The sequence below is a fragment of the Hymenobacter humi genome (assembly GCF_042665855.1).
Classification (GTDB): domain Bacteria; phylum Bacteroidota; class Bacteroidia; order Cytophagales; family Hymenobacteraceae; genus Hymenobacter; species Hymenobacter humi.
This window is the reverse complement of record NZ_JBHTEK010000001.1, coordinates 1,518,989-1,629,786: the sequence shown is the minus strand read 5'-3', so window position 1 is coordinate 1,629,786 and position 110,798 is coordinate 1,518,989. Positions and strand designations below refer to the sequence as shown.

The following is a 110,798-nucleotide window of genomic DNA, read 5'->3' as shown; positions in this document are numbered from 1 at the left end:
CGGACTGGGCGGCATCGGCCAGCACGGGGTACCACACCAGGCGGCTGCCGGGCCGGGCTGGGCGGGCTTTCCAGACCTCCTGGGCGTTGGCCCACTTGCCCTGTTCCACAATCAGGCCCGCGGGGGCACTATTTGCCAGGAAGGCAGGCCCGGTGCCAGCTTGCACGGCCTGGGCGGCAAAAGCCGTCTCGGCGGCTATCACGGCATCGCGCGGTGCCTGGGCTTGGGCCACTGCGGGAATCAACAGGGCCAGCACAGCCCCCATAGCCAAGTGATTCTTCATACGATACAATAGCAATGGTTTTCAAGCCCAAGATACACTTTCCGGGATAATTACAATTCCTGTACAATTTCCTTTTGCGGTTCTGTGCCGTTCTTGCGGCCTCATTGACCCACCTGGCCCACATTGGGTGCTTTTCACCGCTGCTTTTCCTTGTTTTATGAAATTAGCCGACCTCACCGCCCGCGCCCGCCGCATCCGCCTGGTACTCACCGACTGCGACGGCGTGCTCACCGACAACGGCGTGTATTATTCGGAGCGGGGCGAGGAAATGAAGCGCTTTAACATCCGCGACGGCATGGGCGTGGAGCGCCTGCGCCACCACGGCATCGAGACGGGCATCATGACGGGCGAAACCTCGCCTTCGGTGCGCACCCGCGCCGCCAAGCTCCGCATCGAGGAGTTGCACCTGGGCATCAAAGACAAGCCGGTCTGCCTGCAGAGCATTCTGGCCCGGACCGGCCTGGCTGCCGAGGAGGTGGCCTTCATCGGCGACGACACCAACGACCTTGAAATCCTGAAGCTGGTGGGCCTGTCGGCCTGCCCCGGCGATGCCACGTCTTTCGCCCGCTCGGTGGCCGACTTCCATTGCCAGGTGGCCGGCGGGCACGGCTGCTTCCGCGAGCCTGGCCGAGTTCATCATTGCCGCCCAAAACTGCGACTAAAAAGAGTGAGGGAGTGAATGGGAGGAATATTACCACTCAGTCACTCCCTCACTCAGCCACTCGTTATTCCGGCAGCAGGCCCTGGCTGGCGGCGAGCTTGATGAGGGCGGCGGTGTTCTTGGCCTGGGTTTTGGCGATGATGTTCTGGCGGTGGGTTTCGATGGTGCGCTTGCTCGTGAAAAGCTTGAGCGCGATTTCGGCGTTGGTTAGGCCTTGGGCCACCAATACCAGCACTTCCATTTCGCGCTTGCTCAAACCCAGCGACGCCTGGGCCGCGGGGCTGGGCGTAGCCGCGGCTTTGAGCCGGCCCAGCAAGGCCATGCCGATAGCAGAGCACAGAAACGGCCGGCCCACCGCTACCGTGGTGATGCCGTGCACGAGCTCGGCCGTCTGCGCCGATTTCAGGAGGTAGCCGTGAGCGCCGAGGTCGAAGGCGCGGGTCACGTAGTATTCGTTGGTGAGTTCGGCCCGCGCCAGCACGCGCAGGGGGGTACTGCCGCCGCAGCGCCGGCAGCAGCGCAAAGGTGTCGGGGCCGGGCAGGCTCAGGTCGAGCAGCACCACCGTGGGCGTGGTGCGGGCCAGTTCGTCGAGCAGGCTCGGCGCCCGTGCCGGCTTCGCCTACCACCTCCAGGCACGCCGTGGCACCCAGCCCTGCGCGCAGAGCCTCGCGGGTCGGGAGATGGCCGTCGGTGAGCAGCAAGCTAATCATTGGAAGTGATGGAGGAGCGAAATGTAAGATATTGATTATTGCGGTATCGAACACCGCCCGGATGAAACCGCTCCGAAAGTACAGGTTGAGCTAAGCTCAACCGTGGAACCAGGTGTAAAAGCCGTATTAATCCCAGTAAATGGCCCTACAGGAGTTTTACCTTTCGTATAAATACGTAGTACGGTATTCCGTATACCAGCGTTGAGCCAACTTTGTATGGAGCCAGCCGTTTCGGTATCCCAAACTCCTCCTTAGCTATGATTCGCATTCTTCTTGCCGACGACCACACCATCCTGCGCGACGGCATCCGGGCGCTTCTTTCCGCCGACGCCGACCTCGACGTGGTAGGGGAAGCCAGTAACGGGGCCGAAGTGCTGTCGATGCTCGAAACCATGCCCGTCGACGTGGTGCTGATGGACGTCCAGATGCCCGTGCTCGACGGATTTGCCACCGTTCCCGAGCTCCGCCAACGCTTCCCCGATACCAAAGTCCTGGTGCTCACCATGCTGGACCACGAAAACTACGTCACGCGTATGTTCGAAGCGGGGGCCTCGGGATACGTGCTCAAAAACGCGGCCATCAGCGAAATCACCTACGCCATTCGCACCGTAGCGGCCGGCAACCCGTTTTTGTGCTCCGAAATCGGCCTCAACATGCTATACAAGGCCGTGTCTCAGCCCTTGGCGCCGGTGCACGAGGTGGGCGAAGCCCACGCCGGGTCCGACCTCACCACCCGCGAGTTGGAAGTGCTCAAGCTCATTGCCGAAGGCATGACCAACGGCGAGATTTCCGACAAGCTTTTCACGAGCAAGCGCACCATCGAAACGCACCGCCAGAACATCATCGCCAAAACCCAGGCCAAGAACACCGCCGCCCTCATCAAGCTCGCCGTCAGCCGCGGGCTGATATCTTAGTTGCTGGTTATCAGTTGCTGGTTGCTATTTGTAAGTTGCTGGTAATTGGTTCTTTGTGTAGAAATACATGAAGAAAACAACTACTCATCATCACTGGCAACTAGAAACTGACAACTAGCAACCAGCAACCAGCAACTAAAGAAGCCCGGCCAGCGCGCTGATGCTCAGGGCCACAATGGCCGTGTTGAAGCCGAAGGAAATGATGGCGTGGAGCAAGGCCGTGCGCCGCTGCCGCTTGCCGGGAATGGTGACGTCGGCCGTTTGGGCGGCCATGCCGATGGTGAAGGCGAAGTAGGCGAAGTCGAGGTAGTCGGGCTCGGGGTCGTTGCCGGGAAAGTCCAGCCCGCGGGTGTCGGAGCCGTTTTTTCGTCGTTGTCGTAATAAATATGGGCGTAGTGCAGCGTAAACACGGTGTGCACCAGCAGCCACGCCTCGAGCACGGCCACAATGCTCAGGGCCACGTGCTGCGTGAGGGCCGTGCGCGAAAGCGTGTCTATTGTACCCATCAGGGCCACCACGGCCAGCAGGCTGGCAAGGGCCGCTACCAGCACAAATACGAAGGCCAGCAGCCGGCCCAGGTCTTCGCTGTTGGCCACCTTGCGGATGGTGGCCGCGTCGGCAGTGAACATGGCTGCCCCGATTAGAAGCAGGGTGGTTCCGGCATATATGTCCCAGGCGGCCACCCAACGGCTGATGGCGTCGATACCGTCGGGCGCGAGAGCCCACGAAACGGCCCCCAGCACCAGCCCAATCGCCAGCCGGTGCTTCGCCGAAAGCAGGCCCAAGCGGCGCGTGTAACGAAAAACGGCAGTAGATGACTGTGGCACGGGGCGCAAAGTACGGGGCTGAGGCGTGGGAAACCCGAAAAGTAATCCCGGCGCTATGGCTTCCTTTGCAGCTGGGCCGTACTTCCCCTTACCAGTCCACGTTGCCATATGAATTCAGCCCCCTTTCCGGCCTCTACGCGCCCTCGCTGGCCCTCGTCACCGATTTGTATCAGCTCACGATGGCCTACGGCTACTGGCAGCAGGGCATGCAGGACCGCGAGGCGGTGTTTCACCTGTATTTCCGCAAGGCGCCGTTTCAGGGCGGGTACGCGGTGGCCGCCGGGCTGGCCCTGGCCGTGGATTGGGTGGAAAATCTGCGTTTTTCCGACGACGACCTGGCCTACCTCAGCAGCCTGCGCGGCAGCAAAGGCACCGCGCTGTTCCCGCCGGAATTCCTGGAATACCTGCGCCAGCTCAAGTTCACCTGCGACATCGACGCCGTGGCCGAGGGCACCGTGGTGTTCGGCAACGAACCACTCGTGCGCGTGCGCGGGCCACTGCTGCAAGCCCCTGCTGGAAACGGCCCTGCTCACCCTCGTCAACTTCCAAACCCTGATTGCCACCAAGGCCGCCCGCATCCGCGAAGCCGCCGGGCCCGCCGACCAAGTGCTCGAGTTCGGCCTGCGCCGGGCCCAGGGGTTTGATGGGGGCCTGGGGGCCAGCCGCGCCGCTTACCTGGGCGGCGCCGATGCCACCAGCAACGTGCTGGCCGGGCAGCGCTACGGCATCCCGGTGCGCGGCACCCACGCCCACGCCTGGGTGCAGGCGTTTGGCGACGAAACGCAGGCTTTCTCGGCCTACGCGCAGGCCTTTCCGGATGATTCCGTGTTTCTGGTCGATACCTACGACACCATCGAGGGCGTGCGCCAGGCCATCAAGGTGGCCCGCGAGATGCGCGCCAACGGCCACGAGCCTGGCCGGCATCCGCCTCGATTCGGGCGACCTGGCCTACCTCAGCCGCGAGGCCCGCGCCGTGCTCGACGAGGCTGGCTTTACCAACACGCGCATCGTGGCCAGCAACGATTTGGAGGAAAACCTCATCACCAGCCTCAAGCAGCAGGGCGCCCGCATCGATACCTGGGGCGTGGGCACGCGACTCGTGACGGCTTACAACCAGGCGGCCCTGGGCGGCGTGTACAAGCTGGCCGCCCTGCGCAAGGCCGACGACTCGGGCTGGGACTTCACCATCAAGCTCTCGGAGCAAGTGGCCAAAACCAGCATTCCCGGCATCCTGCAGGTGCGCCGCTACCTCAACGAGTACGGCAAGCCCCGCGCCGACATGCTCTACAACACCGCCGAGCCCCTCCCCGACCAGCTCACCATCGTGGACCCCGCCGATGCCACCCGCCGCCTACTCATCAAGCCCGAAACCAAGTTCAAGGAGCTACTGGAGCCTGTATTCCGCCAAGGAAAACGGGTATTGGACCTTCCCAGCCTCACCGAAAGCCGCGCCCATGCCCAGCGCGAAGTGCAAAGCCTGGACCCCAGCGTCCGCCGCTTCCTCAATCCCCACACCTTCCCGGTTGGGCTGGAAATGGGGCTGAATGACTACCGCACCAAGTTGATTCTGGAGAAGCGGCCGGTGCGTGGAGCGTGAGTAACGTCAAATTAATTGAAGTTCCATTCGCACCAGAAGTCGAAGCCTTGGCTATTTAGCTCAAACCTGTCTTTTTCATCAAGCCGCATCACCACATAATCTTCATGGGTTATTGTCCCAAGAAGAAGTACGTCTTCCTGATAAAAAGCAGGGTCTTCTGAATCATGATTGTCCCAGTCGCTGTAGGTTTTGCTTTTCACTTGAGCAATCACCTCTGGCGTCAATAAGAAGCGGTTAGTAGCCGCATAGGGCCTATTAATATTCTGAGGCAAAGGCACCTCCGCAGCGGTGAATGCTGCCGAAAATGGAGCTTTTGAGAATATCCGGCTTACCTCGAAATGGGTTGCATTCCCAATAACTCTGTCAAGCAATGAATGCCACGCATTTTCGGGGAGGTCATCGAAATTGTCCTGACAATAATATTTCATTCACTGGGACTGTTTAAGTAGTTCACCAAACGGTCATGCTGAGCGCAGCCGAAGCATCTCGCATGCAGCAGTAAACCATTCAGTTGAGTTACTACCACACGCGAGATGCTTCGGCTGCGCTCAGCATGACGTTCTTTTTCGGTTAATCTGAACTCTATGCGTACCGCAACTCGCCCGCGCCCACGCGCAGCGTCACGCCAGCTTCAGCAGTGAGGTGGCCTGCTACCTGCGCATCGTAGCCACTGGCTTGCAGCGAGGCCACTACGGCAGCGGCGGCAGCTTCCTCGGTCACCAGGAGCATGCCGGTGCCCATGTTCCAGTAGAGATAGGCAGTTTCGGGGGTGATGTCGCCGATTTCGCAGAGGCGCTGCATGGCGGGCAGGGGCGGAAACAGGTTGTCGAGCACCGCGCCGAGGCCGTTCTTGAGCACGCGTTGGAAGTTATCGGCCAGGCCGCCGCCGGTGATGTGGGCCACGGCGTGGAGCGGCAGGCCGGCGTCGAGCAGAGCGGCCACGCCGGGCGCATAGATGAGCGAGGGCGCGAGCATGGCATCGCCCCAGGTGGGATACTCGCCGGCATCGAGCCCGTCGTAATCGGCTTCGTGCCAGTTGTCGCCGAATACCTTCTGCAGGGTTTTGCGGGCCAGCGAGTAGCCGTTGGAGCGGAACGAGGGCGAGCGCAGGGCCACCACCACATGGCCGGCCTGGGCGGTTTTGCCGCTCAGGGGTTGGGCCAGGCTGGGGTGCAACACCCCGATGGCCGTGGAGCACCAGTTGAAGTTCATTTTGGCGCCCGGCCAGCCGCCGATGCGGTTGCCCAACTCCGCGATTTCGCCGCCGGTGATGGCCAGTTGGGCGAAGTTGGCGGCATCGTGCAGGCCGCGCATCATCTGGTCCACCACGTCGTAGTCGAGGTGGTTCACGTCGATGATGTTGGAGAGGTTGGTGGGCACGAAGCCGGCGGCGATGAGGTCGTCGGCGGTCATGGCGATGAGGTCGTAGCCGAGGGTGTCGTACTTGTTCAGGCGCTCGGCCACTTCAATCTTGGTCCCGATGCCGTCTGAGCTTATGCCGAGGCGCTCGGCTCCGAAACGGATTTCGTTGGAGAAGCCGCCGTCGAGGTCCTGGGCGGGCTCGCCGGGCTTGCCTTTGCGGTTCTGGAAGGTTTTTTCGACCAGTTGTAGGCGTTGCGCGAGGCGGCGTTGCCTTCTTCGATGGAGTAGCCGGCGGGATTTTCAGTTGAAGTGGACATGGGAAGCTTTGGACTTTTTTAAAGGGCAAACAGCACGTCATGCAGAGCGCAGCGAAACATCTTTACCGCCCGACTAATCCTGTCGATTAGATTACTACTTCGGTAAAGATGCTTCGCTGCGCTCTGCATGACGTTCTTCTATTTTGATACGGACTAGTGCTCCGTGGGCTCGGGCGCTTTTGCGCTCACCGATAGGTTTTTCTTACCTTTTTCGGGGCGGTGGCTGGCGCGCTCTTCCTGCACGTGGCGCAGGTAGTGGGTCACGTCGCCGGTGGGGTATTTGCCAGAGAAGCAGGCGAAGCAGCTGCCGCCGTGGCCTTTTTCTTCCGAAAACAGCTCCTGCAAATCCTCCAAATCCTGGTAAATGACTTTGTCGGCTTCGATGTAGCGGCAGATTTCGTCTTCGGTGTAGTTGGCCGCAATCAGCTCGGTGCTCATGGCCATGTCGATGCCGTAGATGCAGGGCGACACGATGGGCGGCGCGCTGGAAATGAAATACACCTCGGTGGCGCCGGCGTCGCGTAGCAGGCGCACGATGCGGCGGGAGGTGGTGCCGCGCACGATGCTGTCGTCCACCACGGCCACTTTTTTACCCTGCACAAACTCGCGGATGGGGTTGAGCTTCTTCTTTACCACGTCTTCGCGGCCGGCCTGGGTGGCCACGATGAAGGAACGGCCCATGTGGTTGTTCTTCACCAGCGCACGGCGGTAGGGCACGCCAATGGCCTCGGCCAGGCCGGAGGCCGAGAAGTAGCCGCTGCTCGGCACATCAATCACCATGTCGGGCTTGATGCCGGCATTGGCCACTTTGCGGGCCAGCACCTTGCCCAGGCGCACCCGCTCGCGGGCCACCAGCCGGCCGTGGATGACGGAGTCTTCGCGGGCAAAATAGATTTGCTCGAAGGCGCAGAAGTTCTTGGGTAGTTCGTAAGGGTTCTTGTAATGAACCTGGAAGTTGTTGTCAATGAAAATGGCCTGGCCGGGGCCCACGTTTTCAATGAACTCGAAGCCCAGAAAGTCAAAGCAGGTGCTTTCCGACGCGAAGGCGTACACCGGGCCGGCGGGCGAGTCGCGACGGCCCAACACCAGCGGCCGGATGGCCAGCGGGTCGGTGAAGGCCAGCAGGCCGTGCCCTGCTATGAGCGTGATGGTGGCGTAGGCGCCCTCCACCAGCTCCTGGGTGGTTTCCACGGCGTCGAAAATGTCGACTACCGAGAGGTTGTCCAGGTTCTTTACGCGCAGCTCCGAGGCGAAGGTGTACATGATGAGGCTCGAGGTCGTTGGTAGTTTTGGGCAGCACGTGGTACTTCTCGTGCAAGCGCTTGGCCACGTCGCGAAAGTTGATGACGTTGCCGTTGTGCACCATCGCCAGGCCAAATGGGTAGCTCGTGGTGAAGGGTTGGGCCAGATTGGAATCGTTGGCACCTTGGGTGGTGTAGCGCACGTGGCCGATGCCACTGTTGCCCTTGAGCTTCTTCAGGTGCTTCTTTTTGAACACGTCGTTCACCAAGCCCTGGCCCTTGTGCAGGTGGAACGAGGTGCCGTCGAACGTGGCGATGCCGGCCGCGTCCTGCCCCCGGTGTTGCAGGGCGGTGAGGCCAACCACCATATCAGCTACGACGTCGTCGGGGCCATGAAAACCTACTATTCCACACATTGGATTGGGGTATTAAGTCTTACTAAATATTGGATGTCATGCTTGGCTGCGCTCTGCATGACGTGCTTTTTTGATTAATTCAGCTAGGGTTTGGGCGTAAAGCCGGTGCTCCACGGCCAGGCCGCGGCGCTCTACTTCGGCGAGGGTATCGGCCCCGCGCAAGTCCACCGGTTCTTGAGCCAGAATGGGCCCAGTGTCGAGACCTTCGTCAACCAAATGCACGGTTATTTTGGTTTCGGCCAGCTTGTTATCGAAGGCCCACTCGTAGGCGTGCAGGCCCTGGTGTTGGTGCGTATCGGCGGGGTGAATGTTGAGAATGCGCCCTGCAAACGGCTGAATAAACGCCGGCGACAGGATGCGCATGTAGCCCGCCAGCACCACAAAATCGGGGGCGTATTGCTGGAGTAGCGCCGCGGCTTCGGCATCAAAAGCCTCCCGCTTGCGGCCCTGGCTGGGCAATGAGGCCACCGGGCAACCCTGGGCGGCGGCCAGCGCCAGGCCGGGCGCGTCGGGCTGGTTGCTGAACACCACGGCTACTTCGGCCAGGCCGTGCAGCGCGCCGGTTTTGGTGGCTTGCACTAGCGACAGCATATTGGACCCACGGCCCGAGAGCAGAATGGCCAAACGGGCTTTCCGCGGCCCTTCGCCGGGCGTCGCCACGCTCGCGCCACCCGAAAACTGGGGTGCTTGATGATTCGCTTCGGCGGGAGTGTGGCTGCTCATGGTTGAGTTTTCAACTTCAATTTACGGCGCTGGCGCTTAGCACGGGCGCCGGGCGTTGGGCAATGTCGGGGCGGTAGTAGGCGTCCTGGAAAGTGACCTTGGCGCAGGCCTCGTAGGCGCGGGCGGTGGCCGTTTCCAAATCGGGGCCATGGGCGGTGAGCACCAGCACGCGGCCGCCGTTGGTCACGAGCCGGCCCTCGGCGTCGAGCCGGGTGGCGCCGTGGTAGGCCCGCACGTGCGCCGGCAGTTGGTCGAGGCCCGTGATGGGGAAGCCGGTGGGAAACTTCGGCGCCGGGTAGCCGCCCGAGGCCAGCACCACTCCCACGAATGCGCCGGGCCGCTGCCGCACGGTTTGCAGGGCCAGCGTGCCATCCAGGGTCGCTTCAATCAACTTGAGCAGGCTGCTATCCAGAGCGGGCAGCAGCACTTCGGCTTCGGGGTCGCCGAGGCGCACGTTGTATTCCAGCAGCTTGGGTCCGCTGGGCGTGAGCATAATGCCGAAATACAGGAAGCCGTGAAACGCAAACTGCTCGTTTTGCAGGCCGCGCAGCGTGGGGTCGATGATGTCGCGCCGAATGGCAGCCAGCACGTTGTCGTTGGCGAATGGCACGGGGCAGTAGGCGCCCATGCCGCCGGTGTTGGGGCCCTGGTCGCCGGCCAGCAGGCGCTTGTGGTCCTGCGAGGTAGCCAGCAGCTTGATTTCGCGCCCATCGGTGAGGCCGATGATGCTGATTTCGGGACCGGTCAGCTTTTCTTCCAGCAGGAAGGAAAACCAGCCCGTAAACTGCGTTTGCAGCTCGCTGAGGGCCGCTTCGGCTTCTTCCAGCGACGAGCACACGTACACGCCTTTGCCGGCTGCGAGGCCGTCGTACTTCACCACCACGTGCCCGCCCAGGCTCGGCGGCTTTGGCGCGGGCCGCCGCGATGTTGTCGCTGCGAAACTGCCAGGCCTGGGCCGTGGCTACGCCGTGGCGGCGCATGAAGTCCTTGCTCCACACCTTGGAGCTTTCCAGCCGGGCCGCGGCGCGGGTTGGGCCAAATACCTTGATGTTGGAACCGGCAAAAAAGTCGGTGATGCCGGCAGCCAGCGGCGCCTCGGGGCCCACCACTATCAGCTGGGCCTCGTGCGCCTGGGCAAAGGCTCGTACCGCTTCAAATTCCAGCGGGTTGACATCGGGGTGGCTGTTCGGAATGCCGGCGTTGCCAGGCAGCACGTGCACCGTGGCCCCGTCGCGGGTCAGCTTTTCGGCTAGCGCGTGCTCGCGGGCGCCGGAGCCCAGGAGCAAAACGGTTTGGGATGTGGTCAAAATAGGGGAGCCTAGGTCAGGCCTTAACTAATGTCTTCGATGAAAATGATTTTGCCGTCCTGGAAGCGGAACACGGACTTGCCCTGCAGGTGCAAGGTGTCGCCCGGTTTCAATCCCTTGGGTAAGGCGATGGCCGCCACTGCCGTGAAGTCGATGGTAACTTCTACCCGGTGATTGCTCACTTCCCACTGCGTGACGTGCTGCCGCCGCTCAGAGAAATACTGCGTGGCCTGCTCGGCTTGTTGGCGGAAGGCTTCCTTGCCGGTGGTGGTCAGGTTTACTTCGCCGTTGGCAACGTTTCGGAACTCCACGTCGTCGTGCAGGGGCGCCAGCATGCCTTCCACATCGAAGCGGTTGTAGGCGTCGATGTAAGCGGCAACTAGTTGTTCAGGAGTGGAGGCTTCCATGCGTTTCCGGTGGGTGGCTACAGCACGCGCAGCTCGGCGTCGGCGGCTTTCAGCTTGGCTTTGGTGGCTTTGATGTCCTGGTTGAGCCGCTCGCGCAGGCGGGGCAGGTTCAGGGCGCGCAGGGCGGCCTGGGCGGCGTTGTCGGGGCGCACCACCGTCAGGTTGGGGGTGCCGCTGGGCATGATGACCGACGAGTTGAGGTTCATGGCCAGGCTCGGCGTAATCCTTCCACGGCGGGCAGCTGATGACGGGCACGTTCACGTTGGCCGCCAGCGCGCCGCCGAGGCCGTTGGAGAGGTCGGCTGCGGCGATAATGACGCCGGGCTCGATGCTGTTGTTCCAGATTTCGGCCATGTCGGCAATGACTTCGCCGTTTTTGTGGGCCGACGTCACGCGCAGCTGCGTGAAGATGCCGTAGCCCTCAAACTGCTCCCGGATTTTCAGGCAGTGCTCCTTGTCGGTGGGCGAGCTCATCACGATGTTCACCCAAGCGTCCTTCACCAGGCCGGCCTGCACCAGGTTGGCCAGCAGGCGTGCACGGGCGTCGTGGCGGCCGGTGTGGGGCGCGTCGGCGGCTTCAGTCTCTGCGGTCGGCAGGGCCTGGCCGGTGATGCGCTGGTAGATGTTGAGGTAGCGGCGGCTGGCTTCCTGGGCTACTTCCGGCGTGAGGGCGCGGGGGTACTGGCCGTCTTTTTTATTGGCAATGAGCCACTGGCGGACGTACTCCTTGTCCATCTGCTCGGCCGTTTCGGGGTTTTGGGCGTAGTCTTCGGTACTCCAAAACCGGGACGAGTCCGGCGTGTGCATCTCGTCGATGAGAATCAGTTTGCCGTTCAGCAGACCAAACTCATACTTGGTATCCACCAGGATAATGCCCTTTTCGGCCAGCGCCTGCGAGCCCACGGCAAACAGCATCTGGGACTTCACGGCCATCTGGTCGTAGAGTTCCTTGGTCACCCAGCCTTCGCTCACCAGGTTTTCGGGGGTGATTTCGCGGTCCGATTCCTCCTTGGTCGTGGGCGTCACGATGGAGTGCGGAAACGCCTGGTTTTTGGTCAGCCCGTCGGGCACCGTTACGCCCGAGAACGTACGCTGCCCGGCCTGGTAGCCGCGCCACATCGAGCCGGTGAGGTACTGTCGCACTACCATTTCCACCTTGATGGGCTCGGCCTCTTTCACCAGCATGGCGTTGGCATCCACGAGCTTGAGCACGTGGTTCGGAATGATGTGCTGGGTTTTGTCGAACCAGAAATTGGCCAGGCCGTTGAGCACGGCGCCTTTGTGCGGAATGGCCGTTTCCAGCACCGAATCAAACGCCGAAAGGCGGTCGGTGACGATGATGAGCCGGTCGCCGGAGGGCGCACGCAGGCTGTCGCGGACTTTGCCGCGGTGCAGCAATGGCAGCTGAGGAGAAGCGAACTGGGTGAGCGTGTTCATTAGCGACTGTACAGGAGACTAGCTCTGAGTGGCAAATTCATTTTCCGCAGCTGTGGCTGCGGTACGCGAATGGGTAATGTGCGCCACGATGTTCTTAAAAATCTGGAGCCCTTCGCCTTCTTCGGAAGCTGAAGGATTCAACCGCCGACGCCGGGCCCAGTCCGGGTGGTTGTAGGCCGAGAGAAAGGCCTCCGGGTGCGGCATAAGGCCGAATACCTGGCCGGTGGGGTCGGTGAGGCCGGCGCAGTTCAGGGCCGCGCCGTTGGGGTTGAAGGGGTACACGCCGGTGCCGTCGCCGGCGGCGTCGAGGTAGCTCAGGCAGTTCAGGCCCGCGGCTTCGATGCGCTGCTGAATGGCAGGGTCGGAAATCACGAGCCGGCCCTCGCCGTGGCGCACGGGCACTTCCAGCGTATCGATGCCTTTCAGGAAGGGCGTTTGGGTTAGTGGGTTCACGCGGAGCGTTACCCATCGGTCTTCGTAGCGGCCACTGGCGTTGTGGGTCAGCGTGACTTCGGGCGTCACGTGGCCGCTCAGGTTGGGCAGCAGGCCCAATTTCACCAGTACCTGAAACCCGTTGCAGATGCCGAGCACAAACTTGCCAGCGGCGATGAACTCCTTGATGTCGTCGAGCAGCGTGCGGCCGCCGGCACCGGTCTGGCGGTAGCGCAGCTTGTTAGCCAGCACCACGCCCGAGCCCAGGTCGTCGCCAAAGGAGAAGCCGCCGGGGAAGTTCAGAATGTCGAAATCGTGGATGCTTACCTGCCCGTGCAGCACTTGGTTGAGGTGCACGATGGTGGCCTGCGCGCCCGCCAAACGGTAGGCTGCCGCGAATTCTTCTTCGCAGTTGATGCCGAAGCCGGTCAGAATCAGTGCCTGCACCGCGCCTACGCGCCTGGGCTCGCCGGCTTGTGCCTGGATTTGAACTTTATGTGCTACCCGAGTGGCATCTTGTACCATCTCAAAAGGCTTTTGGGCCGGAGGAAATGAGTCTTGTGCCATTACAGTGAAGTTGAATGTGAGACATTGGCCACGTCGCCAACGCCTAGTAATTGATTTACAGGCCCATTGGTCCATATACTCCGAAGCACATCGGAGTCGGCCGAAATCACCTCGCGGCTGCCGTGGCGCACCACCAGGCGCGGCTCTTTCGTAACCGTGCCCAGGCGAGCGGCGCGGCTGCCGAGCAGTTGCTCAAAAGCCACCACGTCCTCCGGCGCCACCGTGGTCAGGAAGCGGGAATGCGACTCTGAAAACAGCTGCACCGGCAGCGACAGGCCATTTTCCGGCAGCTCAACCGTGGCGCCGCAGTCGTAGCCAAAGGTGCATTCGGCCAGCGCTACGGCCAGACCGCCGTCGCTCAGGTCGTGGCAGGATTGAATGAGGTGTTGGTCGTTGGCCTGGCCGACGAGGGTATAAAGGGCCTTGGCCTTTTCGAAATCAACCTTGGGAACATTGGCGCCCAGGCGGCCGTGCAGGGCGTAGAACTCGGAGCCGCCCAGGCTCGTCGTGGGTTTCGCCGAGCAGGTACACCGCGTCGTCGGCTTGCTTGAAGTCGGAGGTGATGGCGCGGCGCACGTCTTCCATCTTGGCCGTCATCGAGTAGAGCACGGTGGGCGGCACCGAAATCTTCACGCCATCGGCCTTGAAGTCGTTTTTCATCGAGTCCTTCCCACTAGTGAGCGGGATGCAGTAGGCGGCTGTGGCGTCGCGCAGGGCCTCACACATGCGCACCAACTTTGCCAGCTTCTGCTTGCCGTCGGGGTTGATGACGGGGTCGTACACCGAATCAGGCACGCAGAAGTTGTCGTTCACCGACCAGAAAATGCCGTCGCCGGGCGTCAGGTTGGGCAGCCTCCTCCTACTGCAATAATCTGCCGCACGGCCTCGTCAAACGCGCCGGCCGACATGTGGTAGGCGTCCAAATCGCCGTAGCGCGGCAGAATGCCGTTGCTCACGGCCACTCCCTCCCAACTCTCGAAATTGAAGCGCACCACGGCCGCGTCCTGCGGCGCCTGGCCGGTCGCACCCATCAAGGGCTTCACAATGGTGCGGCCCTTCACCTCGTGGTCGTACTGGCGAATGACCGACTCGCGCGAGCAGATGTTGAGCGAGCCCAGCAGGCTGGCCCAACGTGGCCGTGTAGTCGAATGAGGAATGAGGAGTGAGGAGTGAGGAATTGGCAGCCGTCATGGCTAATTCTTCATTCTTCATTCTTAATTCTTCATTCATTCCCGTCCACTCCGCTTCCAGGATTTTGCGCGGCACGCCTTCGTGCAAGAACTCCATGTTGAGCCGGGCCACGGGCGCGCCGTCAAAGCGCACGTCCAGGAAGCCATCGGCGGTGAAGTAGCCGATGTCGGTTAGCTCAACTTCCATTTCCTGGCCCAGGGTCAGCAACTCGGTCATTTTGCCGGGCTCGACTACCAGCGTAAACCGCTCCTGCGATTCGCTTACAAAAATCTCCCAGGGCCGCAGCCCGGGGTACTTCAGGGCACGCGCTCCAGCTCCACTACCGCGCCGCCGCTGATGCCAGCCAGCTCGCCCACAGAAGACGAGAGGCCGCCCGCGCCGTTGTCGGTGCTGCACTTGAGCAGACCGCGGCGGGCTGCCAGCAGCAGGAAATCCATGGCCAGCTTTTGGGTAATGGGCGAGCCGATTTGCACAGCCGTGGCGGGCGCGGTTTCGTCCAGCTCAATGCTGGAGAACGTGGCGCCGTGGATGCCATCTTTGCCGACCCGGCCGCCGGCCATGATGATGCGGTCGCCGGCGTCGATGATTTTCTCCCAGGAGTCTTTGCCTGCAAATTGCATCGGCATCACAGCGCCGGTGCCGCAGTATACCAGCGGCTTGCCGGCGTACCGGTCGTCGAAGACGATGGCGCCGTTCACGGTGGGCACGCCCGACTTGTTGCCGCCGTCCTCGATGCCCTTGCGCACGCCTTCCAGAATGCGGCGCGGGTGCAGCTGCCCGGTCAGCAGCGGCCCGTCGTACTCCGGGTTGCCGAAGCACAGCACGTTGGTATTGAACAGCCTGCGCGCCGCCGATGCCAGTGGCCAGTGGGTCGCGGTTGTTGCCCAGAATGCCCGTGATGGCCCCGCCGTAGGGGTCAATGGCAGAGGGCGAATTATGCGTTTCCACCTTCCACACAAACAAAGAATCGGCGTTGATGCGCACGGCCCCGGCATTGTCCGAGAAGACCTTCACCAGCCAGTCGTTGCCGTTGGCCCGCAGCTGGCGGTCTACCTCGGAGGTAGCGTCTTTGATGTAGGTTTTAAACAGCGAATCGACCTGCTTCTCCTCGCCCGTTTCCAGGTCTTTGTAGTTGATGAGGGCCGAAAACTCCTTGTGCTTGCAGTGCTCCGACCAAGTTTGGGCGATGATTTCCAGCTCGCAGTCTGTGGGGTCGGTGGGCAGGCCGGCGGCCTGGCGCTCGGCCTGGGTTTCGGGAGCAGCGAAGTAGTCGCGCACGGCCCGCATTTCCTCCAGGTTCAGCGCATAGATGTTCTCTTTCGACAGCTGCACCAAATCGGCATCGCTGCGGCCGGTCAGCGAAATGACTTCGGTGATGGCTTCGGCGCCGCCGCCGGGGCGCGGCGTGTAGTCGCGGATGCCATCGGCCACGCGACCTACCTCCAGCCAGTTGATGAGCTTATTGCCCAACAATTCTTCGGCGATGCGGCGCAGGTCGGTGGCCGGCAGGTCGTTTTCGAGCAGGTAGAGGCGCTTGCTGAAGATGTGCTGGGTGTGCGTATCCAGCGGCTCGTTGAGCAGGTCGGCCAGGGCATTTTGGGCGGAGGTGCCTTCGTCGTCGGTCACGCCGGGGCGGCGGGCCACCAGAATGTAGGTGGCAAAGCCGGGCGCGGCGGTCAGCTCGTTCAGGCGCACGTCGTGCAGCACCGGGTCGGCGAGGCAACGGGTGGCGAAGTCGTTGAGCTGATTCTCGGTGAGCGGGTAGCGCACCGTGTAGAGGGCGGCGCTGCGCACGCGGCCGGTGGCCAGGCCCAGGTGGCGGGCGGCAGCCTCGGCCACGCGCTGGCCGTCGCCGTCGTGCTGGCCGGGTTTCAGCGTGAGCTGGATGGTGTGGGTATCGGTCATTGAAGGATTATGCGACAATACTTAAAACGTCATGCAGAGCGCAGCGAAGCATCTTGCTCGGGGCACTAAATCATTGCTTGAGCAACGAAACGGGCAAGATGCTTCGCTGCGCTCTGCATGACGTTCTTTCATTTTCTAAAGACTCAAACACACAACGCTTAAAACGCTTTTTCCGGCCGACTGCCGGGTTTCACCACCGGTACGCCGGCGGCGCAGGGGGCAGGTATCGGGCGCAAAGGTCGCGGCTGTGACCGAAAGCAGGGCGAAATGCGGGAAAGTCAGCCCACCTTTTCCGCCCGTCCGGTCTATTAGCGAGGCCACGGCCAGCACTTCGGCGCCCAGGCTCGCGCAGCACCCGGGCGACTTCCAGCGTGCTTTTGCCGGTCGTTACTACGTCTTCGGCGATGATGACTTTCTCGCCCGGCTCAATGGTGAAACCGCGGCGCAAAGTCATCTGGCCATCGGCGTCGCGCTCGGTAAAAATGCCGGGCGTGCCCAGCTGCCGGGCCAGCTCGTAGCCTATCACCACGCCGCCCATAGCCGGGCCCACCACCACGTCTGGCTGCAGGCCGGCGGCTTGAATCCGGGCCGCCAGGGCTGCGGCGGCGGGGGCGGCCAGCTCAGGCCGGCGCAGGAAGCGGGCGCACTGCACGTAGGTATCGGAGTGCAGGCCCGACGACAGCCGGAAGTGCCCGCTCAGCAGCGCGTCTTCCTGCCGCAGCTGCTGCTCCAGCAGGCCGGCGTCGAGCGTGGCGGAAGAATGAATTTCGGGAAATGGAGTCATTTCTTACGGAAAATCTAAGATGCAAAAAGCCGCTATACAGCGGCTTTTTGGTCAGGTGTGGGCGGGGCTTGCTACCGTCCGGAATTGGTTGATTTCTTCCTGCAATTCCCGGGCAGCGGCACCGGCATCGGCGGCCTGCCAAATGCCCCGCGAGGAGTTGATGAGCAAGCCGCTGCCGTCGGCCCGCAGCCCGGCGCGCAGCGTGGCCGACAAGTCGCCGCCCTGCGCCCCGATGCCGGGCACCAGGAACCATTGGTCAGGGCACGTGGCCCGCAGCTTGGCCACCGTTTCGGGCTCCGACGCGCCCACCACCAGGCCGATGGTGGCCTCGGTGAGCTCTTCGTCCATGAGCTTGGCCAGGCGGGCGGCCCAGTCGCTGATGGAGCCGCCGCGGGTCATGGCCGCGTCCTGCAGGCCGTGCTGGGGCTTGTTGGAGGTTTTCGCCAGGGTAAACACCAGCTTGCCGGGCCGGGCAAAGGGCCGGATGGTGTCGTCGCCCATGTAGGGATTCACCGTCACGCCGTCGGCCCCCACGATGTCGTAGGCGAAGCGGGCGTACTGCTCGGCGGTGTTGGCGATGTCGCCGAATTTGCCGTCCAGAATCACCGGAATGTCCTTGGGGATGCTGCGCACCGTCTGCTGGAGCAGGGCCACGCCGTTTTCGCGGCTCAGAAAAAACGCCAGGTTGGGCTTGAACGCCGCGGCATAGGGCGCCGCTTGGGCTACCACTTCCTGCAGGCGCTGGGTGGCCGTGGCGTCGTCGCCGGTGGGGTCGAGGCCCACGCAGAGCAGGGAATTGGCGGTTTGAACACGGGTGAGGAGCTTTTGCATCGGGACGGGCGGGATGGAGAGTGAGACGAAGAACGAGGGAAGTTACCGGGCTACGGACGATTTGAGCGCGACTTCTGACGCCAGCCGGGCCGAGAGCCCCGGCGAGAGCCATTCGCCGCTGGCCACTTGCACGGCATGAGCCCCCACGCGGAGGTAGTCTTCCACGTCGCGCAGCGTAAAGATGCCACCCGTGCCGAAAATGGGCAGGTGCAGTTGTTCGTCGTGGGCCAGCTCCCACACGCAGCGCAGGGCCAGGGCCGCAGCGCCTCGCCCGACAGCCCACCCACCAGCGGCGCGGCGTTGGGGTCGGCCGGCAGGTGCAGCACTTTCAGGGTGTTGGTGGCGGCCAGTGCCGTGGCGCCGCCCTCCTGGGCGCCCAGGGCCAGGCCCCGGATGTGGTCGGGCCACGGCGGCAGCTTCACTATCACGGCCGCGTCGTCGCGCAGGCTCGTTGCGTACGGCCTCGGTGGCTTCGCGCACGTGGCGGGCGGTGATGTCGGCCCCGGCGCCCGAGTTGGGGGCCGTGATGTACACCTCCAGGCCCGCCAGCTGGTCGCCGGCCTCGCGCTGCAGGTAGCGCGCAATCTTGCGGAAGCCCGGCACGCCGGGCGCCATGATGCTCACAAACACGGGCACGCCAAAGCGGCGCAGCCGCGGCAGGTGCTCCTGCACCAGCAGGCTCGGCCCCCTCGGTGCGGAGGTCGGTGCGGTTGAGCAGGGTTTGGTCGGCCACTTGCAGGATGCCTTCGTCGCCGGGCAGGCCCGGGCGGGGCTCCATGGTCACGGTCTTGGTGAAAATCGCCCCCAACTGCTCATACCCGGACCCCTCGAGCTCCCAGGGCGCGGTGGCCAGGCAAACGGAATTTTGTAACGTAATGGCGCCGAGTTTCATAGCTTTTCTTGGTTAAAAGAAACGAACTATCACCCACAACTGCCCAAGGACCGCTGCGGGTGATGTTCGGCTGGCGCACCAGCTATTGGTTCCCTTAAATTACGTTGTCGCGGTTAATCAGGAAGGGCACGCACTCGCGGATGTCGGTCTGGCCGAGGATGAACTGGGCCACGCGGGCCATGCCCACGCCGGCACCGGAGTGCAGCTTTACGTCGTGCTCCTCGTGGAAGCTCAGGTACCACTCGAAGTCTTCCAGCTTCATGCCCTGGCGGATGAGGCCGGCCAGCATCGAGCTGGTTTCCAGCTTGTGGCGCAGCTTGGCGCCGTCGAACTCGCGCTCGGCCGAACCAGCCGACTCGCCCGACAGCGGCAGCAGCAGGTCGGAGGAGTTCACCACGCGGGGGTCCTCGTCGTTGTTGCGCATGTTGAAGAACTTGATGTCGGCCGGGTAGTGCGTGATGAAGATGGGGCCTTCCAGGCTCGGTGAGGCGGCCTTCTTCTTCGGCGCCCAGGTCATCGCCCCACTGCAGGTCGGGGAAGCCTTCTGGCTTGAGCCGCTCGATGGCGTCGGCGTAGGTCATGCGCTTGAAGGTGAGGTCCACTAGGTCTTCGGCGTTGCGGCCGAACAGGGCCAGCTCCTTGGCGCACTTGGTGGCTACTTCGTTGGCGGCGGTGCGCACGATGCCGCTCAGGTGGCCCAGCAGGCTCGTCGAGGTCGCCGAGGTGCTCAATTTCGAACAAGGTGAACTGCGCCAAGCGGCGGTTGTCGGCGTTCAGCTCCTTGCGGAAGCTCTGGATTTCGCCGCACACGCGGCCGCCTTCCACGGCCTGGGTCAGCATCTCGATGTAGAGCTGGTTCGACTGGGGCAGGAACATCTTCTTGCCGTCGTACCAGTCCAGGGTAAACAGGGTGTCGGTGTTTTCGCACGCGCCGGTCACGCCCACGATATGGGGCATGTTATGCACGGTCACGAAGCCTTCCTGCTCGCAGTACTTGCGGGCGCCGCGCATCATGGCGTCCCATACCTTGATTACCGCCATCCGCTTGGGGTCGGTGCTCAGGTTGCGGTTGCCCGCGTGGGCCGACGACGAAGACAGGGTGGCTGCGGCCACGGTGGGGCTGAGGGTGTTGGTGTCCATAACTTTCTTTTGTGTGGGCGTTAAAAGAGTTGAGAGTTGGCGGGGCCAACCGACCCGATTGGACATAAAAAAACCGTTTCGAATCACGAAACGGCGGCGGGGCAACAACCAGAAAAAACGGAAGAGAAATCGGTAAAACCGGCGGCAGCGAAGACCTTTTGGTCCTCTCGCGGGCCACTGTTGAGCAGGGTCCCGCGCTTCATCAACGTATGTTTGGGTTGAAGCACGATGCAAAATTACGGAATCATTACGGGCCGTAATTCATCGGCAATGTTACCTTTTTGTTGCGCTCTTTTTTGGCAAAATATCATGGGCTGGGTTTTCTGCGATTGCAGGGAGATAGCCGGGATTTATTGAGTCAAATGGTTGAAAATCTTTTTTTAAGCTTTTTTGACCGATTGCGCCGAATCTGCTTTGAGCCGTAACTTTGGCTCTTTATTCCGCTACAATCCGCGCTTTTTAGTAGCGCCCCAATTATCAGGCAATTAAAAGCCCGTGACTCCCAGCCAGGGGTCACGGGCTTTTTTATCCAGCGGAGCAGGCCGCCGCTAACGCGGCATCAATCAGCTGGTGGGGCCGGTGTCGACTTTCGACTCGATGGTGGCCTGCACCGTGCTCGACACGGCCGAGAGGATGTTGTAGCCCGTGGCCGACTCGATGGCATCCACCGTGGTGCGGTAAGCGCCCCAGGCCGTGCCGATGGAGTTGTTGTTGGGCATGTTCACGGCGATTACGCGCGTGCTGGTGGTCACGCGGCTGGCGTCGGAGCTGCCTTCGGGCAGCACCACCAGTACTTTCCAGCAGTTGCTGGGCACGGTGATTTTGCCGCTGGCAATGGTGGTGGCATAGCCGTTCGAGCCCGTGCCGCCGCTGCCGTAGCTGCCGGCAATGATGTAGCACTCGTAGCCCTGGCCCACCAGGGTGCGGGCGTAGTTTTCGAGCCCGGCCCAGGTTTGCTGGTTGTTGACGGGGGCCTGGGGCATCATGTTGGTCATCAAGAACGTGGCCGAGTTGTCGGCCACGGAGCCGGTGCGGTCGGCTGAGGGGCACACGTGGCCGCGGTCAAAGCCCGAACCCGTGTAGCTGGTGCTCGTGGCCCGGAACCAGCCCGTGGGCAGGGTAGCATCCGAAGAGAAATTGTCCTGACGGGGCGTGCTGCCCAGCCAGGCGCTGCTCAAGTGCCAGCTCACCCAGTTGGCCTTGCCCTTGTCGCGATGGTACGACAGGGTGTACTGCGTCTTGGTCATCAGGTAGTTGGTGTAGTTGGCAACGTCGGCCGTGGCGCCGCTGGGGTTGCCCATGGCCAGGTTGCTATCGCGGGTAGCGTCTTGGCTCACCACCGCCGCGGTGGGGTTGGCAGGAGTGGTCAGCTCTTCTTTGGAACAAGAAGTAGCCAGGGCCGCGAGCAGCGCGAGGCTGCCGAGGCGGGTAAAAGTTAGCTTCATACAAGAATGTGGGAATGGTGAATGGGTACAGTAACCACAAAAGTCCTCCGCTGGAATTGTCTCACTGTTAGAGCAATGTTACGGTTATGCTAAGAAGCCGCCAATTAATATTTCAACAACATTATGTGTTTTTACAGCTTTCTTTCTACGCCTTTGCTGTTGAGCTTATCTGAGCAGGTCAGGGTGGCCTGTCTACGCACGGGGTGTATTCGAACCCTCCCGCCAGCAACACCGAGCCTGGCAGAAGGGCTTGGTTTATTTAAGTCAAACCAGGCACAGAAGCCCAGCAGCTTGCAGCCCCGCATGGCACCCCGAGCGGCTGCAAGCTGCCGGCTGCAATGGCTACCTTGCCACTTGTTGCCGCAAGCAACAGCCCTGGGACCGCGCAAGCTGCGGTCCCTCACATCACCAAACATTCGGCTATTTAAGCGCTTATCTGCCTTCTGGGCAAGTATCCCAGGTGCGCGCCACCGCCGAGCAAGTGGCTGCCCTTTGCATGACTGAACCGCTTTCCATCCCGATTACTCCGCTCATCCGCACCAATACGGTGGTGATTGGCGCGGGCCAGGCAGGGCTGGCTGCGGCATATTATTTACAGAAGCATGGGGTTGATTTTCGGGTACTCGATGCTGCTCCCGCCGCCGGGGCCGCCTGGAGCGCCCGCTACGATTCGCTGCGGCTGTTTTCGCCGGCCTGGGTGAGCGGGTTGCCGGGCCGGCCCTGGCCCGGCAACCCGCTGCGCTACCCCACCCGCGACGAAACTGCAGCGTACCTGCGCGACTACGCCGCGCACTTCCACTTCCCGCTCGAGCTCAACCAACGGGTAATCCGAGTGACCGCCGCGCCGGACCGAGCTGGTTACCTGGTGCACACGAAAGCCGGTCGCACCTACGCAGCCCAACGCGTGATAGTGGCCACGGGCCCCTACACCACGCCCAACATTCCCGCGTGGGCCTCGCAGCTACCGGCGCAGGTAGCTCAACTGCCCAGCCGCGACTACCAGCGTCCCGCCCAACTGCCCGGCACGGGCCCGGTGGCGGTGGTGGGCAGCGGCAACTCGGCCCTGCAAATCGCGGCCGACGTGGCCGCCACTGGCCGGCCGGTGCTTGTGGCCTTCGACGAGCAAACGCCTGCCATGCCCAACAACCAGTTTATGTGGGCCTTTTTGATGCTGACGCGGCTGCTGGGCGTGTCGCGCCACACGGCGCTGGGCCGCAAGATGTTCCGCAGCCCCGAGCCGGTGGTGAGCGGCGACCTGGCCCGGCTGCGCCGGTTTTCTAATGTCCAGTTTATCGGCCGGGCCGAGGCGGCGCTGCCTTCGGGCGGCATTCGGGGGCGCCGGGCGGCCACGCCGCCGCTCGATGCCGTGGTGTGGGCCACTGGCTACCGGCCCGACTATGCCTGGCTCGACCTGCCCATTCTGGAGCCCGACGGCAGCCCCCGGCACCACCGCGGCCTGACGGAAGCGCCCGGCGTGGCCTTTCTGGGGCTGAACTGGCTCGACAGCCGCCGCTCGGCCCTGCTCAACGGTGCCGGGGCCGATGCCCGGCGTGTAGTGGCCGCACTGCTCAGAATGCCCTAATGTTGTTGAAACCCGGCCGGGTATTTGCGGGTTGAATACGCAGATGCAACTCCCGGAAAGGAGCCGCTTTTCATCAACCCGAATTTCCGTTAGACTTTATGCTTATTCTGATGCTTGGCCTGTCCATGGCCACCGTTATTGTCGCACTCAACACGGCCGCAAATGAGAAAAAGAACTTGCTGCCGTACCCGTTCGCGTGAAGAAGTAATTCTTGCCCTTCATCCAACAAAAAAGCAGCCCGAAAGCTGCTTTTTTTATTGGTCAAAGCTGTAGGCGAACGGGTTAGCGAATCACCAATTTGCAAATCTGGCTGGTGTTGTCGGCCTCGAGGCGCACGTAGTACAAGCCGTTGGCAAACTTGCTTAGGTCGAGCATTTTGGTGTACCGGTCGTTCATCTCCGTCAGCGTTTCGCGGTACATCACCGAGCCGATGACGTTGAGCACGCTCAGCTCTACTTTTACCCTGCAGGTTATTGATGGTCAGGTGCACGATACCGGTGCTCGGGTTGGGGTACACGAGCAGGGTCTTGTCGTCGCCGGGCTTGGGCTGTGGTATGGGGCGGGCTACCGCTGCAGCCGATGCGGCCGGCAGGGTGTTCAACAGCGGCCCAAAGCTGAGGCTAAAGCAGATAAATAATAGCAGTGGTAAAAGTAAGCGTTGCATCATAGTACGAATTAGGTGTGCGGCAGAAGAGAGAAGAGTATAAACAGGTTAACGACAAGCGTTAATTTAAGTTGGCAAAGATACGACCGGCTTTTTGCTACCCCTACTGCAATATACAAAAACGTCAATAAATTACGGTATTTTGCCCACGATTGTTTTCATTTTTTCGCCGGATAAGTGGATATTTTGATGATAGGCGGCGGGCTGGCCGGCCTGGCCGCGGCCCTGGACCTGGCCGGCCGCGGGCACCAGGTGGCGGTGGTCGAGCGTAAGCACTACCCCTTCCACAAAGTGTGCGGCGAGTACGTGAGCAACGAGGTGCTGCCCTACCTGCGCCGCCTCGGCGCCGACCCTGCCGCGCTGGCCCCGGCGGCCATCAACACCTTCCTGCTCTCGTCGCCGGGCGGGCGCTGCCTCACGGCGCCGCTCGATTTGGGCGGGTTTGGGGTGAGCCGCTTTGCGCTGGATGATTTTCTATACCGGCTGGCCCAGGCGCGGGGCGTCACGTTTTACTTGAAAAACACGGTGACGGACGTAGCCTACGACCCCGCCACTGACCAGCACCGCGTGGCCCTGGCCGACGGCCGCGAGCTCACGGCCCGCGTGGTGCTGGGCACCTACGGCAAGCGCGCCAACCTCGACCGGCAACTGCAGCGCACGTTTTCTCCCAGCGCTCGCCCTACCTCGGCGTGAAATATCACTTACGCCTGCCGGGCTTTCCGCGCGACCTGATAGCCCTGCACAACTTCGCCGACGGCTACGCGGGCATCTCGGCTATCGAGGAAGACAAGCTGTGCTTCTGCTACCTCACCACCCGCCAAAACCTGCGCCAGCACGGCACCATCCCGGCCATGGAGCAGGCAGTACTGGCCCGCAACCCGCGGCTGCGCGAGATTCTGAGCTCGGCCGAAGTGCTCTACCCGCAGCCCGAAGTCATCAACGAAATATCCTTTGCGCCCAAGCAGCCCGTGGAGCAGCACGTGCTCATGTGCGGCGATGCGGCCGGCCTTATCACGCCGCTCTGCGGCAACGGCATGGCCATGGCGCTGCACGGCGCGGCCCTGGCCGCGGCGGCGGCCCACGATTTCCTCAGCGGCAGCACCACGCGGGCCGGTATGGAGGCGGCGTATGGCCAAGCGTGGCGCGACCGGTTTGGCACGCGGCTGCGGGTAGGGCGGGCGGTGCAGCGGCTGTTTGGCGGGCCCGTGCTCAGCGAGCCTGGTGGTGGGCGGGCTGCGGCACTGGCCCGGGGCCGTGCAGGCGCTGATGCGCCGCACGCACGGCCAGGAGTTTTAAGTTGAGCTGATTTCTCGCGTTGCCGGGCGTTCTGCCGGGCGGAACTGCTCCGGGGAACCTCACCCCCGGCCCCTCTCCAAAAGAGAGGGGAGCCACGGCACAAGTGTTAGCTCAATTTTAATAAAAAGCCCCAGCTCAATTGAGTTGGGGCTTTTTTATTGGATGAACGTCAGGCTCCCGTCTCTTTTGGAGAGGGGCCGGGGGTGAGGTTCCACCGCATCATGGTTTCGTGATAAACCTGGCGCTGCCCCAACGCCAGAATGTTGTTGGCGATATTTTATCTAAGCAAAGCGCAAAAACGTTTGTTATACCGTAGATAACCGGGTGGATGAACTGGCCCGCCGTACATTCACCAACATCGATACTCGATTATCGGCCTATTCCTGAAACAAGTAATCCATTCCCCGAATGCCGAGTTATTTAGGTGCTATCGGCACTGCTAATCCCGTTCATCGCATTGCCCAGCCGCAAATCGCCGATTTTATGGCGCAGGCGCTGGCCTTTGGCGACAACGACGCGCGCAAGCTGCGGGCGCTGTACCGGGTGTCGGGCATTGAGCACCGCTACTCGGTAGTGCCCGACTACGGCCGAACAAATGGCGACTTCACTTTTTCCCGAACACGCCCACGCTGGAGCCCTTTCCGAGCGTGGGGCAGCGCATGGCCGTGTACCGCCGCGAGGCCCTGCCCCTGGCCACCGAAGCCGTGCGCGACTGCCTGCGCCAGGTGCCCGACGTGGCCCCGGCCAGCATCACGCACCTCGTCACGGTGAGCTGCACGGGCATGTATGCGCCGGGGCTGGATATTGAGCTGGTGCAGGCCCTGGGCTTACGGTCTGATGTGCGCCGCACCTGCGTGAATTTCATGGGCTGCTACGCCGCCGTCAACGCCGTGAAGCTGGCCGATGCCTTCTGCCTGGCCGATGCCAACGCCCGCGTGCTCATCGTGAGCGTGGAGCTGTGCACCCTGCATTTTCAGAAAAGCCCGGAGGAAGACCACCTCATCAGCAACGCGCTGTTTGGCGATGGCGCGGCGACCTGCCTGGTGCAGGCCGAGCCCTGCCCAACGGCGCGCCCAGCCTGGCGCTGCAGGCCTTCCACTGCGGACTGGAGCCCGACGGGCACGACGACATGGCGTGGCACATCAACGACTTCGGGTTTGAGATGACCTTGTCCAGCTACGTACCCAAGCTGATTCAGCGCGGCATCCGGCACCTCACCGACGGGCTGCTGGAAAGCCTGCCCGTGCAGCTGGCCGACATCCGCCACTTTGCTATTCACCCGGGAGGCCGCAAGATTCTCGAAACCATTGAAGTTGAGCTAGGCCTGAGCCGCGACGACAACCGCCACGCCTACCGCGTGCTGCGCGACTACGGCAACATGTCGTCGGCTACGGTGCTGTTTGTGCTGCGCGACGTACTGGCCCACTCCTCCCCGCCGACCACGGCGCGCCGGTGCTCAGCTTCGCTTTCGGGCCCGGGCTGACCATGGAAGCCATGCTGCTCGAAGTGGTGCACCAGGCCGTGCCCGCCGCCGTGGCCGGCAAGGCCAAAGAATCGGCGGTCACGGCCTAGCTCTATTTCGCCTTGGATTTCACCGCCCGCGCTTCCGGCCCCGAGCTGATGGACGACCTGACGCTGGCCACCGACGCCCTGCGCCAGAACCTCAACGAGCTCGAAACCATCAACACCTGGCTGGGGGCTATGCGCCCGTGCTCAACGCCCTGGCCAGGTTGCGCGCCCGGTTTCCCAGCGGCCGCCCCCTGCGCCTGGCCGACCTGGGCAGCGGCGGCGGCGACACCCTGCGCCACATAGCCCGCTGGGCCCGCAAGCACCGCATTGCCGTTGAGCTAACCGGGATTGATGCCAACCAATTCATGCTCGACTACGCCACGGCCAAAAGCGTGGACTACCCCGAAACCAGCTACCGGCGTTTTGATATCTTCTCCCCGGAATTTCAGGCCGAGCCCTACGATGTGCTCACGTGCAGCCTGTTTTGCCACCACTTTACCAACGAGGAATTGGTGCCGCTGCTCCAGCAATGGCAGCGGCAGGCGCGGGTAGCCGTCGTCATCAACGACCTGCACCGGCATTGGCTGGCCTACTACAGCATCAAGTGGCTCACGCGGCTGCTGGGCGGCTCCTACTTGGTGAAGCACGACGCGCCACTCTCCGTCGCGCGGGCCTTCCGCCGGCAGGACTGGGTGGAGTTGCTGGCTCAGGCCGGTATTAAGCGCTACGAGCCTGCGCTGGCGCTGGGCCTTTCGCTGGCAGGTGGTGATTGTTGGCGGCCAGGAGAAGTAGCGGAACGAAAAACTCCCCTCCTTTTTTAAGGAGGGGATGTTGCCGCGCCCGCGGCAACTGGGGTGGTTGAGTCGTTGAACGAGGGGCGAACATTAACTACTGCGCTGTTCTGCCAGAAGTCGTTCATCCATCGTTCAACGAGTGCAACCACCCCGTTCGCGCTGAAGCGCGAACATCCCCTCCTTAAAAAAGGAGGGGAGTTTTTTCGTTCTGCCTTAGCCCCATAATCCCGAGGCTACCCGAAAGGTATTGGCGTGGGCTTCTACGATGTCGGCGATGCGTTCGGAGTAGCCGCCGCCCATGCACACCACCACGGGCAAGCGGTGGCGGTGGCACAGGCCGAGCACCAGGCTCATCGCGCTGCCGGCAGCCGGCGCGGGTGAGGGCGAGGTGGCCCAATTTGTCGGTGGCCAGCACGTCGACGCCCGCCAGGTAAAACACGAAGTTGGGTTGTACCTCGTCGAGCAGGCGCGGCAGTGTGTGGCCCAGCAGCTGCAGGTACTGGGCGTCGTTGGTGCCATCGGGCAGGGGAGGTCGAGGTCGGAGGCTTCTTTGCGGGCGGGGTAGTTGCGGGCCCCGTGCATGGAGAAGGTGAACACCCGCGGCTCGTGCTGGAAAATGGCCGCCGTGCCGTTGCCCTGGTGAACGTCGAGGTCCACGATTAGCACTTTCCGCACGCTGGGTACGTGCGCCAGCAGCCACGCAGCGGCCGCGGCCTGGTCGTTCAGCAGGCAAAGCCTTCGCCGCGTGCCCGAAACGCGTGGTGGGTGCCGCCCGCAATGTTGAACGCCACGCCGTGCGCCAGCGCCAGCCGCGCCGCCTCGATGGTGCCGCCGAGAATGGTGATTTCGCGCTCAAACAGCGCCGCCGACCACGGGAAGCCCGTGGCCCGCTCCTCCTGCCGCGTGAGCTGACCCAGGCGCAGTCGCTCGAAGTAGTCGGCGTCGTGCACCAGCAGGATATCGGCGTCCGGTGGCGACGTGGCCACAAAGAAATCGGCCGCGGTGGCGGTGCCTTCGCGCAGGAGCTGCTCGGGCAGCAGGCTCGTATTTGAGCATCGGAAAGCGGTGGCCGTCCGGCAGCGGGTGGGCGTAGTTGGGCGCGAAGACGATGGGAAGCATATCCTACAAACAGCTGAACGGCCCGGCGGTCTGCAGCGGCCTGCTTCTTTCCAGCCGATAAGCCAGCTTAGTCTGCAATTGTAAGCTGGGCACGCTACGCCGGCAGCTGGATTAAGAAAGTCGTGCCCTGCCCTTCCTGGCTTTCGACGGCGAGCGTGCCGCCGTGGCCCTGGGCGATGATGTCGTGCGAGAGCGACAGGCCCAATCCCGTGCCTTCGCCTGTGGGCTTGGTGGTGAAGAAGGGCTGGAAAATCTTGCTTTCGATGGCGGGGCTCATGCCCGTGCCATTGTCGCGCACCTGGATGTGCACGTGCCGATTGACCAGGCGCGTGTTCACCTCCACAAGGGGCCGGTAGTCGGCCTCCCCTGCTGCTGGCGCTGGCGAACGGCGTAAAAGGCATTATTAAACAAGTTGAGCAGCACCCGGCCCAGGTCCGGGCCCACCACAGTCACCTTCGGTAAGTCGGCCGTGAAATCCGTGTTGAGCTGGGCGTTGAAGCTTTTGTCTTTGGCACGCAGGCCGTGGTAGGCCAGGCGCAGGTATTCTTCGCAGAGGCTGTTCAGGTCGGTTGGTTGGCGCTCGCCCGCGCTGGTGCGGCTGTGCTCGAGCATGCCCCTAACAATGCCCGCCGCCCGCCGCCCGTGGTGCTGGATTTTGCCCAGGTTTTTCCAAATCATCGGCCAGGGCAATCACCTCGGCCGCGTCGCCGGCTGCTTGCGCTTCTTTGATTTCAGCCGCCAGGCTCGGCGGAGACTTCGGCGAAGTTGTTGACGAAATTGAGCGGATTTTGGATTTCGTGGGCCACGCCAGCCGTGAGCTCGCCCAGGCTGGCCATCTTCTCGCGCTGCACCAGGCTGGGCCTGGGTAGCGCGCAGGTCGGTCAGCGACTGCTCGAGCCTGGGCGGTGCGCTCCGAGAGCAGGACGTTTTGCGCGCTGATGACGCGCAGGGTGTTGGTGTTGATGTTATCGAACACCAGCGCCACCACCAGCAAAATCAGCATGAGCCCGGCCAGAATGTCTAAGTTCCAGAACGGGGCCTTGTCGGCCGGCACCAGGCTCGGAAATACGTAGTGTTGCTGCTCCAGCACCCAAAGGTCACGGCCGTGGCCAGGCCCAGGCCGAAGAAAATCAGCCCCGCCCAGCGGCCCAGCAGAAACGAGCCCGTCACGCCGCACAGCGCCAGCCACGAGGTAGTGGGGGCATAGTAGCCGCCCTGGTACACCGAGTTCACCACCACGGTGAGGTAGCCGATGAACAGGAACAAATAGCCGAGCACGACGTGCGAATACCACCCGGCGCGGTAGCCGAACGGCAGCAGCACAAAGCTGATGACCCCGAACAGCAGCACGTAGATGCCCGGCTGAAAATCAGCCCACCAGCACAGCACCAGGAAGTTGAGCGAGAACAAGCTCGTCAGCAGCACGGTGTTGATGATGATGCGCACCTGCCGCCGCAGGTCGAGGCTGCCCGCAAAGCCGGCGGGAATGAAGTACTCGGTGATGTTGGCGAACATGGCTACCCGGCAATGGTGAAGGCGACGAAGCAGGCCAGCAGCATGGCCGCGCCCTCCAGCAGCCCGGCCAGCGGCACCCAGCGCCCGCCGCGCCCCAGGGCCAGCTGCAGCAGGGCGGGCACGGGCAGCATCAGCAGGGCTTCGGCCAGGTAAATGTAGCGCGGTACGCCCCACCAGTCGGGGGCCTGGTAGCCCCACCACCCCGCGTGAATGGCCCAATTTTCATACAGCGGAATGAGGATGCCGCTCGCGGGCACCAGCAGCAGCCCCACCACCCAGGCCGGGAGCCGCCCCATCAGCAGCCAGCCCAGGTACCCAATCTGGGTGAGTACCACGGCCCAGCTAAAGGGCATGTACAGCGGCGAATGCCAGAGCATGGCTTCGCGCACGGGGTAGAGCAGGGTGTTGGTCACGTCCACCAGGTAAGCATCGGACACCAGGCTCGGCCAGGCCCGCCACCAGGGCAAAACCCAGTAGCCGCGCCACCAGCCCGTCGCGGGCCAGGGCGGCATACAGCGCGTAGCCCGCAAACAGCCCGTAGCTCCAGCGGGCCGCCGAAACCCAGCCCAGGTGCGTGCGGCTGTCGTGAATGAGCAGGGCAATGCCCAGCGCCATCATGCCCAGCATGAAGGGCGTGCGGTAGCGAAATGACGAAAGGGCAAGCGTAGAACTGGGCATAGCGGGCCTACTTAACTCCCAAAAATCGGTGGTACAGGTGGTTGGCCTCGTGCAGCAGCCGGCCCGCCCAGCTCAGGCTCGCTGGACCAGGGCAGGCCCTTGGCGAAGCGGCGGCGGTCTTCCCAGCGCAGCACGGCCAGGATGTCGGGCTCGTGCAGGGGCCAGATTTTGCAGAGCGGCGCGCCGCTGCCGCTGGCGGTAATGATGCCGTTCACGGCCCGGCGGGCGGCTTCGTTGGCACCTTCCATGGTGGCCAGGTCGGTGTTGGTGCGCACGTAATCGGAAGCCAGAAACAGGTTCTCGATGTTGCAGAAGCTGTTTGGCCGCAGGCTCCACGAGTTGGCCGTGTTCACCAGCAGCGGCTCGGTGTTGTGGTTTGACTTAAAAGGGTTTTGGGGGAGCGGGTGCTTGGGCTGGTTGGTTTCGCACTCGATGTCGGAATCTATGTAATAATCCTTGAGCATTTCATCGGTCAACAAGCATTCGCCGCTGGCCAGCTTGAGACTCTTCTTCAACTGCGCCCACACTTCCTCTACTATCTCCTCCTTGGTACAATCGGCAGCACTTTTGTTGTTGAGTCCTTTCGCAAACCAGTCGCTCACGTCCACCGAAATGATACCCTTCACCGTGCCGTCGCCATAGCCTGACAAGGGATGCTGCGGCCAGAACTGGGCCTGCGAAATCCCGGTCACCGCCCAAGGCGAATCCAGGCAGATAATGTGACCGCGGGGGTGCGGTACGTCTTGGTTGAGGTAGAACTGGATGCCGTTCATCCAGTTGAGAGATTTCTGCTTTGGCGCCGCCAGCCGTTGAATAAAACGCAGCGTCCCGTCGGCCTTCACTAGGCTAGGGCTTTTGTCGAGGAGCTGAGCCATGCGCTCCAAAGGCATGGCGCATACATAATAGTCAGCTTCGATGCGCTCTTCTACGTCGCCCTCGTTGGCGCGTACATATGCCGCCGTGACTCGTCGCGTTTTGGGGTCGCAAATCATGCGCGTCACAAACCGCTGCTGGTGGTAGCGCACGCCCAGGGTGGTGGTGAGGTGCGTAAGCCACGGATTGAGCCACACTTCATTAGTTGGGCCGTTGAGGACGCGGTCGGTGTGGGCTCCTGGGCTGGCCATGAGCAGCAGCAGTTGCAGCAGGATGTCGCCGCCGGTCTTCACGCTCATCAGTCGGGGCTGGGCCGCCACCAGGGAGTGCGTCAGGCCCCCTACGCAGTAGATTTCATAGGGGGATAACTGTCCTTTCGGCACGTTGTCGACCGCGCGCTGCTCGTCGGTTTGCATGAAATCCCACCAGTTTTGGCGCTCGTATACCTGCTGCCGGCGTTCGTAGCTTGAGGTTAGGATACGCCAGAGGCTGTGGGCAAACAGCTTTTTGTCCTTTTCCGTCAAGCCCGTTTGACCGCCCGCAGTCAGGTCTTCCAAAATAGTCTCGAAGTCGGCCAGGTTTTTGGGGAAGTTGACCAGGGTTTGCAGGGGCGGCTTGTCAAACCGCGCCAGCATGGCCCGCTCCGAGGGCACCAGGTTGTCGAACACGCCCTGCTTGTTGATGCCGTAGGGGATGCGCTTCATGGTATCGGTCACGTGCTTGTAGAAGCCCGGGAAAAACCGAAAGCCGTGTTCGCCCGGCAGGTCGGGCCGGTTGTCCTTGCGCAATTTGGGGACATCCACCGAGCGCGCTTTGCCGCCCACGTAGTGGGGCTGGCGTTCGTACACGTCGACGGAAAAGCCGCGCTCGGCCACTCGTGCGCCGCACTCATGCCCGCTACTCCCCCTCCCAATACGGCAACTTTGATAACGCGAGAAGAAGTCGAATCCATAGAAACCGGTTTAAATGCCCAACGAAATGGTTGGGGGTTGAAATTAGCTCAAGAATAACATAATTTATATTCTTATTACGAAATAATTTAGATGCCCATAACTTAAAATGGCCTTACTGGGGCCTGATTGGCTATGTGAGCGGTATCGGAGCATTTTGAAAATTGCATTCTGAAGCGGCCACCCGCCCCTTGAGCATACTTCGGCAGCAGCCCCCGCAGCGGTGGTCCTTTTAGCTCAACTCGCTCCCAAACAATAGAAACTCTTTCCGAAACCACCCCGCGCGGCCCAGTAAAAAAGCCCTCTCTCTGAAAACAGAGAGAGGGCTTTTTGTGAGGCGTATTGGGCTCGAACCAACGACCTCCACCGTGTCAGGGTGGCGCTCTGAACCAACTGAGCTAACACCCCGGAAAGGGCTACGGACGGGCCGCAACCGCTCCAAAGGTAATGCGCCGTGGCCCCCTTGCAGCGGCACCGGGCATTTTTTAGCCCACCCCGCAGCGCCGGGCAACCTTCTAGCCGCGGTAAAGTATAGTGGCAAACGGGAATAGCAATTTTACCCCAGCCGTAGGGCTCATTTACCTCACTTTCTTTCACGCATGAAAAAGACTCTTCTGTTTTTACTGCTTGCCATGGTCTCCTCTTCGGCAGCATTTGCCCAGGCCCGGCCCGGTGGCAGCCTCTCTTCTAAAGACTACACGGGCGGCGGCGTTACCGACTCGCGCAACACCGGCTTTGGCTTCAAAGGCGGCTACAATATCAGCAGCCTGCGCGGCGACGACATCGCGGGCATCGACCGGAAGTCGCGCAGCGATTTTCACGCCGGCGTATACGGCCAGTTTGGCTTCAACGAATTCGCCTCCATCCAGTCGGAGCTGCTGTACTCGCGCCAGGGCTTCGAGGCCAACACCGGCCCGGCCTCGGCCCGGCAAGCGTACCGCATGGACTACCTCTCGGTGCCCATCATGTTCGTGGGCAACGTCACCGAAACCATCAGCTTCCACGTGGGCCCGCAGGTATCGCTGCTCACCAACCTCCGGCAGGACAGCCGCAACCTGGACATTTCGGCCAACGGCTTCAACTCCCTCGACTTTGGCGGCGTAGCCGGCCTCGAAGCCCGCATCGGCCCGGCCCGCCTCGGCGCCCGCTACAACCTGGGCCTGGGCAAAATCTTCGAAGACGGCCCCAGCCAGACCGGCGTGGTGGCCGCGCAGTTCGGCAACAGCAAAATCTACAACAACCTCGTTCAGGTGTACCTGGGCATCGGTTTTACCCAATAAGCCTTTTCCTTCCTTCCCATTTCCACTCCGTAAAAAGGAGGCCCGCTGGGCCTCCTTTTTGCTTTTCCGGAAGTTGAGCCGGGCCAGCAGCGCTCCGAAATTCGGACAATATCAGTAAACTTTCCGGAGCTGAGCAAGTATTAAAACCAAGCCCTGACGCCCGTGGGCCCTCCCGCTGCGGGCCCTCGGCAACGGCAATTTCTAACGTAGTTTTCACTCATGAAACAGACCCTACTATTCCTGCTGCTGGCCGTGAGCACGGCGTCGGCAGCCCACGCCCAGGGCGGTGCGTTGTCGTCGAAAGACTACGGCAACGGCGAGAACGGCACCGAATCGGGCAACACGGGCTTCGGCATCAAGGGCGGCTACAACGTGTCGGACCTGAAGGGCAGCGGCTCGGGCATTTTCCCCAACAGCAACTCGCTCAGCGCCTTCAACGCCGGCGTGTACGCCCAGGCGGGGTTCAACAATTTCGCCTCGGTGCAGGTGGAGCTGCTGTACATCCGCAAGGGCTTCCAGACCGACCAGGCCACCGTGACCACGGGCGGCACCACCAGCACCGTGGCTGCCCGCGACAACCGCCTCGACTACCTGGAGCTGCCCGTGCTGTTCGTAGGCAACATCACCGAAACCCTGAGCTTTCACCTCGGCCCGCAGGTGTCGCTGCTGACCAAAGTGAAAAGCGGCGACGAAGACCTCGACCTGAAAGCCAACGGCTACAACAGCCTCGACTACGGCGCCATCGCCGGCGCCGAGGCCCGCCTGGGCCCCGCCCGCCTCGGGGTGCGCTACGACCTGGGCCTGGGCAAGATTTACAAAGACGGCACCGTGGTGCGCTACAACAACACCGCCCTGTTTGCCAACGGCATTTCCGACAGCGACATCCACAACCAGACTTTTCAGGTGTACCTCGGCATCGGCATCCGGAAGTAGCTCAACTTCGATATTTCTGCTCACAAAAGGAGGTCCGACAGCCTCCTTTTTTGCTGCTTTCCCTTTTGCCTGTGCGCCGCTATGCCTCTCACTACTTCTCTTGACATTGGGCCGCTTTTCCTGGCCAGCGAGCTGCTGGTGGGCCGGGGCCTGGCGGTGCTCTCGGCGTGGGCCCTGCTCAATCTGGTGGGCAGCGGCTACTTTGTGTCCCGCGCCGACCGCCGCTACGAGCCGTATTATTTCCACGGCATGAACGTGGGCTGGGGCCTCGTCAATGCCGGGCTGGCCTGCTGGGGCATTCTGCACCTGCACTTCACGGCGCCCGCCGGGCTGCGCCTGGCCGATTTGGTCCAGGCGCAGCTGCTCAACGAAAACCTGTTCCTGTTCAACACCGGGCTCGATGTGGCTTACATCATGACCGGCTTTTACCTGCGGGCGCTGGCCCGGCAGCCCGCTCAGCTCAAGCCGGTGCGGCTGCTGGGCTTTGGCCGCTCGCTGTGGGTGCAGGGCGGGTTTCTGCTGCTGTTCGACGCCGTGATGTGGGCCCTGCTGCACGGGCAAGGGCAAGGCTGGCTGCCGCTATTGGCGTGATGGATAGCGCGGACACAAAAACCTTTTAAATACTCGAGCATACATAACCGTACTTTATTGAAGGTCATGCTGAGCGCAGTCGAAGCATCTCGCTCGCTTCGTTGCAATCATCTTGATTACTGCTGCACGCGAGATGCTTCGACTGCGCTCAGCATGACGGCCTTATGTGAGTACGGTTACTTATGACGGACTACTTAGCAAGTTGAGCCAACAGCAAAAAGCCCCGCTCGGCTTCGAGCGGGGCTTTTTCAATAAAAGCGGGTCGCGTAGTTGGGCTGGTTTTTAACCAGCGAAGGAACATTCCCTCTCGCCTCCTGGCCACGATAGCGGGAGTTCTACTTGCGGCCGCTGTGCTGGGGCTCGAGCATCTCTTCCACAATTTTCTTGTTGAAGGCGGGGATATCATCGGGCTTGCGGCTGGTGATGATGCCTTTGTCGCACACCACTTCCGAGTCTTCCCAGAAGGCGCCGGCGTTCACCAGGTCGGTTTGCAGGCTGGGCCGCCTGGTTACGCGGCGGCCGCGCACGGCGTCGGCTTCGATGAGCGTCCAGGGACCGTGGCAGATGGCGGCAATTACTTTCCCGGCCCGGACAAATTCGCGGACGAACTCGACCACGTCCTGGTTGGTGCGGAGCACGTCGGGGTTCATCTGGCCGCCGGGCAGCACCAGCGCGTCGTAATCGGACGGTTTGGCGTCGTCAATGACTTTGTCGACGTGTACTTCGGTGCCCCAGTCTTTGGCCGGGCCGTCCCAGCCCCGGATGGAGCCACTTTTGAGGGAGATGACGTAGGTTTTGGCGCCTTCGTCTTCCAGGTATTTCTTGGGTTCGTCGAGCTCGGATTGCTCGAATCCGTCGGTGGCAATGATGGCAATTTTCTTGCCTGCGAGTTTGTCGTTGCTGAAGATACTCATCGGTAGGATGGTGGAAAAGTAACGGCCGAGGATATACCCGGCCGTGTTGCTTTACGCTGCTCAGTCCCTTTCGTTCTTAAATAAACGGCCGAAGAAGCGCGCCGGCGGCGCTGCGCAGCTGCACCACGGGCGGCCGTTCGGGGCCGGAGAACCTGAGGGCGTGGCTGCGCAGGTGGTGCAATCTGCATTTCGCCTTTCCCTAACTCGTTGTGCGCCCATCTTTCATGCTTTGCCTTGCCAGCGGCGCGTTGCGGCGGAGGCTCCACGAGCAGCTTCCCGGGCTGCGACTATGAGAACGGTAGCCTCACTTCCCACCAGCACTGCAGGAAGCCGACCACGACCACCGGCAGCAGCTAAGCGACACCCTGGCTTCACGCCCGCCCGATTACCTTGCAGCCCGGCTCAATTTATATTTTTGAATTGAGCTGGACTGCAAGGTAAAATTTTCTTTTTCCGGCTATCTTACTAGCTATGAAGCGTATTTGGCCAGCTCTGCTTACTTCTCGTCTGTGCCTGCTGGTGCTGGTGCTGCTGGCCCCGCTGGCGGCGTCGGCCACGCACATTGTGGGCGGCGAGCTCGAACTGCGGTACAAGTCCGGCAACGTCTACACGCTCTCGCTCAACCTCTATTTCGACGGCATCAACGGGGACCCCGGCGCCCTCGACCCCCGGCTCACGGCCAGCATTTTTGCCAAAGCCAACAGCCAGCGCATGGCCAACGTGGTGCTGGAAAACACGAACAACACCTTCGTCAGCTACACCAACCCGGCCTGCGCGGTGGGCTCGCTGAGCACCCGCAAGCTGGTATACACCGCCGACATTGTGCTAGCCGGCAACACCTACAACAGCCCCCAGGGCTACTACGTGGCCGTGGAGCGCTGCTGCCGCAACGTCACCATCAGCAACATTGTGGCGCCCGGCGCGGCGGCCCAGGCCTTTACCTCGAGTTTCCGGCCGTGGTGCGCAACGGCGCCGCGTTCATCGACTCCACCCCGCGCATCTTCCCGCCGCTGGGCGACTACGCCTGCCGGGACGAGCTGTTTTACTACGACTTTGGCGGGCAGGACCCCGACGGCGACTCGCTGGCCTACGACATGGTGACGCCGCTCAACGGCCACACCACGGCCGCCGTGCCGCTGGTAACGCAGGCGGCGCCCGCGCCCTACAGCCCCATCACCTGGAACACCGGCCTGGGCACCACCAACCAGATTCCGGGCAGCCCGGCCCTGGGCATCGATGCCCGCACCGGCCGGCTCACGGTGCGGCCCAGCAGCCTGGGCTTGTTCGTGTTTGGGGTGCGCTGCTCGGAGTACCGGCGCGGCGTGAAAATCGGGGAAACGCGGCGCGACTTCCAGCTCTATGTGCTCAACTGCCCCACCAATAGGGCGCCCCAGCTGCAGGTGAGCGCCACGGGTAACCGGGCCGCCTACCTGCCCGGCCGCGACACCCTGCGCCTGGTGCCCGGCGGCAACCGCTGCCTGACCATTCGCTACACCGACCCCGACCCGAACTCGGTGCTTACCATGAGCACCAGCGCGGTCAATTTCACCGACCCCGCGCCTACCTTCACCACGGTGCGCAGCGGCACCGTGCGCGCGGCCGGCGCCCCCGATACCCTCACCGCCACGCTGTGCTTCCCCGAGTGCGCCGACACCAAGGGCAAGGTGTATCTGCTCGACGTCATCGTGGCCGACAACGGCTGCAGCCTGCCCCGGCGCGACACCGTGCGCGTGGCCTTCACGGCCACGCAGCCGCCCAATGCCGCGCCCGTGCTCACCAGTACTTTCCCGCCGCCTCCGGTGCCGCCCACCACGCCGGCCGTGGTGCGTGTGGTGCTCGGCCAGAAATACACCGCCACCCTCGCCGGCACCGATGCTGACCGCCATGCCCTGGCCCTGAGCGCCGCTGGCGACAACTTCGACCTGGCGGGCATGAACATGAAGTTTACAGCCCAGAACGGCGCCGGCCAGGCCACGGGCACGTTTACCTGGGAGCCGAACTGCGACGCGGCGACGGCCGCGGCCTCCGCGGCCGGGCTCATTGTCCGGTTTCGGCTGGTAGAGACGGGCCCCTGCGTGCCGCTGCCGCAGGAACGGGTGATTCGGTTTGAGGTAGCGCCCCGGGAAGACACCGTGGCGTTCCGGCCGCCGAACATCATCACACCCAACGGCGACACCCGCAACGACTATTTCACGATGCCCGACCTGCCGGTCGATTTCTGTGACCGCCGGTTTGCCGACATCAAAATCTTCTCGCGCTGGGGCCAGCAGGTGTACCAGTCCGCTGACCGGGGCTTCCGCTGGGGCGGCGCGGGCGCGGCCGGCACCTACTACTACTTGGTGCGCTACACCGACGGCCGCAAGTTCAAGGGTTGGGTGGAGGTGATTCCGTAGGGAAGTAAGCCAGCATGCGGTTCAAGTTCAAGCGTGCACATTGGTTGTTCTCTACTCAATCCAGCTGAAACCAGTTTTTTGTATTGTAGCTACCACCCCATACTTCTTTCGTGTCTAAATCAATGGCAAAAGACTTCCATTCCCGGATGCTGTCCGTGGGGTCATAGGCCCATCCCATAAGCTTGCGGCCGGAGATTACCACGTCTTTAATCCCATCCCATGCAATCCTTTCCGATTGCCATAATTCCCCGGTTGAGCTGACAACCACCACGCACAGGTCATCAACAAGCGCCACTTCGCCGTGCCCTGTTGCGAAGACAGACTTTACAGCGCCCCCAAAAGTAGATAGTGGCTTTTCCTGGTCTACAGCCATCACGTAGCCTTCCCCACTAGCAATGACAATTGTTCTGTCCGTGTCAGGGTAATCAAGCACCATGCTAAAATTTGACAAGCCGGGCGCAAAATTGGCCACCCAACTACTGCCATCCGGCTGGTAAAACCGAACTACATATCCTTCCGAACCATCCTCGTACTCGCCCTGTGGGACGGAGACGGCCATGGGCCCATAGGGAGGTAAACCAGCCAATACTTCGTAGCGCTTTTGCATAACGGCAAGGTACCAGCTAGCGCGGATGGCCCCGGGCAAAACGGCGTTTTGAAAAAAGCCCATCCCTGTAGTCCAAACGAGTGCTGCCCATTTTGAGGCCCACAACCCAGGCCCCCTCTTCAACGGAGAGGGGCCGTGCCCGGCAGGGGCTGGGGGTGAGGCACACGCCAGACCAAGGCGCCTCACTCTTCCTACTTTTACCTCCGCAATGCAGCGCCAACTGCTGCCTTAGCGTCTGTAGCTACTTATGATTCGAATTCTCCTAGCCCTCCTCCTGCTCGCCGGCACCCTGCGGCCGGCCGCCGCCCAAACCCTCTACATGCCTCGCGACATCCAGCGGGCCTACGACAAAGGCACCCGGAGCCCCGACGGCCGCCCCAGCGCCAAGTACTGGCAAAACCGCGCCCGCTACGACATCACCGTGCAGGCCGCCCCGCCGGCCCGCGACATCCGCGGCCGCGAAACCATCACCTACTTCAACAACAGCCCCGATACCCTGAAGCAGGTGGTGATGCGCCTCATCATGAACATTCACCGGCCGGGCGCGGCCCGGGATTCCGACGCCAACCCCGACTACCTCACCGACGGCCTCGTCATCGATACATTCAAAGTGAACGGCCAGGGCCGCCCCGCGCCCTTCGCCGACGGCGGCACTGCCCGGAGCCTGCCCCTGGCCAGGCCGCTCGCTCCCCGCGACTCCGTTAAGTTCAGCATTGCCTGGCACTTCCCGCTTTCTATTGAAAGCGGCCGCGAGGGCGTTATCGACCCCAACACCTTCTTCCTGGCTTATTTCTACCCGCGCCTAGCCGTGTATGACGACTACGCCGGCTGGGACCGCCTGCCCTTCGTCGACAGCAAGGAGTTTTACAACGACTTCAACGACTACCGCCTGAGCGTGCAGGTGCCCGCCAACTACATCGTGTGGGCCACCGGCACCCTCCAAAACCCCGGCCAGGTGCTGCAAAAAGCCGCCGCCAAGCGCCTCAAGCAGTCATTCACCAGCGACAAAGTTATCCACGTGGCCACCGCCGCCGACCTGGCCAAGAAGTCCATCACCGCCCAAAAGCCTACCAACACCTGGGTCTGGACGGCTAACGACATCTCCGACGTCACCGTGGGAATTAGCAACGGCTACGTCTGGGACGCCGCCAGCGTCATCGTCGATGCCAAAGCCAAGCGCCGCGCCAGCATGCAGGCCGCATTCGCCGACTCCACGGCCAATTTTCACCAGTCGGTGAAATTCGGGCAGTACGCCTTGGGCTGGTTTTCGGACCCCAAAAACTGGCCCGGCGTGGCGTATCCTTTCCCCAAAATGACGGCTTTCCAGGGCTTTGCCGACATGGAATACCCCATGATGCTGAACGACAGCCCCCAGAAAGACCCCAAATTCGGCCAGTTTGTGCAGGACCACGAAATCGTGCACACCTACTTCCCCTTCTACATGGGCATCAACGAGAGCCGCTTCGCCTACATGGACGAAGGCTGGGCCACCACCTTCGAGCGCCTCATCAACACCAGCCAGAACGGCGCTGCCTACGCCGACGATTTCTACAAGAAATTCCGCGTCAGCCGCTGGATAAACGACCGCAACTCGGCCCAGGACCTGCCCATCATCACGCCCAGCAGCGAGCCTGCGCGCCGGCTACGGCAACAACGCCTACGGCAAGCCTCGTTGAGCTACTTCGCCCTCAAGGACATGCTCGGCGATGTGCTGTTCAAGAAATGTCTGCACACGTTCATGGCCGATTGGCACGGCAAGCACCCCATTCCGTGGGACTACTTCAACTCCTTCACCACCACCTCGGGCCAAAACCTGAACTGGTTTTTCCAGAACTGGTTTTTCACCAACAACTACATCGACCTGGCCGTGGGGCCGGTTTCGGGCACCAGCGTTACGGTCCAGAACATCGGCGGGTTCGCCGTGCCATTCGACATGGCCGTGGAATACGCCGATGGCACCAAGGCCACGCTGCACCAGTCGCCCGCCATCTGGCAGGCCAACCAAAAGCAGGCTGTAGTAACGGTGCCCAAAGCCGTGAAAACGGTGAGCCTGCAAGGCGGCATCTTCATGGATGCCAACGAGAAAGACAACACCTGGGCGCAGCGCTAGCGGCTCAATTTCCCGGACTGCGCGGGCCGGGGCTGGCTAGGCTGCCTGCTCAAGCCTCGGCCAAATCCGACTGCAAAAAATTGCCTTAGGCAGTAAAACAAAGCGCCACGCTGACGGTCAGCGTGGCGCTTTGTTTTAGCGGCCGACATTTTCTACAATGCCCCGGTGCACGCGACCACCGGCGCGGGGAGTGCGTGCTCCGGTACCAGGTGGCGTTTTAAGCCGGGCTATTCCTCGGCGCCCGCGCCGCGCCGCTGCTTCTTGAGCTGCTGGCGCACTTCCTTCACTCGTTCGTCGAAGCCGTCGGGGTCGTAGCTCACGCCGTCCACGTCGAGCCTCGTCGAGCAGGTCCATCATGGCGTTGGCGTGGTCGGTGCGGGTGCCAGCGGGCGTGCTCACGTAGGCCATTTCCGACCACAGCAACGCCAGCAGGCGGGTGCCGTCTTCGTTGCGCATCTGCATTTCGAGCACCAGGCTGGAGTTGTCGAAGTGAATGAGCTGGCTCAGAATGCGCACCAGTTCGCCCTGCCTGGCCGGCTTAAGGTAGCTGATGTGGTGCTTGGTGATAACCCAGGCTGCGCTTTGCTCGCGGGCCAGGGTGCCCATGTTCAGCGCGTAGTGGGCCGTGGTGTGGTCTTCGCGGGCGTTGAGGAAGTAGTCGAGGTAACGGGCGTTGTTGAGGTGGCCCAGCATGTCGCAGTCCTGAAAGTAGATGCGGTGGGTGGTTTCGGGCGTTTGGATGAGGTGGGCCATGGGAAGCAGGGTGGGTAGCGGAGCGCAAAGGTCGGCAAGCCGAACGGCATCTGGCGTGGGGCACCTCACCCCCGGCCCCTCTCCAAAAGAGAGGGGAGCCACGGCACAAGGGTTCAGCTCAACTCTTTAAATAGAAAAAGCCTTGGCTCAAGATTGAGCCAAGGCTTTTCATTTGGATAACGTCCGGCTCCCCTCTCTTTTGGAGAGGGGCCGGGGGTGAGGTGCCTCGTCAGGCGGCGCGGTAGAGATGCTTCGGCAAGCTCAGCATGACGTTCTGGTTTATTACCATGATAGTCTTTTAATGAGATGCACTGACTGTCGAGCTAAGTACAACGTCTTTTTTTATTCCATCCAATCCCCAAAACTACTCGGCACGCCTAACACTTTGCGGAAAATTTGCTACCTTTTAGCCTCCAAATTCCCCGCCTCATGTTCTCGCTCACCCCCGACCGTTCCGCCGTTCTGCAGGCCCTGGCCGACACCATTATTCCGGCCCTGCCCGACGGCAGCCCGGCCGGCTCGGCGGGCGTGAATCTGGAGAAGCTGGAGGCCGCCATTCGGGAGCAGCCGCTGGGCGCCCAAACCGAATTTGGGCAGCTGCTCGACCTCATGCAGAAGCCCCTGTTGGGCCTCACTTGGTTTGGGCCGCTGAAGCCGTTTATCAAGCTCGACCCGGCGCAGCGTGAGCAGCTGCTGCAGAGCTGGGCGGCCTCCAACGTGCCGCCTGCGCAAGGGCTTTCAGGCCGTGCGCAAGCTGTGCACGCTGCTGTACTACGGCGGCAGCATGCCCGATTTGCCCGCCGCCTGGGGCCGGCTGGCCTACCCCGGCCCCGACGAGAAGCCCGTGGACACGCCCAAGCCCATCAAAACCCTGCACCCCACCCAGGACACGGCCTACGACTGCGACGTGCTGGTTATCGGGAGCGGGGCGGGCGGGGGCGTGGTGGCCGGCGAGCTGGCCCAAGCCGGCTTCGACGTGCTGGTGCTCGAAAAAGGCCCCTACTGCCACGGCTGCGACTTCACCCAGCGCGAGGTCGACATGCTGGGCCAGCTCTACGACGCCAAGGGCACGCTCTCGACCCAGGACGGCAGCATCGGCATCCTGGCCGGGTCCTGCCTGGGCGGCGGCACCACCGTCAACTGGGCCGGCTCGTTCCGCACGCCCGACTACGTGCTGCAGGAATGGGCCCGTGAGCACGACGCGCCCCAGTTCACCACCCTCGAGTTCAAGGAAAGCCTCAACGCCGTGGCCCGCGCTATCAGCGTGAACACGAACTACACCCGGCACAACGGCCAGAACCAGGCACTGTGGGACGGCTCCACCAGACTGGGCCAGGAAGTGCGCCTGATTCCGCGCAACGAAAAGGGCCTGACCGATTCCGACACCCACTTCCGTGCCCTGGGCTACACCACCTTCGGCGATGCCCACGGCATCAAGCAAGGCACGCTCAATACTTATTTGCTCACCGCCTTCGAGCACGGCGCCCGCATCCTGGCCGACACCAAAGTCGACCGGGTCACCATCCGCGAAGGCCGCACCACCGGCGCCGAGGCTGTGCACACCGCCGCGGACGGGCACTCGGTGCGCGTTACCGTGCGGGCCCGGCGCGTGGTGGTGGCCGGCGGCGCCATCCAGACGCCCGCCCTGCTGCTGCGCTCCGGCCTGAAGCACCCGCACCTGGGCCGCCACCTGCACCTGCACCCCACGGTGGTGGTGGGCGCCCGCTACCCCCACCCCATGAACTCCTGGCACGGCCCGAGCATGAGCGTGGTAAACGACACCTACACCATGCTGCACGGCACCAACTTCGGCGCCAAGCTCGAAACGCCGCCCACCCACCCCGGCCTGCTGAGCATGGTGCTGCCCTGGCTTTCGGGCCGCCAGCACCACGAGCTGATGCGCGACGCTAACCACCTGGGCTCTTTCATCGTGCTCACCCGCGACCGGGAGGGCGGCCGCGTGAGCATCGACAAGCAGGGCGCCCCGCTGATTGACTACACGCTGTCGGAGTTCGATAGGGGCAACATGCTCGAGGGCGTGCGCGCGGCGGCTCAGATTCACGTGGCGGCCGGCGCCCGCGAGGTGTACCTGCCCCACGGCACCCTGCCCACCCTGCACGCGCAGGACGGCGTGCTGCAAAACCCGGAAGTGCTCGACAAGCTGCCCCACCTGAGCTGGAAGCCCAACCAGTTTGGCCTCTACAGCGCCCACCAGATGAGCACCTGCCGCATGGGCGGCAACGCCGCCACCCACCCCTCAAACTCAACGGCGAAACCGTGGAGGTGCAAAACCTTTTCGTGGCCGACGGCTCGGCCTTCCCGGCGTGCAGCGGCGTCAACCCCATGCTCACCATCATGGCCCTGGCCCACTTCACGGCCCAGGGTATGAAGGCCGGCGAAGGCCAGGCTGCCCGCACCCTACCTTTGGCCCCGAATCTGGGCCAACATGCAACATCTTAAAAACCGGGTAACAGCACGCCGGGTGGTCACCACGCTGTTTTTTGGCGGCTTGCTCCTGCTCGGCTTTTGGCTTACCCCCAGCTACGGCATGGGCTGGGACGAACCCACCGACCGCGAAGCGGGCTACATCAGCCTCCGCTACCTGGCCCAACTCCTGTATCCCCCAGCACTCGACCGCGACTACCTCAAGGGCCTGCAGGAGCTCAGCACCTACCGGGAGGCCGACCACGGCGTGGCGTTTCAGCTGCCTTTAGCGGTGCTGGAGGCCACCTTTTTCCCCACGATATTCAGCGGGCGTACTGGATGCGGCATTTTCTGTGCTTTTCCACGCTGGTGCTGGGAGCCTGGGCCGTGTATCGCATGGGTATCGAGCGGTTTGGCAGCTGGCGCTGGGGGCTGGTGGGTGCCGGCATGCTGGTGCTATCGCCCCGCATTTTTGCCGAAGGCTTTTACAACCACAAAGACCTGGTGTTCATGAGCTTGTTTGCCCTGGGTGGGCTCACGCTCATGCGGCTGCTGCGCCGGCCCACGGCGGGGCGGGCGGTGGTGCACGCGCTGGTCACGGCGCTGGCGGTGGATGTGCGCATCATGGGGCTGTTGTTGCCGGTCCTCACGGCAGGTTTTGGGGCGCTGGAATGGTGGGCCCGGCCGGTGCGCCGGCAGGCGCTGGTTCGGAGCATTGCGGTTTACGCGGCTGCTTCGGGGCCATTGATGGTGCTGTTTTGGCCCTACTTGTGGGAGGCGCCGGTAGCGCGGCTCTGGGAATGCTTCGGCAACTTCCGGCGCTTCCGGCAGACCATGCAGGTCTTTTACCTCGGGCAGTTGGTTTCCTGCCAGCGGCTCCCTGGCATTACCTCTCGGTATGGCTGCTGGTGACCACGCCGGTGGTTTACAGTGCGCTGTTTTTCGGCGGTGCCGGAATGGTGCTGCGCGATTTTTTCGGCGGCCAGTAGCTTTCCTGCAGCGCATGGCGGGTCGGCGCGACCTGCTTTTCGGAGCGTGGTGGGTGGGGCCGCTGGTGCTGATTGTGGTTATTCAATCGGTGGTGTACGACGGCTGGCGGCACGTTTACTTCATTTATCCGGCCTTTGTGCTGCTGGCGGTGCGGGGCCTGCGGGCGGGAGTGCGCGGGTGGCAAGCGGCGCCGCGTGGTTCGGCTGGGCGGCGCTGGGGGCTGGTGGCGGGCGTACTGCTGGCCGTGGGCGTGGCGCACACGGCCGCCCGCCAGGTAGCCGACCATCCGCATCAGCATAGCTATTTCGGCTTTCTGCCGGGGCCGGTGGCGGGCCAGCTTTTTGAGCGCGACTACTGGGGCATCTCGGCCCTGCAAGGCCTGACCTGGGTGTTGGCGCACGACCAGCGCGCAACGGTAGCCATCAGCGACACGCTTTACAGCAAGGATTTTCTGGGCAACAATGCACAATTGCTCCCGCCCGCCGACCGGGCCCGGCTGCGCCTCGTGCCCCACCACCAGGCCGAGTATTTTATCGGCATGTACCGCTGGCACCCGGCGCCCTACGAAGCGTCCTACGGCACGGCCATCCACGAAATCCGCGTAGCGGGCCTGCCCATTCTCACGGTATTTCGCCGCTGAAGCCTATCCCAGGCGACTGCCAGTGCAGTCATGAAAGACAATATGCAAACTTTATATTCAAACATTAGTATTAGGCCAGCGTGGTACCTTGCAGGGTTAAAAATCGGCTTTACGCTTACCCCAATACCTTGAAGCTACTGGCTGGGGTGCTGGTCGTACTGGCATGCAGCAGCTGCGGCGGAGCCGGTCGAAACTACCTGCTGCGGGTGCACCGGGACGACCGCAAGCAGCTGCAGGCCTTTATTCAGCAGGAGCGCACCCAGCGGGCCGCGGCCGGGCAGCAGCTGCAGGGCAGGGCCGTTGAGCTGGAATACCAGCGCATCGGGAGTGCAAGCGCAGTTCGCATCGATAGTTTGCTGGACACGCGCTACCACTCCCGCCCGTTTCATCGCCATCGCCGGGCAATTGAGCGTTGTTTAGGCTTTCAGCCCAACGGCAACCCTACTCCCGCGCCTGATGCGCTGGAAGCTTTGGAAACCTTTTAGCGCGTGGGCTGGGTCCTGGCAGCGGCGCCACCAAGCCACTTTTTTGGACGGGCGTGCACCCAAGCATGGCTTTCTGCGTACTCGTGTGGGAATTGCTATTACCCCACCTTATGCGTTTTGCTTCATTTTCTGCGCTGCTGTTAACCTCCGGATTGGCGCTGGGTAGCTGCACCTTGTTCCGACACAAGGAAAAGACCCCAGTGGTCGAAACCGTCCGCACGGCCGACTCGCCCACGCCCACCAGCGCGGCCCGCGACCTGGCCGATGTGATGGCCACCGACCTCGACCTGACGCCCGACCAAACGGCCCGGGTCCGGACCATTCTGCACGGCACAGTGGAGCAGGCCAACGCCGCCAAAGCGAAGTACGCGCCCAAGTCGCCGCAGCTGATGGCGGAGCTCAAGCGCATCAACATCGACTCTCAGAAAGAGCTGCAGGTGGTGTTGGGCCCTACCAAATTCAAGCAGCTGCAAGCCAACCAGCGCAAAATGGCCGCCGAGATGCAGCAGCGGCAGAAGCAATAAGGGCCTTCACGCACGGCAACCTTTTGCCGCCTAACATTTAGCGACGGCGCTCAAACTCTCCTTCGGTTTCCCAGAGCCCGGCGTAGCGGCCCAGGCGGCGCGTTTGCGGCCCCAGGCCGGGCGTGAGCCGGTAGTAGGTCATGCCTTCGCTCTGGCGCCGCACCAGGGTGGCGGGCTCCAGCGCCCGGAGCCGCAGGGTGTCCTGCCCCAGGGTTTGCCAGGTAAGGTGGCCGTTGGCAATGGCCAGGCGCTGCACCTGCCAGTTTTCGGCGCTTTCATTGCTGGTGCTCAGATAATAATGACCCTGAAAACGCCGCAACCGCCCGGCCCCGGGCCCGCCCAGGGTGAAGATGGTATCGGTCCACAGCCAGGTTTCGCGCACGGAGTCTTTGGCAAACCGGCGCAGGTAGTGCAGGCGCCCGTCTTCGGCCCGGTACGAGGTGTCGGCCGGCAAGGGCCGCGAGCCAGGTAGCTGCGGGCCAAACGTGGTGCTGCGCGGCTCCTGTAGCCACACCGCCGTGCGGCCGATGCACAAGGAAGTAACTGAATCGGGGGCAGTGTAAATGCCTCGGTGCCGCGCCGGAAACGCCGCCATATCGGCCACGCGGCCCGGGAATGGCTGCGCAAAGTTCACATACTCCACGGGCGCCATAACCCGCTCGCTACAAGCTGCCAACAGCGGGAAAGCACCAAACAAAGCAGACTTACGCAGTAGACTTGGACCCATATAACCCTTTATTCGATTCTGAGCCGAAGTTAACCCTCAATCAGCTTCCGGCTTTGCGCCCGCGCCAGGGCCCTGGTGGTTTCGGCAAATTGAGCCAGCGTTCCGGCTTAGCTCAACCCATTTAGCTCAACTTCCGGCACCAGCTCTGCCGTGAGAGTGCCCCTTACAAGTACTTCACCAGCAAGGCAATCAGCCGGCGCACCCGGGGCGTGTAGGGCGGGTACATTGCCTTGATGCCCGTGAAGCCCACGCGCTGCCGCATCACGCCCTTTTCGTTGCTGAACGCCAGGAAACCAGAGTGGCCGTGGGCCTTGCCCAGACCGCTGTTGCCCACGCCGCCGGTAGGCAGCTCGGGGTGGGCAAAGTGCAGCACCGTTTCGTTGACGCCCGCGCCGCCGGCCGAGATGTTTTCCAGCAGGTAGCGGCGGTTTTCGGCATTGGTGCTGAACACGTATTGGGCCAGGGGCTTGAGCCGGGCGTTGACGTACGCAGTGGTTTCGCGCAGGTGCTGGAAGGTGAGCACGGGCAGCAACGGGCCGAAGATTTCTTCTTCCAGAATGCGGGCTTCGGCCGGCACGTTGGTCAGGATGGTGGGCTCGATGTAGTTCTGCGAGGCATCGACGGTGCCGCCGGCCGCCACAGTGGCGCCCCGCGTCTGGGCGTCTTCGAGCAGGCCGGCCAGCCGGGCGAAATGGTGCTGGTTGACAATGCGGGCCAGCGACTCCGACTGCTGAATGCCGGCGCCGTCAGGGTTGTAGTTGCGCTGAATGGCGGCCGTAAGCTCCTGGATTAGCGCGGGCTGCACGCTTTCCTGCACCAGCAGGTAGTCGGGCGCCACGCAGGTCTGGCCGTTGTTGAGGAATTTGCCCCAGACGATTTTTTCGGCTGCATCGCGCAGGTTGGCGGTTTCGTCGACCACGGCCGGGTTCTTGCCGCCCAGCTCCAGGGTGAGGCCGCTCAGGTGCTGGCCGCGGCGCGCATCACAATCTTGCCCACTTCGGGGCTGCCGGTGAAGAAAATATGGTCCCAGGGCAGCTTGAGCAGCTCGGTGGCCACTTCCTTGTCGCCCTGCAGCAGCAGCACTTCGTTGGGCTGGTACAGCTCCTCGCACAGGCGCTGCAGCAGCGCCGAAGTGGCGGGCGTTTGCTCGGCGGGCTTAATAACCACCGCGTTGCCGGCCGCAATGGCCGAAATAAGCGGGCCCACGGCCAGGTAAAACGGGTAGTTCCAGGGCGAGATAATCAGCACCACGCCCTTGGGCTCTACCTGCACCCAGGAGCGGGTGCCCAGCAGCGCTACCGAGGTGCCCACCCGCCGCGGAGCCATCCACTTTTTCAGGTGCTTCATGGTGTGCTTGAGCTCCACCAGCGAGGTCCAGATTTCGGTCATGTCCGTCTCGGCCGCCGGCTTGCGGAAGTCGGCATGCAGGGCCGCGTGAATGGCCGTCCGGTTGCGGTGCAGCCAGTTGTGAAGCTGCTGCAGGCGCGCGCGGCGCGCGGCTACGTCCTGCCCGCGCAGCGTAGGCGCGTACTGCCGCAGGGCGTCGAACTGCGGTTGAAACCGATTGGCCGACGGGGCCGCGGGCGATGGGGCCGGTGCGGTAGCCGCGCCTGAAACTGTGGAGTGCATGGACAGAATAAGAGGGCAGCCGACCACCACGGGGCCGGCTCGCAGAAAGATACGGCGCCGGGGCAATATTCCCGGGGCCCCGGCGTGAGCGCCAATACGGCTGGCTCAACATTCGCCGCCGGGGCTGCCGGTGCTACCTTTGTAAGTTGTTCTGCGGGCCTGGCCCGCGCTCTTACTTCTTTTTGCTATCCTTCGCCCTGCTGTTATCCCTTGGGCGGTGCTGCCGTTTTATTGTTGCTGTTTCGTGAGCTTTTTATACTCTTGTCGCTTCCCGCGGCTGCTTGTTGCGCTGTTTTTCCATCTGGTTCTTATCTCCATCAGCGTAGCCAGCCCAACCCGACTGACCGCTAGTGCCCCGGATACCACCCGCGCCGAGGCCCACACGGCCGCTGCCGACACCATTACCTCAGCAAAAAGTACAAGCCCGCCGCCAGCCCAACCCCGGCCGACACCGTGCGCCACGCCCGCAACGCGCAGGGCCGCATTTCGGAATACACCGTGGCCCCCGGCGTGACGTGGCACTACGACAAGCCCCGCCCCTTACGCTGGGCCCTGCACATTCCGCGCGACTATGGCCAGTTTCCGGGCTACGTCTTTCAAAAGGAGAACAAGCAGACCTTGATGGGCATCGCCGTGAGCTCGGTGGTGCTCTGGGTGGCCGACCAGGCCATTACGGACGCCTCGCAGCAGTTTGGGCGCTACCTGGGGCTCAACGCCCGCAGCACCCAAAAGTCGCTGGTGCACATTCCCTTTCGCGTGGGGTCGGCCAACCTGCCCCTGGAGTTCAACGTGCCCGACAACCTGAACAGCACCTTCTACTACCTCGGCGACGGCTGGACCCACCTCACCGTGGCCAGCAGCTTCTGGATTTACGGGGGCATTAAGAAAGACAACCGCGCCCTGCAGACCTCCAGCCAGCTCGGCGAAGCCATTTTCAGCACCGGCCTGGTGGTGCAGGCCCTCAAGCGCAGCACCGGCCGCCAAAGCCCCTTTGTGGCCACCAAAGACCGCGGCGAGTGGCACCTGTTGCCGTCGTACAGCCGCTACCAGAGCCACGTGCCCAACTACGACGCCTTCCCCACCGGCCACCTGGCCACGGCCATGGCCACGGTCACGGTCATCGCCGAAAACTACCCCGAGTACCACTTCATCCGCCCGGTGGGCTACTCCCTGATGGGCCTGCTGGGCTATTCCATGCTCAACAACGGCGTGCACTGGGCCAGCGACTACCCCGTGGGCATCGCCCTGGGCTACGCCTTTGCCAAAATTGCCGTGCGCAACGGCCGCACCCGCGTAGAGGCCGCACCGGAACCCGCCGCCCATGGCACGGGCTTTCGGGTGCTGCCCCGGCGCAAGCCCTGGTACCGGCAGGGCAACTTTTCGCCCTACAGCTACGGGCCCTTCACGGGCGCGTCGTGGAACCTGCGCTGGTAACTGCTGGCTGTTTTGCCCCATCTTAGCAACTGCCTGGGTTAATTACTCGAAGGCTGCCCGAGCGGGTAGAGTTGCATCCTTGCGTTTCTATACTTTGCGCTTCCTGTAGGCTACTTATAGCAAAGGCCCGCTCCAATATTGGAGCGGGCCTTTGCTGTTCACGCAGTTGAGCCGAAAACTAGAACTTCTTCACGGTGCGCTTGCCGTTTTCGTCGATTTTGATTTTGGTGCCGTCGGCGAGCTTGATTTTGCGGGAGCCGTCGTCGTCCACTTTCACCTTGGCACCGTTCAGGTACTTGGTTTTGCGGTCGCCGTCGCCTTCGCGCTCGAGCTTTTTGATGGGCGAGCCCTGGCCCACGCCGCGGGTGCGCGTTCCGGTGCTGGCCGAGCCCACGCGGGCCGGAGCCAGCGAATACGGACCCTCGCCATACGAGGCGCGGTTAGACGAATAGGTGTTGTAGTACTCCGGGTTGTTGAGCGTGGTGCGGACTTCCTCGTCGGCGCGGTCGTTGGTTTCGCGCAGGGCCAGGTAGCGGCCGGTGGTATCAGTGGCGTAGCGGGTTTCGAGCTCGCCCAAACGGCGGCCGCGGGTGTAGTAGGTGCGCTCGATGCGCGTCACCACCACGGTGTCGGTCAACTTGAGGTCTTCGGCCACCCGGGCGGCCAGGCGACGGGCGTCGTCGTGGGCAGCCATGGTATCGGCCGAAACCACGGCGGTGTTCGAGTCGGTAGTCGTGGTCGTGGTTTCCACGGTTTTATCTTGTTGGCAAGCGGCGGTGGCCAAACCAGCAGCCACCAGCAGGCTCAGGAGTTTAATATTCATGTGAAAAAAGTAAGCGTATGAAAACTGCTATGCTGCAGTGCTTGCACGCTGATACGGCTGCGCTTGAGCTGGGGTTGTAGCGCAAGTTGGGCGAGTCGGAGCGGGAGGTGTGCCCGCCCTGGCTCGCCTGGGCAGGCTACGTATTCACGGTTTTGCCCCATTGGGGTGCAGGGTTTGGCCGGTGAAATACGAGGCGTCTTCGCTGGGCGGTTAGCCCTAGCAGGGTTAGCCATAAAGATGAAAAAGGATGCCTTGGGCTCACGGGCGGGCCTGGGTGGGGTTATTGCCGAGCTAAGCCCCGGCAGCGCCCGCGGCTTAGTTTCTAACTTGCGGCCCGAAGCCCGTTATGCTAGCCTTATTCCCGTCCGCCGATGCCCCTCGCCTCCTCCACCCGCCTCAATAAATTCATCAGCGAAAGCGGCTTGTGCTCGCGCCGCGAAGCCGACCGGTACATCGAGCAGGGCCTGGTGCTCATCAACGGCAAGCCCGCCGGAGTGGGCGACCAGGTGCGCCCCCGCGACCGCGTGACCGTGAACGGCCACAAGCTGGAGCCCAAGCAGGCCGAAGACGCCGTGTACCTGGCCTTCAACAAGCCGGTGGGCATCACCAGCACCTCGGAGCCCGGCGTGCGCGGCAACATCGTGGACTACGTGAACCACGCGGCCCGCATCTTCCCCATCGGCCGGCTCGACAAAGACTCCTCGGGGCTGATATTCCTGACCAGCAACGGCGACATCGTAAACAAAATCCTGCGCGCCGGAAACCGGCACGAAAAGGAATACGTGGTAACCGTGAACCGCATCCTCTCCGACCAGATGCTCGAGGAAATGGCCCACGGCATTCCCATGCTGGGCACCGTCACCAAGCCCTGCCTCATTCAGAAGGAAACGCCTTACATTTTCCGCATCACCTTGGTGCAGGGGCTGAATCGCCAGATTCGCCGCATGGTGGAGCACTTCGGCTACGAAGTAACCAAGCTTGAGCGCGTACGCATCATGAACGTGACCCTGAAAGGCCTGCCCGTGGGCGACTGGCGCGAGCTGACCCCAACCGAGCTGGCCGGCATCATGAAAATGGTGGAAAAGTCGAGCGGCACCGAAGACGCCTCGGGCGTGAAGCGCGCGCCCAAGACCCCGGCCGTAGACCGGCGCCCCAAGTCCGGCCCGCCCACACAGAAAAACCCCTCCGCAAACGGCTGGTGGGGCCCCCGCCCCGACAAAGCCCAGGCTGCCGGCCCCGGCAAGCGCCCGGCCAAAGCCAGCCCCGGCAGCGCGGCCCGGCCCAAGAGCAAGGGCCCCAGCGCCACGGGCAGCCGGCCCGCGTCCAAAGGCAAAACCAGCGCCGGCGGGCGCAACAAAGGGCCCGCGCCCCGGCGCTAGACCTTATACCCGCGCAGAGCTGGTCGTACCGCAGCAAGTTGAGCTGGAATCAAACCTGCCCGTTTTGGGGTTAGGTTTACTTATGAAGCACTTTTTCCTCGCGCTGTGTTTGTGGCTGCCCCGGGCGGTGCTGGCCTTCCAGCCCCTCGAGCCGCTGCAGATTGCCGAGCAGTTTGTGGCCCCGGCCGGCTGGGCCGATATGAAGGCCTACCTCTGCTGCGAAGCCGCCGGCCAGGCCAAGCGCGAAACCCTGGGCCAGCAGATTCCGGCGCGGCTGCAGCGCAGCTGCCGCTCGTGCAACAGGGTCCCACCACCGCAGTAGTGGCGGTTGAGTTGCGCGAGCCCGTCAGCCGTCGCGACTTTTACCTGCACTTCAGCAAAGAGGCCGAGGGGTGGAAGCTGCGCGCCATCCGCAACCTGGCCATGACGCACCTGGGCCCGCCCATGGTAGAAATCCTTCAGGCCATGCCGCCAGCCGAAGTAGCTCAATACGACCTCAAGCACCCCGAAGCCAGCCACGCCTTCACCCTGGGCAACCTCAAGCTGTGGACCAGCGCCGACGCCGACATTGCCACGCACTTTGCCCGCAACCGGGCCGATTTCCAGGAAATATTGCGGCTGGTGCAAGCCGGCGGGTATTTCGCCCCGGCCCTGGCCGACACCGCCGCCCCCGCCCGCGAGCAGGCTGCCAACGCCGACCCGGCCGTGCACGCCCTGCTCCGCAAGCTGTTTCTGGGCCGGGTCACGCGCCGCGAAACCGGCTGCGAGAGCTGCCTGGAGCTGGTGATTGGCGGCAAAGTAACCAGCACCGTGGGCCTGCTCTACCAGCCCAAGCCCGCCCTGCTCCCGGCCATGGACCCCAACGGCCTCATCGTACTCAAGCCGCTTGGTGATGGATGGTATTTGTATAAGACCACCTGAGGAACACTACCACTGCCCGTGCGGCGGCCCGAGCCGGTACCTTTGCGCACGCATTGCTCCCCTATGAATCCAACGCTCCCCGCCCCTGCACCCGAAAAAGACCAGCTGCACCCGCGCAACCCGCACCGCGGGCCCTACGATTTTCCGCAGTTGAGCCAGCGCAGCCCCGAGCTGGCCGCCTTCGTGCAGCCCAACCAATACGGCAACCTGTCGATTGATTTTGCCAACCCCGCCGCCGTGAAGGCCCTGAACCGGGCCCTGCTGCGGCAGTTCTACGGCATCGAGCACTGGGATATTCCAAAGGGCTACTTGTGCCCGCCCATTCCCGGCCGGGCCGACTACGTGCATTACCTGGCCGATTTGTTGGCCGAAAGCAACGGCGGTGCCCTACCGCCTGGCGAAGAAATCACGGTGCTCGATGTGGGCGTGGGCGCCAACTGCATTTACCCCATCATCGGCCGGCGCGAATACGGTTGGCACTTCGTGGGCTCCGATGTAGACGGCGTGGCCGTGCGCGCCGCCCAGCAGATTGAGGCGGCCAACCCCAGCCTGGCCGGTGCCATCGAGTGCCGGCTGCAGCCCGCTCGCACCCGCATTTTCGACGGCCTCATTCAGGCCGGCGAGGTGTTTGACCTCACCATGTGCAACCCGCCGTTTCATGCCTCGGCCGCGGCGGCGGCGGCCGGCAGCCAGCGCAAGACCAGCAACCTGGGCACCGCGCGCGGCCCCGGCCGGCCCTCAACTTTGGCGGGCAAAACAACGAGCCTGTGGTGCGAGGGCGGCGAGGCTTCGTTCATTCGGCGCATGGTGCAGGAGAGCGGCCGGCGGCCCCGTTCCTGCTACTGGTACACGACTTTGGTCTCCAAGAAAGAGACACTGCCCGGCGTGTACCGGGCGCTGAAAACGGCCGGGGCCACCGCCGTGCGCACCATCGACATGGCTCAAGGGCAGAAAAAGCCGGCTCGTGGCCTGGACTTTCCTCACGCCGGCGCAGCAAGCCGCGTGGCAAGCGGAGCGGTGGGCGAACATTAGCTAGCAGAGCCGCGGAAGGCGTCTTAATATTGCGTATCTTCGTAGCAATCCACTCCTCTGTTTTGTCCGTCTACTTCGATTAGGAAAAACAGATACAACGATTTAGCAGCACAAAACTATGGGTAGGTCACAAGAGACTTTTGGTAAAAAGGACAACGAGAAGAAGCGGGCCAAGAAGAAGACCGACAAGGAGGAGCGCAAAGTTGAGCGCCAGGCCAACGCCAAATCCGGCCAGCCGCTGGAAGAAATGTTTGCGTACGTAGACGAGGACGGCAACATATCCTCCACCCCGCCCGACCCCAAGAAGAAGCGCGTCATCAAAGACGAGGACATCCAGATTGGGGTGGCCCGGCGCACGGCCGAAGACGACGTCGACCCGGTGCGTACCGGCATCGTGAGCTTTTTCAACGACTCGAAAGGCTACGGCTTTATCAAGGACCAGCAGACGCAGGAAAGCATTTTCGTGCACGCCAACGGCCTGGCCGGTGGCCCCATCAGCGAAAACGACAAAGTGACCTTTGAAGTGGAAATGGGCCCCAAAGGCCCCAACGCTGTGCGCGTGAAAATAGCCAGCGCCACGCCGCCCCCGCTCCGGCTGCTCCCGCGGCCTAGCTCCCAGCGAACCAATAGTAGTAAAGAGGCTGCCGCTCTTGGAGCGGCAGCCTCTTTTTATTTGTGGATGGGCAGGCGCGCGGCCGGGCCGTGGCGCTGCTAGGTGGGGTTGTCGGCGCTGCCGTCCATGGCGCTCAGATTCTCTTCGGCTGCGGTGGCATCGGCGGTAGCTTTTTTGCCGCGGCGCTTATTCAGGAAGTTGAGTCCTAGCGCCACCAGGGCGGCCCCGCCCACTACCTTCTGGGTGGTGCTCAGCCCACCGATGCCATTGGCCGTGCCCTTGCCCAATCTTCGGAGGGACTTGCCGGCCCCACCGAGCAAGGTGGTCTTCTTGTTCTTCGCCGCTTTGGTTTTTTTGGTCTTTTTCATAACGCGCTTGTTGAGGTGAAGGAGTCAGGTTATTGAGCGACTGCCGGGCCTTGGTTGCCGACCAAGGCACCGGACAGGGTTGGTCAGGCATTGGGGTTAGCCGTCGTGTTTGGCTTTGGCGGGTTTCCGGGTTTTCCGGGGGCCTGGGGCGGGCGGGCAGCCTCGGTGGCGTCGCCATCATCCTGGGCGTCGGCCGGAGCCGGCCCTAGCCGCCGGGGCTCGTCGGCCGGGGGGCTGGGGCCGACCTGGATTCAGTGCCCATATCCAGGTCCAGCTTGGAGAGGTAGGTGAGGCCGGCGAACAGCAAGGCGAGGCCGCCTACTATCTTCTGGCCGGTGCTCAACTTCTGAATCTGGTTTGTCACCTTCCGAAACTTCTTGATAGACAGGGCGGCGGCATCCAGCACGTCATCCGATACCTGTTCTTTTTTCGAGTGCTTCTTTTTGCCTTTGCCCATCGCTGTAGGAGGTTAATGCGGTGCCGGATGAAATAGCGCTTGATTCGTGGGACCGACGCGGCACTGCTAGCCACTACGACCCAACTACTTAAGTTATTCGCAAGCCTTGCGCAGAAGGTTTCCATTTTGCTGCTGCCAAAAGTTTCAATGGTCCGGTTACGGAGTCTACTGTTTAGCTCACTTAGCAGGGGCGGGTGCCCACTTGCCCCGCCAGTGTGCCTGACTGGGCTACAACGGTTTTTATAGTTAATTTAAAATATATCCGCAGTTTTAGGGGTCCCAGCCTCCGCTTCTTCCACATCGGGAAAGGCCGCGACGACTGCGGCACGTGCAAATTTGTGCTACCGAGGCAGTAGCACAGTAGCTTCAGGAAAGCAACGCGCGTGGTGAGCTACGGCCAATGAGCACACGCTTTCTGGTGTGGTGCGGCAAAATCGGCCCCCACAAAAAGCGGTTTCCGAGAAGGTGCAGCGGCCGCAGCAGTGCCATTAAAGTTGAGCCGGCACCAATTGGTCGTTTCTTTACGACGCGACGCTTTGTCTTGCAGACAAAACGCCCCGACCTTCGTTAAAGAAAACGTAGATACTGAACGGCTACGTGCTTAAAACTACCTGCGTGCGCTAGGCACTGTTCAGGTTCTAGACTTGCCCAATTGCCTTAATAATATTGTATGCCCCTGCGAGAAGAATTTGAAAAAGAAGGCAATTGGCTCTTCAAAAGAAGAAGCTGGCTCCCGCTGCTGCTGTATCCCTTCGCCCTCGCGGTGATGTACGCCTACCGCGACGACACCCACCGGCACATTTCGAGCGAAAGCTGGGGCATCGTCTGCTTCCTGGTGTCCATGGCCGGACTGGCCGTGCGGGCCATCACCATTGGCTACACGCCGCAGGGCACCTCTGGGCGCAACACGGCCGAGCAGGTAGCCGAGGCCCTGAACGAAACCGGGATTTACTCGGTGGTGCGCCACCCGCTGTACCTGGGCAACTTCCTGATGTGGCTGGGCCTGTTCCTGTTCACGGGCGTGTGGTGGTTTGTGCTGATTTGCAGCCTGGCCTATTGGCTGTATTACGAACGCATCATGTACGCCGAGGAAGAGTTCCTGCGCCGCAAGTATTCGGCGCGCTACGAGGCCTGGGCCAGCCGCACGCCGGCCTTCGTGCCCGGCTTTGCCAACTGGACGCCGTCGCGCCTGCCATTCGCGTTACGGAACGTGCTTAAGCGCGAGTACAACGGCCTTTTTGCCACCGTCGTGTCGTTTGCGCTGCTCAATGCCATCAGCTACTTTTTCGCCGAGCAGCGCCTGGAAGTGGATAACCTGTGGAAAATTGTGTTTGTGGCCGGAGCCCTGGTGTTTGTTGTGCTGCGCACGCTGAAGAAGAACACCAAAGTGCTGGACGTAGCCGGCCGGTAAAGGGCCCGTTGAGCCAGTGATTTTCTCTGAGCCAAGTGTCGAAGCTTAAGCTCGTCCTTTTCCCAGCGTTAGAGGAGTAGCATGTCGATGCGGTGAGCGTGCACCTGCTCCAGGGTTTCGGACCAGGCAAATACCGTAAAAAAGCCGTCCTGAGATGCCACCAGGGCGAGGGAATCGTGCTGGTCATACACAAACTGGGCGGCGGCCAGGTGCCGGGTGCCACCGTACTGGGCCGGGTGCAGCTGCTCGGGGTCGCTGCCTACCACCGGCTTGGTGAGCATCAGCTTGTCGACGGGACTGCTGCCTTTGGCCCGGGTCACTTTGACCCCAAATGCGAGCAGGTGGTACTGCTGGGTGATGACCGTGGCGCCGTCGATGGCCGTGAAGCCGCCCACCACGCCAATGCTACGGCGCAGCCGTTCTTGCCGGTGCCGCTTGACTCCCAGTCGCTGCCGGGACCGGAGGCTCTTGTAGGCGGGCGCCACGGGGTACGTGAGCGGGTGCACCACCGACGCCTGCCAGGCACTTGAGCCGGGCGGCACCACCAGCACCAGGCCGCCCCGGCCGTGGGCACGCATGGCGGCGGCCAGCTCCAGCAGCACGGGGTCGGCTTCGCCGCTGCCGGCGGGCAGGCTGCGGCCGGGCAGAAAGGATTGCAGGGCGGGGCAGTCGCTCAGGCCCGCGTGGCCTTCGTCGACGAGCTGCAGCCGGTCGCCGCGCAGCACGGCCACGTTCACGTACTTGCCAAAGCCGGCGGCGCGGGTGTGCTTCACGACCAGCAGGCCGGCTTCTACCACTTCCAGCACGAAGCAAAGCGGGGGCAGGGCCGTGGTGGCGCCCCAGATGTAGAGCCCATCGGCATCGTGCCACACGCCGAGGTGAATGCCGGGCTGCTCCACGGCAGGTGCCAGCTTCAGCAGGTTGTGGGGCGTAAGGCGGCGGTGCTCGCCGAGCTGCAGCGGCTGCCGGCCTGCGGCGGCAGCAGCAGCGCCAACGAAATGCGGGGTGGGCGCCCTTCCTCCCGGCGCAGGCTGGCCCAAAACGCCACGTCGATAATGGCTTCCACACAGGCGGCATCCGGAGGGGCGGCCAGCCGGGCTACCTGTTCCGAAACAGCCGCCCGGTGCCGCGCAAAGTGGGCTTCAATCCTGGGCGCGGCCATGCGCGCCGTGAAGTAGGTTGGTTCGGAGTGCATAGTGGCAAATACGAGGATTTGCGACGGCAAGCCAGGAATTATAAAGCGGCCGAAACTCAAGGAGTTCGCCCGCTTGATGGTTCCCCAAAACGCTCCCGGTTCTACTTTTTGCCCAATGAGTAGCTCAGCGCGGCCTCAAGCACTCGGTTTTTCAAGCTTCCACTATAAGCATACGTCTGCTCCTGGCGGGTAAGCGAAAGCAGACCCGTGGTGGCCCGCAGCCCAATTCCCAGGCTTGGTGTTAGCTGCACGCCCGCGCCGGCGCCCAGGCCCACATCGAAGCGGCGGTAGCGGTCGGTGGCGGGCCGGTCGAAGGTGACTTCGTACGCGCCCGCAATCGTGCCGCGCGACTCGCTCCCGGTTTCGTGCGCGGCCAGCTGAAAAGCCCCGTACGGCCCTGCTTCCAGGTAAACTTTGCCAAAGGTGGCCCGCGCCATCACCGGCAGGCTCAGGTAATGCAGCACCAGCCGGTAGCGGGCAGTGTAGCTGCCATCCGCGATGTGATAATCCTCTACGGCCAGGTTGATGCGCTGGCGCCGAAAAGAAATTTCAGGAAGAAGCGACCATCGGCTGGAGAGCTTTTTCATACAGCAGGCCCAAGTGGTAGCCAATTCCCCCATTGGCCCTGGCGTGTAGATAAGTGTAATCTTCTGCTTCGGCCAAGGTGCTAGCATTCATGCCAGCTCGGATGCTAACCTGGGCGTGGGCAGTACTGGCCAGCAGCAGCGCCGCAATAAGTAAAATTCGATTCATAAATCTGGGCTGTAAAAGGGCCGACCTGCCATTATGTGTCTGACCGATTATTACCCATAAACGTTGCGTGCGCCAAACATGCTTCATCATTACCACAACAACTCATAGAGTGACGCTCGCAAGTACTTAAATAGCACGTTGCACGAAATGATGCATTAAGCATAGACCCAAAAGAGGCTGAAGCTCCTGTAGCTTCAGCCTCTTTGGGGTTCTCTACATTCGTGTATTCATAACGCGACTGCTTATCTCTCTTTATCAGGTTCTACCTAATGGAGTACTTGTTCGGCCTAATTTTCACGCTCCTCAAGGTTTCATTGCAGGCTTCGGTGTACGCCACTCTGCTGCTCAGCTTGGCTAGAGTAACGGCTGCTTTCGCGCCAACATCATGGCTGGCCAAATCAAGTGCTAATAGCAAGCGGTTTTGGTGGCGCAGTGGGTTCGCCGCCTCCATAGTTTTGTTTTTGATTGCAAATACTCGTTGGGGTGACCACGGCTTGGGCGATTATTCCCGCATCCCGCTGGGACACGGCTTAGCAATGGAGCAGATAAACGGGACTATGGTATACTTCGAGCCTGTCACGACCAGAGACCACGAAGAAATAATTTCTTATAAAGTGGCTGACGACGCGCTCTATGCCAAGGCAAATGACAACTTATATTTTACTTACGACTTACAAACAAAGCGCTACCAGACCTTTGACGATAGCACTGCTTATAACTCCAACGCCAGAAATCTGGATTGGCCCACAAGCAGCCAGTTTCAGTCATTCCACAGACACTACGCCCAATACTGGGGCGGCTGGAGATTTTGGCTGCTGGCCTAAAAACATATTATGAGAAACGCAAAAGAGGCTGAAGCTCCCATAGCTCCAGCCTCTTTCACTTACTGCCGCAGGGCAGGCAATTACAAATGAATGGCGCGGTTCTCTGTGGCGGCGAGGCACGCTTCTTTCATGGCCTCAGCGTAGGTGGGGTGTGAGTGGCTCATGCGGGCCACGTCCTCGGCAGAGGCGCGGAACTCCATGGCGGTCACGGCTTCGGCAATGAGGTCGGCGATGCGCGGGCCAATCATGTGGACGCCCAGGATTTCGTCGGTGGTTTTGTCGGCCAGCACTTTCACAAAGCCGTCGGTGTCGCCGCTGGCGCGGGCGCGCCCGCTGGCTTTGAAGGGGAAGGAGCCCACTTTGTAGGCCTTGCCCTGCTCCTTGAGCCTGCTCTTCGGTGTAGCCCACTCCCGCCACTTCGGGCCAGGTGTACACCACGCCGGGGATGAGCAGGTAGTTGATGTGCGGCTTCTGGCCCACGATGGTTTCGGCCACGAACACGCCTTCCTCCTCGGCCTTGTGGGCCAGCATGGCGCCCCGCACCACGTCGCCGATGGCGTAGATGCCGGGCACGTTGGTTTGCAGGTGCTCGTCGACCTTGATGCGGCCACGCTCTTCCATTTCCACGCCCGCGGCTTCCAGGTTGAGGCCGGCGGTGTAGGGCACGCGGCCTACGGCCACGAGGCAGTAGTCGCCTTCAAATTTCACCTCCTCCCCTTTCGGGTTGGTGGCGGTCACGGTCACGGTGTCGCCGTTGCGGGTGGCGCCGGTCACTTTGTGGCTGAAGAAAAACTCAATGCCGATTTTGCCCAGCACGCGGCGCAGCTCCTTGCCCAGGCCGCGGTCCATGGTCGGGATGATGCTGTCCATGAACTCCACCACCGACACTTTAGCGCCGAGGCGGGCGTACACGGAGGCCATTTCCAGCCCAATCACGCCGCCGCCAATCACAATCATGTGCTTGGGCACTTCGCGGATGTTCAGGGCCTCGGTGCTGGTGATGATGCGCTCCTTGTCCTGGGCGATGAACGGCAGCACCGTGGGCTTGGAGCCGGTGGCGATGATGACGTTTTTGGTTTCAATCTGCTGGGCTTCGCCGCCGGCCGTAGGCGCGATGATGATGTGGTTTTTATCAATGAACGAGCCCACGCCGGTGAGGACGTCGATTTTGTTCTTCTTCATCAGGTAGGCAATGCCGTCCACGTTGGCTTTCACCACGCCGGCCTTGCGGTCTATCATCTGGTTCATGTTCACCCGCAGGTTGTCCAGCTCCACGCCGTGCTCCTTGAAGGCCGTGTGGGCGTTGTGGTAGTGCTCGCTGGAGTCGAGCAGCGCCTTGCTGGGGATGCAGCCCACGTTGAGGCAGGTGCCGCCCAGGGTGGAGTACTTCTCAATGAGGGCGGTTTTGAGGCCCGCCTGGGAGCAGCGGATGGCGGCCACGTAGCCCCCGGGCCGGAGCCGATGACGGTGACGTCGTATTGATTCATAGAGCCAGATATTCGGTGATTGTTCGCGGCGCGAAGGTAAGGCACAGCCGGTGCGGCAGAAGCATGTGTAACGTGGACTCTGCGAGTCCGCGCCGGAACTGCGCCTCTCTAACCCCAGCACGCGCGGACTCGCAGAGTCCACGCTACATGGCCGGTTAATCCATCAGCACGCCGATGTAGTAGTTGAACGTGTCTACCTCCAGGTTGTCCTTGGTGGCGCCGGGCAGCTCCTTGATGGGCGCAAACCTGGTGGTGGGGGTGACAAACTGGTATTCACCGCCTTTGAGGCGCACCCGCACCGGCATGTCGAAGCCCGGCACGTTGGCTACCCAGCGGGCCACGGCGAGGTTGTTCTCGAAGCGGATTTCCAGCGTGGGGATGCTGGGATGGCCGAGGTATTGGGCGAAGATTTTGCTCAGGTCCTTGCCGCTGGCGCGGTTGAAGTAGTCGATGACCTGCTGGCCGGTCACGGTTTGGTGGTAGAAGGTGCTGGAGAGGCCGCGCAGCATCTGGCGCCACGTTGAGTCGTTGTTGACCACGGTGCGGATGGTGTTGAGCATGTTGCTGCCCTTGTCGTACATGTCGCCCGAGCCTTCTTTATTCACACCGTAGGGGCCGATAATGGGAGAGTCGTTCTGGATGTTGCGGCGCTGGCCGTGCACGTATTCCTGGCCGGCGGGCTTGCCAAACTGGCTTTCCACAAACAGCGCTTCGGAGTAGGTGGTGAAGGCCTCGTGCACCCACATGTCGGCAATGTCCTTGGTGGTGATGTTGTTGCCAAACCACTCGTGGCCGCTTTCGTGGATGATGATGAAATCCCACTTCAGGCCCCAGCCGGTGTTGCTGCGGTCCTTGCCAAGGTAGCCGTTCAGGTACTGGTTGCCGTAGGCCACGGCGCTCTGGTGCTCCATGCCCAGGTGCGGGGCATCCACCAGCTTGTAGCCGTCGGCGTAGAACGGGTACGGGCCAAACCAGTACTCCATGGACTTGAGCATGGGCTTTACATTGGCGGCAAACTGCTTTTTGGCTTTGGCCAGGTTCTCGGGCAGCACCCAGTAGTCGAGCGTGAGCGGGCCTTTCTCGCCGGCGTACTTGTCTCTGAAATGCGTGTAGTTGCCCACGTTCAGGGCCACGTCGTAGTTGTTGATGGGGTTGCGCACGGCCCAGTCGAAGCGGGTGAAGCCGCCCTTCAGCTTGGTGACTTTACGCAGGCGGCCGTTCGACACGTCCTTGAGACCCTTGGGCACCGTCACGCTGATGAGCATGCTGTCGACTTCGTCGGCCTGCTGGTCTTTGGTGGGCCACCAGATGCTGGCGCCCACGCCCTGGCAGGCGGTAGCTACCCAGGGCTGGCCCAGGGCGTCCTTGGTAAAGACCATGCCGCCGTCCCACGGCGCCTTTTTCGCCACGATGGGATTGCCGGAGTACTGCACCAGAATTCGTCGCGGCTGCCTTTGGAGATGGTTTTGGGGAAGGTCACGAACACCGCGTTGGCCTCGCGGGTGAAAGGCACTTCCTGGCCCTGGTAGAGCACCTTCTCCACTTGCAGGTTGGCAAAGAGGTCGAACTGCAGCCGGGTAAAATCCTGCGTGGCGGTGAAGCGAAACAGGTTGGAACCGCTGATGAATTGGCGGGCCGGGTCCAGCTTCACGTCGAGGTGATAGTAGTTGATATCGTAGCAAGTGCGCAGAGGCGTTTGGCCGCCGCGCAACGAATCGGCCCGCGTGAAGGTGGGCTTGGATTGCAGCAGTTGAGCCGCCGCCGGGGCCAGCGACCCCAGCAGCACCAGCAGCGTTAGCAGGACTTTCTTTTGTGTCATACTGCAAAGCAACAACGGGCAAGGGCAATGCGCGCTTCTGCAACGCGCATTGTAGGGTTGAGCCAGGTTCGACATTGACGCCATCAGAGAAAGACTACCCCTTCCCTCGTCTGTCATGCTGAGCTTGCGAAGCATCTTCTCACGTTGGCACGGAATCGTTGTGGCACGACAAGATGCTTCGCAGGCTCAGCATGACAGGCGATTGAATTACTACCACACGCGAGATGCTTCGGCTGCGCTCAGCATGACAAGAGGCGCATGACAAGAGGCGTGGGAGGTGCGAGGACTAGGCATTTGTCCAGCTCAACCGGCCTGCCTAACGCTCCCCAAAGAGTTGTCCCCGGTGCAGGGCGTAATTTTGTATCAATTGTTATCGAGTCTATGCCTAGTTCCAATACTATTGCCACGCCTTCCCGGGTGGCCCTATTTACTGCTTTCGCCGCTGTTTACCTTATCTGGGGCTCCACTTATCTGGTGATGAAATTTGCCGTGGCCAGCATGCCGCCCCTGCTGATGGCGGGCACGCGCTACGGCCTGGCCGGTGGCCTGCTCTACGCCTTCATGCGGATGCGCGGCGAGCCGCGCCCGAGCTGGCGGGGCTGGGGCCATGCCTTTGTCATTGGCATTTGCCTGCTGGGCTTTGGCAACGGCGGCACCACGTTTGGGGTGCTGTATTTGCCCAGTGGCACCACCTCGCTGCTGGTGGCCACGGTGCCCATGTTTCTGGCCTTGTTGGGCTGGCTGAGCGGCGTGACGCCCCGGCCCACGCGCTGGGTGACGCTGGGGCTGGCGGCCGGCATGCTGGGCATGTACCTGCTGGCCGCTCACCCCAGGCTCGGCGGGCGTGCCGCGGCCGGGCCACGCGGGCATCGGCGTGTCGGTGGTGCTGCTGGCGGCCTTGCTTTGGTCGGTGGGCTCGCTGTATTCCAAGAAAACCAGCCGGCCTCCTCCCCTTTCCTCTCGGGCGGCATGCAGATGCTGTGCGGCGGCGCGGCCATGCTGGTGGTGGGGCTGCTGCGCGGCGAGGCCAGCGGGTTTGAGCAGGCGCAAGTCACGGCCAAGTCCTGGATGGCGTACGCTTACCTGGTCACGTTCGGCTCCATTGTGGCTTTCACGGCCTACATCTGGTTGCTGCGCGTAGTTGAGCCAGCTCTTGCCGGCACCTATGCTTTCGTGAATCCCGTGGTGGCTGTATTGTTGGGCTGGGCTTTCGCCGGCGAAAGCATGAAGCCGGAAATGCTGGGTGGCGCTGCCCTCATCGTATTGGCCGTGGTATTGGTAGTGCTGGGCGGGCGCCACAAAACCAAAGCGCCAGTAGCAGCGCCCCAAGTTGCGGTAAAGGCTTAATGACTTCCCTTATGGCTACCTCCCTCCCCGACCTAAGCACCGAAGCCGACATCGTGAAGCTGGTGGATACGTTCTACGCCCGCGTGAATGCCGACGCGCTGCTGCGCCCCGTGTTCAACGACGTGGCGCAGGTAGATTGGGCCACGCACCTGCCCACCATGTACGACTTCTGGAGCAGCGTGCTACTGGGTACCAGCCGCTACAAGGGCCGGCCCTTCGCCAAGCACTTTCCACTGCCCATCAAGGCAGAGCATTTCAACCAATGGCTGGTGCTGTTCAACGCCAGCGTCGACGAGCTGTTCGAGGGGCCCAAAGCCACCGATGCCAAAACCAAGGCCCAGAACATCGGGGCCATGTTTGAGCACCGCATGACGCCGAATCCGCTGTCGCTGCTGGGCAACTAGTCGTGTTACATGGGCCGCCACTCGCCGTGGGCGGGCTGCTGCCCGCGCAGCAGGGCCGCGCCACCCGCCAGCACCAGGGCATCTTCGCCCACGCCCACCAGCGCCACGGGCACCCCCGACTTTTCACTGATGCCCGTGCGCAGCGCGTAGCTCACAATGGTGGAGGCCACGGCCACCAGCCCACCCAGCAACCCACCGCCCAGGGCGCTGCCGTGGCGCGACCGATACCACGCGGCTCCCACCAGCGCCCCCGACACCAAGCGGCCCAGCAGCACCTCGGGCGCAATTCGGTTGGGCATAAAGGGCATTTTATCGGCCACCATTTCTCCGGCGGCCACTGTTTTTAGTATCGTGGCCGTGGCCGGTTTCTGCATAAAGCGCAGCGACGAACCGTCGAGGCCCGCGTGCGGCTGGCGCGAGAGGTAATGGCTCAGAAAGGCCGGGGCGCTCATGCTGCGCATGCCGGCCAGGGTGGCAAAGCCCATCACGGGCCAGAATTTGGCGGGGCGGCGGGACTTGTTCGAATGCTTCATAGGGAGATAGCGAATGAGCCTTCTTAAACGCCAACCAATGAAATTGGGCTACCTCCGGGCACAAAAAAGCGGCCGGCAATACCTGCCGGCCGCTTTTTTCTAATTGAGCTAAACTACACGCCCAACAGCAGGCGCGTGGGGTCTTCGAGCAGCTCCTTCACCCGCACCAGGAAGCTCACCGACTCGCGCCCGTCGATGATGCGGTGGTCGTAGCTCAGGGCCAGGTACATCATGGGGCGGATTACCACCTGGCCGTTCTCGGCGATGGGACGTTGCACAATGTTGTGCATGCCCAGGATGGCCGACTGCGGGGCGTTGATAATCGGGGTGCTCATCATCGAGCCAAACACGCCGCCGTTGGTGATGGTGAACGTGCCGCCGGTCATCTGCTCGATGGTGAGCTTGTTGTCGCGAGCCAGGGTGGCGAGGCGCACCACTTCCTTCTCCACGCCGTCGAACGACAGCTGCTCGGCGTTGCGAATGACGGGCACCACCAGGCCTTTGGGGGCCGATACGGCGATGCTGATGTCACAGAAGTCGTTGAACACGATGTCGGTGCCGTCAATCTGCGCATTCACCGATGGCCACTCTTTCAGGGCCACGCACACAGCCTTGGTGAAGAAGGACATGAAGCCGAGACCCACGCCGTTTTTCTCCTTGAACTTGTCTTTGAACTTGGTGCGCAGGTCCATAATTGGCTGCATGTTCACCTCGTTGAAGGTGGTGAGCATGGCCGTCTCATTTTTCACCGTTACCAAACGGCGGGCTACCGTCTTGCGCAGGTTGCTCATCCGCTCGCGGCGCTGGTTACGGGTGCCTTCTGGTTGCTGGTTGCTTGTTGCTTGTTGCTGGCTGGCAGCCGGGGCCGCCGCAGGAGCCGCCTGCGGTGCCGGAGCAGCCGGACGAGCCTGCGCGTTTTGCGCGTCCTCTTTGGTGATGCGGCCATCACGGCCGGTGCCGGCTACGTCAGCAGCGGCAATGCCTTTTTCACCCAAAATCTTACCGGCGGCCGGTGAGGGCACACCCGTAGCGTAAGTAGCCGCGCCACCAGCGGCGGGTGCCGAGGCCAGCGCCGCAACCGGAGCTGCTTGAGCTGCGGCCGTAGCTGCCGCGGCCGGAGCAGCCGAAGCGCCGCTGCCGCCTTCAATGCGGGCAATCACGGTGCCGATGGCGATGGTTTCGCCTTCTTTCACGGCGTGGCGCAGCGTGCCGCTGCCCTCGGCGGGCAGCTCAAAGGTGGCCTTGTCCGATTCCAGCTCGGCAATGACTTCGTCGCGGCTCACCTGGGCACCGTCGGGCTTGAGCCACTTGGCTACCGTCACTTCGGTGATGGATTCGCCCACGGTGGGGATTTTCATCTCAATAGAACCACCGCCACTGGCGGGAGCCGAACCGCCAGTGGCGGGAGCACCGGAAGTAGCCGGAGCTCCGGGGGTCGAAGGGTCTTTGCTCTCGTTGCCAGCAGGTGCGCCGCCGTAACCGGATTGGTTGCTGGATTCAGGATTCTTTTCGCCCTTTGAAACAGGGTCGGCTGAAGCCGCCGGGGCCGAAGTCCCTGCTGGAGCAGCACCATTGCCAGCCGCGCCATTCAAATCGGCGATGATGGTGCCGATGCCGATGGTTTCGCCCTCGGCTACGCGAATTTTCAATACGCCGTCGGCTTCGGCGGGCAACTCAAATGTAGCCTTGTCCGATTCCAGCTCGGCAATGACTTCGTCGCGCTTCACGGCCTCGCCGTCTTTCTTGAGCCACTTCGCAATCGTGACTTCGGTGATGGATTCGCCAACGGCGGGAATTTTGATTTCCAGGCCCATAGAGTGGGAGTTGAGAGGTTCGTGAATGAAAAGTCGTTAGAGTAACTCGGCTTCTATTGTGGACCGGAGTTTGTCGCGGAAATGCCGCGCGGCAATAAGCAAATCCGCTACCGGAGGCTCCTCGTCCTCGCCCGGATAGCGAATGGCAACACCAAAAGGAGTCAGCAATTTGGCCATTGTCATTTCGAGAGCGGTAAATGACTCAACCTGTTGCAACATCTGCAGCAGTCGGAGCAGGTCATGCGTGCGGGGTGGGTCTTCACCAGTCGCGGCCAGACGGGCTTTGAGGTATTTTTCAGCCGCCTGCTGACAATGAAAGGCCACGGCATCGTAATCTTCCGGAGCATCAGCCAAACGCTCAGCAACGCGCAAATCGCCATCAGCCTTGCGGAGCCATTGCCGCAACAGCTCTTTCTCTAAGGAATTAAGCGGCTGCATACAACTGGCGGCCGTCACGCAGGGCCTTATGTTCAACAATGAAGCGAATTTGCCGGGCCCGTTGCTCCTCGGTGGAGTTCAAGACCAGAATGTCCATGGCCGGCGCATCGGGAATACTGTGGGCCAAGCCGCTAATTTCCATAATGCGGTCAATCTTGCGCCGCTTGTCATCACCCTTAATAACCAGCAAATCCAAGTCACTGTCCTCCGTGGGCGTGCCGTAGGCATACGAGCCAAACAGAATGATTCTGTCAGGCTGGTAACCGGCTACGATGCGCTGCACAATGGCTTGAATTTGCTCTTCGGTTATCATCGAACGGTAAACTAGTCTTGCTTCTTGGCGATTTCCGCTGTGGCTTCGATGTTGTTGTCGGCCACCGCTTCTTTGGGCTTGTCGAAGGCGCGGCCCACCAGCTCTTTCTGCTCCTTCACGTGGATTTTGTTGTAGCCCGTAGCGGGCGACGCCGAGGCTTGCGGGCAATGACGTCTTCCAGCTCGCGGCGCATGTAGCGGAGCATGAAGTTCCAGTAGCCCATGTTTTCGGGCTCTTCCTGTACCCAGTAGAGCTTGGCTTTGGGGTACTTGGCCAGCTCAGCGTTGAGCTGTTTTTTAGGGAAGGGGTGCAGCTGCTCGAGGCGCACAATGGCCACGTCGGTGCGGTTGCTGGTGCGCTGCTCTTCCAGCAGGTCGAAGTAAACCTTGCCCGAACACAGCAGCACACGCTTCACCTTTTTGGCTTCGGCAAACGTGTCGCCAAGCACTTCGCGGAAGGTGCCGCTGGTGAACTCCTCCACCGGTGATACGCACAGCGGGTGGCGCAACATCGACTTGGGCGACATCACCACCAGCGGCTTGCGGAAGCTCCAGGTGAGCTGCCGGCGCAGGGCGTGGAAGAAGTTGGCCGGCGTGGTCATGTTGGCCACCACGATGTTGTTCTCGGCCGCCAGCTGCAGGAAACGTTCGGGGCGGGCGTTGGAGTGCTCCGGTCCCTGGCCTTCGTAGCCGTGGGGCAAGAGCATTACCACGCCGTTCATGCGCTGCCACTTGCTTTCCGAGCTCACGATGAACTGGTCAATCATGGTCTGGGCGCCGTTGGCGAAGTCGCCGAACTGCGCTTCCCACACCACCAGGGCCGTGGGGTTGGCCATGGCGTAGCCAAATTCAAAGCCCAACACCGCGTACTCGCTCAGCAGCGAGTTGTAGATGCTCAGCTTTTCATTCTCGCCCTCCATGTGGTTGAGCGAGGTGTAGGGCGCCGAGGTTTCGGCATCGTGCAACACGGCGTGGCGGTGCGAGAACGTGCCGCGCTGCACGTCCTGGCCGCTCACGCGCACAATGTGCTTATCGGCCAGCAGCGAGCCGTAGGCCAGCAATTCGCCGGCGGCCCAGTTGAGCACGCGGGTTTCGAAGAACATCTTGCGGCGCTCCTTCAGCAGGTTATCAATCTGCTTGAGCGGCTTGAAGCCTTCGGGCAGGCTGGTCAGGGCCTGGGCCACGCGTTGCACGGTGTCTTCGCTGATGCCGGTTTCGGGCGACTGCTCGAAGTCCTCGGGCGTGGAGCGGCGCAGGCTGCGCCACTCGTTTTCCAGGGCCTGGTAGTTGTAGGGCAGCGGCTTCTGCTTCACCAAATCCAGGCGGGCCTGCAGCATGTCGCGGAACTCGCGGTCCATCTGCGCGGCCAGGCTCGGCGTCTACGTCGCCGCGCTGCACCAGCATGGCGTTGTACACCTCGCGCGGGTTCTGGTGCTTCGAAATGATGTTGTAGAGCGTAGGCTGCGTGAACTTGGGCTCGTCCGACTCGTTGTGGCCGTGGCGGCGGTAGCACACCATGTCGATGAAGATGTCGGCGTGGAACTGCTGGCGGTACTCGGTGGCCAGCTGCACGGCAAACACCACGGCTTCGGGGTTGTCGCCGTTCACGTGCACCACCGGCGCGTCAATGATTTTGGCCAAATCGGTCGAGTAAATCGACGAGCGGGCGTCCTCAAAATCGGTGGTAAAACCCACCTGGTTGTTAATCACAAAGTGGATGGTACCACCGGTCTTGTAGCCTTCCAGCAACGACATCTGGGTCAGCTCGTACCCAATGCCCTGCCCGGCCAGCGCGGCGTCGCCGTGAATCAGGATGGGCAGAATCTGGTGATAGTCGCCTTCGTACTGGTGCTCAATTTTGGCCCGCACAAAGCCTTCCACCACGGGGTTAACCGCCTCGAGGTGCGAGGGGTTGGGCGCCAGCTTCAGGTTAACTTTCTGGCCGCCGCTGGCTTCCACTTCTGAGCTGTAGCCCATGTGGTACTTCACGTCGCCGTCGCCCATGGTGAGGTCGGGCACGGCAGTGCCTTCAAACTCCGAGAAAATCTGCTCGTAGGTCTTGCCCATGATGTTGGCCAGCACATTGAGCCGGCCGCGGTGGGCCATGCCAATCATCACTTCCTTCACCCCTAGGTCCGCGCCCTTGCCGATGATGGCGTCGAGCGCGGGAATGGTCGTTTCGCCGCCTTCGAGCGAGAAACGCTTCTGACCCAGGAATTTGGTGTGCAGAAAGTTCTCGAACACGACGGCTTCGTTGAGCTTCTTGAGAATGCGCTTCTTGTACTCCACGCCGGGGTTAAACGCCAGCGAAGCCTGCTCCACCTTGGCGCGGAACCAGTCCAGCACCTGCGGGTCGCGGATGTACATGTATTCGAAGCCGATGGGGCCGGTGTAGATTTTCTCCAGCGCCGCCACAATCTCGCGCAGCGTGGCCCGCGCGCCCAGGCCCAGGCCTTCGCCGTTCCGGAATACCGTGTCCATGTCGCCTTCGCCGAGGCCGAAATCGGCTAAATCGAGGCGGGCTTTACGGTCCTTGCGCTCGCGCACCGGGTTGGTTTTGGCGCGCAAGTGGCCGCGGCTGCGGTAGGCGTGGATAAGGTTGCGCACGGCCGTTTCCTTATCGCCGGCCACGGCCTCGCCGTTGAGGCTGGCGGGGGCGTTGTTGGTGGAAGCGGCGGTTTCCAGCACGCCGAAGCCATCGGCCTGGGGACCCGCCTGGGCCGGGGCTTTAGGGGCGGCGGGTGCGGCCGTGGCCGAGCCGTTGGTGGCGTTGCCGTTGCCGGGCACCACGGGTGCCCCTTCCGGAAACTGCTGGGAGAAGTCGAAGCCTTCGAAAAACTTGCGCCAGCCGAAGTCCACCGACTCCGGGTTCTGACGGTAGGCTTGGTACAAGGTTTCAATGGCCGCCGCGTCGGCGTTGGCGATATACGAGTATGCGTCCATGAGAAAAGCAGCTTAGTAAGGCTGCGTAAAAGTAAGGCGCTTAGAATACAGGCAAAAACCTAAATTCGGATTCACGAATTGAGCTGATTTTCAGCTCAATAGTTTCAAGCACAAGTAGCCTCGACGGGTTGCCTGGCCAATTTATTACAAATCGCGGGGATAGTCGAGCGCCCTTTACGGCAAGCGGCAGGCACGCAGCCGGGATAATATACCACCGGAGATTTTATTCTCAACCGTACGGGGCAAAAGCTCCTGCGTTTGCGCTTTTACTTCTATAAACTTTCGGCTATAAGGGCGCCATATGGAACGTCAGGCGCCTTTGAGTTGGACATTTTAATTTTAAGAAACTTATCTATCTGCCTCACCGTTAACACTTTTCCCTCTCCCGAAAAATCAGGAGGGCGCCCATACTGCCAGGCGAGATTGGCGGCGAGACGAAACCCTTTTAAATGAATAATGTACGGTTATTTGCAGACATCCTATTAGCAGCCTCCGCGTTAGTTACCCCCTATTTTCATCCGCCCCAGCCGAACGCAAAGCCACCGGTCTGGTTAAGTTCATCGCGCCGCTAGAGGTTACCCGCCGCCCCACTGTTGTGCGCCGCGAGGTAAAAACCAAAACCAAGTCCTACGTTGCCCAGAGCCTCACCTACCGGGTGACGGCCACCATCTACGAGGCAGTACCGGGACAAACCGACAACGAGCCGTTCGTGACGGCTGACAACTCACGCATTAAACCGCATTACGGGACCAAAAAGCGCTGGATGGCACTGTCGCGCGATTTGCTTAAGCCCTGGGGCGGAACATTCAAATTCGGCGATACGGTGCGCGTAACGGGCATCTCGGCCAAGCTGGACGGTGTGTACACCATCCACGACACCATGAACAAGCGGCACCGCCACTGCATGGACATTCTGGCCCACACCAGCGAAAACCTGGACATCTTTACCAAAGGCGTAAAAATCCAGAAAGTTGCTATGCAATAACTACCGTTAGCTATACTTATCTTATCGCTACCCTATAAAAAAGCCCCGCCCGTTTGAGGCGCGGCTTTTTTTGTGCCCGGCATTTTCCTGAACTATTTCGGCAGCGGCATCTTGAAGATGCGGAAGGGTTCATGGGGTTGAGCCACGCCTTTGTTCCAACTGGGCATCTTGTGAATGGCCGAATTGGCTACGTAGAGGTTGCCGTCGGCCGCGAAGCTGTAGGTATCGGGCCACTGCAGGCGGGGGTCCTTGGCCACGGTTTCGATTTTGCCCGCTGGGGTGCGGCGCAGCAGGGCGCTCTGCTCAAACGAGGTGAGGTATACGTTGTTGGCCGCGTCGATTTCCAGGCCGTCGGAAGCCGGGATTTCGCCCACGGTTTCAACCTGCTGGCCCAGTTGGGCTTCGCTAAGGCCAGGGTTGCGCAGGGCCGCGGTCTTGATGCGGTAGAGGGTGTGACCGGTGAGCGGGCAGTAGTAGAGGTAGGCGTTGTCGGCGCTCAGGGCGATGCCGTCGGCGTTGAACTGGGCGGGCTTGCCCTGCGCATCTATCATGGGGTGGCCCTCGGCTTTTATCACGAGGCCTTTTACCGCTTTGGTCGACGGATGGCTGCCGAGCAGGCGGCGCGATTTGGTGGTTTTCAAGTCGACCACCACCAGTGCGCCCGTGCCCGATTCGGTGATGTAGGCATAGTTGTTCTGCAAGTCAATCCGCACGTCGTTGAGGTAGGACTTGCGCGGGGCCACGCTTTCGGGGAAGGAAATATTGAGCAGAACCTGGCCGGTCTGGGGGTTGGTTTTCACCAGCTTGGGGCCGCCGGGTACGGTGCCTTTCAGGCCGGGCGAGGCGGGGTCGAGCACCCACAGCATGCCCGATTTATCGGTAAACACGCTTTGGGGGCAAATCCAGTGTTGCTGGGGCTCGTTTTTCTCGGCATCGGTCCAGGTGCACCAGCGGGCGTTGGGGTACGGTGCGAGGGTGTTGTTGGGCCCCACGGCAGCCACTGGGTACACTGGGTTATAGTCCCAGCGGGGGAAGCAGGCGAAGATTTTGCCCCCGGGGGCCACGGCCACGCCCACCATTTGTGGGCCCGTAAATTGAGCCACCACCCGCAGGGGCGAATTGGTGAGCGTATCGGGGCCGGCCGCGACGGCGATGCTTTCGGTATCGTTGGTATTTGGCGACGAGCAGTTGCCCAGCAAAAGGCCCGTGGCGGCCAGCACAGCCAGCCAGCGGGACGAAAGAAGGTGCGAAATAGCCATACAGAGGGGGTCGGGTGGAAAGGAAAAGAAAACCTCAGCCGGGCGAGGCTGAGGTTTAGCATACGGCCACGGGCCCAGCACGTTGGGCTTGGGCGCACTGCTCCCCGGTTGCGGGCAGCCTAAGGCGTCGTGCTCGAGTCGGGCTCGGTGCTGGCGGTAGGCGGCACCACTACAGCCGAGTCGCGGACGGGCGCCGCGGGCCGGGGCCGTACGGCTGGGGCCGGGTTGGTGGGCCTTACCCGGATGGTTTCCGGCTCGGCCACGGTCTGGTTGAGAGGCGCGGCCTGGGGGCCGGTTTCGATGGGCGCGGCCACCGAGTCGGCCGCGGTCCGGCTGGTGCTGCTGATGTGTTCAGACGGGTGCTTGTTGAGCGAGAGGTACACCACCAAACCCAGCAAAGCCAGCAGGCCCCCGATGGAAAGGATGAGGGCCAGCGGACTGCGCTTGGCGGGCGCTTCGGACTCGGGAAACTCGTTGGCTACCCAGCCGGCGTCGGCATCCGACAGGGGCTCGGGGGCCCGGGTCGGCGGAGGCGGCGGCATGGGCGGTGGCACGGCGGCAGCCGGCCGCGGCGGCGCAATGGGCTCTCTTTTGGGCTCGGCGGCAGCGGGAGGCGGGGTGCTGCCACTCAGCGTAGAGGTCAGGGGCACGTTTTCCACCAAGGGGAACTGCGTGGGCGCTGGCGCCGGCGACACGGGTGGCGGAGTTGCCGCTACCGCTGGAGGTGTAAAAGCGGAGCAGACGCCGGCGGCGCTGGGGTTACCGGCGGGGCGACCGGCGCGGCTACGGGGGCGGCGGGCTTGGGAGCTGGCGGCTCCGCTGCGGTAGATGCTTGCGAGGCGTTAGGGTCCGTGAACACCAAGCGCTGCTTCAGGGCCTCAAACTCGGTGGGCGTGAGGGCGCCGGCATCGAGCATTTCCTTGAGCTGCCGCAGGGTTTCGAGGGGCGAAGAAGGGTTTTCCATGACGAGAGTACGGGCCGCGCCGGGGCTAGTTTTTGCGGTCGAGGGCCGTAAGGCGGTCGCGGCGGCGCTGCAGGCGCACGCGGCGCTGCTCCAGTTCCTGCGAGGTCTTAATCAGAGAAACCGAGTCAGAGCGCGACTGCAGCAGGTTTTCGGCGTTTTTCTTCTTCAGCTCCTCGATGCGGGCCAGGTTGGAAGCGGTGTTGTTTTGCAGCGAAATCCGGTTCTTCTCCAGCTTTTCTTTTTCCTTTTCGCTGGCCTTGAGCTGCTTTTCGGCGTCGGCAATCTGGTCGCGGTAGGCCTTGAGCCGGGCAGCGGTGGCAAAGCTCTGAACCATGGTGCGCACGGCGGTGTATTCGGTGGCGGTTTTGTCGGGCGAGAAGAACGTGTTGTCGTCGAACCCGCCGAACACCGCCACTTCGGCCACCGAGTCGGCCGGGGCCACCACCGTGGCGTAGAGGTTCACCAGCTTGCCGGAAATGGCGTTGGCGGGCGTTTGGCGGGCTATCAGCACGTCGTTTTTGCCCACGCCCAGCACGCCGCCGCTTTTGAACTTGATGTTGTAGTTGCTCTTCATCCAGCTCTGGAAGTACTCGCGCACGTCGGTGGCCTTGCCGTCGACCTGCACCTTGAGGGCCGGGCGCGGGCTCTTGTTGTAGTTCACCTCGCTGGCGCGCACGTCGTAGAGTTGGGCCAAGGCCGGGGCGCTGGTCAGCAGGCCCGTTATAGTCAGTATGAGGGCGAAGATTTTATGCATAATAGGGGCTTTGAATGTGCCTTAACGGAGCTCGTGGCGGTCGAAGGCGGCCTGCAAATCGGCACGCATCAGTTGAAAGCGGTCGATGGCGGCGGCGAGAAACTCCTCGTCCAGCAGCTCGCGCACTTCGGCGTCGGTGCCGGTGAGCAGGTCGAGCTCGGCCACTTTGTAGGTCTGCTCCAGATTGCCCTGCTCCAGCTTGAGCAGGAACTTGCCGTTCCAGGCCAGCAGCGTGATTTTGACGGCGGGATGGGGGATGTCGGCAACGTGGCGCATAGAAGAAATTGAAAGGGCCCGAACCGGTAGCGAAGGTAGTAAGCTCAACCTAACCCCTCTCCTGCGGCGGGCGTAAAACTACGATAGTTCAGGCCCGCGGGCCATTTTCATCCACTTTCAACCATCCATTGCCATGCCTCAGGGAGATAAGTCCAAGTACACGGACAAGCAGAAGCGTCAGGCCGAGCACATCGAAGAAGGCTACGAAAAGCGGGGCGTCCCAAAAGACGAAGCCGAAGCTCGGGCGTGGGCCACGGTGAACAAAACCGACGGCGGCGGGAAACAACCCGGCGGCTCAGGACGTAAGAAATCAAGTAAATAAATGTTTGTGCGCCTATGCGCTAGCAGGTGGCCCTAACCTACCACAAAAAGCCCCGCCAACAGAGTTGGCGGGGCTTTTTGTTGGGTACTGCGGTAATGAAAGAACGTCATACAGAGCGCAGCAAATTTACTGCAGTACTATTCCAATCGTCTGTCATGCTGAGGCACGAAGCATCTTCTCACGGCTCCACGATTCGTTCCGCGGTGAGAAGATGCTTCGTGCCTCAGCATGACAGGACGAGCATAATTCCGCCCCATCATTTCGCGCTGGGGCTTACTTTTCGCTCATGAAAAAGTTCTTCTCCGCTGCCCTGGCCATGCTGCCGCTGGTGGCTCACTCCCAAAATCCCACCGTACTCACTCCCGAAAAGCTCTGGCAATTGGGCCGCCTGGGCGAAATGCACGTGTCGCCCGATGGCAAGACGGTGGCCTACACCGTGACCAAGTACAGCTTGGCCGAAAACAAGGGCAACGCTGACATCTACACCGTACCCGTGGCCGGGGGCACACCCAAAAAGCTCACCGACACGCCCGGCTCGGAAAGCACCCTGAACTGGCGACCCGATGGCAAGCTGACGTATCTCTCGGGCGAAAGCGGCACCGACCAGCTCTACGTGATGGGCGCCGACGGCTCGGGCAAAACCAAGCTCAGCGAATTTCCGGAGCAAGGCCTGAGCAACCTGAAGTACGCGCCCAAGGCCAATTTCATCCTCTACACCCAGGACGTAAAATCCGGCCCCACCACGCTGGACCTGTTTCCGAACTTGCCCAAGGCCGACGCCAAAATCATCGACGACCTGAACTACCGCCACTGGAACGTGTGGGACGACCACCTGGCCAGCCACGTGTTTTTCCAGCCCCTGGGTTCCGACGGCAAGCCCACCGGTTACGGCAAGGACGTGATGGAAGGCGAGAAATTTGACTCGCCGCTGATGCCCGACGGCGGGGCCGAGCAGCTGGCCTTCGCACCCGACGGCTACCGCCTGGCTTACACCAGCCGCAAGCTCACGGGCAAGGCCGAGGCCGAAAGCACCAACTCCGACATCTACCTCTACGACATCCGCAGCGCCAAAACCGTGAACCTGAGCGAGGGCCTGGGCGGCTACGACACCGAGCCCGCCTTCTCGCCCGACGGCCGCCAGGTGGCCTGGCTCAGCATGGCCACGCCGGGCTTTGAGAGCGACCGCAACGGCATTGTGGTGTACGATTTTGCCAGCAAGAAGCGGGTGGACATCACCAAAGGCTCGGAGCTGAGCGCGGCCAACGTGCGCTGGAGCGCCGACGGCAAAACCCTCTACTTTCTGGCCGTGGTGACCGGCGCCGAGCAGCTGTTTTCGCTGCCGGCCAAGGGCGGCAAATTCGCCAGCTCACCACCGGCGCGCAGAACTACAACACCTTCGAGCCTGGTGGGCAAAGGCCAGGCCGTGGCTAACCGTACCACGCTGTCGGCCTTCGCCGACCTCGTGCGCCTCGACCTGAAAACCGGCAAGGAAACGCCCCTGACCACCATCAACCAGCAAGAGCTGGCCGGCATCAAATTGGGCAAGGTGGAAGACCGCCGCGTGACCACCACCGACGGCAAGCAGATGCAGGTGTACGTCATCTACCCGCCCGATTTCGACCCCGCCAAGAAGTACCCTACCCTGCTCTACTGCCAGGGCGGCCCGCAGTCGCCCATCACCCAGAGCCAGAGCTACCGCTGGAATTTCCAGCTGATGGCGGCCAACGGCTACATCGTGGTGGCGCCCAACCGGCGCGGCCTGCCCGGCTTCGGCCGGGAGTGGAACGACGCCATTTCGGGCGACTGGGGCGGCCAGGCCATTCGGGACTACTTCTCGGCCATCGACGCCATCAGCCAGGAGCCGTTTGTCGACAAGGACCGGCGCGGCTGCGTGGGGGCCAGCTACGGCGGCTTTGCGGTGTACTACATGGCCGGCCACCACGAAGGCCGGTTCAAGACCTTCATTGCCCACGACGGCCTCTACAACCTCACCGGTACCCCAGCACCGAGGAAATGTTCTTTGCCAAGCACGACATGGGCGGCGCGCCCTGGGACGTGCCCACGCCCAAGTCCTACCAGGAATTCAACCCGCAGTTGTTTGCCAAAAACTGGGACACGCCCATTCTGGTCATTCAGGGCGGCAAGGACTTCCGCGTGCCCGAGGGCCAGGCCATGGAAGCCTTCGGCACGGCGCAGCGCGGGGCATTCCGAGTCGCTTTCTGTACCTGCCCAACGAGGGCCACTGGGTGCTCAAGCCCCAGAACTCGGTGCTCTGGCAGCGGGTGTTTTTCGACTGGTTGGGCCGCACGCTCAAGCCCGATACCGGCAAGGCTTCGAAATAGCTCAACCGCCGTTTGCACCTGACACCCGATGCCACAAGGCCGGTTCTGCTCCTGCGGAACCGGCCTTTTTGTCCAGACACCTTTGCGAAATTTGTAATTTTTCTATTAAATCCAAACAATTTTTAGTTGAGCTAGAAATACTTTTTAGCAGCTATTCGTTGCCAATAGCTCAATTAAAAAATATTATAAACCAATACGTTAATTAAATAAGAACTTATGTCCAAAAATAGGCAAACCTAAATACTATGCAAGCACGCGTTGAACCAAATTATGAAAATCCTTCAACAAAAGCGAAATCCAATTGCAAATTCTCTCCGTAAGGCTGGTAAGTTTCAAATTTTCATAAACCCCGCTTACCTTTTTTATGAAGAGAATACTACTGATGGTGATGCTCTGGACGGGCAGCACTATGGCCATGCAGGCCCAGGCCCTCATCGACCCGAAACTGCAGGAAGCCGTGGCCAGCGGGACGGGCATTCACCAGGTCATTGTGACTTTCCAAGGTTCGGGGCTCCCTCGGCCGCGGCGCTGCAAACCCTGAGCAGCGTGGGCATCACCAAAGGCTTGACCTTGCGCCAGCTGCCCATTGCCGGCGTGCTGGCCACCAACGCCCAGATTGCCCAGCTCGCCGCCGACCCCACCGTGCTGTCGGTGTACCTGAACCGCCCGCTGCAGCTTGACAACGACGCTGCCACCGCCCTCACCGGGGCCCAGCGCGTGCGGCTCAACCCCACCTTCACCCAGCGCAACGGCGGCCTGCCGGTGGCCGGCAACGGCATTGGCCTGGTGGTGAACGACAGCGGCATCGACGGCACCCACCCCGACCTGAAGCTGGGCGCTAACCTCAAGCAAAACGTGCTGGGCACCACCAACCTGAACGCCCAGGACGCCATGCTGCCCATCACCTACCTCGAAAACGTGCCCAACACCGACCAGACCGGCGGGCACGGCACCCACGTAGCCGGCATTGCCGGGGGCACTGGTGCCGCCTCCAACGGCCTGTACGCCGGCGTGGCCCCGGGCGCCGACCTGGTAGGCTACGGCACCGGCGCTGGCCTGTTCATTCTGGACGTCATCGGCGCCTTTGACTACGCCTTGGTCAACCAGTTCCGCTACAACATCCGGGTTATCACCAACTCGTTTGGCACCACCAGCGACATTGCCACCGACGTCGACCCGCGCGACCCCACCACCCTGGCCACCAAGCGCTGCGTCGACCGCAACATTGTGGTGGTGTTCTCGGCCGGCAACTCGGGCTCGGGTTCGGGCACCATCACGGGCAACTACAAGAAAGCGCCGTGGGTGATTGCCGTGGCCAACGCCGACAAGGCAGGCGTGCTGGCCCCGTCGTCGTCGCGCGGCCGGAAAGGCGTGAGCGGCACCTTCACGGCCGATGGCCAGACCTTCACCTGGCGCGACGAGCCGACGGTAACGGCTCCCGGCACCGACATTATCTCGACCCGCGCGGTGTCGCCCATCGGCGCGCTCAGCACCCAGCAGGACGTGGAATCGGGCATGGACCCCGCCCACCTGCCCTTCTACACGCACCTCACCGGCACCTCCATGGCCGCGCCCCACGTGGCCGGCATCGTGGCCCTGATGCTGGACGCCAACCCCGCCCTCACGCCGGCTCAGGTGAAGGCCATTCTGGAAGAAACCGCCACCAACCTGCCCAACCGCGAATCGTGGGAAGTAGGCCGCGGCATGGTGAACGCCTTCGCCGCCGTGGACCGCGCCTTCCGCGCTGCGCCCGGCTACGGGGCCTTTTCGAACGCCACCCGCGTGTTCAACAGCAGCGTGAATACCGCTTCGGTGAACAGCGCTTTCACCATCGATTTCAACCCGCTCACCACGGCCACCAACGCCAAAACGTTCTCGGTGCCTTCGGGCACGTCGTCGCTGGAAGTGAGCTGCAAGGTGACGGGCGCCCTGGGCGAAACCGGCAACCCCATCAACCTGGTGCTGCTCTCGCCCACTGGCAAGCGCTACGCCTCGGGCATCTCGGTGCTGTTTGCCACCAGCCCCGGCCGCTCGGTAGCGGTGGTATCGCCGGAAGCCGGCACCTGGACGGTGCGCCTCGACGGCCTGCAGGGCGCCGCCCTGCCCGAAACCGTGACCGGTTCGATTTCGCTGAACCAGGCCACCGGCACCACCGGCCTCGCCGACGTGGTGGGCCACCCGGCCGAAGGCTCCATCAAGCTGGCCGTGAGCAAGCGCCTGGTCGACGGCCTGGCTTCGGGCTTTGCCCCCGACCGCGACCTGACCCGCATTCAGCTGGCCGACTACCTGGTCATGGGCCAGGCCATCCGCCAGTTCCTGCCCCTGGACGGCTCGGTTTCCTTCGGCGACGTGAGCACCCGCGAGCGGCTGCTGGCCGAATCGGTAACGGCCCAGGGCGCCGCCCTGCGCGACCGCAACCAAAGCAAGAACGGCGTGATGCTGCCCACGGCGGCCGGCGTGTTCTCGCCCAATGCCTCGGTGTCGCGGGCCAGCCTGGCTTATTCGCTGGTGCAAAGCCTGGGCCTGCAAGCCAGTGCCCAGAATGCCCCGAGCTCGGTCACGGTGCTCGTGAACGGCCAGCGTATTCCGGTAGAAGACGCTGCTCAGATTCCGGCGGGCCTTGCCGGCTACGTGCAGGTGGCTCTGGACATGAACATCATGAACGCCTTCTACACCCTCACCCAGGGTCCATTTGACCTGCAGCCGGTGGTGCACGCCACCTTCAAGCCCCTGCAGGTGGTGAAGCGCGGAGATTTTGCCGTGCTCGTGACCCGCACCCACGACCAGTGGAACTCGACGGCCGCCGCCAACATCTCCTCGGGCGCAACGGCCGCGGGCAGCAGCACCCAGCAGCAGGCCGAGGCCATTCAGGCCGCGCCCAACCCCTTCCAGAGCCGCACCGTGCTCACCTATACCCTGGCCGAGGCCGGGGCCGTGCGCCTCGAAGTATTCAACCTGCTCGGCCAGCGCGTGAAGACGCTAAGCAACGAAGTGCAAACCGCCGGGGTGCACACGCAGGTGTTCGACGGCTCGCAGCTCGCGGCCGGTACCTACATCTACAAGCTCACAGCGGGCAGCAAGTCCAGCAGCGGCCGCATGGTCCTGACGCGCTAATCCCAATATTACCGCGACGCAAAAAACCAGCTCAATTTGTTGAGTGGTTTTTTGGCGTTTTAGGCCACCCCAGGCCACCAAAGCCCCTTCACTATCGCAACCAGATTAGCTCAGCAAAAGGTAAGCTCGGCAGTCTGGGTAATTATTTTAAAACCAGAATAATTTGTAGTTAATTGCCAGCCGAGCAACTCTACTTTCCTGTGTTCATGCGGTTTCGCTTTTTCCTTGCGCTGGTGTTGGGGTGCTGGCTGCTGGGCAATGGTGTAGCGCAGGCAGCCGGCCCCACCGAGCAAAAACGAAGCGACACCCTGCTGCTCAAGGACCCCAAGGGCGCGCACATTTCCGAAGCGTACCGCTACTACACCGAGCCCTTCGACGTGCCGCCCGACCCCGAGCAGGCGGAGGCCCAATGGCGGGCGGGCAAGTTCCGGCCCGGGCGTTGGCACAAGACGCTCAACCTGGGCCTGATGCACCGGCGCGTGTGGATGCGCCTGCCCGTGCGCAACACCGAGCCCCAGCGCCTGCGCTTCCTGTGGAGCATCTTCAACTTCACCGACAGCGCCGCGCTCTACTGCCGCCGCCAGGGCGAGACAAAGTTCACCCGCCTGGGCACGGCCAGTTCGTGGACGCCGGCGGCCGAGCGGCCGTTTCCGGCCCGCTCGCTCAGCTTTCCCTTCACCCTGGACCCCGGCGAAGCGGCCGTGCTCTACCTGCGCGCCGACATTCATACCGGCGGCGTGTACCTGCCCACCTACATCGAAACCGCCGAGCACTTCCTGAGCTGGGAAATGGGGTTTCCGTTTGAGCGGCACTGGGTGTGGCTGCTGGGCTTTTACCTGAGCAGTGCCCTGTTCAACCTGGTGCTGTTTGCGTTCCTGCGCGACCGCATTTACCTGTGGTACGTGGCCTACGTGGTGGGTGTGTCGCTGTTTTTGATGATGGAAGACGGGCTGGATGCGCTGCTGCTGCCGGCGTGGCTCTACCGGGGGATATGGTCGGTGGGCCAGTACAACATCATGCTGCTGGCGGCCGCGGCGGGCATTCGCATCATGCAGCTGTTTCTGCGGCTGCACAGCGACTGGCGCCGGCTGAACCGGGCCGGGATTGGGCTGATTGCGACGGTAGTGGTGTTTGTGCTGGCCTATGCCCTGCTCTTTCAATGGGCCGTGCACCACAGTCTGTCCACCGTCGAATGGCTCAACAACGCGCGGGAGGTGCTCATGGTAGCCGTTTTTGGCTACAGCTGGGTGACACTGCTCACCCTGCTGCGGAGCCCCGGCGGCGGCGTCTGGCGGCGTACTACACCCTCACCTACTCCTTCTTCTTCACGGGCTTTGCCATTTTCTGGCTCAACCACCTGGGCTGGACCAGCTTCAACCCCGTCTACCCCAATGCTCTGGCGTGGGGCCTGTTTCTGGAGCTGCTGGTGCTCAGCGCCCTGCTCACGGGCCGGTTCCGGCACACGCTCAAGCAAAACGCCCTGCTGCGCATCCGCGAGCCTGGAGCAGCGCAACGAAGTGGGCCAGCGCCTGATTGCCGCCCAGGACGCCGAGCGCGAGCAGGCTGGCCCGCGAGCTGCACGACGCCATGGGCCCTAACCTGGCCGCCCTGCACATGGCCTGGCAAAGCACCGCCGTGCGCGACGCCCTGGCCGCCGCCCCGGCCGCGGCCTCCATCAGCCGCCTCACCGAGGAAATCCTGGGCGAGCTCTACGCGCAGGTACGCCAGATAAGCCACGCCCTGCTGCCCGCCGAGCAGGGCACCAACCGCCTCACCAGCTCGGTGGCGGCCCTGTGCGAGGCCCTGAACGTGAACGGCACGCCCCAGGTGCACACCCTGCTCGATGGCGACCTCGACCATCTGCCCGTGCCCGTGCAATCGGCCGCGTTCCGCATCGTGGCCGAGCTGGTGAACAACGCCGTGCGCCACGCCCAGGCCCAGCACGTGCAGGTGCACCTGCGCCGCCGCCCCGCCGAAGTTGAGCTGTGCGTAGAAGACGATGGCCGCGGCTTAGCGAAGGGCCCGGACGCCTCCATCACCGGCATCGGCTTGCGCGGCGTGCGCACCCGCACCGCGTACATGGGCGGCTCGGTGAGCATCGAGGCGCCGCCGGCCGGCACGCGCATCGTGGTGCGCCTTCCCTGCTGAGGGAGGATGGTTTCCAGCACCCTATATCACTGTGCAGGCACCACTTATGCACTAGAAGCAATCGGGTTAACTGTTCAGCCGGGTATTTCGCGATATCTTAGGCTTCCCAAAATTCTGACGGTTAACTCGCTTCTTCTAAAGCCTATGCACAAGTATTTACTGGCCCTTACGGTGTCAGCTTTCTCCGCTTCGGCGGTGGCCACGGCCCAGCAGCGCCCGCCCTCACCACCAGGACTACGCCCGGGCCGAACGCTTCATGGCCTACAACACCGCCGCCCTGGTAGACGGTACCAGCGGCCAGCCCAACTGGCTGGCCAACGACCGATTCTGGTACCGCGTGATGACGGCCCAGGGCAGCGAGTTTATCTTGGTAGACCCCGCCCGCAAAACCCGCAAACCGGCCTTTGACCATGCCAAGCTGGCCGCCGCGCTATCGGCCGCCAGTGGCAAAACCTACGAGGCTGTCCGGCTGCCGTTTCGCAGCTTCACGTTTTCTCCCGATGAGAAGAGCATTTCTTTCGCGGCGGGTGGCAAAAATTGGAAATACGATGTGGCCAGCGGGCAAGTGAGCCCCGATGCCGAGCCCGCGGCCAAGCCCAACCCCAACGCCGAAAACGAAATAGAGTCGCCCGATGGCCGCCTGGCCGCTTACATTCAGGATTACAACCTGTGGGTGCGCGACACCAAAACCAACCAGAAAACCCCGCTCACCACCGACGGCGCCAAGGACTACGGCTACGCCACCGACAACGCCGGCTGGACGCACAGCGACAAGCCCGTGCTGCGCTGGTCGCCCGACTCGCGCAAGATTGCCACCTTCCGGCAAGACCAGCGCAACGTGAGCGACATGTACCTCGTGACCACCAACGTGGGCAAACCCACCCTTAAGGCGTGGAAGTACCCGCTGCCCGGCGACAAGGACATTCCGATGATAGAGCGGGTGATTGTGGAAGTGAACACCCCGAAAGTGGTGCGCTTCCAGATGGCGCCCGACCCGCACCGCGGCACCCTTTCCGACGACATTTCCAGCAGCGGCACTTTCGACGACGTGGACTGGAGCCCCGACGGCAGCCAGCTGGCCTTCGTATCGACCTCGCGCGACCACAAGCAGGCAAAAATGCGGGTAGCCGATGCCGCCACCGGCGCTGTGCGCGACGTATTCGAGGAAACCGTGCCCACGCAATACGAGTCGGGCCAGGGCGCAATCAACTGGCGCTACCTGCCCAAAACCAAGGAGGTAATCTGGTACTCGGAGCGCGACAACTGGGGCCACCTCTACCTCTACGATGCCACCAACGGCAAGGTGAAGCACCAGATTACGAAGGGCAACTTTGTGGTGACGAAGCTGCTGAAGGTAGACGAAAAGAAGCGCCAGCTTTACTTCCTGGCCGATGGCCGCGAGCCGGGCAACCCGTACTTCACCCACCTCTACCGCATTGGGCTCGACGGCAAGCACCTCACGCTACTCACGCCGGAAGCCGGCAACCACCAGGTGACGCTGGCGCCCTCGGGCCGTTATTTCATCGACACCTACTCGCAGCCTGACCGGCCCGGCGCCACCCTGCTGCGCGCCGCCGACGGCAAACTGGTGACCGCGCTGGAGAAAACAGACATTTCCCGCCTTACCGCCACGGGCTGGAAGGCGCCCACGCCCATCACGGTGAAAGCCCAGGATGGCCAGATTGACCTCTACGGGCTGATGTTCACGCCCACGGCGCTGGACCCGGCCAAGAAATACCCGATTATCAACTACATCTACCCCGGCCCGCAGGGAGGCGGCGTGGGCAACTGGTCGTTCGCGGCGGCCCGGAATGACCACCAGGCACTGGCCGAGTTGGGCTTTGTGGTAGTAGTGATTGAAGGCAGCTGCAACCCGCTGCGCTCCAAGAGCTACCACGATGCCTGCTACGGCAACATGGCCGAAAACACGCTCTCTGACCAGGTGACCGGCATGCGCCAGCCTGGCCCAGAAATACCCCTACATCGACCTTAACCGGGCCGGCATCTGGGGGCACTCGGGTGGCGGCTACGCCACGGCGGCGGCCATGTTCCGCTACCCCGACTTCTTCAAGGTGGGCATATCGGAATCGGGCAACCACGAAAACCGCAACTACGAAGACGACTGGGCCGAGCGCTACGTGGGTCTGCTCAAAACCAACCCCGACGGCACCACCAACTACGACAGCCAGTCCAACATCACCTTCGCCAAAAACCTGAAAGGCAAGCTGATGCTCGCCCACGGCCTGATGGACGACAACGTGCCGCCCTCCAACACCCTGCTGCTGGTGGAGGCCCTCACCAAAGCCAACAAAAGCTACGACCTGGTGGTGTTTCCGAACGCCCAGCACGGCTTCGGCGCCTACTCGCCCTACATGACGCGCCGCCGCTGGGACTATTTTGCGCGAAACCTAGCCGGCGTTGAGCCGCCCCAGGACTACGAGATGAAGGCCAAGCCCGACCCGCGCAATACGATACAGTAAGTGCGCTAGGGACTGCCTGAATCGGTGACGGAAAGGCGGGATGAATTATCAGTCAGCGGTCACCGCTCACATAATTTACTCCGCCTTTCCGTCACCGATGCATTTATGGGCCATCCGAATAGGCCGTAAAATGAAAGGTCATGCAGAGCAGGTGGAAGCATTTATACCGCGCCTCCTGTCATCCTGAGCGAAGCGAAGGACCTTCTCACGTTGGCAAGAATTGTTCTGCCGTGAGAAGATCCTTCCTTCGTCAGCATGACAAATGGCGCGGGCGAGATGCTTCGACAAGCTCAGCATGACCTTTCATTTTACGGCCTATTCGGATACGCTCCTATTGCCTCTACGGCACACGTTACTCGCACAGGCTAACCGAGGCCACAGCTACTCAAAGAGCTTTGGCCTTTTCCGATAGCACCTCGGTCACTTTGCCGATATCGCCGCTTACTTTTTGCAGAAACGCGAGCTGCTCCAGCAGCAGCTTGTCGTCGGTGGCGTTGGCAGCAACGGGTTCGGCGGGGCCCAACTCGGGGGCCGGGCCGGCTTTGTCGGGCGCAATCTTAGTGAGGCTCTTGTGCAGGTTGGCCAGGGCGCTGGTGAGGGCCCGGCGGCTTTCGGGTGGGAAAGGCGGCACGGCAGGCGCGGCCTCGCGCAGGGTGGCGGTGAGGGCCGCGATGTTGGAGGAAAGAATGTGGTTGAGCACCACAAATTCGTGGGTTTCGGTGGGGCGGTGCTGCTTGCTTTTGGGCTCGGCGAGCATGCGCTGGAAAGCCGCCGCGAGGTTAGCGCCGCTCACGTACACGTCTTTGCGCAGCAGGCGGTACTCGTTGGCAGGCAGGGGGCGGCCGGCGAGGCGGTTGGCCAGCTGGCGCAGGTAGGCGAGGTTGGCGCGCAGGGCCGCGGCCATGAAGTCGGTGAGCTGGTCCGATTCCCAGTTGGGAAACAGCAGGTAGCCGGCCGAGAAGGCAATGGCGCAGCCCATGATGGTGTCGACAATTCGTTCCTGCACCACCCCGATGTAGCTCAACCCCAGAAAGCTGAACAGGATAAGCAGGAAGGCCGTGATGAACACCACCGTGACCAGGTAATGCGTGCGCTGGAAGCTGTAGGCCACCACCATAAACAGCACCAGCACGGCAAACTGCACTTCCGTCCAGGGCAGCAGCCAGAGCACGGCGGCCCCCAGCGCGCCGCCCGCCAGCGTGCCGCTGATGCGCTCGATGTTGCGCTGCCGCGTGAGGCTGAAACCGGGCTTGAGCATGATGGTCACCGTCATCAGAATCCAGTAGCTGTGCTGCCCGCGCCAGAGCCAATGCGACACCCCAAACGCCACCAGGCAGGCCAGCATCATGCGCATGGCGTGCCGGAACACCGCCGATTTCATGGTCAGGTTCTGGCTCAGGGCCTGCAGCTCAATTTCCTGGTGGGCCACAAACTGGCCGTGCTCGGCCGCGCGGCTGGGCGCGGGCGCCGCGGCGGCCTGGCTTTCGTCGAAGTAGCGGCGGATGTTGCCCACGCGCCGGGTGATGTCGCGCAGGTTCACGAGAATCTTCTTCAGCACCAGCGTGCTCCCGCCAGTGGCGTTATCGGCGTCGAGGGCGCTGATGCGGGTTTGCAGGCGCGCGAGGTCGGCCGTGTGGTCTGTGGCGGCCCCGGCGTACGGCCGGTTAGCCTGGATGGCCACGCCCAGGTGGTCGAGGCTCGGCGGCGAGGTGGCGGATGAGGGCCGCTACTTCGGGCAGCACGCCGCTGCCGCCGTAGGTGGCCCGCACAGTGGCGTAGTCGTAGTACGTGGCCGTGATGCGCTCGTACAAATCCACCGTTTCCACGAAGGTGAGCACCAGGCGGCGGCCGATGCTGGTGGTTTCGCTCACTATCTGGCGGGTGCGAAACAAGACGTCGCGCACGGCCTCCTGCTTCTCATTCACCACCACCTGCTGGGCCACCAGCTGCCGGTAGTCGTCGTCGAGCGCGGTATCGGAGTCGTAGAACCGGGCTTTGAGCTCCAGAAAGCGCGCCAGGGCATGAATGCACTCGCCCAGCGCCTGCTGGGCCGGGCGGTAGGGCCGCACGCGGTGCACCAGCAGGGCCAGCCCGGCGTACCAGAGCCCGCCGAGCAGCAACAGGCCCGCGTGGGGCAGCACCCGGTTCAGGGCGGCGGCTGGGCCAGCACCAGCACCACGTTGAGCAGAGCGGCCGTGCCCACGGCCCCGGCCCGGCCGCCCCACACCAGCAGCATGGTCAGCCCGAAGGCGCAGGCGCCCACCACCAGCCCCAGCAGCCACACGTTGGCCGCCGCCAGCCCCGTGAGCAGGGCCGTAACCACCACCAGCGCCAGGGCCGCCAGCATGCCGTTGCGGCGGTGCCCCGCGGGCCCGGGCATGTCCGGTATGCTCAAACACACGGCCCCGGTCGAGATGGTGAAACCCTCGTTGAAGTAGCCCAACTGCGAGAAGACCAGCGCCGGCAGCAAAATCGCCAGCGTGGTGCGCAGCCCATCCGAGAAATTCTGCCCGAAGAAGAAGTACTGAATGCGGCGCGTTTGGATGCTCATGCTACGCAAATAAACGAGCTTAGCTCGACCGTCGGCCATATTCCTTCTTCTGAGCGCAAAACCGTTTCAGGTCCGGCCGGCGGCTACTGCTCACGGGGAGCTGCCGGCAAGCCCAGGCGCAGCTCAATTTTCAGCTCAACCGGCTCCGAACAGGTATTAAAATGAAACGTCATGCAGAGCTTGCCGAAGCATCTCTACCGCGCCTCTTGTCATGCTGAGGCACAAAGCATCTTATCACGGCTCAACGATTTGTGCTGACCTGATAAGATGCTTCCTTCGTCAGCATGACAGACGATTGGTTTAGCACTGAGGTAAAGATGCTTCGACTGCGCGGACGCCAGATGAGCATGACGTTCTTTTTGCGAAGAGGGTATTTTTCGGATAGGTTCTTAGCGGTGCAGGCTCTCCTGCGTGGGCAGGGTGTAGCGCTGGCCGCTGCTGAGGATGTGCATCCGCAGGTCGCGGATGGTGATGGGTTCGCCCGGCTTGATGAGGTGGATGTTGGTGGCCGTCACGTCCTGGCCTTCCACCACCGTCACCACACCGCTGCCGATGACTTCCACTTCCCGGCCCTGGGTTACCACTACGCCGGTGTCTTCTTCCAGGCCCAGGCCAATGCAGCCGGGGTTGGTGGCAATAATCTGGGCCATGCGGATGATGCGCCCGCGGGCCACAAAGTGCGTATCGATGGCCACATCGTGCAACAGCTGCAGGCCGGTGGTGATGTGGATTTCATCCTTGAGCATGCCCTGGTTGTCGCGGCCCTGGTAAATCATGGGCGTGCTCATGGCGGTGGCCCCGGCGCTGGTGCCGGCTATCACGATGTCGTCGTAAGCGTACCGCTCCTTGAGGCGGCGCAGCCAGGCCGTGCCGCCGAGCAGGGCCGTGAGCCGGAGCTGGTCGCCCCCGGTGAACATGACGCCCGCAGCTTCGTCGAGCAGCTTCAGGTTCTCGTCGGTTTCGGCGTCGGCCCGCTCCCGGGCATTGAACACCTCCACCCGCTTTACGCCCAGCGCCCCAAATACCTTCACATAGTCCTCGGCCGCTTCGTCGGGCTCTTCCGAGGCGATGGGCACCACCACGACAGGGCCATGGCCGCGCAGCTCCTCCACAAACCGGCGCAGAATCGAATCCGAGGCGTATTCGGCGTTGGGGTCGCGGCTGGGCCGGGGGTCTTTTTCTTCGTGTCCGCCAATGGCAATGAGGGTGCCGCGGGGCGAGGGGCAGTTGCTTTCGAAATTCGTTTTTTTGCGGGCTGGCATGATGATTCAGAAACATGATGTTGAGCGTTTTTAGCCCAATCGAAGCCGCAGCGCTGCTGGCACCGGACGGAAACTTCTCTGGTATTCGGCGTGCTTACGCCGGCGCCAGGCCGGTATTGGCGGGGCCGTTCAGCAGCTCGCCCAGGGCTGTGAAGCGGGAGCCGTGGCAGGGGCAGTCCCAGCTTTTCTCCAGGCCGTTCCAGTGCACCACGCAGTGCAGGTGCGGGCAGATGGCCGAGCATTCGTGCGTGGTGCCCTGTTCGTCTTTGTACACGGCCACTTTCGTGATGCCGCGGCGCATCACGGCGCCCGAGCCGTTGGGAATGTCGTCCACAGAACTCACATCGCCGCCCGTGAGCAGGTCGGTGTACTCCATGGCCACGTTCACGTTCTCCTTGATGTACTCCTGCGCGCTTTCGCGCTTGAGCGTGATGCGGCCCGGGTCGTAGAGCTTGGCCCACGGGTTGTCGCGCTCATTTATCAGGTCCGACACGATGAGGGGGCCCAGGGTGCCGTGGGTCATGCCGTGGCCCGAATCGCCGGTGATTATGAACACATTGTCGGCGTCGAGGGGGTTGCGGCCGGCGTAGCCCAGGCCGTCGGTAGGCTCCATCACCTGGCCCGACCAGCGGTACTCGAAGTCCTTCACCATGGGAAACCGGTCGCGGGTCCACTCTTCCAGGCAGCGCAGGCGGGCAGCGGGGTCGTCGGCCTGACCTGTTTTGTGGTCTTCGCCGCCCACAATCAGCAGGTCGTAGCCGGTTTGGCCGCCGCGCGGGCCGGTAGCCACCTCCTGCAGGCGCACGTAGTGGTAGGGGTCGGCCATGTCCCAGTACAGGGCCTTCGTTACCGAGCCCTTGGGCACGCGGGCACCCACCACGTAGGTACGGTAGGGGTGCTGCTTGGTGTGCATCACCACCCGGTCGTTGAAGGGCGTGTTGGTGGCCACGACGATGGCGCGCCTGGCCTTGGCCTCGGCCCCGTCTTCGGTTACCACGCGGGCGCTGGCGCCGCCGTGCACTTCGCTCACGTGGGTGTGGGTGCAGATGCGCCCGCCCTGCAGCACAATGGCCTCGGTGAGCCCCGCCAGATATTTCAGGATGTGGAACTGCCCCTGGTTGGGCCAGCGCAGGCATTCGCCCGTGTCGAAGCCCGTGGTGCCGGAGTGGGGCAGCAGCTCCACGTCGGTGAGGCCGGCGCGGTGGGCGGCGTCGCGCTCTTCCACCAGCTCCTTGTGCGTGCCGTCGGCGTGCAAAAACAGGTAGCCGTCGAGCCGGGTAAAGTCGCAGTCGATGTTCTCGTCCTGTACAATCTGCTCAATGGTGTCGATGGCCGTGCGGTGGCTGTCGGCCGCCACTGGGCGCCGTCCTGGCCAAAGAGGTTTTCCAGGGTCGTGTACCGGTCGTCGAGGGCGTACGAGAGGTGGGCGGTGGTGCGGCCGGTTTCGCCGCTGGCCAGCTCCCCGTCTTCCAGCAGCAGCACCTTATGGCCTTCCTTGCTCAGCAGGTAGGCCGTGGTGAGGCCCGCAATGCCGCCGCCCACTATCACCACGTCGGCCGTGGTGTTTTCGCTGAGCGGCTCGAAGCGGGGCAGAGCGGGTGCGGTACCAAACCACGACGAAATAGTAGAACCAGAAGTGCGGGCGGGATTGGGGAGTTTTGTGGGCATAAGGCGGGAAAGGAAGGAACGGATTCCCTGCTTACGCCCCGCTGTCGCTCCGCGTTAGGTTGAGCTTACTTTTTGGCAAGAGATAATAGGCAGAACCACAGCTCCCCTCCTTTTTAAGGAGGGGATGTTCGAGCCAAAGGCTCGGACGGGGGTGGTTGCCCTCGTTGAACGATGGTAGAACGAGTTGGGCTGGAATCGTTCTGCCGCCAGTCGTTCGGGTGTCGTTCAACAAGTGTAACCACCCCGGCTCAACTTAAAAGTTGAGCGTCCCCTCCTTAAAAAGGAGGGGAGTTGTCCGCCATCTTTCACCTTTTCTACTGCCCTAAAACAGAATGTCATTCACGGGGACAACTTTGGCCGGCAGGTCGGTTTCGGCCAGCAGGCTCGCGCAGGTCGATTTCGATGCTGCGGCAAATGGCCGTCATCGGCACGTCGTTGATTTGGTTATCGAAGGGGTTTTCGCTGGTGTGGCCCACCAGGCTCAATCGTGTTGAACACGCCCGATACCAGCACCGCCACGGGCACCAGCAGCCAGATGTGGCCGGGGCCCATCTTCGCAAATTCGGACAGCAGCCCCAGGGGCAGCACGGCGGCAAACACCCACACAAAGAGGAAGCTGAAAAACGCATATTGCCGTGGAAACGGCGTGTTTTTTATCCGCTCGCAGCCACCCTGGGCGTTGAACATGTCCTGAATGGTGTCCATCAGGGCCACGTGGCGGTACTCGGTGAGCAGGCCGCGCTGGTGCAGCAGGCGCAGGCTCGTCGCTCTGGTGGCGCAGCAGGTGGGTGGGCGGGTTGTTCATGCGGCGCACGTCGGCGTCCTCGGCATCGTCGAGAAAGGGCGCCACGTCGCTGTCCCAGAGTTCGGCGGTTTGGCCGCGCAGGTGCAGCCGCAGGGCATTGACCCAGGCTATCTGGCGGTAGAGCAGGCGCTGGTGCAGGTCGCGCACTTCCTCGGTATCGGGCAGGCGGTCGCCGGCCATGGGCTCCACAAAATGAAACACGCGAATCGACCAGGTCCGGCTTACGTTCACGATGGTGCCCCACAGCTGCCGCCCTTCCCAAAACCGGTCGTAGCTGCCGTTGCTCTTGAAACCGATGTAGAAGGCCACCGCCGTACCCAGCGTGGCCACCGGCCCCCACGGAACGTCTATCCAGCGCACGTGCCCGAACTCGTAGAGCAGGCAAACAACCGAGTCATAGACCGTAAACAAAAGCAGGCTGGGCCACGACAGGGCCCAGACCACTCCAAAACGAAGATTTTTACGAACGTACATGCATACTTGAGTTAGCTGCGGGGCGCGGCCCCGCTGGGCTAACTCCAAATGCAGGGCAGAGGTTATCCCGCGCCGAGGGCCGCGATGCACTTCAGCTCAATGGCAATGGGCGTGGGCAGGCAGTTAATCTCGAGGGTGGTGCGGCAGGGCTGGGCCGTGGCAAAGTACTCGGCGTACAGGCGGTTGTACACCGGAAAGTCGTCCTTCATGTTGGTAAGAAACACCGTGACGTCCACCAGGTCGTCCCACTGCGCACCGGCTTCTTCCAGGATGTAGCGCACGTTTTGAAACACCGCCCGGCACTGGCTTTCGAAGTCGTACTTCAAGATGCTGCCATCCGAAGCCAGCTCCACGCCGGGAATGGCTTTCTGGCCCCGCTGGCGCGGCCCTACGCCCGACAAAAACAGCAGGTTGCCCACGCGGCGGGTGTACGGGTAGGCACCCACGGGCTCGGGGGCGCGGGAGGTTGGCTCGGTCATGGGAACGGGAATTTTAGCGGGAGCGAAAGTAAACGCCGTCAAAGAACGTCAGCCCAACTGATTCCCCAGCGGGTCCTGGCAAGGTTTTTAGGTGCATGGCGTGATGGTAGCCATGATGGTTTTCCGTTATTTGCAAAATGCAGCCCCTTCCTTACTAAAATGCTGTTCGCTATGCCATCTCTCCCGAAATCTCCGCTGCTCCTGCTACTCAGCTGCTTCACCTTGCTCAGCGTGGGGGCTCAGGCCCAAAAGCGTAAGATGCCGCCCAAGCCCTCGGCGTCGGAAGTGTACGACTCGGTGGCCCAGCCGGCCGTGCCCCTCGGCGGCACCGAGCGCTACGCCCAGTTCCTGGCCGACCACCAGCGCTACCCGGCCACGGCCATGCAGAAAGGCATTCAGGGCACTGTGAAGGTGAGCTTTATTGTGGAGAAAACCGGCACCGTGAACGAGGTGAAGGTGGAAACCCCGCTGTCGCCGGAGCTGGACGCCGAAGCCATCCGCCTCATCAAAAGCGCCCCCAAGTGGACGCCCGCTAAGCACCTGCGCAGCCAGGTGGTGCGCCAGCGCATCGTGGTGCCGGTTTCGTTTGTGATGTCGCCCGGCAGCGAGGCCGTGGTGACTACCGGCGCAAAGGAGCGGCCCATCACCACCTCAGCGGCCGACATTGCGGCGTCGGCCAACCCTTACCGTCCGGCCGTGGTGGCCCCCGACCGCCCCGCGCAGCCCGTAGGCGGCACCCAGGCTTTTTCGATTGGATTGAAAAAACCAGAAGTACCCGCTGCAGGCCCGCCAGCGCAAGATTCAGGGCAAGGTCATGATGGAGTTCATGGTGCAAACCGATGGCAGCCTGACCGATGCCCGCGTAATAAAAAGCTCGGTTCCGGCCTCGATGATGAAGCCCTGCGCCTGATTAAATCGGCGCCCAAGTGGGAGCCAGCCACTTTTCAGGGCAAGCCGATAAAGCAAAAGATGGTGCTGCCTGTTCTATTTCAATTGTAACACCACAACTCCACAACTCCCCTCCTTTTTTAAGGAGGGGATGTTCGAGCCAAAAGCTCGGACGGGGGTGGTTGCCCTCGTTGAACGATACTCGCACGACTGGCGGCAGAACGATTCCGGCCCAACTCGTTCGGGTGTCGTTCAACGAATCCAACTACCCCAGCTCAACTTAGCAGTTGAGCATCCCCTCCTTATCCAAGGAGGGGAGCTTTTTTCTGCCGCTGCTTGTTTCCCTACCATGACGCCTGCCCTTGCCCCCGCCTCCACCCTGCTCTGGCCGCATCAGATGCGCTACCGCAAGGCGGCGCAGGCGCTCGCCCAGGACCTGTTTGACGCGCTCGACGACGACCTGCAGCCTTACGTAGTGCTGCTGGCCCTGCCCAGCGACCCCGCCCAGCCCGCCCGCTGCCTCGAACCCGAAGACTGCGAACTGCCCTCGGAAGCGTTTGTCGACGCCGTGGCCCGCGGCCGCGCCATCCAGCGCGCCACGCCCTGGCCGTACCCCGAGCGCGAAGACGTGAGCCCGGCCATGCTCCGGCGCAAGCACGAAGGCCGGGGCGTGCGCGACGCCGTGCAGGAAACCCTCGACACACTGGACGAGCACACCACCCACCAGCACTTTGCGGGCTACCCCATCGAGATTCGCGGGTATTTTGTGGTCACCATCCTGCGTCTGCAGCGCAAGCCGCTGCGCGCCTACCCTCCCTCCGCCCCCACCGCTTTTACACCGACGGCCGGCCGCTGGCCCCGTCGCTGGTGGTGGCGGCCCTGTACCGCTTCAACGAAGAAAGCGTGAAGGCCCTGAGCGAGCCCGAGCCCGGCGCGGGCTTCATCATCCGCCCCCGCGAAAGCGAGGAAGTGCTGCGCGCCGCCGGCAAAACCCTGCTCGACACCCCCGCCCAGGCCCTGGGCCTCGACCCGGTCACCACCAAGCTGTTTGCCACGTGCAACACCATCAGCAGCCTGCGCTACGAAGGCGCCGAGGGCGTGGGCAAGCTGCTGCTGGCCCGCCGCGGCCACCCCAACATCGAGGAAATCTTTGCCCTCACCTGCCCCACCGAGCTCACCGACTACCGCGCCGTGCGCAAGCTGCTGGAGATGACCACGCCCGACGTGCACCTGCTCGCCGACGGCGAAAGCGTGTACGCCCTGGGCCGCCAGGTGGGTCACTACGACGCGGTGCGCGAAGATTTGTTCGTCATCGACTTCGTGACGCACTACTCCTGGGAGCTGCAGCACGCCAACCACGTGCTGCTGCGCTCGCACTACGGCTTGCCGGGGCTGCCGCGCACGCGCCTCAGCCGCACGGGCTTCCGGCGGGCCCTCAAGCGCACCTTCGGCCTCACCGACCCGCCCAAGGTGGAACGCCTATGGGAAGTGGTGCTCGAAGCCAGCCGCCAGAAGCACGGCACGCTGCTGGTCATCACCACCGAGGCCCTGGCCGAAGCCGACCGGCTCAAGCTGCAATGCACGCTCATCGAGCCGGTGCCGCTCACCCCGCTCATCACCCGCCTCGTCACCAGCATCGACGGCGCCGTGCTGCTCGACCCCGAAGGCTACTGCTATTCCATCGGCGTCATCCTCGACGGGCGCGCTTCGGGCCGCGGCGACAGCACCCGCGGCGCCCGCTACAACTCGGCCCTCCGCTACGTGGAAAGCTCCGACTACCCCTGCCTGGCCGTGGTGGTGAGCGAAGACGGACTGGTGGATGTAATTACCAGCGAGAAGCTGGCGAACGGCAAGGAGATGAAAGAGTAGACGAAGGAACCTCACCCCCGCCCCTCTCCAAAAGAGAGGGGAGCCTAACGTTCATCCAATGAAAAAGCCCCGGCTCAATTGAGCCGGGGCTTTTCGTTATCAACAACTCTGAGCTGCCGCGGCTCCCTCTCTTTTGGAGAGGGGCTGGGGGTGAGGTTCCCTACGTGAGATGCTGCGTTGCATTCTTCATGGCCACCCTAAAGACAAGTAGCGCATTTAGAATTCACTTTTTGTGTGCGTCATTTGGATTGCATCCGGCTCAACCCGGCTCAACTTTCATTACGCTTCACGCAGTACCGCAATGGTCTTTTCCCGATTTGGGCTTCTTCTTGCCGGTTGGCTGGTATTATTCCAAACAGCGAGCCACGCGCAGACCCGCTACCCCGCGCCGCAAGATGGCGACTTTGTGCTGCCCAAATTCCGGTTTGAGAGCGGCGAAACGCTGCCGGCCCTCAACGTGCACTACACCACGGTGGGCCAGCCCCGTAAAGACAAAGCCGGCCACGTGGTGAACGCCGTCGTTATCATGCACGGCACCACGGGCGCGGGCAACAACTTTCTGAGCGAGCAGTTCGCCGGCCGCTTGTTTGGGCCCGGGCAGCTGCTGGATGCGGCCAAATACTACATCATCCTGCCCGATGCCATCGGCCACGGCAAATCGAGCCGGCCCAGCCACGGCCTGCGCATGCAGTTCCCGAAGTACACCTACGACGACATGGTGGTGGCCGACTACCGGCTGCTCACCGAAAAGCTGGGCGTGGCCCACGCCCGCCTGATAATGGGCACCTCAATGGGCGGCATGGAAACCTGGGTGTGGGGCTACAAGTACCCCGATTTCATGGATGCGCTGATGCCGCTGGCCAGCCTGCCGGTGGAAATAGCCGGCCGCAACCGCATGCTGCGCAAAATGGCCATCGACCTGATAAAAATGGACCCCGAATGGAAGGGGGCGCCTACACCGCCCAGCCCAAAACCGGCCTGACGGGCGCCATTTCGTCGTTGATTTTCATGACCAGCAGCCCCTGGCAAATGCAGAAGGCGGCGCCCACCCGCGAGCTGGCCGAAGCGGCCCTGGCCAAAATCCAGACGCGCTTTTTCAGCTCGCTGGATGCCAACGACATGATTTACCAGTTCGATGCCTCCCGCGACTACAACCCGGCCCCGCACCTGGCAGCCATCAAGGCGCCGCTGTTCGCCATCAACTCGGCCGACGACCAGGTGAACCCGCCCGAGCTGGGCATCATGGAAACCGAAATCAAGAAGGTGCCCAAAGGCCGCTACATCCTGCTGCCGATTACTGACCTCACCACCGGCCACGGCACGCACTCCAACCCCGCCATCTGGGGCAGCTACCTGCAGGAGCTTCTGGCTCTGACGGAGAAAGAAACCACGGCTTCCAATAAGCCCGCCCACAAGTAGCCCGCAACGCATAGAAGGTTGGCCTGATGCTCTTATTAAATCAAGTTGATATGACCCTACGCTACGCTTCCTTAAAAACGGGCCTGCTGCTTGTGCTGATGGCAGCCACGGCCACGAGCTTCGGCCAATCAAAAACGAAGACCAAAAGCAAGAGCCGGCCGGGCAAAGCCACTGCGGCGGTTTTCGACTCCGTGCTGTACAACGGCTTGAAATGGCGTTCCATCGGACCGTACCGGGGTGGGCGTTCCGGCACCGTGACGGGCGTGCCCGGCCAGCCCAACATCTACTACATGGGCGCTACCGGCGGCGGGGTGTGGCGCACCAAAGACGGCGGCGGGGTGTGGGAGAACATCTCGGACAAGTATTTCGGCGGCTCCATCGGGGCCGTGGCCGTGAGCGAGTCGGACCCCAACGTGCTGTACGTGGGCCAGGGCGAGCAGACGGTGCGCGGCAACGTGTCGTCGGGCTTTGGGGTGTGGAGATCGACGGATGCCGGCAAGACCTGGCAGGACGTAGGCCTGCACGACTCGCGCCACATCGGGCGCATCCGCATCCACCCCAAAAACCCCGACCTGGTGTTTGTGGCCGCCATGGGCGACCTGTACCAGCCCTCCGACATGCGCGGCGTGTACCGCAGCAAGGACGGCGGCAAAACCTGGCAGCGGGTGCTGTTTGCCAACAAAGACGCCGGGGCCGTGGACCTGACGTTTGACCCGAACAACCCACGCATTCTCTTTGCCACCACCTGGAACATGCGGCGCACGCCCTACAGCTTCTCGTCGGGCGGGCCGGGCTCGGGGCTGTGGAAAAGCACCGACGGCGGCGACACCTGGCAGGACATTTCGCGCAACGAAGGCCTGCCGAAAGGCACGCTGGGCATAGCCGGGGTCACGGTTTCGCCCGTGAACTCAAACCGCGTGTGGGCGATGCTGGAAGCCGCCGAAGGCGGCCTGTTCCGCTCCGACGACGCCGGCCAGACCTGGAAAAAGACCAGCGACGACCGCAACCTGCGCCAGCGCGCCTGGTACTACACGCGCATCTACGCCGACCCCAAGGACGAGGACGTGATGTACGTGATGAACGTGCAGTACCACAAAAGCAAGGACGGCGGCCGCACGTTTGAAGCCCGCAACGCCCCGCACGGCGACCACCACGACCTGTGGATAGCGCCCGAAAACGCCAGCCGCATGATTATCGCCGACGACGGCGGGGCCCAAATCAGCACCGACGGCGGCCTGAACTGGACCACCTACGGCAACCAGCCCACCGGCCAGTTCTACCGCGTGGTCACCGACAACCACTTCCCCTACCGCATCTATGGCGCGCAGCAGGACAATTCCACCGTGCGCATTCTGCACCGCAGCAGCGGCAGCACCATTGGCGAGCGGGACTGGGAGCCCACGGCCGGCGCCGAAAGCGCCCACCTGGCCGTGGACCCGCTCAACCCCGACGTGGTGTACGGCGGCAGCTACGGCGGCCTGCTCACGCGGGTAGACCACAGCACCGACCAGACGCGGGCCATCAACGTATGGCCCGACAACCCCATGGGCCACGGCGCCGAGGGCATGAAGTACCGCTTCCAGTGGAACTACCCCATCCTGTTCTCGCCCCACGACCCCAAGCGGCTCTACACCGGCTCGAACCACCTGCACGTGAGCACCAACGAAGGCCAGTCGTGGGAAACCATCAGCCCCGACCTCACGCGCAACGACCCCAAGACCCTGGGCTCGTCGGGTGGCCCGCTCACGCAGGACAACACGGGCGTGGAGTACTACGGCACCGTCTTCGCCATTGCCGAGTCGCCGGTTGAGCAAGGTGTTATCTGGACCGGTTCCGACGACGGGCTGGTGCACGTGACCCGCGACGGTGGCAAATCCTGGAACAAGGTGACGCCCAAGGGCCTGCCCGAGTGGAGCCAAATCAATAGCCTCGAAGCGCATCCCAATATCAAAGGCACGGCTTACGTGGCCGCTACCCGCTACAAAGCCGGCGATTTCCGTCCCTATCTCTATAAGACCACCGACTACGGCCGCAGCTGGAAGAATATCTCGGCGGGCATCCCGGCCACGCACTTCACCCGCGTGGTCCGGGCCGACCCCAAGCGGGCCGGCCTACTCTACGCCGGCACCGAGTACGGCCTCTACCTGTCGTTCAACGACGGCGCCAGCCTGGCAGCCTTTCCAGCTCAACATGCCGCAGGTGCCCATCTCCGACCTCACCCTGAAAAACGAAAACCTGATAGCCGCCACCCAGGGCCGCGGCTTCTGGCTGATTGACGACCTCACGCCCCTGCACCAGCTCACCCCCGCCGTGGCCGGCAGCAAGGTGCACCTTTTCCATCCGATGGCCAGCTACCGCCTGGAGGGCGCGGGCGGCCCCACCATCCCCAAAACGGCGGGCCAGAACCATCCCGGCGGGGTGCTGCTGCACTACTACCTGCCCCAGAAGCTCGACACCACCAGCACGCTCAAGCTGGAGGTGCTCGACCCCAGCGGCAAGCTCATTCGCGCCTTTACCAACAAGCTCAAGCCTGCGGATAAAGACAAGAAGCCCGGCACGGTGAAAGACCAGCTGCTGACCAAAAAGGGCCTGAACCGCTTTGTATGGGACATGCGCTACCCCGAAGCCAGCAAGTTTGAGGGCATCATCCTGTGGAGCGGCGGCACCGAAGGCCCGCGCGTGGTGCCCGGCACCTACCGCGCCCGCCTCACCCTAAACAAGGAAACGCCGCAGGAAACTGAGATGGTCATTCTGGCCGACCCGCGCGCCAAAGCCACGCCGCAGGACCTACAGGCCCAGTTCGCCTTCCTGCAGGAAGTGCGCGACAAGCTCAGCGAAACCAACGACGCCGTGCGCGACATCCGCACCATGCGCGGCAAGCTTAAGGCCCTGACCACGCCGCTGAAGGGCGACGCCGCCTACCGCGAAATCGTGGACGCCGCCGACGCCATCGACAAAAAGATGACCGGCATCGAGGAAGAGCTGTACCAGACCAAAAACCGCAGCGACCAGGACCCGCTCAATTTCCCCATCAAGCTCAACAACAAGCTCTCGGCCCTCGTCGACCTCGTAGCGACCGGCAACTACGCCCCCACCGAGCAAGCCCAGGCCGTAAAAAAGGAGCTAACCGACCAGATAAACGAGCAGCTCGGCAAATTCCGCCAGGTGCGCGAGCAGGACGTACCCGCCTTAAACAAGCTTATCCGCGACAAGGCCGTAGATGCCATTCCGGTACCCAAACCCGCGCCGCCCGTAGCTCCCAGCTCTATTTAAGCAGACCTGTACCGCTGTTAACGAGAACGTCATGCAGAGCGGAGCGAACCGAAGGTCGGCGCAGCCAAGCATCTGTACCGCGTAAGTAAACCCAACCGTCTGTCATGCTGAGGCACGAAGCATCTTATCACGGCTCAACGATTAGGTTCTGACCTGATAAGATGCTTCGCAAGCTCAGCATGACAAGAGGCGTGGTAAAAATGCTTGGCTCCGCTCTGCATGACGGTTCCTACTTTCCAGCGGCCGTTGCCGGGGCCAGGGCTGGAAATTTGGCGGGTGCCTTCCGGTGATGCGTGGCCTGCTCGTAGGCATACGCGTACTTTATCAGCGTGGGCTCGTCGAACGAGCGGCCCAGGAACTGCAGGCCGGCCGGCAGATTGTCGTAAGTGTAGCCCATGGGCACGGTGAAGGCGGGCTGGCCGGTGTGCGGGGCAATCAGCTGGCTGTTGTCGCCCTTGTACCCTTTGAAGTCGCCTACTTTGGCGGGCGGGTTGTTCCAGGTGGGATACACCAGGGCGCCCACCTGGTTGCGGTCCATTACGGCGGTTACGGCGTTGCGGAAGGCAATGCGGCGCGGGTCGGTGTAGGCCTCGCCGCAACCTGTGGCGCTTGGGCTGGGCGTATGGCCATTGGCCAGGCTCGTCCTGCAGGTTTTCCTTGATGTAGTCGGAGTATTTGCCAGAAGCCAGCACTTCGTTGATGTTTTTGACGGGGGCGCCGGGGCCCAGCTCGGCCAGGTAGGCATTCACGTCGTGCTTGAATACCGAGCACCACTGTCCCTTGCTCACGCTGGCAAAATCGGGGATTTCCACGTCGACCACCACGGCGCCGGCTTTGCGCAGGTCGGCCACGGCTTGCTCAAACACGGCTTTCACCTGCGGGTCGGGGCTGCGCTCGCTCAGGGTGCGCAGTACACCAATGCGGGCCCCTTTCAGGCCGTTCTTATCCAAATACTGACGGTAGCCGCCCTGCGGAATCTTGCCCGCGCTGTAGGAGGTGAGCGGGTCGGCCGGGTCGGGGCCGGCCATTACTTCGAGCAGGCGGGTGGCGTCGGCCACGGTGCGGGTCATGGGGCCGCCGGTGTCGTTGCGCAGGTACAGCGGCGTGATGCCGGTCCGGCTCAACAAGCCCAGCGTGGGCCGGAAGCCCACCAGCGCATTGTGCGACGAAGGCCCGCGGATGGAATTGCCGGTATCAGTCCCCAGGCCCACGGTGCCTAGGCTGGCCGCCACGGCCGCCGCCGTGCCACCGCTCGAGCCGGCCGGCACGTGGTCCAAATTGTAGGGGTTCCGGGTTTCGCCCGCAATGGAGCTGATGGTAACCATGGGGCTAAACGCCCACTCGGCCATGTTGGACTTCGCCAGCACGATGGCGCCCGCCGCTTTCAGGGACTTTACCATCGCGGCATCGGTGGCGGGCGCAAAGCCCTTGAGGGCCGACGAGCCGGCCGTGGTTTGCAGGCCCGCCGTGTTGTAGTTGTCCTTCACAATGACCGGAATGCAGTGCAGCGGCCGCATTTTACCAGCGCGCTTGTATTCCGCATCGAGCTGCCGGGCCGTTTCTATAGCGGCCGGGTTGGTCACGACAATGGCGTTGAGCTTCGTGGGCTGGTCGTAGGCGGCGATGCGGGCCAGGTAGGCGCCCACTAGCTGCTCGCAGTTGCAATCGCCGCGCTTCAGGGCCGCGTGCACGTCTTCAATGGAAGCTTCGGCTACTTCAAACGGCTTGGTTTGGGCTGCCTGCTTGCGCTCGGGCGAGGCGCGCTGCTCCACAGAATTGAGCTAAGCAGCAGGAAAAGGAACCCGGACCTTGTAAGAATGCTCATGCGGAGAAAGTATCAACAGGGAATGGCAACAGGGCACGCCTGCGCCGACCGAAAGTAAAGCCTAATTCCTGTCCGTCCATACTGTGTTTTTCTCTCAGGCTGAGAGCAAGGCCGATAGGCCGTCATGCTGAGCGCAGTCGAAGCATCTCGACCGCAGTAGTAAATCCTGCTGATTGGGATTGGGATTACTACCACACGCGAGATGCTTCGACTGCGCTCAGCATGACGTTCAGAGGATGTTTTTGCTAATTCCAAACACGCTCTAAACCTATGCCTTCAAGTCGTCTATCAAGGACGAGCCTGAGCTGTTGCAGCTAGCGCTTGGCCCGAAATGACCAGGTGATGCGGAACACTGCCACCACGTCGCCGGCCTGGTCTACGCCGGTGCTCGTGCACACCACGGTGCGGCCTTCGCCGGTGGCGCGGCTTTCGGCAATGGCCTGGGCAATGGCGGCGCCATCGGGGCAATGGAACGCAATCAGCCCCACGGCTTTCTTGGTGAAATCGGATTCCATTTTGGTAACCAGCATCGAAACGGGACCGCCGGCCTGCACATTCATCATGGCCTGAATGCCGCTGGCCAGCTCCGCGGCCATGGCCAGGCAGGCGAAGTAGATGCTACGAAACGGATTCTGGGTGAGGTGCTTGTAACGGATGGTCACCGTGGCCTGTTCCGGGGTAATCTGGGTGAGGCGCAGGCCCGCCAGCCAGGCCATCGGCAGCTTTTGCATCATGAAGAGCCGCAGCTTCATGGGGCTGAGAACCTGGCGGCGGAAAGCAGCGGCTTGGGGCGAGTCGAGGGTGACGGACATGGGGTGCAGGCTAGCAATGAAAGCCACAAGTACGGCACGCTACCCTTGAAAACAGCCCAACCTGCGCACTGCCAAGCCAGGACGAAGTTTTCCGCGCTACTCTTTGCGCTTTTTCACCGGCCTTGGCGCTGGGTGTACCACCAGCTCCTGATAGCCAAAAGTGGCGTCGGTTTCGCGCCGAAACTCCAGCGACGGCAACTCGCCGAGCACAATTTCGGCGGTGGTGTACACCCGGCATCCATCGAGCAGGTGCCCGCCGATGGTCCGGCCCGTGCTGTCGGAAACGGCCAGGTGCAGGTGCGAGCCGTTGGTGGAAAGTGTGCCGACCAGCGACACGATTTCAAAATGGCCCCGGTACACCGTGGGGTTTTCCTGATTGGCCAGCCGCAGCGTGGCCACCGTGAGGCTGCCCACGCACGTGAGCATGGTGCCGGCCAGGATGTGGTTTGCCTGCACAAACGCCGTGAGCTGCTGGCGTAGGTCGTCGCCGGGCCGCAGGCGCAGGGCGTAGGTTTTCAGAGGGGAAGGTTGAGCCAAAGGCACAGAAGAAGCGGGTTGGCTCACGGCAGGCTTTTGCTGGGCAAACACAGGTGGGGCCGCAAGCAAAAGCAGCGGAAGCAGCAGACGATTCATGGCCAAAAGTAGCAGCCAAACAGGCCACCGCGCCCTCCCCTATTTACTGAACCGCACCGTGCCGTAGCGCACCTTGATGTTAACGTTGCCGGCATTGCGGGCCGGCTGGGCGCCCCCAAACGTGCCCAGCACGTCGCAGGTTTGCGGGCCATTTTCCTGCGACAATACCCGCACCATTTTCCGGTCAACCAACAGTTGGCCCTGCTCGGTGCTCACGTCGAACCGGAAGCTGGGCGCCTCGGCAAAGCCCAGCCGAATGGTGCTGAAGCCGCCGTCGAGGTTTACCTGACGGAAATGGGGCCCCATGTCGCGCACCACAAAATCGGGGCAATAGCGCAGGGCCATGTCGAGGCCCTGGTCGAGCTTGTCGACGGTGAAGCGCGAGTAGCCCGACGAGCCGCGCAGGTTGCGCACGGTGCCCAGGGCCACGTCGCCGTACTTGCTGTGAATGGTCAGGTCCTGCAAAGTGCCGATATCGATGTCGGAGTGGTTGTTGCGCAGGTCCACGGTGGTGCCCGCGTCGAGGTGCAGGCGGGCGTAGCTGGCGTCGATGCTGGCCCGGCCGGCGTAGGCGATGCTGCAGTTGCCATTGCCGATGCGCACCAGGTTTTGCGGGCCCTCCAGGCGGCCGGTGCGCAGGGCACCGTAGTCGACGGCCAGCTCGGTGGGGCCGCTCATATTGCCGGCAATGGTGACTTCGCCAAAGCTGTTGTACACACTCAGGGCCGTGGCGCTGGGCAGCCACACGGTGTAGTTTACCTCGTAGCGGCAGCCGCCGGCCCGGCCGCGCAGGGCGGGCCCAAACTGCGTGCTCACGGCCACGCCCCCGGTGCGGGCGTCGTAGTCCAGCCACTGCACGTTCAGGGCATCGAGTACCTGGCGGGCGCCGGCGTCGGTTTCGGAGCGGGCCACCAGGCTCGGCGTCTACTTTTATCTCACTCTTGTTCCAGGGGTTGATTTGCACCCGGCCGTAGCGCGTGTTCAGCGTAAACGCCCGGCCGGTTTTTGGCACTTTGTAGCTGCGGCTCAGGCGGCGGTGCTGCTCCACCTGCAGGTTGGCGTTGTCCTGGTCGTAGGCGGGGTCGGGCTGGGGGTTGGGCTGCGGGTTTTGGGGGCGCCCAGCAGGAATTCTTCGGCCGTAATGGTGTTGATTTCCATTACCCGAACGGCCACGTAGGACGGCACCGGTGTCCACTGGCGGGGGCCCGCCAGGGCGCCTTGCGGGGGCAGCAGGCCAGCCAAAGCCAGCACAGCTACTCCCAAAGCCTGCCAAATCCTACGGGGCGCTAGTGGTTTCATTCGGCATCGTGCCGGCTATCAGCCAGCACATAAGAGCTAGGGTTGCGGGTTTCTTTGGGAGCCGTGCCCAGGTGCAGCTGCTGGTCGAGAATATCGAGGCGCACCTGCAGGTTGCGGTTCATGGCCGTGAGCACGGCGTCGGGCTGCGGGTGGTGCAGCAGCTCCACCTTCAGCTTGCGGTAGCTGGAGTCGAGCGACACCAGGCTCGCGCTTCCAGTCGGCGTTCATGGCGGCCATGCCGGGCCCGCTCAATTCCTGCAGCTCGCTTTGGCGGCGGGCCAACTGAGTGGTATAGTAGGTTTCCATGCCGCGCACGGCCCGCACGAGTTGGCTGTCGGCCCCGGCGGTGCGGTCGGCGGCGGTCATGGCCATGGGGCTGCCCGTGTGGTAAAGGGCTTCGTCGGGGGCGCTGGCCAGCGGGCTGGGCTCGGCGGGCGCCACGGCGGCCGTCAGCTCGGGCGCTTTGTGTTTCGATTTCCAGGCTTCGCTGGCACCGGCGGCAAACACCAGCAGGGCCAGGGCAGCCGCTACGCCGTAGCGTTGCAGCCAGCCGCCGCGCACCACCGCCGTTGGTTGAGCCAGGGCGGGAGCGTTTACGTCCTGAGCGGCATTGGCCATGCGCATTACGGGCGCGGCCGGAGCCGCCACGGGGCCGGCCAGCCTGCTGCTCGAGGGCGGCCCAGAGGTCGGGGCGCGGCTCGTGCGTGTCGAAATCGGCGCGATGCCGCTCGACGAAGTTTTCCAATGAATTATTCTTGTGAGAGTCCATGAATGAGGAGCAGAAGCACGGTTCTTCCAGGTTCTATACGGGCAGCCGGGCTATACGAAAGCCGCGGCCGGGCGAAAGAGAATGCGGATAGCGGAGGGTTAAATAACAGATTAAAAAGCTAACGGGTTAACTCAGGCCGCGCTGAGCGGCCAATTCACGCAGCCGGACCCGGGCCCGACTGTATTGCGACTTGGAAGTAGACTCGGAGATGTTCAGAATGCTGGCGATTTCGAGGTGGTCGTAGCCTTCGAGCAGGTACAGGCTCAGCACCACACGGTAGCCGTCGGGCAGCTCCTGAATGCAGCGGCGCAACACGTCGGCCCGATAATGGGTTTCCGCCTCCTCTTCATACGAGAGCCCGGCCGGCTCGGCGGGTTCTTCCTGATGCTGCTCGCCCAGGGGCACCAGCGAAAGCCGCCGCTGCCGCAGGCAATTGATGCTTTTGTTGACCACAATGCGCTTGAGCCACGCCCCAAACGAGGAGTCGCCCTTGTAGCTGCTCAGCTCGCGGAAGGCGCTCAGGAACGACTCCTGCAGCACATCCTCGGCTTCGGCGTAGTCGCCGGTGATGCGCAGGGCCGCGTTGAACATGGCCTTGGCGTAGCGACGGTAAATTTCGGCCTGGGCCTGGCGGTCATTCAGGCGGCAGCGCTCCACCAGGGGCGCGTTTATGTCAACGTAGGCAACGGCGGCTTCCATGTGCAGAGAAAGGCGAGTTATAAGAGCTTAAGCAAGCAAAGGACTGTGGCGCGGGCGGGAGGGTTGCACCTACGCTCCGCGTTTAGTCTACCCGTAAATTTAGCTCTTAACTACCTTTGAACAATTGCATTCCGCCATTCTTATTTTCATGCTGCGCCGTCTACTTCCTGTCCTCTTGTCATTCTCCTTGCTGGCTTGCAGCAAATCCGACTCCAGCCCTACAATAAACTTTGGCGAGGGCGAAGGCATCACCTACCGAAGCGGCAACAATATGCCCGCTGGCCCCGGCGACCCCACCGACTGGACATCGGATGCGACCTGGAACGCGCAGGAGCGCGCCCTATTCCCAGAAATAAACTTTGACCTGAACGGGACCCAACAGACGGCGCTCATCGGCCCTGGCTACGCCTTCCCCAACCCCGCGCTCACCGGCCAGGCCAACTGGACCCTGCAAACGCAACGAAGCTCCGGCGGGGGCACCGCCGCCTTCACCCTGCGCGGCGTTTTTGTCAACCGCAAGTACTAGGTACTGCACCGGCTTGAGCCAGTCAACCTGATTCTGAGCCAGTCATATGGGTTCGATTACGCTAAGATGGGCGCTCCCGCGAAAGAGGTATTTCGCCTTTATTACGTTGTGAACAACGCCGATGGGCTCGTGTACAAAGGCCACGGCGACGTCCGCTACGGTCAGTAAAAAGCTACTGGCCTGGGCTACTTCTCATTCAAATACTAAGGACTAAAAAGGCCCGTCTGCAGATGCAGGCGGGCCTTTTTAGTCCTTAGTAGCGCAAGCCGTAGCCGCTAGATGTCGAACTTGATTCCCTGCGCCAGCGGCAACTCCGTGGAGTAGTTGATGGTATTGGTCTGGCGGCGCATGTAGATTTTCCAGGCGTCGGAGCCGGACTCGCGGCCGCCGCCGGTTTCCTTTTCGCCGCCGAAAGCGCCGCCGATTTCAGCTCCACTCGTGCCGATGTTCACGTTGGCGATGCCGCAGTCTGAGCCGTTGGCGGCCAGGAAGGCTTCGGCCTCGCGCATGTTCAGGGTAAAGATGCTGCTCGACAGGCCCTGGCGTACGTCGTTCTGCAGTTCGATGGCATTCTGCACATCGCCGCTGTACTTGATGAGGTACAGAATGGGCGCGAAGGTTTCTTCCTGCACCGTGTGGTAATGGTTCTCAACTTCTACCAGTGCGGGCTGCACGTAGTGGCCGCCGTGCAGCTCGGCGCCGCTCAGCACCTGGCCGCCCGTGAGCAGCTTGCCGCCTTCGGCCTGCACGCGGGTCAGGGCATCTTCGAACATTTTCACGGCGTCGGCATCAATCAGCGGCCCAACCAGGGTGCCTTCCTTGAGCGGGTGGCCGATGGGCAGCTTGGGGTAAATAGCCAGCAGGCGGTTCTTTACCTCGTCGAAAATACTGTCTTCGATGATGACCCGGCGCGTGCTGGTGCAGCGCTGCCCAGCCGTCCCCACCGCTCCAAACACAATGGCGCGAATGGCAATGTCGAGGTCAGCGTTTTTGGTGACGATGATGGCGTTGTTGCCGCCCAGCTCGAGCAGGGCACGGCCCAGGCGGGCGCCTACCACCTCCCCTACTTTGCGGCCCATGCGGGTGCTGCCCGTGGCCGACACCAGCGGCACGCGCTTATCGGCGGCCATGGCCGCACCAATCTCGGCGCCGCCAATAATCAGGCTGAAGACGCCCTCGGGGATGTCGTTTTCGGCCAGCACGTCGCGGATGATGTGCTGCACGGCCACGCCGGTAAGCGGCGTTTTCTCCGAAGGTTTCCAGATGCTCACGTCGCCGCACACGGCGGCCAGCATGGCGTTCCAGCTCCACACGGCCACCGGGAAGTTGAAGGCCGATATGATGCCCACGATGCCCAGGGGCTGGTATTGCTCGTACATGCGGTGCGCCGGGCGCTCCGAGTGCATGGTGAGGCCGTGCAGCTGGCGCGAGAGGCCCACCGCAAAGTCACAGATGTCAATCATCTCCTGCACTTCGCCGAGGCCTTCCTGCAGGATTTTGCCCATTTCGGCGCTCACCAGCTTGCCCAGCGGCTCCTTGTATTCGCGCAGCTTGTTGCCAATCTGGCGCACGATTTCGCCGCGCTTGGGCGCGGGCACCAGGCGCCAGGTCTTGAATGCTTCCTGAGCTGTTTTCACCACCGTGTCGTAGTCGTCGGTGGTGGCAAAGGCTACGCTGGCGATGGGGCGGCCGTCGGCGGGGGCCAGCACGGTGCGGCGCTGGGCGTTGGCCTGGCCGCCCCAGCTCAGGCCGGTGCTGTAGGCGGCGTTATCGGCTTCGATGCCCAACTGGCGCAAGACGTCCTGGATGCCGTGCGGGTCGGCGTGGGGATGGGGAACGGTAACGTCGGCAGCCGAAGTGGCTTCTTCAATAGCTTGCTTCATGGAGAAGGGGTGGGAATACGGTGGGGATGATGCTGCTGCAAATCTACGGAAAGCCGAATACCCCGGCGCTCGCAGTCCCGTGCCATCACCAGCCTCCTCCGGCCCCTCAGCAGCCCGAGCCAGCCCAACTCAGCCCGAGTGGCTTGTTTGCTTTTTCCGCACACCGGCGCGCTCCTGCTGGTCGGTGAGCCAGGTTACGGCTTCGGCTTCGTCGTCGTAGAACAGCGGGTAGGAGTCGAGGGTGGCGGCGTGGCGCAGGTGGAGCTCCATTTCGGCACTTTCGGCGGCCAGGCGTTGGTGCGGGCCGGCCAGGTAGGCGGTAAACAGGGGTCCGCCCAGGGCCGAGGCAATCTGGGGCGAAAACTGGTCGCGGAACCACTCGTTCAGGTCGGGGCCGGCCAGCGGGCGCCGGCGCAGGTCCAGCAGCCAGAAGCGGCAGTTGTCGTTGTCCCTGGCGGCGGCCAGCATGGCCTCGTAGGTGCCTTGCAGCTCGGGCGGCGGAAGTGCCTGCAGCCAACGCCCAATGAGGATTCCTAAATCCGCTCGGTACTCCAGAGAAAAGGCTTTGGTTGAAAATGACGGCACGGCCACGGCAAATAAGCTAATCTGCCTGCTATACGGCATCAATAAAAGCTGGGTTTAGTTATGTTTGACGGCCGAACCGTATTCCGACAAAGTGGTTATTCGTTGTTGGGCAGCCTGTAACTTCAACAACGGCTCAGATTATGAAAGCGTCGTACTAAAGCCAGCCCAACGCCTGGGCGATTTGGCTCAACCGCACTGCTCCGCCCGGTTCTCATTAACAATACTCCATAAAAAAGCCCTTGCCAGTCCGGCAGGGGCTTTTTCAAACAGGAAGGCCAGACGGCTTATTCCTGCCCAATGGGGTAGTACGCCTTGCGGCCGTCGGGGTACACGCCTTCTACCAGCGCACCCGACCGGTCACGGGCTTCGTCGAGGTATTTTTTCACGTCGGCGGGCTTGGTCACCTGGTTTTTATCGATGCGGGTGATGATGAAGCCGTCGCCCATGCCCGTCTCACGGAAGTTGCTGCCCTTGATGCCGCTGATTTTGGCACCGCCTTCCAGGCCCAGCTTGGCCTGCTCGCGGGCCGGCACGGGCGCCAGCGTGGCGCCTTCGTACTTCACCGAAGCCAGGGCCGGCTCTTCGCGCACCACGCCGGTGGTGCCGGTGGCGTTGCGCAAGATGGCCATCACCTCGCTGGGCGTGTTGCCGCGCAGGTAGTTCACCTTAATCTTGTCGCCAGGCCGGAAACGGGCCACCTGCTCCTGCAGGCTGCGACGACGTATTCACGGCCACGTCGTTGATTTTGGTGATGATGT

110 protein-coding genes, 1 tRNA gene and 18 pseudogenes (2 of these 129 running past the window's edge) are annotated in these 110,798 nt (G+C 62.5%); 48 read left to right on the top strand and 81 right to left on the bottom strand.

Going from position 1 to position 110,798, the window contains the following annotated elements; genetic code table 11:
• Positions 1-256: the beginning of a DUF4440 domain-containing protein gene (locus tag ACFQT0_RS09285; protein ID WP_380202176.1), read on the bottom strand. 653 nt of this gene lie to the left of the window's left edge; only the first 256 of its 909 coding nucleotides appear in the window; its start codon is at positions 254-256; its stop codon lies off the left edge, out of view.
• A 184-nt stretch (positions 257-440) separates the two neighbouring features.
• On the opposite strand from ACFQT0_RS09285, the gene ACFQT0_RS09280 reads away from it, so the two are divergent.
• Positions 441-962 (top strand): KdsC family phosphatase, encoded by a 522-nt coding sequence (locus ACFQT0_RS09280; protein ID WP_380202175.1) that lies wholly within the window; start codon positions 441-443, stop codon positions 960-962.
• Between the two features lie 46 nt (positions 963-1,008).
• Here the strand turns inward: ACFQT0_RS09280 and ACFQT0_RS09275 are convergent, their stop codons facing one another.
• Together ACFQT0_RS09275 and ACFQT0_RS09270 are read right to left on the bottom strand one after the other, a co-directional pair.
• Entirely contained in the window at positions 1,009-1,425 is a 417-nt protein-coding gene (locus ACFQT0_RS09275; protein ID WP_380202173.1) for a LuxR C-terminal-related transcriptional regulator, read from the bottom strand.
• Positions 1,386-1,655 (bottom strand): hypothetical protein, encoded by a 270-nt coding sequence (locus ACFQT0_RS09270; RefSeq protein WP_380202171.1) that lies wholly within the window; start codon positions 1,653-1,655, stop codon positions 1,386-1,388. Before ACFQT0_RS09270 ends, ACFQT0_RS09275 begins: the two co-directional genes overlap by 40 nt.
• Before the next feature lie 257 nt (positions 1,656-1,912).
• Between ACFQT0_RS09270 and ACFQT0_RS09265 the strand changes: the two genes are divergently transcribed.
• Positions 1,913-2,569, top strand: a complete 657-nt coding sequence (locus ACFQT0_RS09265; protein WP_380202169.1) for a response regulator — start codon at positions 1,913-1,915, stop codon at positions 2,567-2,569.
• A 135-nt stretch (positions 2,570-2,704) separates the two neighbouring features.
• Here the strand turns inward: ACFQT0_RS09265 and ACFQT0_RS09260 are convergent.
• Positions 2,705-3,198 (bottom strand): annotated as a pseudogene (locus ACFQT0_RS09260) (DUF1345 domain-containing protein).
• A 377-nt stretch (positions 3,199-3,575) separates the two neighbouring features.
• Between ACFQT0_RS09260 and ACFQT0_RS09255 the strand changes: the two are divergent.
• Positions 3,576-4,993 (top strand): annotated as a pseudogene (locus tag ACFQT0_RS09255) (nicotinate phosphoribosyltransferase).
• Positions 4,994-5,004: 11 nt separating this feature from the next.
• Here ACFQT0_RS09255 and ACFQT0_RS09250 read toward each other — a convergent pair.
• The 22 genes and pseudogenes from ACFQT0_RS09250 to ACFQT0_RS09145 form a co-directional block, all read right to left on the bottom strand.
• Entirely contained in the window at positions 5,005-5,421 is a 417-nt protein-coding gene (locus tag ACFQT0_RS09250; protein WP_380202167.1) for a hypothetical protein, read from the bottom strand.
• Between the two features lie 154 nt (positions 5,422-5,575).
• Entirely contained in the window at positions 5,576-6,457 is an 882-nt protein-coding gene (locus tag ACFQT0_RS09245; protein WP_380202165.1) for an AIR synthase-related protein, read from the bottom strand.
• 29 nt (positions 6,458-6,486) lie between these two features.
• On the bottom strand, positions 6,487-6,672 hold the full coding sequence (locus ACFQT0_RS09240) for a hypothetical protein (RefSeq protein ID WP_380202163.1): 186 nt from the start codon (positions 6,670-6,672) through the stop codon (positions 6,487-6,489).
• Between the two features lie 153 nt (positions 6,673-6,825).
• Positions 6,826-7,452, bottom strand: coding sequence for an amidophosphoribosyltransferase (locus ACFQT0_RS09235; protein WP_380205960.1), 627 nt, complete (start codon positions 7,450-7,452; stop codon positions 6,826-6,828).
• Positions 7,453-7,690: 238 nt separating this feature from the next.
• Entirely contained in the window at positions 7,691-8,281 is a 591-nt protein-coding gene (locus ACFQT0_RS09230; protein WP_380202161.1) for a hypothetical protein, read from the bottom strand.
• Between the two features lie 84 nt (positions 8,282-8,365).
• Positions 8,366-9,052: a phosphoribosylglycinamide formyltransferase gene (gene purN / locus ACFQT0_RS09225; RefSeq protein ID WP_380202159.1), complete on the bottom strand. Its 687-nt coding sequence runs from the start codon at positions 9,050-9,052 to the stop codon at positions 8,366-8,368.
• Positions 9,053-9,068: 16 nt separating this feature from the next.
• On the bottom strand, positions 9,069-9,932 hold the full coding sequence (locus tag ACFQT0_RS09220; protein ID WP_380202157.1) for a phosphoribosylamine--glycine ligase: 864 nt from the start codon (positions 9,930-9,932) through the stop codon (positions 9,069-9,071).
• A 187-nt stretch (positions 9,933-10,119) separates the two neighbouring features.
• Positions 10,120-10,338: pseudogene (locus ACFQT0_RS09215) on the bottom strand (phosphoribosylamine--glycine ligase N-terminal domain-containing protein); the annotation flags it as partial.
• Positions 10,339-10,382: 44 nt separating this feature from the next.
• Positions 10,383-12,203, bottom strand: a complete 1,821-nt coding sequence (locus ACFQT0_RS09210) for a phosphoribosylaminoimidazolesuccinocarboxamide synthase (RefSeq protein ID WP_380202155.1) — start codon at positions 12,201-12,203, stop codon at positions 10,383-10,385.
• An 18-nt stretch (positions 12,204-12,221) separates the two neighbouring features.
• Positions 12,222-13,082 (bottom strand): phosphoribosylformylglycinamidine synthase subunit PurQ, encoded by an 861-nt coding sequence (locus ACFQT0_RS09205; RefSeq protein ID WP_380202153.1) that lies wholly within the window; start codon positions 13,080-13,082, stop codon positions 12,222-12,224.
• Between the two features lie 119 nt (positions 13,083-13,201).
• Positions 13,202-13,666: an AIR synthase-related protein gene (locus ACFQT0_RS09200; protein WP_380205959.1), complete on the bottom strand. Its 465-nt coding sequence runs from the start codon at positions 13,664-13,666 to the stop codon at positions 13,202-13,204.
• Positions 13,641-14,015 (bottom strand): hypothetical protein, encoded by a 375-nt coding sequence (locus ACFQT0_RS09195; protein WP_380202151.1) that lies wholly within the window; start codon positions 14,013-14,015, stop codon positions 13,641-13,643. Before ACFQT0_RS09195 ends, ACFQT0_RS09200 begins: the two co-directional genes overlap by 26 nt.
• 26 nt (positions 14,016-14,041) lie before the next feature.
• Entirely contained in the window at positions 14,042-14,263 is a 222-nt protein-coding gene (locus ACFQT0_RS09190; protein ID WP_380202149.1) for a hypothetical protein, read from the bottom strand.
• A gap of 426 nt (positions 14,264-14,689) precedes the next feature.
• The gene (locus ACFQT0_RS09185) at positions 14,690-14,953 is read right to left on the bottom strand and encodes an AIR synthase-related protein (protein ID WP_380205958.1); all 264 of its coding nucleotides are present in this window, start codon (positions 14,951-14,953) and stop codon (positions 14,690-14,692) included.
• Positions 14,954-15,091: 138 nt separating this feature from the next.
• Positions 15,092-15,388, bottom strand: a pseudogene (locus ACFQT0_RS09180) (hypothetical protein); the annotation flags it as partial.
• Positions 15,270-16,298, bottom strand: a pseudogene (locus ACFQT0_RS09175) (phosphoribosylformylglycinamidine synthase subunit PurL); the annotation flags it as partial. The pseudogenes ACFQT0_RS09180 and ACFQT0_RS09175, both read right to left, overlap by 119 nt.
• A gap of 190 nt (positions 16,299-16,488) precedes the next feature.
• Positions 16,489-17,082 (bottom strand): orotate phosphoribosyltransferase, encoded by a 594-nt coding sequence (gene pyrE / locus ACFQT0_RS09170; protein WP_380202147.1) that lies wholly within the window; start codon positions 17,080-17,082, stop codon positions 16,489-16,491.
• A gap of 51 nt (positions 17,083-17,133) precedes the next feature.
• Positions 17,134-17,913 (bottom strand): orotidine-5'-phosphate decarboxylase, encoded by a 780-nt coding sequence (gene pyrF, locus ACFQT0_RS09165; protein WP_380202145.1) that lies wholly within the window; start codon positions 17,911-17,913, stop codon positions 17,134-17,136.
• Positions 17,914-17,955: 42 nt separating this feature from the next.
• The gene (locus tag ACFQT0_RS09160; RefSeq protein ID WP_380202143.1) at positions 17,956-18,585 is read right to left on the bottom strand and encodes a hypothetical protein; all 630 of its coding nucleotides are present in this window, start codon (positions 18,583-18,585) and stop codon (positions 17,956-17,958) included.
• Between the two features lie 314 nt (positions 18,586-18,899).
• On the bottom strand, positions 18,900-19,322 hold the full coding sequence (locus tag ACFQT0_RS09155; RefSeq protein ID WP_380202141.1) for an amino acid--tRNA ligase-related protein: 423 nt from the start codon (positions 19,320-19,322) through the stop codon (positions 18,900-18,902).
• Entirely contained in the window at positions 19,319-19,945 is a 627-nt protein-coding gene (locus ACFQT0_RS09150; protein WP_380202139.1) for an amino acid--tRNA ligase-related protein, read from the bottom strand. Before ACFQT0_RS09150 ends, ACFQT0_RS09155 begins: the two co-directional genes overlap by 4 nt.
• Positions 19,946-20,508: 563 nt before the next feature.
• Complete coding sequence (locus ACFQT0_RS09145; protein ID WP_380202137.1) at positions 20,509-21,390, bottom strand: DNA/RNA non-specific endonuclease; 882 nt, start codon at positions 21,388-21,390, stop codon at positions 20,509-20,511.
• Between the two features lie 496 nt (positions 21,391-21,886).
• On the opposite strand from ACFQT0_RS09145, the gene ACFQT0_RS09140 reads away from it, so the two are divergent.
• Positions 21,887-22,972, top strand: coding sequence for a flavin-containing monooxygenase (locus tag ACFQT0_RS09140; protein WP_380202135.1), 1,086 nt, complete (start codon positions 21,887-21,889; stop codon positions 22,970-22,972).
• 282 nt (positions 22,973-23,254) lie between these two features.
• Here ACFQT0_RS09140 and ACFQT0_RS09135 read toward each other — a convergent pair whose 3' ends face one another.
• The gene (locus tag ACFQT0_RS09135; RefSeq protein ID WP_380205957.1) at positions 23,255-23,422 is read right to left on the bottom strand and encodes a T9SS type A sorting domain-containing protein; all 168 of its coding nucleotides are present in this window, start codon (positions 23,420-23,422) and stop codon (positions 23,255-23,257) included.
• Between the two features lie 391 nt (positions 23,423-23,813).
• On the opposite strand from ACFQT0_RS09135, the gene ACFQT0_RS09130 reads away from it, so the two are divergent.
• The 6 genes from ACFQT0_RS09130 (at position 23,814) to ACFQT0_RS09105 (ending at position 27,262) form a co-directional block, all read left to right on the top strand.
• Entirely contained in the window at positions 23,814-24,329 is a 516-nt protein-coding gene (locus ACFQT0_RS09130; protein WP_380202133.1) for an NAD(P)/FAD-dependent oxidoreductase, read from the top strand.
• Complete coding sequence (locus ACFQT0_RS09125; RefSeq protein ID WP_380202131.1) at positions 24,326-24,937, top strand: hypothetical protein; 612 nt, start codon at positions 24,326-24,328, stop codon at positions 24,935-24,937. Before ACFQT0_RS09130 ends, ACFQT0_RS09125 begins: the two co-directional genes overlap by 4 nt.
• A gap of 642 nt (positions 24,938-25,579) precedes the next feature.
• Entirely contained in the window at positions 25,580-26,098 is a 519-nt protein-coding gene (locus ACFQT0_RS09120) for a hypothetical protein (protein WP_380202129.1), read from the top strand.
• A complete protein-coding gene (locus tag ACFQT0_RS09115; RefSeq protein ID WP_380202127.1) occupies positions 26,062-26,415 on the top strand; it encodes a 3-oxoacyl-[acyl-carrier-protein] synthase III C-terminal domain-containing protein in 354 nt (117 codons plus the stop codon). The genes ACFQT0_RS09120 and ACFQT0_RS09115 overlap by 37 nt, the downstream gene beginning before the upstream one ends.
• A 101-nt stretch (positions 26,416-26,516) precedes the next feature.
• Entirely contained in the window at positions 26,517-26,744 is a 228-nt protein-coding gene (locus ACFQT0_RS09110; protein ID WP_380202125.1) for a hypothetical protein, read from the top strand.
• Complete coding sequence (locus ACFQT0_RS09105; protein WP_380202123.1) at positions 26,663-27,262, top strand: methyltransferase domain-containing protein; 600 nt, start codon at positions 26,663-26,665, stop codon at positions 27,260-27,262. Before ACFQT0_RS09110 ends, ACFQT0_RS09105 begins: the two co-directional genes overlap by 82 nt.
• Before the next feature lie 186 nt (positions 27,263-27,448).
• On the opposite strand, the pseudogene ACFQT0_RS09100 reads toward ACFQT0_RS09105, so the two are convergent.
• The 9 genes and pseudogenes from ACFQT0_RS09100 to ACFQT0_RS09060 all read right to left on the bottom strand — a co-directional run bounded on the left by ACFQT0_RS09100 (position 27,449) and on the right by ACFQT0_RS09060 (position 32,778).
• A pseudogene (locus ACFQT0_RS09100) lies at positions 27,449-28,354 on the bottom strand (histone deacetylase family protein).
• Between the two features lie 94 nt (positions 28,355-28,448).
• Positions 28,449-28,697 (bottom strand): sensor histidine kinase, encoded by a 249-nt coding sequence (locus ACFQT0_RS09095; RefSeq protein WP_380202121.1) that lies wholly within the window; start codon positions 28,695-28,697, stop codon positions 28,449-28,451.
• Positions 28,688-28,966: a hypothetical protein gene (locus ACFQT0_RS09090; protein WP_380202119.1), complete on the bottom strand. Its 279-nt coding sequence runs from the start codon at positions 28,964-28,966 to the stop codon at positions 28,688-28,690. The genes ACFQT0_RS09095 and ACFQT0_RS09090 overlap by 10 nt, the downstream gene beginning before the upstream one ends.
• Before the next feature lie 4 nt (positions 28,967-28,970).
• On the bottom strand, positions 28,971-29,408 hold the full coding sequence (locus ACFQT0_RS09085; protein WP_380202117.1) for a hypothetical protein: 438 nt from the start codon (positions 29,406-29,408) through the stop codon (positions 28,971-28,973).
• A complete protein-coding gene (locus ACFQT0_RS09080) occupies positions 29,375-29,869 on the bottom strand; it encodes a hypothetical protein (RefSeq protein WP_380202115.1) in 495 nt (164 codons plus the stop codon). The genes ACFQT0_RS09085 and ACFQT0_RS09080 overlap by 34 nt, the downstream gene beginning before the upstream one ends.
• 2 nt (positions 29,870-29,871) lie before the next feature.
• The gene (locus ACFQT0_RS09075; RefSeq protein ID WP_380202113.1) at positions 29,872-30,306 is read right to left on the bottom strand and encodes a DUF6989 domain-containing protein; all 435 of its coding nucleotides are present in this window, start codon (positions 30,304-30,306) and stop codon (positions 29,872-29,874) included.
• Positions 30,212-30,547 (bottom strand): hypothetical protein, encoded by a 336-nt coding sequence (locus ACFQT0_RS09070; protein ID WP_380202111.1) that lies wholly within the window; start codon positions 30,545-30,547, stop codon positions 30,212-30,214. The genes ACFQT0_RS09075 and ACFQT0_RS09070 overlap by 95 nt, the downstream gene beginning before the upstream one ends.
• 11 nt (positions 30,548-30,558) lie before the next feature.
• On the bottom strand, positions 30,559-32,295 hold the full coding sequence (locus ACFQT0_RS09065) for a hydroxysqualene dehydroxylase (protein WP_380202109.1): 1,737 nt from the start codon (positions 32,293-32,295) through the stop codon (positions 30,559-30,561).
• A gap of 408 nt (positions 32,296-32,703) precedes the next feature.
• A tRNA-Val gene (locus ACFQT0_RS09060) sits at positions 32,704-32,778 on the bottom strand.
• A 191-nt stretch (positions 32,779-32,969) separates the two neighbouring features.
• Between ACFQT0_RS09060 and ACFQT0_RS09055 the strand changes: the two genes are divergently transcribed.
• The 3 genes from ACFQT0_RS09055 to ACFQT0_RS09045 all read left to right on the top strand — a co-directional run bounded on the left by ACFQT0_RS09055 (position 32,970) and on the right by ACFQT0_RS09045 (position 35,174).
• On the top strand, positions 32,970-33,650 hold the full coding sequence (locus ACFQT0_RS09055) for a porin family protein (protein ID WP_380202107.1): 681 nt from the start codon (positions 32,970-32,972) through the stop codon (positions 33,648-33,650).
• 219 nt (positions 33,651-33,869) lie between these two features.
• Positions 33,870-34,583 carry a porin family protein gene (locus ACFQT0_RS09050; protein WP_380202105.1) on the top strand — a complete coding sequence of 238 codons (714 nt, stop codon included), beginning with the start codon at positions 33,870-33,872 and terminating at the stop codon, positions 34,581-34,583.
• Positions 34,584-34,664: 81 nt separating this feature from the next.
• Positions 34,665-35,174 (top strand): DUF6992 family protein, encoded by a 510-nt coding sequence (locus ACFQT0_RS09045; RefSeq protein ID WP_380202103.1) that lies wholly within the window; start codon positions 34,665-34,667, stop codon positions 35,172-35,174.
• Positions 35,175-35,509: 335 nt separating this feature from the next.
• Here the strand turns inward: ACFQT0_RS09045 and ACFQT0_RS09040 are convergent, their stop codons facing one another.
• The gene (locus ACFQT0_RS09040) at positions 35,510-36,088 is read right to left on the bottom strand and encodes a type 1 glutamine amidotransferase domain-containing protein (RefSeq protein ID WP_380202101.1); all 579 of its coding nucleotides are present in this window, start codon (positions 36,086-36,088) and stop codon (positions 35,510-35,512) included.
• 471 nt (positions 36,089-36,559) lie between these two features.
• Here ACFQT0_RS09040 and ACFQT0_RS09035 point away from each other — a divergent pair, with 471 nt between their 5' ends.
• Both ACFQT0_RS09035 and ACFQT0_RS09030 read left to right on the top strand, forming a co-directional pair.
• Entirely contained in the window at positions 36,560-37,189 is a 630-nt protein-coding gene (locus tag ACFQT0_RS09035; RefSeq protein WP_380202099.1) for a hypothetical protein, read from the top strand.
• Positions 37,183-38,481 (top strand): T9SS type B sorting domain-containing protein, encoded by a 1,299-nt coding sequence (locus ACFQT0_RS09030; protein WP_380205956.1) that lies wholly within the window; start codon positions 37,183-37,185, stop codon positions 38,479-38,481. The genes ACFQT0_RS09035 and ACFQT0_RS09030 overlap by 7 nt, the downstream gene beginning before the upstream one ends.
• A 55-nt stretch (positions 38,482-38,536) precedes the next feature.
• Here ACFQT0_RS09030 and ACFQT0_RS09025 read toward each other — a convergent pair whose 3' ends face one another.
• On the bottom strand, positions 38,537-39,088 hold the full coding sequence (locus tag ACFQT0_RS09025) for a hypothetical protein (RefSeq protein ID WP_380202097.1): 552 nt from the start codon (positions 39,086-39,088) through the stop codon (positions 38,537-38,539).
• A gap of 247 nt (positions 39,089-39,335) precedes the next feature.
• Between ACFQT0_RS09025 and ACFQT0_RS09020 the strand changes: the two genes are divergently transcribed.
• On the top strand, positions 39,336-41,198 hold the full coding sequence (locus ACFQT0_RS09020) for a M1 family metallopeptidase (RefSeq protein ID WP_380202095.1): 1,863 nt from the start codon (positions 39,336-39,338) through the stop codon (positions 41,196-41,198).
• A gap of 135 nt (positions 41,199-41,333) precedes the next feature.
• On the opposite strand, the gene ACFQT0_RS09015 is transcribed toward ACFQT0_RS09020, so the two are convergent.
• On the bottom strand, positions 41,334-41,951 hold the full coding sequence (locus ACFQT0_RS09015) for an acyl-CoA thioesterase (RefSeq protein WP_380202093.1): 618 nt from the start codon (positions 41,949-41,951) through the stop codon (positions 41,334-41,336).
• 784 nt (positions 41,952-42,735) lie between these two features.
• Between ACFQT0_RS09015 and ACFQT0_RS09010 the strand changes: the two are divergent.
• The 6 genes and pseudogenes from ACFQT0_RS09010 to ACFQT0_RS08985 all read left to right on the top strand — a co-directional run.
• A pseudogene (locus ACFQT0_RS09010) lies at positions 42,736-43,746 on the top strand (FAD-dependent oxidoreductase); the annotation flags it as partial.
• Between the two features lie 482 nt (positions 43,747-44,228).
• Positions 44,229-44,411 (top strand): GMC oxidoreductase, encoded by a 183-nt coding sequence (locus ACFQT0_RS09005; RefSeq protein WP_380202091.1) that lies wholly within the window; start codon positions 44,229-44,231, stop codon positions 44,409-44,411.
• Between the two features lie 351 nt (positions 44,412-44,762).
• The gene (locus ACFQT0_RS09000) at positions 44,763-45,287 is read left to right on the top strand and encodes a hypothetical protein (RefSeq protein ID WP_380202089.1); all 525 of its coding nucleotides are present in this window, start codon (positions 44,763-44,765) and stop codon (positions 45,285-45,287) included.
• Positions 45,288-45,378: 91 nt separating this feature from the next.
• The gene (locus ACFQT0_RS08995) at positions 45,379-46,005 is read left to right on the top strand and encodes a hypothetical protein (RefSeq protein WP_380202087.1); all 627 of its coding nucleotides are present in this window, start codon (positions 45,379-45,381) and stop codon (positions 46,003-46,005) included.
• A 128-nt stretch (positions 46,006-46,133) separates the two neighbouring features.
• Entirely contained in the window at positions 46,134-46,490 is a 357-nt protein-coding gene (locus ACFQT0_RS08990) for a hypothetical protein (RefSeq protein ID WP_380202085.1), read from the top strand.
• 173 nt (positions 46,491-46,663) lie between these two features.
• On the top strand, positions 46,664-47,014 hold the full coding sequence (locus tag ACFQT0_RS08985) for a hypothetical protein (RefSeq protein ID WP_380202083.1): 351 nt from the start codon (positions 46,664-46,666) through the stop codon (positions 47,012-47,014).
• A 37-nt stretch (positions 47,015-47,051) separates the two neighbouring features.
• Here the strand turns inward: ACFQT0_RS08985 and ACFQT0_RS08980 are convergent, their stop codons facing one another.
• Both ACFQT0_RS08980 and ACFQT0_RS08975 read right to left on the bottom strand, forming a co-directional pair.
• Positions 47,052-47,666, bottom strand: a complete 615-nt coding sequence (locus ACFQT0_RS08980; RefSeq protein WP_380202081.1) for a hypothetical protein — start codon at positions 47,664-47,666, stop codon at positions 47,052-47,054.
• Positions 47,667-47,904: 238 nt separating this feature from the next.
• Positions 47,905-49,370 (bottom strand): annotated as a pseudogene (locus ACFQT0_RS08975) (aldehyde dehydrogenase family protein).
• Positions 49,371-49,823: 453 nt separating this feature from the next.
• Between ACFQT0_RS08975 and ACFQT0_RS08970 the strand changes: the two are divergent.
• Entirely contained in the window at positions 49,824-50,804 is a 981-nt protein-coding gene (locus tag ACFQT0_RS08970; protein ID WP_380202079.1) for a phosphatase PAP2 family protein, read from the top strand.
• A 178-nt stretch (positions 50,805-50,982) separates the two neighbouring features.
• Here ACFQT0_RS08970 and ACFQT0_RS08965 read toward each other — a convergent pair whose 3' ends face one another.
• On the bottom strand, positions 50,983-51,627 hold the full coding sequence (locus tag ACFQT0_RS08965; protein ID WP_380202077.1) for a hypothetical protein: 645 nt from the start codon (positions 51,625-51,627) through the stop codon (positions 50,983-50,985).
• A 371-nt stretch (positions 51,628-51,998) separates the two neighbouring features.
• On the opposite strand from ACFQT0_RS08965, the gene rluF reads away from it, so the two are divergent.
• The 5 genes and pseudogenes from rluF to ACFQT0_RS08940 all read left to right on the top strand — a co-directional run.
• Complete coding sequence (gene rluF, locus ACFQT0_RS08960) at positions 51,999-53,006, top strand: 23S rRNA pseudouridine(2604) synthase RluF (RefSeq protein ID WP_380202075.1); 1,008 nt, start codon at positions 51,999-52,001, stop codon at positions 53,004-53,006.
• Positions 53,007-53,088: 82 nt separating this feature from the next.
• The gene (locus ACFQT0_RS08955; protein ID WP_380202073.1) at positions 53,089-53,328 is read left to right on the top strand and encodes a hypothetical protein; all 240 of its coding nucleotides are present in this window, start codon (positions 53,089-53,091) and stop codon (positions 53,326-53,328) included.
• On the top strand, positions 53,301-53,927 hold the full coding sequence (locus ACFQT0_RS08950; protein ID WP_380202071.1) for a hypothetical protein: 627 nt from the start codon (positions 53,301-53,303) through the stop codon (positions 53,925-53,927). Before ACFQT0_RS08955 ends, ACFQT0_RS08950 begins: the two co-directional genes overlap by 28 nt.
• A 63-nt stretch (positions 53,928-53,990) precedes the next feature.
• Positions 53,991-54,959, top strand: a complete 969-nt coding sequence (gene rlmF, locus ACFQT0_RS08945) for a 23S rRNA (adenine(1618)-N(6))-methyltransferase RlmF (protein WP_380202069.1) — start codon at positions 53,991-53,993, stop codon at positions 54,957-54,959.
• Between the two features lie 118 nt (positions 54,960-55,077).
• Positions 55,078-55,524: pseudogene (locus tag ACFQT0_RS08940) on the top strand (cold-shock protein); the annotation flags it as partial.
• Between the two features lie 146 nt (positions 55,525-55,670).
• Here the strand turns inward: ACFQT0_RS08940 and ACFQT0_RS08935 are convergent.
• Positions 55,671-55,940 (bottom strand): hypothetical protein, encoded by a 270-nt coding sequence (locus ACFQT0_RS08935; protein WP_380202067.1) that lies wholly within the window; start codon positions 55,938-55,940, stop codon positions 55,671-55,673.
• Positions 55,941-56,145: 205 nt separating this feature from the next.
• Positions 56,146-56,397, bottom strand: coding sequence for a hypothetical protein (locus tag ACFQT0_RS08930; RefSeq protein WP_380202065.1), 252 nt, complete (start codon positions 56,395-56,397; stop codon positions 56,146-56,148).
• A 670-nt stretch (positions 56,398-57,067) separates the two neighbouring features.
• On the opposite strand from ACFQT0_RS08930, the gene ACFQT0_RS08925 reads away from it, so the two are divergent.
• On the top strand, positions 57,068-57,808 hold the full coding sequence (locus tag ACFQT0_RS08925; protein WP_380202063.1) for a methyltransferase family protein: 741 nt from the start codon (positions 57,068-57,070) through the stop codon (positions 57,806-57,808).
• Between the two features lie 68 nt (positions 57,809-57,876).
• On the opposite strand, the pseudogene ACFQT0_RS08920 reads toward ACFQT0_RS08925, so the two are convergent.
• Together ACFQT0_RS08920 and ACFQT0_RS08915 are read right to left on the bottom strand one after the other, a co-directional pair.
• Positions 57,877-58,970 (bottom strand): annotated as a pseudogene (locus ACFQT0_RS08920) (putative sensor domain DACNV-containing protein).
• Positions 58,971-59,104: 134 nt separating this feature from the next.
• Entirely contained in the window at positions 59,105-59,590 is a 486-nt protein-coding gene (locus ACFQT0_RS08915) for a porin family protein (protein WP_380202061.1), read from the bottom strand.
• 435 nt (positions 59,591-60,025) lie between these two features.
• Between ACFQT0_RS08915 and ACFQT0_RS08910 the strand changes: the two genes are divergently transcribed.
• Positions 60,026-60,580, top strand: coding sequence for a hypothetical protein (locus tag ACFQT0_RS08910; RefSeq protein WP_380202059.1), 555 nt, complete (start codon positions 60,026-60,028; stop codon positions 60,578-60,580).
• Positions 60,581-60,660: 80 nt separating this feature from the next.
• Here ACFQT0_RS08910 and lpdA read toward each other — a convergent pair.
• The 3 genes and pseudogenes from lpdA to ACFQT0_RS08895 form a co-directional block, all read right to left on the bottom strand.
• A pseudogene (lpdA, locus tag ACFQT0_RS08905) lies at positions 60,661-62,067 on the bottom strand (dihydrolipoyl dehydrogenase).
• A 155-nt stretch (positions 62,068-62,222) separates the two neighbouring features.
• The gene (locus tag ACFQT0_RS08900; protein WP_380202057.1) at positions 62,223-63,500 is read right to left on the bottom strand and encodes a M1 family metallopeptidase; all 1,278 of its coding nucleotides are present in this window, start codon (positions 63,498-63,500) and stop codon (positions 62,223-62,225) included.
• Entirely contained in the window at positions 63,407-63,886 is a 480-nt protein-coding gene (locus tag ACFQT0_RS08895; protein WP_380202055.1) for a hypothetical protein, read from the bottom strand. Before ACFQT0_RS08895 ends, ACFQT0_RS08900 begins: the two co-directional genes overlap by 94 nt.
• Before the next feature lie 381 nt (positions 63,887-64,267).
• On the opposite strand from ACFQT0_RS08895, the gene ACFQT0_RS08890 reads away from it, so the two are divergent.
• Both ACFQT0_RS08890 and ACFQT0_RS08885 read left to right on the top strand, forming a co-directional pair.
• The gene (locus ACFQT0_RS08890) at positions 64,268-65,233 is read left to right on the top strand and encodes an EamA family transporter (protein ID WP_380202053.1); all 966 of its coding nucleotides are present in this window, start codon (positions 64,268-64,270) and stop codon (positions 65,231-65,233) included.
• Positions 65,234-65,244: 11 nt separating this feature from the next.
• Positions 65,245-65,637 (top strand): group III truncated hemoglobin, encoded by a 393-nt coding sequence (locus ACFQT0_RS08885; RefSeq protein WP_380202051.1) that lies wholly within the window; start codon positions 65,245-65,247, stop codon positions 65,635-65,637.
• A 5-nt stretch (positions 65,638-65,642) separates the two neighbouring features.
• On the opposite strand, the gene ACFQT0_RS08880 is transcribed toward ACFQT0_RS08885, so the two are convergent.
• The 5 genes and pseudogenes from ACFQT0_RS08880 to ACFQT0_RS08860 form a co-directional block, all read right to left on the bottom strand.
• Positions 65,643-66,170 (bottom strand): DUF4126 family protein, encoded by a 528-nt coding sequence (locus tag ACFQT0_RS08880; protein ID WP_380202049.1) that lies wholly within the window; start codon positions 66,168-66,170, stop codon positions 65,643-65,645.
• Between the two features lie 113 nt (positions 66,171-66,283).
• Positions 66,284-67,984: a 2-oxoglutarate dehydrogenase complex dihydrolipoyllysine-residue succinyltransferase gene (gene odhB / locus ACFQT0_RS08875; protein WP_380202047.1), complete on the bottom strand. Its 1,701-nt coding sequence runs from the start codon at positions 67,982-67,984 to the stop codon at positions 66,284-66,286.
• Positions 67,985-68,020: 36 nt separating this feature from the next.
• Positions 68,021-68,422 carry a HEPN domain-containing protein gene (locus ACFQT0_RS08870; RefSeq protein ID WP_380202045.1) on the bottom strand — a complete coding sequence of 134 codons (402 nt, stop codon included), beginning with the start codon at positions 68,420-68,422 and terminating at the stop codon, positions 68,021-68,023.
• The gene (locus ACFQT0_RS08865; RefSeq protein ID WP_380202043.1) at positions 68,409-68,735 is read right to left on the bottom strand and encodes a nucleotidyltransferase domain-containing protein; all 327 of its coding nucleotides are present in this window, start codon (positions 68,733-68,735) and stop codon (positions 68,409-68,411) included. The genes ACFQT0_RS08870 and ACFQT0_RS08865 overlap by 14 nt, the downstream gene beginning before the upstream one ends.
• Before the next feature lie 11 nt (positions 68,736-68,746).
• Positions 68,747-71,677 (bottom strand): annotated as a pseudogene (locus tag ACFQT0_RS08860) (2-oxoglutarate dehydrogenase E1 component).
• A 595-nt stretch (positions 71,678-72,272) separates the two neighbouring features.
• On the opposite strand from ACFQT0_RS08860, the gene ACFQT0_RS08855 reads away from it, so the two are divergent.
• On the top strand, positions 72,273-72,662 hold the full coding sequence (locus tag ACFQT0_RS08855; protein WP_380202041.1) for a hypothetical protein: 390 nt from the start codon (positions 72,273-72,275) through the stop codon (positions 72,660-72,662).
• A gap of 92 nt (positions 72,663-72,754) precedes the next feature.
• On the opposite strand, the gene ACFQT0_RS08850 is transcribed toward ACFQT0_RS08855, so the two are convergent.
• The 5 genes from ACFQT0_RS08850 to ACFQT0_RS08830 form a co-directional block, all read right to left on the bottom strand.
• Positions 72,755-73,921 carry an L-dopachrome tautomerase-related protein gene (locus ACFQT0_RS08850; RefSeq protein ID WP_380202039.1) on the bottom strand — a complete coding sequence of 389 codons (1,167 nt, stop codon included), beginning with the start codon at positions 73,919-73,921 and terminating at the stop codon, positions 72,755-72,757.
• 119 nt (positions 73,922-74,040) lie between these two features.
• On the bottom strand, positions 74,041-74,616 hold the full coding sequence (locus ACFQT0_RS08845; protein WP_380202037.1) for a hypothetical protein: 576 nt from the start codon (positions 74,614-74,616) through the stop codon (positions 74,041-74,043).
• Between the two features lie 17 nt (positions 74,617-74,633).
• A complete protein-coding gene (locus ACFQT0_RS08840) occupies positions 74,634-74,885 on the bottom strand; it encodes an SHOCT domain-containing protein (RefSeq protein WP_380202035.1) in 252 nt (83 codons plus the stop codon).
• Positions 74,886-74,910: 25 nt separating this feature from the next.
• Positions 74,911-75,639, bottom strand: a complete 729-nt coding sequence (locus ACFQT0_RS08835; RefSeq protein WP_380202033.1) for a hypothetical protein — start codon at positions 75,637-75,639, stop codon at positions 74,911-74,913.
• Positions 75,640-75,660: 21 nt separating this feature from the next.
• Complete coding sequence (locus ACFQT0_RS08830) at positions 75,661-75,915, bottom strand: hypothetical protein (RefSeq protein ID WP_380202031.1); 255 nt, start codon at positions 75,913-75,915, stop codon at positions 75,661-75,663.
• Positions 75,916-76,048: 133 nt separating this feature from the next.
• On the opposite strand from ACFQT0_RS08830, the gene ACFQT0_RS08825 reads away from it, so the two are divergent.
• The 8 genes and pseudogenes from ACFQT0_RS08825 (at position 76,049) to ACFQT0_RS08790 (ending at position 86,321) form a co-directional block, all read left to right on the top strand.
• Positions 76,049-76,237, top strand: coding sequence for a hypothetical protein (locus tag ACFQT0_RS08825; RefSeq protein ID WP_380202029.1), 189 nt, complete (start codon positions 76,049-76,051; stop codon positions 76,235-76,237).
• A gap of 286 nt (positions 76,238-76,523) precedes the next feature.
• Positions 76,524-78,601: pseudogene (locus ACFQT0_RS08820) on the top strand (prolyl oligopeptidase family serine peptidase).
• A 342-nt stretch (positions 78,602-78,943) separates the two neighbouring features.
• Positions 78,944-79,120 carry a hypothetical protein gene (locus ACFQT0_RS08815; protein WP_380202027.1) on the top strand — a complete coding sequence of 59 codons (177 nt, stop codon included), beginning with the start codon at positions 78,944-78,946 and terminating at the stop codon, positions 79,118-79,120.
• A gap of 5 nt (positions 79,121-79,125) precedes the next feature.
• Positions 79,126-81,693, top strand: a complete 2,568-nt coding sequence (locus ACFQT0_RS08810) for a S8 family peptidase (protein WP_380202025.1) — start codon at positions 79,126-79,128, stop codon at positions 81,691-81,693.
• Positions 81,694-81,899: 206 nt separating this feature from the next.
• A complete protein-coding gene (locus tag ACFQT0_RS08805) occupies positions 81,900-83,291 on the top strand; it encodes a 7TMR-DISM family protein (RefSeq protein WP_380202023.1) in 1,392 nt (463 codons plus the stop codon).
• Positions 83,281-83,841, top strand: coding sequence for a sensor histidine kinase (locus ACFQT0_RS08800; RefSeq protein WP_380202021.1), 561 nt, complete (start codon positions 83,281-83,283; stop codon positions 83,839-83,841). Before ACFQT0_RS08805 ends, ACFQT0_RS08800 begins: the two co-directional genes overlap by 11 nt.
• Before the next feature lie 256 nt (positions 83,842-84,097).
• Positions 84,098-85,834 (top strand): DPP IV N-terminal domain-containing protein, encoded by a 1,737-nt coding sequence (locus ACFQT0_RS08795; RefSeq protein WP_380202019.1) that lies wholly within the window; start codon positions 84,098-84,100, stop codon positions 85,832-85,834.
• Complete coding sequence (locus tag ACFQT0_RS08790) at positions 85,803-86,321, top strand: alpha/beta hydrolase family protein (protein WP_380205955.1); 519 nt, start codon at positions 85,803-85,805, stop codon at positions 86,319-86,321. Before ACFQT0_RS08795 ends, ACFQT0_RS08790 begins: the two co-directional genes overlap by 32 nt.
• A gap of 385 nt (positions 86,322-86,706) precedes the next feature.
• Here the strand turns inward: ACFQT0_RS08790 and ACFQT0_RS08785 are convergent, their stop codons facing one another.
• From ACFQT0_RS08785 to ACFQT0_RS08740, 10 genes and pseudogenes are all read right to left on the bottom strand, one after another.
• Positions 86,707-88,002 carry an FUSC family protein gene (locus ACFQT0_RS08785; RefSeq protein WP_380202017.1) on the bottom strand — a complete coding sequence of 432 codons (1,296 nt, stop codon included), beginning with the start codon at positions 88,000-88,002 and terminating at the stop codon, positions 86,707-86,709.
• A complete protein-coding gene (locus ACFQT0_RS08780; protein ID WP_380202015.1) occupies positions 87,986-88,546 on the bottom strand; it encodes an FUSC family membrane protein in 561 nt (186 codons plus the stop codon). Before ACFQT0_RS08780 ends, ACFQT0_RS08785 begins: the two co-directional genes overlap by 17 nt.
• A complete protein-coding gene (locus tag ACFQT0_RS08775; protein WP_380202012.1) occupies positions 88,468-88,872 on the bottom strand; it encodes a hypothetical protein in 405 nt (134 codons plus the stop codon). Before ACFQT0_RS08775 ends, ACFQT0_RS08780 begins: the two co-directional genes overlap by 79 nt.
• A gap of 389 nt (positions 88,873-89,261) precedes the next feature.
• Entirely contained in the window at positions 89,262-90,134 is an 873-nt protein-coding gene (locus ACFQT0_RS08770; protein WP_380202010.1) for a cyanophycinase, read from the bottom strand.
• A 94-nt stretch (positions 90,135-90,228) separates the two neighbouring features.
• Positions 90,229-91,491, bottom strand: coding sequence for an FAD-dependent oxidoreductase (locus ACFQT0_RS08765; protein WP_380202008.1), 1,263 nt, complete (start codon positions 91,489-91,491; stop codon positions 90,229-90,231).
• A 101-nt stretch (positions 91,492-91,592) separates the two neighbouring features.
• Positions 91,593-91,802, bottom strand: a pseudogene (locus ACFQT0_RS08760) (FAD-dependent oxidoreductase); the annotation flags it as partial.
• A 335-nt stretch (positions 91,803-92,137) separates the two neighbouring features.
• Positions 92,138-92,278: a hypothetical protein gene (locus ACFQT0_RS08755; RefSeq protein WP_380202006.1), complete on the bottom strand. Its 141-nt coding sequence runs from the start codon at positions 92,276-92,278 to the stop codon at positions 92,138-92,140.
• Entirely contained in the window at positions 92,247-92,537 is a 291-nt protein-coding gene (locus ACFQT0_RS08750) for a bestrophin family ion channel (protein ID WP_380205954.1), read from the bottom strand. Before ACFQT0_RS08750 ends, ACFQT0_RS08755 begins: the two co-directional genes overlap by 32 nt.
• Positions 92,538-92,610: 73 nt before the next feature.
• Positions 92,611-93,081: pseudogene (locus ACFQT0_RS08745) on the bottom strand (bestrophin family protein); the annotation flags it as partial.
• A gap of 62 nt (positions 93,082-93,143) precedes the next feature.
• Positions 93,144-93,560: a RidA family protein gene (locus ACFQT0_RS08740; protein ID WP_380202004.1), complete on the bottom strand. Its 417-nt coding sequence runs from the start codon at positions 93,558-93,560 to the stop codon at positions 93,144-93,146.
• Between the two features lie 171 nt (positions 93,561-93,731).
• Here ACFQT0_RS08740 and ACFQT0_RS31600 point away from each other — a divergent pair, with 171 nt between their 5' ends.
• From ACFQT0_RS31600 to ACFQT0_RS08705, 6 genes and pseudogenes are all read left to right on the top strand, one after another.
• Positions 93,732-94,559 (top strand): TonB family protein, encoded by an 828-nt coding sequence (locus tag ACFQT0_RS31600; RefSeq protein WP_449272054.1) that lies wholly within the window; start codon positions 93,732-93,734, stop codon positions 94,557-94,559.
• Between the two features lie 238 nt (positions 94,560-94,797).
• A pseudogene (locus ACFQT0_RS08725) lies at positions 94,798-95,387 on the top strand (hypothetical protein); the annotation flags it as partial.
• Positions 95,388-95,417: 30 nt separating this feature from the next.
• On the top strand, positions 95,418-96,317 hold the full coding sequence (locus tag ACFQT0_RS08720; protein ID WP_380205952.1) for a DNA integrity scanning protein DisA nucleotide-binding domain protein: 900 nt from the start codon (positions 95,418-95,420) through the stop codon (positions 96,315-96,317).
• Between the two features lie 301 nt (positions 96,318-96,618).
• Positions 96,619-97,299, top strand: coding sequence for an alpha/beta fold hydrolase (locus ACFQT0_RS08715; RefSeq protein WP_380202002.1), 681 nt, complete (start codon positions 96,619-96,621; stop codon positions 97,297-97,299).
• Positions 97,257-97,736 carry a hypothetical protein gene (locus tag ACFQT0_RS08710; protein ID WP_380202000.1) on the top strand — a complete coding sequence of 160 codons (480 nt, stop codon included), beginning with the start codon at positions 97,257-97,259 and terminating at the stop codon, positions 97,734-97,736. The genes ACFQT0_RS08715 and ACFQT0_RS08710 overlap by 43 nt, the downstream gene beginning before the upstream one ends.
• A 98-nt stretch (positions 97,737-97,834) precedes the next feature.
• Positions 97,835-101,009: pseudogene (locus ACFQT0_RS08705) on the top strand (WD40/YVTN/BNR-like repeat-containing protein).
• A gap of 229 nt (positions 101,010-101,238) precedes the next feature.
• On the opposite strand, the gene ACFQT0_RS08700 reads toward ACFQT0_RS08705, so the two are convergent.
• From ACFQT0_RS08700 to ACFQT0_RS08665, 8 genes and pseudogenes are all read right to left on the bottom strand, one after another.
• Positions 101,239-101,547: a hypothetical protein gene (locus tag ACFQT0_RS08700; protein ID WP_380205951.1), complete on the bottom strand. Its 309-nt coding sequence runs from the start codon at positions 101,545-101,547 to the stop codon at positions 101,239-101,241.
• A 250-nt stretch (positions 101,548-101,797) separates the two neighbouring features.
• A pseudogene (locus ACFQT0_RS08695) lies at positions 101,798-102,655 on the bottom strand (amidase); the annotation flags it as partial.
• 493 nt (positions 102,656-103,148) lie between these two features.
• Positions 103,149-103,673: a PaaI family thioesterase gene (locus tag ACFQT0_RS08690; RefSeq protein ID WP_380201998.1), complete on the bottom strand. Its 525-nt coding sequence runs from the start codon at positions 103,671-103,673 to the stop codon at positions 103,149-103,151.
• A 69-nt stretch (positions 103,674-103,742) separates the two neighbouring features.
• A complete protein-coding gene (locus ACFQT0_RS08685; protein WP_380201996.1) occupies positions 103,743-104,279 on the bottom strand; it encodes a PPC domain-containing DNA-binding protein in 537 nt (178 codons plus the stop codon).
• A 39-nt stretch (positions 104,280-104,318) separates the two neighbouring features.
• Positions 104,319-105,191 (bottom strand): hypothetical protein, encoded by an 873-nt coding sequence (locus ACFQT0_RS08680; RefSeq protein ID WP_380201994.1) that lies wholly within the window; start codon positions 105,189-105,191, stop codon positions 104,319-104,321.
• 114 nt (positions 105,192-105,305) lie between these two features.
• Positions 105,306-105,530 carry a hypothetical protein gene (locus ACFQT0_RS08675; RefSeq protein WP_380201992.1) on the bottom strand — a complete coding sequence of 75 codons (225 nt, stop codon included), beginning with the start codon at positions 105,528-105,530 and terminating at the stop codon, positions 105,306-105,308.
• 84 nt (positions 105,531-105,614) lie between these two features.
• Positions 105,615-106,226, bottom strand: coding sequence for a hypothetical protein (locus ACFQT0_RS08670; protein WP_380201990.1), 612 nt, complete (start codon positions 106,224-106,226; stop codon positions 105,615-105,617).
• Positions 106,227-106,473: 247 nt separating this feature from the next.
• On the bottom strand, positions 106,474-107,046 hold the full coding sequence (locus tag ACFQT0_RS08665; protein ID WP_380201988.1) for an RNA polymerase sigma factor: 573 nt from the start codon (positions 107,044-107,046) through the stop codon (positions 106,474-106,476).
• 148 nt (positions 107,047-107,194) lie between these two features.
• On the opposite strand from ACFQT0_RS08665, the gene ACFQT0_RS08660 reads away from it, so the two are divergent.
• A complete protein-coding gene (locus ACFQT0_RS08660) occupies positions 107,195-107,572 on the top strand; it encodes a hypothetical protein (RefSeq protein ID WP_380201986.1) in 378 nt (125 codons plus the stop codon).
• Between the two features lie 275 nt (positions 107,573-107,847).
• Here the strand turns inward: ACFQT0_RS08660 and amaB are convergent, their stop codons facing one another.
• The 4 genes from amaB to ACFQT0_RS08640 all read right to left on the bottom strand — a co-directional run.
• Complete coding sequence (amaB, locus tag ACFQT0_RS08655; RefSeq protein WP_380201984.1) at positions 107,848-109,455, bottom strand: L-piperidine-6-carboxylate dehydrogenase; 1,608 nt, start codon at positions 109,453-109,455, stop codon at positions 107,848-107,850.
• A gap of 129 nt (positions 109,456-109,584) precedes the next feature.
• Complete coding sequence (locus tag ACFQT0_RS08650; RefSeq protein WP_380201982.1) at positions 109,585-110,040, bottom strand: hypothetical protein; 456 nt, start codon at positions 110,038-110,040, stop codon at positions 109,585-109,587.
• A 284-nt stretch (positions 110,041-110,324) separates the two neighbouring features.
• Complete coding sequence (locus ACFQT0_RS08645) at positions 110,325-110,738, bottom strand: hypothetical protein (protein WP_380201980.1); 414 nt, start codon at positions 110,736-110,738, stop codon at positions 110,325-110,327.
• Positions 110,707-110,798: the final stretch of a S1C family serine protease gene (locus tag ACFQT0_RS08640; RefSeq protein ID WP_380201978.1), read on the bottom strand. 553 nt of this gene lie beyond the right edge of the window; 92 of the gene's 645 nt are visible here — the last part of the coding sequence; the start codon falls outside the window, past its right edge; its stop codon occupies positions 110,707-110,709. Before ACFQT0_RS08640 ends, ACFQT0_RS08645 begins: the two co-directional genes overlap by 32 nt.

Coding starts and splice junctions, on each gene's coding strand:
- ACFQT0_RS09280 (WP_380202175.1), top strand. CDS start 441: ATGAAATTAGCCGACCTCACCGCCCGCGCCCGCCGCATCCGCCTGGTA.
- ACFQT0_RS09270 (WP_380202171.1), bottom strand. CDS start 1,655: ATGATTAGCTTGCTGCTCACCGACGGCCATCTCCCGACCCGCGAGGCT.
- ACFQT0_RS09265 (WP_380202169.1), top strand. CDS start 1,913: ATGATTCGCATTCTTCTTGCCGACGACCACACCATCCTGCGCGACGGC.
- ACFQT0_RS09250 (WP_380202167.1), bottom strand. CDS start 5,421: ATGAAATATTATTGTCAGGACAATTTCGATGACCTCCCCGAAAATGCG.
- ACFQT0_RS09240 (WP_380202163.1), bottom strand. CDS start 6,672: ATGTCCACTTCAACTGAAAATCCCGCCGGCTACTCCATCGAAGAAGGC.
- ACFQT0_RS09235 (WP_380205960.1), bottom strand. CDS start 7,452: ATGGTGATTGATGTGCCGAGCAGCGGCTACTTCTCGGCCTCCGGCCTG.
- ACFQT0_RS09230 (WP_380202161.1), bottom strand. CDS start 8,281: ATGGTGGTTGGCCTCACCGCCCTGCAACACCGGGGGCAGGACGCGGCC.
- purN (WP_380202159.1), bottom strand. CDS start 9,052: ATGAGCAGCCACACTCCCGCCGAAGCGAATCATCAAGCACCCCAGTTT.
- ACFQT0_RS09210 (WP_380202155.1), bottom strand. CDS start 12,203: ATGAACACGCTCACCCAGTTCGCTTCTCCTCAGCTGCCATTGCTGCAC.
- ACFQT0_RS09185 (WP_380205958.1), bottom strand. CDS start 14,953: ATGGCCGGCGGCCGGGTCGGCAAAGATGGCATCCACGGCGCCACGTTC.
- pyrE (WP_380202147.1), bottom strand. CDS start 17,082: ATGACTCCATTTCCCGAAATTCATTCTTCCGCCACGCTCGACGCCGGC.
- pyrF (WP_380202145.1), bottom strand. CDS start 17,913: ATGCAAAAGCTCCTCACCCGTGTTCAAACCGCCAATTCCCTGCTCTGC.
- ACFQT0_RS09155 (WP_380202141.1), bottom strand. CDS start 19,322: ATGACCTGGGCGCCGAAGAAGAAGGCCGCCTCACCGAGCCTGGAAGGC.
- ACFQT0_RS09150 (WP_380202139.1), bottom strand. CDS start 19,945: ATGGACACCAACACCCTCAGCCCCACCGTGGCCGCAGCCACCCTGTCT.
- ACFQT0_RS09145 (WP_380202137.1), bottom strand. CDS start 21,390: ATGAAGCTAACTTTTACCCGCCTCGGCAGCCTCGCGCTGCTCGCGGCC.
- ACFQT0_RS09140 (WP_380202135.1), top strand. CDS start 21,887: ATGACTGAACCGCTTTCCATCCCGATTACTCCGCTCATCCGCACCAAT.
- ACFQT0_RS09115 (WP_380202127.1), top strand. CDS start 26,062: ATGGCGTGGCACATCAACGACTTCGGGTTTGAGATGACCTTGTCCAGC.
- ACFQT0_RS09090 (WP_380202119.1), bottom strand. CDS start 28,966: ATGCTCGAGCACAGCCGCACCAGCGCGGGCGAGCGCCAACCAACCGAC.
- ACFQT0_RS09080 (WP_380202115.1), bottom strand. CDS start 29,869: ATGTTCGCCAACATCACCGAGTACTTCATTCCCGCCGGCTTTGCGGGC.
- ACFQT0_RS09070 (WP_380202111.1), bottom strand. CDS start 30,547: ATGCCCAGTTCTACGCTTGCCCTTTCGTCATTTCGCTACCGCACGCCC.
- ACFQT0_RS09055 (WP_380202107.1), top strand. CDS start 32,970: ATGAAAAAGACTCTTCTGTTTTTACTGCTTGCCATGGTCTCCTCTTCG.
- ACFQT0_RS09050 (WP_380202105.1), top strand. CDS start 33,870: ATGAAACAGACCCTACTATTCCTGCTGCTGGCCGTGAGCACGGCGTCG.
- ACFQT0_RS09045 (WP_380202103.1), top strand. CDS start 34,665: ATGCCTCTCACTACTTCTCTTGACATTGGGCCGCTTTTCCTGGCCAGC.
- ACFQT0_RS09040 (WP_380202101.1), bottom strand. CDS start 36,088: ATGAGTATCTTCAGCAACGACAAACTCGCAGGCAAGAAAATTGCCATC.
- ACFQT0_RS09035 (WP_380202099.1), top strand. CDS start 36,560: ATGAAGCGTATTTGGCCAGCTCTGCTTACTTCTCGTCTGTGCCTGCTG.
- ACFQT0_RS09030 (WP_380205956.1), top strand. CDS start 37,183: ATGGTGACGCCGCTCAACGGCCACACCACGGCCGCCGTGCCGCTGGTA.
- ACFQT0_RS09025 (WP_380202097.1), bottom strand. CDS start 39,088: ATGCAAAAGCGCTACGAAGTATTGGCTGGTTTACCTCCCTATGGGCCC.
- ACFQT0_RS09020 (WP_380202095.1), top strand. CDS start 39,336: ATGATTCGAATTCTCCTAGCCCTCCTCCTGCTCGCCGGCACCCTGCGG.
- ACFQT0_RS09015 (WP_380202093.1), bottom strand. CDS start 41,951: ATGGCCCACCTCATCCAAACGCCCGAAACCACCCACCGCATCTACTTT.
- ACFQT0_RS08995 (WP_380202087.1), top strand. CDS start 45,379: ATGGCGGGTCGGCGCGACCTGCTTTTCGGAGCGTGGTGGGTGGGGCCG.
- ACFQT0_RS08980 (WP_380202081.1), bottom strand. CDS start 47,666: ATGGCGCCCGTGGAGTATGTGAACTTTGCGCAGCCATTCCCGGGCCGC.
- ACFQT0_RS08965 (WP_380202077.1), bottom strand. CDS start 51,627: ATGAATATTAAACTCCTGAGCCTGCTGGTGGCTGCTGGTTTGGCCACC.
- rluF (WP_380202075.1), top strand. CDS start 51,999: ATGCCCCTCGCCTCCTCCACCCGCCTCAATAAATTCATCAGCGAAAGC.
- ACFQT0_RS08955 (WP_380202073.1), top strand. CDS start 53,089: ATGAAGCACTTTTTCCTCGCGCTGTGTTTGTGGCTGCCCCGGGCGGTG.
- rlmF (WP_380202069.1), top strand. CDS start 53,991: ATGAATCCAACGCTCCCCGCCCCTGCACCCGAAAAAGACCAGCTGCAC.
- ACFQT0_RS08935 (WP_380202067.1), bottom strand. CDS start 55,940: ATGAAAAAGACCAAAAAAACCAAAGCGGCGAAGAACAAGAAGACCACC.
- ACFQT0_RS08930 (WP_380202065.1), bottom strand. CDS start 56,397: ATGGGCAAAGGCAAAAAGAAGCACTCGAAAAAAGAACAGGTATCGGAT.
- ACFQT0_RS08925 (WP_380202063.1), top strand. CDS start 57,068: ATGCCCCTGCGAGAAGAATTTGAAAAAGAAGGCAATTGGCTCTTCAAA.
- ACFQT0_RS08915 (WP_380202061.1), bottom strand. CDS start 59,590: ATGAAAAAGCTCTCCAGCCGATGGTCGCTTCTTCCTGAAATTTCTTTT.
- ACFQT0_RS08910 (WP_380202059.1), top strand. CDS start 60,026: ATGGAGTACTTGTTCGGCCTAATTTTCACGCTCCTCAAGGTTTCATTG.
- ACFQT0_RS08895 (WP_380202055.1), bottom strand. CDS start 63,886: ATGACACAAAAGAAAGTCCTGCTAACGCTGCTGGTGCTGCTGGGGTCG.
- ACFQT0_RS08890 (WP_380202053.1), top strand. CDS start 64,268: ATGCCTAGTTCCAATACTATTGCCACGCCTTCCCGGGTGGCCCTATTT.
- ACFQT0_RS08885 (WP_380202051.1), top strand. CDS start 65,245: ATGGCTACCTCCCTCCCCGACCTAAGCACCGAAGCCGACATCGTGAAG.
- ACFQT0_RS08880 (WP_380202049.1), bottom strand. CDS start 66,170: ATGAAGCATTCGAACAAGTCCCGCCGCCCCGCCAAATTCTGGCCCGTG.
- odhB (WP_380202047.1), bottom strand. CDS start 67,984: ATGGGCCTGGAAATCAAAATTCCCGCCGTTGGCGAATCCATCACCGAA.
- ACFQT0_RS08870 (WP_380202045.1), bottom strand. CDS start 68,422: ATGCAGCCGCTTAATTCCTTAGAGAAAGAGCTGTTGCGGCAATGGCTC.
- ACFQT0_RS08865 (WP_380202043.1), bottom strand. CDS start 68,735: ATGATAACCGAAGAGCAAATTCAAGCCATTGTGCAGCGCATCGTAGCC.
- ACFQT0_RS08850 (WP_380202039.1), bottom strand. CDS start 73,921: ATGGCTATTTCGCACCTTCTTTCGTCCCGCTGGCTGGCTGTGCTGGCC.
- ACFQT0_RS08840 (WP_380202035.1), bottom strand. CDS start 74,885: ATGGAAAACCCTTCTTCGCCCCTCGAAACCCTGCGGCAGCTCAAGGAA.
- ACFQT0_RS08835 (WP_380202033.1), bottom strand. CDS start 75,639: ATGCATAAAATCTTCGCCCTCATACTGACTATAACGGGCCTGCTGACC.
- ACFQT0_RS08830 (WP_380202031.1), bottom strand. CDS start 75,915: ATGCGCCACGTTGCCGACATCCCCCATCCCGCCGTCAAAATCACGCTG.
- ACFQT0_RS08825 (WP_380202029.1), top strand. CDS start 76,049: ATGCCTCAGGGAGATAAGTCCAAGTACACGGACAAGCAGAAGCGTCAG.
- ACFQT0_RS08815 (WP_380202027.1), top strand. CDS start 78,944: ATGAAGAGAATACTACTGATGGTGATGCTCTGGACGGGCAGCACTATG.
- ACFQT0_RS08805 (WP_380202023.1), top strand. CDS start 81,900: ATGCGGTTTCGCTTTTTCCTTGCGCTGGTGTTGGGGTGCTGGCTGCTG.
- ACFQT0_RS08800 (WP_380202021.1), top strand. CDS start 83,281: ATGGGCCCTAACCTGGCCGCCCTGCACATGGCCTGGCAAAGCACCGCC.
- ACFQT0_RS08795 (WP_380202019.1), top strand. CDS start 84,098: ATGGCCTACAACACCGCCGCCCTGGTAGACGGTACCAGCGGCCAGCCC.
- ACFQT0_RS08775 (WP_380202012.1), bottom strand. CDS start 88,872: ATGAGCATCCAAACGCGCCGCATTCAGTACTTCTTCTTCGGGCAGAAT.
- ACFQT0_RS08770 (WP_380202010.1), bottom strand. CDS start 90,134: ATGCCAGCCCGCAAAAAAACGAATTTCGAAAGCAACTGCCCCTCGCCC.
- ACFQT0_RS08740 (WP_380202004.1), bottom strand. CDS start 93,560: ATGACCGAGCCAACCTCCCGCGCCCCCGAGCCCGTGGGTGCCTACCCG.
- ACFQT0_RS31600 (WP_449272054.1), top strand. CDS start 93,732: ATGCCATCTCTCCCGAAATCTCCGCTGCTCCTGCTACTCAGCTGCTTC.
- ACFQT0_RS08715 (WP_380202002.1), top strand. CDS start 96,619: ATGGTCTTTTCCCGATTTGGGCTTCTTCTTGCCGGTTGGCTGGTATTA.
- ACFQT0_RS08710 (WP_380202000.1), top strand. CDS start 97,257: ATGGAAGGGGGCGCCTACACCGCCCAGCCCAAAACCGGCCTGACGGGC.
- ACFQT0_RS08700 (WP_380205951.1), bottom strand. CDS start 101,547: ATGGACCGCAACCAGGTGGGCGCCCTGGTGTATCCCACCTGGAACAAC.
- ACFQT0_RS08685 (WP_380201996.1), bottom strand. CDS start 104,279: ATGAATCGTCTGCTGCTTCCGCTGCTTTTGCTTGCGGCCCCACCTGTG.
- ACFQT0_RS08665 (WP_380201988.1), bottom strand. CDS start 107,046: ATGGAAGCCGCCGTTGCCTACGTTGACATAAACGCGCCCCTGGTGGAG.
- ACFQT0_RS08660 (WP_380201986.1), top strand. CDS start 107,195: ATGCTGCGCCGTCTACTTCCTGTCCTCTTGTCATTCTCCTTGCTGGCT.
- amaB (WP_380201984.1), bottom strand. CDS start 109,455: ATGAAGCAAGCTATTGAAGAAGCCACTTCGGCTGCCGACGTTACCGTT.